The 114,096-nt window shown below is 71.0% G+C and carries 107 protein-coding genes and 1 pseudogene (2 of these 108 cut by a window edge); 54 read left to right on the top strand and 54 right to left on the bottom strand.

The genetic code is table 11. From position 1 onward, the window contains the following. Positions 1-947, bottom strand: the 5' portion of a protein-coding gene (locus LY12_RS07930) for a bile acid:sodium symporter family protein (RefSeq protein ID WP_253854424.1). Its footprint begins 31 nt before the window's first position; the window shows 947 of its 978 coding nt (coding positions 1-947); its start codon is at positions 945-947; the stop codon falls past the left edge of the window. A 158-nt stretch (positions 948-1,105) separates the two neighbouring features. Between LY12_RS07930 and LY12_RS07925 the strand changes: the two genes are divergently transcribed. After that, on the top strand, positions 1,106-2,698 hold the full coding sequence (locus LY12_RS07925) for a phytoene desaturase family protein (RefSeq protein ID WP_253854422.1): 1,593 nt from the start codon (positions 1,106-1,108) through the stop codon (positions 2,696-2,698). 3 nt (positions 2,699-2,701) lie between these two features. Here the strand turns inward: LY12_RS07925 and LY12_RS07920 are convergent, their stop codons facing one another. The 3 genes from LY12_RS07920 to cysC form a co-directional block, all read right to left on the bottom strand. After that, entirely contained in the window at positions 2,702-3,865 is a 1,164-nt protein-coding gene (locus LY12_RS07920; RefSeq protein ID WP_253854419.1) for a carboxylate-amine ligase, read from the bottom strand. Positions 3,866-3,883: 18 nt separating this feature from the next. Beyond that, positions 3,884-4,672 carry a crotonase/enoyl-CoA hydratase family protein gene (locus tag LY12_RS07915; RefSeq protein WP_253854417.1) on the bottom strand — a complete coding sequence of 263 codons (789 nt, stop codon included), beginning with the start codon at positions 4,670-4,672 and terminating at the stop codon, positions 3,884-3,886. Positions 4,673-4,827: 155 nt separating this feature from the next. Further along, complete coding sequence (gene cysC / locus LY12_RS07910; protein WP_253854415.1) at positions 4,828-5,439, bottom strand: adenylyl-sulfate kinase; 612 nt, start codon at positions 5,437-5,439, stop codon at positions 4,828-4,830. A gap of 130 nt (positions 5,440-5,569) precedes the next feature. Between cysC and LY12_RS07905 the strand changes: the two genes are divergently transcribed. Next, complete coding sequence (locus LY12_RS07905; protein ID WP_253854413.1) at positions 5,570-6,754, top strand: hypothetical protein; 1,185 nt, start codon at positions 5,570-5,572, stop codon at positions 6,752-6,754. A 60-nt stretch (positions 6,755-6,814) separates the two neighbouring features. After that, positions 6,815-7,567, top strand: a complete 753-nt coding sequence (locus tag LY12_RS07900) for an enoyl-CoA hydratase (protein ID WP_253854411.1) — start codon at positions 6,815-6,817, stop codon at positions 7,565-7,567. Between the two features lie 33 nt (positions 7,568-7,600). Here LY12_RS07900 and LY12_RS07895 read toward each other — a convergent pair whose 3' ends face one another. From LY12_RS07895 to LY12_RS07885, 3 genes are read right to left on the bottom strand one after another with little or no spacing between them, the layout of a single operon-like run. Then, entirely contained in the window at positions 7,601-7,828 is a 228-nt protein-coding gene (locus tag LY12_RS07895) for a DUF5703 family protein (RefSeq protein ID WP_253854409.1), read from the bottom strand. Continuing rightward, complete coding sequence (locus tag LY12_RS07890) at positions 7,825-8,850, bottom strand: NHL repeat-containing protein (protein WP_372493483.1); 1,026 nt, start codon at positions 8,848-8,850, stop codon at positions 7,825-7,827. Before LY12_RS07890 ends, LY12_RS07895 begins: the two co-directional genes overlap by 4 nt. A 47-nt stretch (positions 8,851-8,897) precedes the next feature. Further along, positions 8,898-9,899, bottom strand: coding sequence for an aldo/keto reductase (locus LY12_RS07885; RefSeq protein ID WP_253854408.1), 1,002 nt, complete (start codon positions 9,897-9,899; stop codon positions 8,898-8,900). Between the two features lie 86 nt (positions 9,900-9,985). On the opposite strand from LY12_RS07885, the gene LY12_RS07880 reads away from it, so the two are divergent. The 7 genes from LY12_RS07880 to LY12_RS07850 all read left to right on the top strand — a co-directional run bounded on the left by LY12_RS07880 (position 9,986) and on the right by LY12_RS07850 (position 17,534). Then, complete coding sequence (locus tag LY12_RS07880; protein ID WP_253854406.1) at positions 9,986-11,032, top strand: LLM class F420-dependent oxidoreductase; 1,047 nt, start codon at positions 9,986-9,988, stop codon at positions 11,030-11,032. Continuing rightward, positions 11,032-11,871, top strand: a complete 840-nt coding sequence (locus LY12_RS07875; RefSeq protein WP_253854404.1) for an undecaprenyl-diphosphate phosphatase — start codon at positions 11,032-11,034, stop codon at positions 11,869-11,871. The genes LY12_RS07880 and LY12_RS07875 overlap by 1 nt, the downstream gene beginning before the upstream one ends. A gap of 32 nt (positions 11,872-11,903) precedes the next feature. Next, positions 11,904-12,629, top strand: coding sequence for a histidine phosphatase family protein (locus tag LY12_RS07870; protein WP_253854402.1), 726 nt, complete (start codon positions 11,904-11,906; stop codon positions 12,627-12,629). After that, on the top strand, positions 12,626-14,671 hold the full coding sequence (locus LY12_RS07865) for a M3 family metallopeptidase (RefSeq protein ID WP_253854400.1): 2,046 nt from the start codon (positions 12,626-12,628) through the stop codon (positions 14,669-14,671). The genes LY12_RS07870 and LY12_RS07865 overlap by 4 nt, the downstream gene beginning before the upstream one ends. 64 nt (positions 14,672-14,735) lie before the next feature. After that, complete coding sequence (locus LY12_RS07860) at positions 14,736-15,110, top strand: hypothetical protein (RefSeq protein ID WP_253854398.1); 375 nt, start codon at positions 14,736-14,738, stop codon at positions 15,108-15,110. Between the two features lie 61 nt (positions 15,111-15,171). After that, the gene (locus tag LY12_RS07855) at positions 15,172-16,443 is read left to right on the top strand and encodes a hypothetical protein (protein ID WP_253854396.1); all 1,272 of its coding nucleotides are present in this window, start codon (positions 15,172-15,174) and stop codon (positions 16,441-16,443) included. Then, entirely contained in the window at positions 16,440-17,534 is a 1,095-nt protein-coding gene (locus LY12_RS07850) for a hypothetical protein (protein WP_253854394.1), read from the top strand. Before LY12_RS07855 ends, LY12_RS07850 begins: the two co-directional genes overlap by 4 nt. A gap of 137 nt (positions 17,535-17,671) precedes the next feature. Here the strand turns inward: LY12_RS07850 and LY12_RS07845 are convergent, their stop codons facing one another. The 3 genes from LY12_RS07845 to LY12_RS07835 all read right to left on the bottom strand — a co-directional run bounded on the left by LY12_RS07845 (position 17,672) and on the right by LY12_RS07835 (position 21,789). Continuing rightward, complete coding sequence (locus LY12_RS07845; protein ID WP_253854392.1) at positions 17,672-18,331, bottom strand: hypothetical protein; 660 nt, start codon at positions 18,329-18,331, stop codon at positions 17,672-17,674. 308 nt (positions 18,332-18,639) lie between these two features. Continuing rightward, the gene (locus tag LY12_RS07840; protein ID WP_253854390.1) at positions 18,640-19,629 is read right to left on the bottom strand and encodes a malate dehydrogenase; all 990 of its coding nucleotides are present in this window, start codon (positions 19,627-19,629) and stop codon (positions 18,640-18,642) included. Between the two features lie 42 nt (positions 19,630-19,671). Beyond that, complete coding sequence (locus LY12_RS07835; RefSeq protein ID WP_253854388.1) at positions 19,672-21,789, bottom strand: FUSC family protein; 2,118 nt, start codon at positions 21,787-21,789, stop codon at positions 19,672-19,674. A 252-nt stretch (positions 21,790-22,041) separates the two neighbouring features. Here LY12_RS07835 and LY12_RS07830 point away from each other — a divergent pair, with 252 nt between their 5' ends. Then, positions 22,042-22,536: a DUF6069 family protein gene (locus LY12_RS07830; protein WP_253854386.1), complete on the top strand. Its 495-nt coding sequence runs from the start codon at positions 22,042-22,044 to the stop codon at positions 22,534-22,536. 63 nt (positions 22,537-22,599) lie between these two features. Here LY12_RS07830 and LY12_RS07825 read toward each other — a convergent pair whose 3' ends face one another. Next, entirely contained in the window at positions 22,600-23,475 is an 876-nt protein-coding gene (locus LY12_RS07825) for a M55 family metallopeptidase (protein ID WP_253854384.1), read from the bottom strand. A 48-nt stretch (positions 23,476-23,523) separates the two neighbouring features. Here LY12_RS07825 and LY12_RS07820 point away from each other — a divergent pair, with 48 nt between their 5' ends. The 6 genes from LY12_RS07820 (at position 23,524) to mptB (ending at position 31,196) form a co-directional block, all read left to right on the top strand. Beyond that, the gene (locus LY12_RS07820) at positions 23,524-23,943 is read left to right on the top strand and encodes a hypothetical protein (protein WP_253854382.1); all 420 of its coding nucleotides are present in this window, start codon (positions 23,524-23,526) and stop codon (positions 23,941-23,943) included. 175 nt (positions 23,944-24,118) lie between these two features. Further along, a complete protein-coding gene (locus LY12_RS07815; protein ID WP_253854381.1) occupies positions 24,119-25,936 on the top strand; it encodes an ABC transporter substrate-binding protein in 1,818 nt (605 codons plus the stop codon). 10 nt (positions 25,937-25,946) lie between these two features. After that, a complete protein-coding gene (locus LY12_RS07810) occupies positions 25,947-26,966 on the top strand; it encodes an ABC transporter permease (RefSeq protein ID WP_253854380.1) in 1,020 nt (339 codons plus the stop codon). Then, a complete protein-coding gene (locus LY12_RS07805; RefSeq protein WP_253854379.1) occupies positions 26,963-27,844 on the top strand; it encodes an ABC transporter permease in 882 nt (293 codons plus the stop codon). Before LY12_RS07810 ends, LY12_RS07805 begins: the two co-directional genes overlap by 4 nt. Beyond that, positions 27,841-29,478 carry a dipeptide ABC transporter ATP-binding protein gene (locus LY12_RS07800; RefSeq protein WP_253854378.1) on the top strand — a complete coding sequence of 546 codons (1,638 nt, stop codon included), beginning with the start codon at positions 27,841-27,843 and terminating at the stop codon, positions 29,476-29,478. The genes LY12_RS07805 and LY12_RS07800 overlap by 4 nt, the downstream gene beginning before the upstream one ends. A 110-nt stretch (positions 29,479-29,588) precedes the next feature. Further along, on the top strand, positions 29,589-31,196 hold the full coding sequence (gene mptB, locus LY12_RS07795) for a polyprenol phosphomannose-dependent alpha 1,6 mannosyltransferase MptB (RefSeq protein WP_253854377.1): 1,608 nt from the start codon (positions 29,589-29,591) through the stop codon (positions 31,194-31,196). On the opposite strand, the gene LY12_RS07790 is transcribed toward mptB, so the two are convergent. From LY12_RS07790 to LY12_RS07780, 3 genes are read right to left on the bottom strand one after another with little or no spacing between them, the layout of a single operon-like run. After that, on the bottom strand, positions 31,165-31,581 hold the full coding sequence (locus LY12_RS07790) for a TIGR03668 family PPOX class F420-dependent oxidoreductase (RefSeq protein ID WP_253854376.1): 417 nt from the start codon (positions 31,579-31,581) through the stop codon (positions 31,165-31,167). The two genes, mptB and LY12_RS07790, sit on opposite strands and share 32 nt — an antisense overlap. A 25-nt stretch (positions 31,582-31,606) precedes the next feature. Then, the gene (locus tag LY12_RS07785; protein ID WP_253854374.1) at positions 31,607-32,500 is read right to left on the bottom strand and encodes a S66 peptidase family protein; all 894 of its coding nucleotides are present in this window, start codon (positions 32,498-32,500) and stop codon (positions 31,607-31,609) included. Further along, on the bottom strand, positions 32,497-34,479 hold the full coding sequence (locus LY12_RS07780) for a S9 family peptidase (protein WP_253854371.1): 1,983 nt from the start codon (positions 34,477-34,479) through the stop codon (positions 32,497-32,499). Before LY12_RS07780 ends, LY12_RS07785 begins: the two co-directional genes overlap by 4 nt. Positions 34,480-34,585: 106 nt before the next feature. On the opposite strand from LY12_RS07780, the gene LY12_RS07775 reads away from it, so the two are divergent. From LY12_RS07775 to LY12_RS07755, 5 genes are all read left to right on the top strand, one after another. Continuing rightward, positions 34,586-35,164, top strand: coding sequence for a DUF3090 domain-containing protein (locus LY12_RS07775; protein ID WP_253854369.1), 579 nt, complete (start codon positions 34,586-34,588; stop codon positions 35,162-35,164). Between the two features lie 6 nt (positions 35,165-35,170). Then, positions 35,171-35,995 (top strand): SCO1664 family protein, encoded by an 825-nt coding sequence (locus LY12_RS07770; protein WP_253854367.1) that lies wholly within the window; start codon positions 35,171-35,173, stop codon positions 35,993-35,995. A 137-nt stretch (positions 35,996-36,132) separates the two neighbouring features. Beyond that, on the top strand, positions 36,133-36,945 hold the full coding sequence (locus LY12_RS07765) for a DUF3097 domain-containing protein (RefSeq protein ID WP_253854365.1): 813 nt from the start codon (positions 36,133-36,135) through the stop codon (positions 36,943-36,945). A gap of 173 nt (positions 36,946-37,118) precedes the next feature. Further along, on the top strand, positions 37,119-37,550 hold the full coding sequence (locus tag LY12_RS07760) for an NfeD family protein (RefSeq protein ID WP_253854363.1): 432 nt from the start codon (positions 37,119-37,121) through the stop codon (positions 37,548-37,550). Positions 37,551-37,753: 203 nt separating this feature from the next. After that, the gene (locus tag LY12_RS07755; RefSeq protein ID WP_253854994.1) at positions 37,754-39,112 is read left to right on the top strand and encodes an SPFH domain-containing protein; all 1,359 of its coding nucleotides are present in this window, start codon (positions 37,754-37,756) and stop codon (positions 39,110-39,112) included. Positions 39,113-39,196: 84 nt separating this feature from the next. Here the strand turns inward: LY12_RS07755 and LY12_RS07750 are convergent, their stop codons facing one another. The 4 genes from LY12_RS07750 to LY12_RS07735 form a co-directional block, all read right to left on the bottom strand. Beyond that, a complete protein-coding gene (locus LY12_RS07750) occupies positions 39,197-39,352 on the bottom strand; it encodes a hypothetical protein (RefSeq protein ID WP_253854361.1) in 156 nt (51 codons plus the stop codon). Between the two features lie 9 nt (positions 39,353-39,361). Continuing rightward, the gene (locus tag LY12_RS07745) at positions 39,362-40,171 is read right to left on the bottom strand and encodes a hypothetical protein (RefSeq protein ID WP_253854359.1); all 810 of its coding nucleotides are present in this window, start codon (positions 40,169-40,171) and stop codon (positions 39,362-39,364) included. 134 nt (positions 40,172-40,305) lie between these two features. Then, positions 40,306-40,887, bottom strand: coding sequence for a dihydrofolate reductase family protein (locus LY12_RS07740; RefSeq protein ID WP_253854357.1), 582 nt, complete (start codon positions 40,885-40,887; stop codon positions 40,306-40,308). A gap of 71 nt (positions 40,888-40,958) precedes the next feature. After that, positions 40,959-41,798 carry a helix-turn-helix domain-containing protein gene (locus tag LY12_RS07735; RefSeq protein ID WP_372493482.1) on the bottom strand — a complete coding sequence of 280 codons (840 nt, stop codon included), beginning with the start codon at positions 41,796-41,798 and terminating at the stop codon, positions 40,959-40,961. A gap of 124 nt (positions 41,799-41,922) precedes the next feature. On the opposite strand from LY12_RS07735, the gene LY12_RS07730 reads away from it, so the two are divergent. Next, a complete protein-coding gene (locus LY12_RS07730; protein WP_253854352.1) occupies positions 41,923-43,323 on the top strand; it encodes a tyrosine-type recombinase/integrase in 1,401 nt (466 codons plus the stop codon). Positions 43,324-43,457: 134 nt separating this feature from the next. On the opposite strand, the gene LY12_RS07725 is transcribed toward LY12_RS07730, so the two are convergent. Continuing rightward, the gene (locus LY12_RS07725) at positions 43,458-44,015 is read right to left on the bottom strand and encodes a hypothetical protein (RefSeq protein ID WP_308292080.1); all 558 of its coding nucleotides are present in this window, start codon (positions 44,013-44,015) and stop codon (positions 43,458-43,460) included. 317 nt (positions 44,016-44,332) lie between these two features. Between LY12_RS07725 and LY12_RS07720 the strand changes: the two genes are divergently transcribed. Then, positions 44,333-44,800: a MarR family winged helix-turn-helix transcriptional regulator gene (locus LY12_RS07720; RefSeq protein ID WP_253854350.1), complete on the top strand. Its 468-nt coding sequence runs from the start codon at positions 44,333-44,335 to the stop codon at positions 44,798-44,800. 209 nt (positions 44,801-45,009) lie between these two features. Here LY12_RS07720 and LY12_RS07715 read toward each other — a convergent pair whose 3' ends face one another. From LY12_RS07715 to LY12_RS07705, 3 genes are all read right to left on the bottom strand, one after another. After that, entirely contained in the window at positions 45,010-46,119 is a 1,110-nt protein-coding gene (locus LY12_RS07715) for a coiled-coil domain-containing protein (RefSeq protein WP_253854349.1), read from the bottom strand. Positions 46,120-46,440: 321 nt separating this feature from the next. Beyond that, positions 46,441-46,959: a Rossmann-fold NAD(P)-binding domain-containing protein gene (locus LY12_RS07710; RefSeq protein WP_253854348.1), complete on the bottom strand. Its 519-nt coding sequence runs from the start codon at positions 46,957-46,959 to the stop codon at positions 46,441-46,443. A gap of 249 nt (positions 46,960-47,208) precedes the next feature. Beyond that, positions 47,209-47,412, bottom strand: coding sequence for a cold-shock protein (locus tag LY12_RS07705; protein WP_253854347.1), 204 nt, complete (start codon positions 47,410-47,412; stop codon positions 47,209-47,211). Positions 47,413-47,799: 387 nt separating this feature from the next. Between LY12_RS07705 and LY12_RS07700 the strand changes: the two genes are divergently transcribed. Then, positions 47,800-48,360, top strand: coding sequence for a TetR/AcrR family transcriptional regulator (locus tag LY12_RS07700; RefSeq protein ID WP_253854346.1), 561 nt, complete (start codon positions 47,800-47,802; stop codon positions 48,358-48,360). Between the two features lie 14 nt (positions 48,361-48,374). Next, positions 48,375-48,857: a nitroreductase family deazaflavin-dependent oxidoreductase gene (locus LY12_RS07695; protein ID WP_253854345.1), complete on the top strand. Its 483-nt coding sequence runs from the start codon at positions 48,375-48,377 to the stop codon at positions 48,855-48,857. 443 nt (positions 48,858-49,300) lie between these two features. Here LY12_RS07695 and pip read toward each other — a convergent pair whose 3' ends face one another. The 3 genes from pip to LY12_RS07680 form a co-directional block, all read right to left on the bottom strand. After that, entirely contained in the window at positions 49,301-50,260 is a 960-nt protein-coding gene (gene pip / locus LY12_RS07690) for a prolyl aminopeptidase (RefSeq protein ID WP_253854344.1), read from the bottom strand. 12 nt (positions 50,261-50,272) lie between these two features. Continuing rightward, positions 50,273-50,827 (bottom strand): RDD family protein, encoded by a 555-nt coding sequence (locus LY12_RS07685; RefSeq protein ID WP_253854343.1) that lies wholly within the window; start codon positions 50,825-50,827, stop codon positions 50,273-50,275. Positions 50,828-50,951: 124 nt separating this feature from the next. Beyond that, positions 50,952-51,716, bottom strand: coding sequence for an SGNH/GDSL hydrolase family protein (locus LY12_RS07680; protein ID WP_253854341.1), 765 nt, complete (start codon positions 51,714-51,716; stop codon positions 50,952-50,954). Between the two features lie 239 nt (positions 51,717-51,955). Here LY12_RS07680 and LY12_RS07675 point away from each other — a divergent pair, with 239 nt between their 5' ends. Then, positions 51,956-52,711 carry an endonuclease/exonuclease/phosphatase family protein gene (locus LY12_RS07675; RefSeq protein ID WP_253854339.1) on the top strand — a complete coding sequence of 252 codons (756 nt, stop codon included), beginning with the start codon at positions 51,956-51,958 and terminating at the stop codon, positions 52,709-52,711. A gap of 83 nt (positions 52,712-52,794) precedes the next feature. Here LY12_RS07675 and LY12_RS07670 read toward each other — a convergent pair whose 3' ends face one another. Then, positions 52,795-53,241 carry a cupin domain-containing protein gene (locus tag LY12_RS07670; protein WP_253854337.1) on the bottom strand — a complete coding sequence of 149 codons (447 nt, stop codon included), beginning with the start codon at positions 53,239-53,241 and terminating at the stop codon, positions 52,795-52,797. Positions 53,242-53,321: 80 nt separating this feature from the next. After that, positions 53,322-55,886, bottom strand: coding sequence for an MFS transporter (locus tag LY12_RS07665; protein WP_253854335.1), 2,565 nt, complete (start codon positions 55,884-55,886; stop codon positions 53,322-53,324). A 297-nt stretch (positions 55,887-56,183) separates the two neighbouring features. Between LY12_RS07665 and LY12_RS07660 the strand changes: the two genes are divergently transcribed. Next, positions 56,184-57,044, top strand: a complete 861-nt coding sequence (locus tag LY12_RS07660; protein ID WP_253854333.1) for an arylamine N-acetyltransferase family protein — start codon at positions 56,184-56,186, stop codon at positions 57,042-57,044. 22 nt (positions 57,045-57,066) lie between these two features. Here the strand turns inward: LY12_RS07660 and LY12_RS07655 are convergent, their stop codons facing one another. The 8 genes from LY12_RS07655 to LY12_RS07620 form a co-directional block, all read right to left on the bottom strand. Next, positions 57,067-58,527 carry a VWA domain-containing protein gene (locus LY12_RS07655; protein WP_253854331.1) on the bottom strand — a complete coding sequence of 487 codons (1,461 nt, stop codon included), beginning with the start codon at positions 58,525-58,527 and terminating at the stop codon, positions 57,067-57,069. After that, positions 58,524-59,522, bottom strand: coding sequence for an AAA family ATPase (locus LY12_RS07650; RefSeq protein ID WP_372493460.1), 999 nt, complete (start codon positions 59,520-59,522; stop codon positions 58,524-58,526). Before LY12_RS07650 ends, LY12_RS07655 begins: the two co-directional genes overlap by 4 nt. Before the next feature lie 132 nt (positions 59,523-59,654). Then, on the bottom strand, positions 59,655-60,473 hold the full coding sequence (locus LY12_RS07645) for a putative protein N(5)-glutamine methyltransferase (RefSeq protein ID WP_253854329.1): 819 nt from the start codon (positions 60,471-60,473) through the stop codon (positions 59,655-59,657). A 20-nt stretch (positions 60,474-60,493) separates the two neighbouring features. Continuing rightward, positions 60,494-61,426: an adenosine deaminase gene (gene add / locus LY12_RS07640; RefSeq protein WP_253854327.1), complete on the bottom strand. Its 933-nt coding sequence runs from the start codon at positions 61,424-61,426 to the stop codon at positions 60,494-60,496. Positions 61,427-61,950: 524 nt separating this feature from the next. Further along, the gene (locus LY12_RS07635) at positions 61,951-63,354 is read right to left on the bottom strand and encodes an FGGY-family carbohydrate kinase (RefSeq protein WP_253854325.1); all 1,404 of its coding nucleotides are present in this window, start codon (positions 63,352-63,354) and stop codon (positions 61,951-61,953) included. Continuing rightward, on the bottom strand, positions 63,351-64,727 hold the full coding sequence (locus LY12_RS07630) for an MFS transporter (RefSeq protein WP_253854323.1): 1,377 nt from the start codon (positions 64,725-64,727) through the stop codon (positions 63,351-63,353). The genes LY12_RS07635 and LY12_RS07630 overlap by 4 nt, the downstream gene beginning before the upstream one ends. Positions 64,728-64,814: 87 nt before the next feature. Beyond that, positions 64,815-65,603, bottom strand: coding sequence for a DeoR/GlpR family DNA-binding transcription regulator (locus LY12_RS07625; RefSeq protein ID WP_253854321.1), 789 nt, complete (start codon positions 65,601-65,603; stop codon positions 64,815-64,817). Between the two features lie 12 nt (positions 65,604-65,615). After that, complete coding sequence (locus LY12_RS07620; protein ID WP_253854319.1) at positions 65,616-66,227, bottom strand: histidine phosphatase family protein; 612 nt, start codon at positions 66,225-66,227, stop codon at positions 65,616-65,618. Between the two features lie 69 nt (positions 66,228-66,296). Between LY12_RS07620 and LY12_RS07615 the strand changes: the two genes are divergently transcribed. From LY12_RS07615 to LY12_RS07585, 7 genes are read left to right on the top strand one after another with little or no spacing between them, the layout of a single operon-like run. Further along, entirely contained in the window at positions 66,297-66,974 is a 678-nt protein-coding gene (locus LY12_RS07615; RefSeq protein WP_253854317.1) for an HAD family hydrolase, read from the top strand. Further along, positions 66,971-68,665 (top strand): dihydroxyacetone kinase family protein, encoded by a 1,695-nt coding sequence (locus tag LY12_RS07610; protein ID WP_253854315.1) that lies wholly within the window; start codon positions 66,971-66,973, stop codon positions 68,663-68,665. Before LY12_RS07615 ends, LY12_RS07610 begins: the two co-directional genes overlap by 4 nt. Next, positions 68,665-69,129: a ribose-5-phosphate isomerase gene (locus LY12_RS07605; protein WP_253854314.1), complete on the top strand. Its 465-nt coding sequence runs from the start codon at positions 68,665-68,667 to the stop codon at positions 69,127-69,129. Before LY12_RS07610 ends, LY12_RS07605 begins: the two co-directional genes overlap by 1 nt. A 43-nt stretch (positions 69,130-69,172) precedes the next feature. Next, entirely contained in the window at positions 69,173-70,201 is a 1,029-nt protein-coding gene (locus LY12_RS07600; RefSeq protein WP_253854988.1) for a 2-hydroxyacid dehydrogenase, read from the top strand. Further along, positions 70,198-71,652 carry an FGGY-family carbohydrate kinase gene (locus tag LY12_RS07595; RefSeq protein ID WP_253854312.1) on the top strand — a complete coding sequence of 485 codons (1,455 nt, stop codon included), beginning with the start codon at positions 70,198-70,200 and terminating at the stop codon, positions 71,650-71,652. The genes LY12_RS07600 and LY12_RS07595 overlap by 4 nt, the downstream gene beginning before the upstream one ends. Positions 71,653-71,703: 51 nt before the next feature. After that, positions 71,704-72,447, top strand: a complete 744-nt coding sequence (locus LY12_RS07590) for a lysophospholipid acyltransferase family protein (protein ID WP_253854310.1) — start codon at positions 71,704-71,706, stop codon at positions 72,445-72,447. Positions 72,448-72,486: 39 nt separating this feature from the next. Beyond that, on the top strand, positions 72,487-72,798 hold the full coding sequence (locus tag LY12_RS07585; RefSeq protein WP_253854309.1) for a putative quinol monooxygenase: 312 nt from the start codon (positions 72,487-72,489) through the stop codon (positions 72,796-72,798). Positions 72,799-73,067: 269 nt separating this feature from the next. Here the strand turns inward: LY12_RS07585 and LY12_RS07580 are convergent, their stop codons facing one another. Next, entirely contained in the window at positions 73,068-73,481 is a 414-nt protein-coding gene (locus LY12_RS07580) for a PGPGW domain-containing protein (protein ID WP_253854308.1), read from the bottom strand. 244 nt (positions 73,482-73,725) lie between these two features. Here LY12_RS07580 and LY12_RS07575 point away from each other — a divergent pair, with 244 nt between their 5' ends. Together LY12_RS07575 and LY12_RS07570 are read left to right on the top strand one after the other, a co-directional pair. Beyond that, positions 73,726-74,280 carry a DUF3626 domain-containing protein gene (locus tag LY12_RS07575; protein WP_253854307.1) on the top strand — a complete coding sequence of 185 codons (555 nt, stop codon included), beginning with the start codon at positions 73,726-73,728 and terminating at the stop codon, positions 74,278-74,280. Between the two features lie 284 nt (positions 74,281-74,564). Next, entirely contained in the window at positions 74,565-75,176 is a 612-nt protein-coding gene (locus tag LY12_RS07570; protein WP_372493481.1) for an MSMEG_1061 family FMN-dependent PPOX-type flavoprotein, read from the top strand. A 143-nt stretch (positions 75,177-75,319) separates the two neighbouring features. On the opposite strand, the gene LY12_RS07565 is transcribed toward LY12_RS07570, so the two are convergent. Further along, on the bottom strand, positions 75,320-75,685 hold the full coding sequence (locus tag LY12_RS07565) for a hypothetical protein (RefSeq protein WP_253854306.1): 366 nt from the start codon (positions 75,683-75,685) through the stop codon (positions 75,320-75,322). Positions 75,686-75,752: 67 nt separating this feature from the next. On the opposite strand from LY12_RS07565, the gene LY12_RS07560 reads away from it, so the two are divergent. Continuing rightward, positions 75,753-76,601 carry a glycerophosphodiester phosphodiesterase family protein gene (locus tag LY12_RS07560; protein WP_253854305.1) on the top strand — a complete coding sequence of 283 codons (849 nt, stop codon included), beginning with the start codon at positions 75,753-75,755 and terminating at the stop codon, positions 76,599-76,601. Between the two features lie 15 nt (positions 76,602-76,616). Here LY12_RS07560 and LY12_RS07555 read toward each other — a convergent pair whose 3' ends face one another. Beyond that, positions 76,617-77,294 (bottom strand): transglycosylase family protein, encoded by a 678-nt coding sequence (locus LY12_RS07555; protein ID WP_253854304.1) that lies wholly within the window; start codon positions 77,292-77,294, stop codon positions 76,617-76,619. Positions 77,295-77,550: 256 nt separating this feature from the next. Here LY12_RS07555 and LY12_RS07550 point away from each other — a divergent pair, with 256 nt between their 5' ends. The 5 genes and pseudogenes from LY12_RS07550 to LY12_RS07530 all read left to right on the top strand — a co-directional run bounded on the left by LY12_RS07550 (position 77,551) and on the right by LY12_RS07530 (position 81,889). Next, positions 77,551-78,975, top strand: a complete 1,425-nt coding sequence (locus tag LY12_RS07550; protein WP_253854302.1) for an MFS transporter — start codon at positions 77,551-77,553, stop codon at positions 78,973-78,975. 27 nt (positions 78,976-79,002) lie between these two features. Beyond that, a complete protein-coding gene (locus tag LY12_RS07545) occupies positions 79,003-79,908 on the top strand; it encodes a thymidine kinase (RefSeq protein ID WP_253854300.1) in 906 nt (301 codons plus the stop codon). 261 nt (positions 79,909-80,169) lie between these two features. Beyond that, positions 80,170-80,511 (top strand): RNA polymerase-binding protein RbpA, encoded by a 342-nt coding sequence (locus tag LY12_RS07540; protein ID WP_253854298.1) that lies wholly within the window; start codon positions 80,170-80,172, stop codon positions 80,509-80,511. A 276-nt stretch (positions 80,512-80,787) separates the two neighbouring features. Beyond that, positions 80,788-81,141, top strand: coding sequence for a VOC family protein (locus LY12_RS07535; protein ID WP_253854296.1), 354 nt, complete (start codon positions 80,788-80,790; stop codon positions 81,139-81,141). Positions 81,142-81,156: 15 nt separating this feature from the next. Further along, a pseudogene (locus tag LY12_RS07530) lies at positions 81,157-81,889 on the top strand (class I SAM-dependent methyltransferase). Between the two features lie 45 nt (positions 81,890-81,934). Here LY12_RS07530 and LY12_RS07525 read toward each other — a convergent pair. After that, positions 81,935-83,098: a serine hydrolase domain-containing protein gene (locus tag LY12_RS07525; protein WP_253854293.1), complete on the bottom strand. Its 1,164-nt coding sequence runs from the start codon at positions 83,096-83,098 to the stop codon at positions 81,935-81,937. 160 nt (positions 83,099-83,258) lie between these two features. Between LY12_RS07525 and LY12_RS07520 the strand changes: the two genes are divergently transcribed. Next, the gene (locus tag LY12_RS07520; protein ID WP_253854291.1) at positions 83,259-83,930 is read left to right on the top strand and encodes a TetR/AcrR family transcriptional regulator; all 672 of its coding nucleotides are present in this window, start codon (positions 83,259-83,261) and stop codon (positions 83,928-83,930) included. 113 nt (positions 83,931-84,043) lie between these two features. Here LY12_RS07520 and LY12_RS07515 read toward each other — a convergent pair whose 3' ends face one another. Next, positions 84,044-85,471, bottom strand: coding sequence for an MFS transporter (locus LY12_RS07515; protein WP_253854289.1), 1,428 nt, complete (start codon positions 85,469-85,471; stop codon positions 84,044-84,046). A gap of 100 nt (positions 85,472-85,571) precedes the next feature. On the opposite strand from LY12_RS07515, the gene LY12_RS07510 reads away from it, so the two are divergent. Continuing rightward, positions 85,572-86,477 (top strand): helix-turn-helix transcriptional regulator, encoded by a 906-nt coding sequence (locus LY12_RS07510; protein ID WP_253854287.1) that lies wholly within the window; start codon positions 85,572-85,574, stop codon positions 86,475-86,477. A gap of 43 nt (positions 86,478-86,520) precedes the next feature. Here LY12_RS07510 and LY12_RS07505 read toward each other — a convergent pair whose 3' ends face one another. From LY12_RS07505 to LY12_RS07490, 4 genes are all read right to left on the bottom strand, one after another. Next, positions 86,521-87,483 carry a serine/threonine dehydratase gene (locus tag LY12_RS07505; protein WP_253854285.1) on the bottom strand — a complete coding sequence of 321 codons (963 nt, stop codon included), beginning with the start codon at positions 87,481-87,483 and terminating at the stop codon, positions 86,521-86,523. Positions 87,484-87,485: 2 nt separating this feature from the next. After that, positions 87,486-88,250, bottom strand: coding sequence for a polyprenol monophosphomannose synthase (locus tag LY12_RS07500; RefSeq protein ID WP_253854283.1), 765 nt, complete (start codon positions 88,248-88,250; stop codon positions 87,486-87,488). A gap of 138 nt (positions 88,251-88,388) precedes the next feature. Continuing rightward, positions 88,389-90,038, bottom strand: a complete 1,650-nt coding sequence (gene lnt, locus LY12_RS07495; RefSeq protein WP_372493459.1) for an apolipoprotein N-acyltransferase — start codon at positions 90,036-90,038, stop codon at positions 88,389-88,391. Further along, entirely contained in the window at positions 90,031-91,665 is a 1,635-nt protein-coding gene (locus LY12_RS07490) for an amidohydrolase (protein ID WP_253854281.1), read from the bottom strand. Before LY12_RS07490 ends, lnt begins: the two co-directional genes overlap by 8 nt. A gap of 98 nt (positions 91,666-91,763) precedes the next feature. Here LY12_RS07490 and LY12_RS07485 point away from each other — a divergent pair, with 98 nt between their 5' ends. After that, positions 91,764-93,182, top strand: coding sequence for a KamA family radical SAM protein (locus LY12_RS07485; protein WP_372493458.1), 1,419 nt, complete (start codon positions 91,764-91,766; stop codon positions 93,180-93,182). 69 nt (positions 93,183-93,251) lie between these two features. Here the strand turns inward: LY12_RS07485 and LY12_RS07480 are convergent, their stop codons facing one another. Further along, positions 93,252-94,136, bottom strand: a complete 885-nt coding sequence (locus LY12_RS07480) for a tagatose-bisphosphate aldolase (protein WP_253854279.1) — start codon at positions 94,134-94,136, stop codon at positions 93,252-93,254. Positions 94,137-94,195: 59 nt separating this feature from the next. Beyond that, complete coding sequence (locus LY12_RS07475) at positions 94,196-95,539, bottom strand: FGGY-family carbohydrate kinase (protein WP_253854277.1); 1,344 nt, start codon at positions 95,537-95,539, stop codon at positions 94,196-94,198. 87 nt (positions 95,540-95,626) lie between these two features. Between LY12_RS07475 and LY12_RS07470 the strand changes: the two genes are divergently transcribed. Beyond that, complete coding sequence (locus LY12_RS07470) at positions 95,627-96,850, top strand: HAD-IA family hydrolase (RefSeq protein ID WP_253854275.1); 1,224 nt, start codon at positions 95,627-95,629, stop codon at positions 96,848-96,850. 22 nt (positions 96,851-96,872) lie between these two features. Here the strand turns inward: LY12_RS07470 and LY12_RS07465 are convergent, their stop codons facing one another. Continuing rightward, positions 96,873-97,856: a LacI family DNA-binding transcriptional regulator gene (locus LY12_RS07465; RefSeq protein WP_253854273.1), complete on the bottom strand. Its 984-nt coding sequence runs from the start codon at positions 97,854-97,856 to the stop codon at positions 96,873-96,875. A gap of 330 nt (positions 97,857-98,186) precedes the next feature. On the opposite strand from LY12_RS07465, the gene LY12_RS07460 reads away from it, so the two are divergent. Then, positions 98,187-99,578 carry a sugar porter family MFS transporter gene (locus LY12_RS07460; protein ID WP_253854271.1) on the top strand — a complete coding sequence of 464 codons (1,392 nt, stop codon included), beginning with the start codon at positions 98,187-98,189 and terminating at the stop codon, positions 99,576-99,578. A gap of 67 nt (positions 99,579-99,645) precedes the next feature. Here the strand turns inward: LY12_RS07460 and LY12_RS07455 are convergent, their stop codons facing one another. Further along, positions 99,646-100,221: a dihydrofolate reductase family protein gene (locus tag LY12_RS07455; RefSeq protein ID WP_253854269.1), complete on the bottom strand. Its 576-nt coding sequence runs from the start codon at positions 100,219-100,221 to the stop codon at positions 99,646-99,648. Positions 100,222-100,300: 79 nt separating this feature from the next. Between LY12_RS07455 and LY12_RS07450 the strand changes: the two genes are divergently transcribed. From LY12_RS07450 to LY12_RS07435, 4 genes are all read left to right on the top strand, one after another. Continuing rightward, positions 100,301-102,898, top strand: a complete 2,598-nt coding sequence (locus LY12_RS07450) for a permease-like cell division protein FtsX (RefSeq protein WP_253854267.1) — start codon at positions 100,301-100,303, stop codon at positions 102,896-102,898. Next, positions 102,891-103,619, top strand: a complete 729-nt coding sequence (locus tag LY12_RS07445) for an ABC transporter ATP-binding protein (RefSeq protein ID WP_253854265.1) — start codon at positions 102,891-102,893, stop codon at positions 103,617-103,619. The genes LY12_RS07450 and LY12_RS07445 overlap by 8 nt, the downstream gene beginning before the upstream one ends. Further along, positions 103,616-104,344, top strand: coding sequence for an ABC transporter ATP-binding protein (locus LY12_RS07440; RefSeq protein WP_253854263.1), 729 nt, complete (start codon positions 103,616-103,618; stop codon positions 104,342-104,344). The genes LY12_RS07445 and LY12_RS07440 overlap by 4 nt, the downstream gene beginning before the upstream one ends. Before the next feature lie 152 nt (positions 104,345-104,496). Further along, positions 104,497-105,576, top strand: a complete 1,080-nt coding sequence (locus LY12_RS07435) for a GDSL-type esterase/lipase family protein (RefSeq protein ID WP_253854260.1) — start codon at positions 104,497-104,499, stop codon at positions 105,574-105,576. A 15-nt stretch (positions 105,577-105,591) separates the two neighbouring features. Here the strand turns inward: LY12_RS07435 and LY12_RS07430 are convergent, their stop codons facing one another. Both LY12_RS07430 and LY12_RS07425 read right to left on the bottom strand, forming a co-directional pair. Next, positions 105,592-106,068 carry an Lrp/AsnC family transcriptional regulator gene (locus LY12_RS07430; protein ID WP_253854258.1) on the bottom strand — a complete coding sequence of 159 codons (477 nt, stop codon included), beginning with the start codon at positions 106,066-106,068 and terminating at the stop codon, positions 105,592-105,594. After that, positions 106,065-107,210 carry a M24 family metallopeptidase gene (locus LY12_RS07425; protein ID WP_253854256.1) on the bottom strand — a complete coding sequence of 382 codons (1,146 nt, stop codon included), beginning with the start codon at positions 107,208-107,210 and terminating at the stop codon, positions 106,065-106,067. Before LY12_RS07425 ends, LY12_RS07430 begins: the two co-directional genes overlap by 4 nt. 136 nt (positions 107,211-107,346) lie before the next feature. Between LY12_RS07425 and LY12_RS07420 the strand changes: the two genes are divergently transcribed. Further along, a complete protein-coding gene (locus LY12_RS07420) occupies positions 107,347-108,300 on the top strand; it encodes a 5'-3' exonuclease (protein WP_253854254.1) in 954 nt (317 codons plus the stop codon). A 108-nt stretch (positions 108,301-108,408) separates the two neighbouring features. Here LY12_RS07420 and LY12_RS07415 read toward each other — a convergent pair whose 3' ends face one another. The 4 genes from LY12_RS07415 to LY12_RS07400 all read right to left on the bottom strand — a co-directional run bounded on the left by LY12_RS07415 (position 108,409) and on the right by LY12_RS07400 (position 113,969). Beyond that, on the bottom strand, positions 108,409-108,825 hold the full coding sequence (locus LY12_RS07415) for a DUF4333 domain-containing protein (protein WP_253854252.1): 417 nt from the start codon (positions 108,823-108,825) through the stop codon (positions 108,409-108,411). A 31-nt stretch (positions 108,826-108,856) separates the two neighbouring features. Next, positions 108,857-110,059: a GNAT family N-acetyltransferase gene (locus LY12_RS07410; protein ID WP_253854250.1), complete on the bottom strand. Its 1,203-nt coding sequence runs from the start codon at positions 110,057-110,059 to the stop codon at positions 108,857-108,859. Positions 110,060-110,132: 73 nt separating this feature from the next. After that, positions 110,133-110,942 carry a DUF4333 domain-containing protein gene (locus tag LY12_RS07405; protein ID WP_253854248.1) on the bottom strand — a complete coding sequence of 270 codons (810 nt, stop codon included), beginning with the start codon at positions 110,940-110,942 and terminating at the stop codon, positions 110,133-110,135. Between the two features lie 168 nt (positions 110,943-111,110). Further along, complete coding sequence (locus LY12_RS07400; RefSeq protein ID WP_253854246.1) at positions 111,111-113,969, bottom strand: DEAD/DEAH box helicase; 2,859 nt, start codon at positions 113,967-113,969, stop codon at positions 111,111-111,113. A 126-nt stretch (positions 113,970-114,095) separates the two neighbouring features. Between LY12_RS07400 and LY12_RS07395 the strand changes: the two genes are divergently transcribed. Beyond that, position 114,096: a 1-nt sliver of an MmcQ/YjbR family DNA-binding protein gene (locus LY12_RS07395; RefSeq protein WP_253854244.1), read on the top strand. The gene runs 413 nt beyond the window's last position; just 1 of its 414 coding nucleotides falls inside the window; only part of the start codon is in view: it crosses the right edge, with 1 base visible at position 114,096; its stop codon lies off the right edge, out of view.

Below are 114,096 nucleotides of genomic sequence, written 5' to 3'. Positions count from 1 at the left end.
GCGGCCGACGAGGTCGGACGACGGGCCCAGAACGTCGCCAGCAGCGCACCGGAGAGGTTGTGCCACACCGAGAACAGCGCGCCGGGCAGCGCGGCCGCCGCGGTGAAATGGGTTGTGGCCAGGCTCGACGCGAGCCCCGAGTTCTGCATGCCGACCTCGACGCTCACCGCGCGCCGTGCGGATTCGTCGAGGCCGGCGAGGCGCGCGGCCCCGTAGCCGAGCGCCAGGCCCACCGAGTTGTGGGCGACGACGGCGAGCATGAGCAGCGCGCCGCTCTCGGCGATCGTGCCCGCGTTCGCGCCGACGACGGCCGTCACGACCAGTGCCACGCCGAGCACCGACACCAGGGGAAGGTAGGGCAGCACCAGGCGGACGTAGCGGTCCGCGAGTGCCCTGATGATCAGGCCTGCGACCACCGGCAGGAGCACGACCTGTGCGATGGACACGAACAGGTCGCCGAAGCCGACGGGCAGATCGGAACCTGCGAGCAGCAGCACGAGCAACGGGGTGAGCAGCGGAGCCAGCAGCGTCGACACCGACGTCAACGTCACCGACAACGCCACGTCGCCCTTGGCGAGGTAGACGACCACGTTCGACGCGGTTCCACCCGGAGCGGAACCGACCAGCACCATCCCGACGAGCAGCGCACCGGCGAGGCCGAACAGCTGGCCGATGCCCCATGCCGTGAGCGGCATGATCAGGAACTGCGCCACGAGCCCGAACAGGACGGCGAGTGGGCGGCGTGCGACGAGGGCGAAGTCGGCGCCCCGCAACGTGAGCCCCATGCCGAACATGATCACACCGAGCAGCAGCGGTACGTGCTCGACGAGCGTCGCCGACTGGTCCGGTGCCAGTAGGCCGACGGCCACTCCGAGCACGACGAGAAGCGCGAACCACCGGCTCGCCGCTTCCGCCAGCCTGCGCACTGCACCGGGTCGCTGTGCCATGTTCGCCTCCCGCTCGTGGTTCGGAGGCACTGTAGGCGACGCGTGCCGCACGTGGTGGCCGGGACGCGGTGGTGGTGTCGCGGGCCACGCCGGTCCGGCAGGTGTGCGTGCGGGATGTTCCCCGGCGAGGTGGGCCGGTTCTGGGGTAAGCAGGGCGGGTGCGGTATTCCTCGGAGACGGCCGACGCGGTCGTCATCGGTGCCGGGCCGAACGGGCTCGTCGCGGCGAATCTGCTCGCGGACGCGGGCTGGGACGTCCTCGTGTTGGAGGCCGCCTCGGCGCCCGGCGGAGCGGTGCGCAGCGCCGAGGCGATCGAGGCCGGCTTCGTGACGGACCTGTTCAGCGCGTTCTACCCGATGGCCGCCGCCTCACCGGTGCTGGCCGGGCTGGGGCTCGAACGCTACGGGCTGCGCTGGCGGCATGCCCCCGCCGCACTGGCGCACGTGCTGCCGGACGACCGGGTGGCGCTCCTGTCACGCGATCTCGACGAGACGGCGGCGTCGCTGGACGCGTTCGCACCCGGCGACGGGGAGGCGTGGGCGGCGGAGGCCGAGTTGTGGCGGCGGATCCGCGAGCCGCTGCTGGAGTCGTTGCTGTCACCGTTCCCCCCGGTGCGCGCTGTGCGGCGGCTGGCACGGGCCGCGGGCGTTGCGGACGGGGCGCGGCTCGCCCGGATGGCGGCGATGCCGGTGACCGCCTGGGCGCGGGAACGGTTCCGTGGCGTGGGCGCTCCGGCGCTGCCTGCCGGGAACGCACTCCACACCGACCTGGGGCCCGCGCAGGCAGGCAGCGCGGTGTTCGGCTGGCTGCTGTCCATGCTGGCGCAGGACGTGGGGTTCCCGGTGCCGGACGGCGGCTCGGGTGCGCTGACCACGGCGTTGCTGCGGCGGCTCAGGGCCCGCGGCGGGCGCGTCGAGTGCGGCAGGCCGGTGACGCGGGTGCTGACGGCGGGAGGCCGGGCGATGGGGGTGCTGGCCGGCACACCGGTGCGGGCGAGCCGCGCGGTGCTGGCTGCGGTACCCGCACCCTTGCTGTACGGCCGCATGCTCGACGACCGCGTCCTGCCCGATCGCATGCGCGGGGATCTTCGCCGGTTCCATTGGGACGCGGCCACGGTCAAGGTGAACTGGACACTGTCGGGGCCCATTCCCTGGACCGCTCCCGAGGTTGCGGCGGCGGGCACGGTGCACCTCGGCGGTGACCTCGACGGCCTCGCCCGGTACGGACTGGACGTCGAGCTCGGAACCGTGCCCGAGGACCCGGTGCTGGTGATCGGGCAGATGGCCGTGGCGGACCGGACGCGGGCACCGGAAGGGTGCGAGTCGGCGTGGGCCTACACCCATGTGCCCCGAGGATTCGACTGGGACGGCGACCGGCTGCGCAGGTTCACCGACCGGATGGAGACGCTCCTCGAACGGCACGCCCCGGGCTTCCGGACCCTGATCCGCGGCAGGATGGTGCAGGGACCGCGGGAGCTGGAGCGGGCCGACCCCGCACTCGTCGAAGGCGCGGTGGGCGGCGGCAGCGCGGCGATGCACCAACAGCTCGTGTTCCGGCCCGTGCCCGGTCTCGGCCGTGCCGACACGCCGGTCGACCGGTTGTTCCTCGCGGGGGCGTCGGCGCATCCGGGCGGTGCGGTGCACGGCGGCCCCGGAGCGAACGCCGCGCGGGCTGCGATGGTTCGTGCGGGTGCGGCCGGCGGTGCCTACGCCGCCACGATCGCGGGCCTGCACCGCCTGCTGTACACCTGACCGCTATTCGGGCAGGTCGCGAATCGTGTCGTCGGCGACGGCGCGCACGGCGTGCCGAATCCCGTGGGCCGCGGCGCGGCGCTGGCGTTGCGCGCCCGAACCGTCGGCGACCAGGTGGCGGGCGAGCGAGTCGACGAGGTCGGCGTCCCCGGAGCGTTCCAGTGCCGGCCGGACGTGGTCGAGGAGGTCGTCGACGAGTTCCGCCGCGGGCCGGGTGCGGCCCGTCCACGGATCGACGCCGCGGCCGGCGAGGCCGTACCGGGCGGCGGACCACACCGCCGCCGGCAGTACCTCCGCGATCGGCTCCGCAACATCGGCACCGTCGCGGTCCGCAGCGTCGCCGGGGGAGGGGGCGCCGAGGGCCGTGTCGACGAGGGCGCGGCACAGCAGAGCCTGCAGCAGGGCTTCGTCGGGCGTGGTCGCGGTGTCGGCGATCCGCACCTCGACGGTGGGCAGCACGGGGGAGGGGCGGGCGAACCAGAAGGTCGTGTACTGGGCGCCCAGCGCTCCGGACGTGACGAGCCGGTCGACCACGGCGTCGTGTTCGGCGACGTCGGCGAATCGCGGAGGGACGCCTGCGGTGGGGAACCGCGAATGCTGCACCGTCCGCCAGCTGGCGTATCCGGTGTCGTGTCCGCGGTCGTACGGCGAGTTCGCCGACAGCGCGAGCAGTGTGGGCAGCCACGGGCGCAGGTGGTTCACGGCGACGACGGCGGCCTCCCGGTCCGGCACTCCGACGTGCACGTGGCAACCACAGCCCTCGTAGTCGCCGATCAGTCCCCGGTAGAGGCCGTCGAGTTCCGTGTACTGCGGGTCCGATCCGAGGGGAACGCCGGCACTCGCGAGGGCGGGGTTGCCGGACGCGACGAGGGCGAGGCCCTCGGCCCGTGCCGCCGTCGCCAGTCCGTACCTGCCGGCCAGCAGCTGTCGACGCAGGGCCGAGGCCGTGGTGCACACCCCGGTGGCGGCCTCGACCTGGCTGGCGCGCAACTCGCCGTGCCATGCCGGATCCCGGACCTCGTCATCGGTGATGCCGGGACCGTCCTTGTCGGACGGCGCGTCGGGCAGGCGCGCGAGGACGTCGTCGGCGGCGGGGACGGTGTGCCAGGTGTCGGGGTCGACGAGCAGGAACTCCTCCTCGATCCCGACGGTGCGGGCGGCGGACACTCGGTGGAGCCTTCCGTATCAGCGGCCGGTGAAGCGGGCCTGGCGGCGTTCGACGAAGCTCTGGAGGCCTTCTGCGGCGTCCTCACTGGTGAGAATGCCGGGCAGGAGTTCCTTCAGGTGGTCGGCTGCCGCCCGCTCGTTCTCCAGCCGCTGCGCGACACGGGCGTTGGCGAGCGTGCCCTGCACGCCCAGCGGCGCCTGTTCGGCGATGACGCGCGCGATCGCGGTGGCCCGTTCGAGCTGGGTGCCTGCAGGGACGACCTCCTGGACGAGGCCGATCCGGTGGGCCTCCGTGGCGCCGAACTCCTCGCCGGTGAGCAGGAACCGCATCGCGTTGCCCCAGCCGAGCTGGGTCGTCGCGCGGACCGTCGCCCCGCCGAACGGGATGATGCCCCTGCCGATCTCCAGCTGTCGGAACCGCACGTCGTCGGCTCCGACGACGACGTCGGACGCCAGTGCCAGCTCGATGGACAGGGTGAACGAGACACCCTGGACGGCGAGTACGACCGGCTTCGGCACCGGCGGCTTCCACAGGGCGAAGGGGTCGTACGCACCTCCTCCCGACAGTGCGGCAGGCCCGTCGTCCTGCACCGAGGGCCAGACGTCCGCCAGGTCGAGACCGGCACTGAAATGGTCACCGTGCCCGTACAGCACACCCACGCGTGCCTCGGAGTCCTCGGCCAGCCGGTCGTAGGCGAGTCCGACCTCGTCGATCGTGCGGAGGTCCCACGCATTGCGTTTCTCGGGCCGGTTCACGCCGATGAGCAGTACATGGCCGTCACGTTCGACGGTGACACGGGGCGACATGGAAGTCCGGGTCCTCCTCGGTTCGCTGGGCAGCCGTTTCGACGATCACGGAGCAGCCTGCCACGATCGTCGAATGTATAACGCCCTATACAGCGGGGCTTTTGGCGACGGATATCGCCGCCACTCGCCACCGCATTGTCACCACCAGGAACAGCTCAGGACGCGACCGGGTTCTCCGAGCTCGCGGTGTCGTCCACGTACTCGACGACGCCGGCCTCGCGGAGCAGTTCCAGAACCCGGTCGGCCGCGCCTTCCGGCGAGCCCGTGCTTGTGTCGAGCTGCAGGTCCGGCGCCTCCGGGTGCTCGTAGACGTCGTCGACGCCCGTCAGCCCCTTGACCTCCCCGGCGGCAGCACGCGCGTAGAGCCCCTTGGGGTCCCGGCGGGCGCACTCCTGCAGCGGAGTGCTCACGTAGACCTCGAAGAACGCGGAGCCCCGCTCGGCGTGGTGAGCGCGGACCGCCTCCCGCGTCTCGGCGTAGGGAGCGATGACCGGAACGAGCGTGAGCACGCGGTGACGCGTCAGCAGTTCCGCGATGAACCCCACGCGCTGGCCTTGCTTGTCCCGGTCCTCACGGCTGAAACCCAGGTCGCTGGAGATGGTGCGGCGGATCTCGTCACCGTCCAGCACCTCGACCTCCACGTCGGTGCTCTCGCCCGCGACCAGTGTGGCGACGGCCCCGGCCAGCGTCGACTTGCCCGCACCGGACAATCCGGTCAACCAGACGGTCGCGCCGCGGGTGAGGCGAAGGGACCGGTCCGCAGTCATAAGAAGCTCCTCCAGGAAACCGTTACCGACCTGTGGTGGTGCACGGGACGACATCGTCCGCGGGCGAAAGAAAACTCACCGTGAAGGCCACAGCAAACCATCCGGTGTGAGCGAGTACGCTCCCGGGGCCATGAGCTCCGCAACACAGCGTGTGTACCTGCACATCGGGTTACCCAAGACCGGAACGACATCGCTGCAGGAGCTGCTGTGGCACAACCAGGAAGCCCTGACCTCGGACGGCGTGTCGTTCCCCGGCTACGACCTCGGTGCGCACCACCGGGCCGTCGCCGATGTGCACCCCGGTCGCTACGGCGGCTGGAAGGAGAAGCGCACGCCCGGGTCGTGGAACTGGCTGGTCGAGCAGGCGAGGGCGTTCGAAGGGGCGACGTTGATCTCCTCGGAACTGCTCGCGCCGGCGAGCCCCGAGGAGGCCGAGCAGGTCGTCTCGTCGCTGTCGTTCGCCGAGGTGCACATCGTGTGCACGGTGCGCGACCTCGCGCGGCAGATCCCGTCGGTCTGGCAGGAGAACGTCAAGACCCGGCAGAGCACGTCGTACCCCGACCTGCTGGCCTCGCTCCGCAGCGGCGAACTCGGCGACACGGCGAGGCTGTTCTGGGATTACCAGGACCTGCCGCGCGTGCTCGAGACGTGGGGCGCGGGGCTTCCCGCCGACCGCGTGCACGTGGTGACCGTGCCGCCCCGTGGTGGCGGTCGGGACGTGCTGTGGGAGCGGTTCGCCGGCCTGCTCGGGCTGGACCCGGCCGCGTACGAGACGGACATTCCGCACTACGGCAACTTCTCCCTGGGCTACCCGGAGACGGAGTTCCTCCGGCGGATCAACGCGTCGCTGCCGGAGCGGTTCCCGTGGCTGCAGTACGCGCGCCGGGTCAAGGACGACTTCGCCGCCCACACGCTCAGCGCGCGCAGCGGCCGCGGCAGCATCCCGCTGCCCAAACAGGACCAGGACTGGGTGCGGGAGACGGCGGAGCGCTACATCGAACGGGTCCGCGGTGCCGGTTTCCACGTCGTCGGTGACCTCGAGGATCTGCGGCCCGCCGCGGCGCGCGGCGACGAACCCGCGACGGCCGACGAGCTCACCCCGAGTGAGGCGGAGATCGGGGAGATCGCGATGGAGTCGGTCACCGACCTGCTCCGCCATCCGGCGGGTTCCCGCCGGATGATGAAGCGCAAGCCGCCGCAGCAGGCGAAGGCGCTGAGGCTGCGGCAGTTCGTGATGCGCATGTCGGATCAGTATCCCCAGGTGATGGCCGCGCGACGGGCGTACTGGCGGGCGCGCGCCAAGCTGGGGCGCTGACCCGCTTCGACCACACCGACGGCCCGTGGCGGACGCCCGGCGGGCGGGATGGAGCATGTGATGAGCCGAGTGGCGCTGACCGGTACCGACGGCCGGTGGACCCTCACCCTGACCGATCCCGACCGGCGCAACTGCCTGGACGACGTGACGTGCCGCGAGCTCGGCGAGGCGATCGACACGGTCGCCTCCGCCGAGGACGCGCGCACCCTCGTCGTCGCGGGGGAGGGGAAGGCGTTCTGCGCGGGCGCGGACCTGCCCGCGCTGTTCGGCGACGCCTCCGAACGGGCGGTCGGCGAACTGCGCAGGCACCTGCACTCGGTGTACGACAGCTTCCTGCGCCTGCGCAAGTTGGACATCCCGACGATCGCGGCGGTTCAGGGCGCGGCGGTCGGCGCCGGACTGAACCTGGCGATGGCTTGTGACGTCCGCATCGCCGGACCGCACGCGTCGTTCGCGGCGACGTTCTCCCGGATCGGACTGCATCCGGGCGGCGGGTGCACGTGGTTCCTCGTCGACGCGCTCGGGCGGCAGCGGGCGATGGCTCTGCTGCTCGACGGTGGCACGCTGGACGGTGAGGCGGCCGTTCAGCAGGGATTGGCGCTGGAGCTGGCCGACGACCCGTTGGCCAGGGCGCAGGAGATGGCCGAGCGCTGGGCCGGGCACGATCCGGCGCTGGCGCGGGACATCAAAGCAGCGGTGGAGCTCGCCGCGGGTGGTGACTTCGACGCGACGCTGGAGTTCGAGGCGTGGGCGCAGGCGTCCAGCGCGACGGGCCCGAAGATCCGCGAGGTCGTGGAGCGGTTCCGGAAGTGACCGCGGGACGGCCTTCCCCGGCTGCGAACGGGCTCAGGCCACGAAGCCCTGTGCGGTCAGCAGGTCCCTGCTGCGGCGGCGACGGCGTAGCCACACCTGGCGCGTGCCGTCGGAGTAGAGCCGCACGTTGGCCAGCTCCCAGCCGGTGAACTCTGCCTGGATGGCCAGCTGCACGGACGCGGTCACGCGGGAGACCCCTGGCGGGAGCTGGACCCGCTGGTACTCCCAGTCGTCGTCGACCACCGCTTCCGTGCGCGTCATGGCGTGATCACCTGGATACCTTCCTCGGCCGCCGAACCGATGACAACCCGGGACGTCCGCTCATCGACGGTAACGGAATCGGGCTGGCGAACGGTGGGAAGCCGGAACTTTTCCTCCGGTTGTCCGCCGCGTACGTCGTAGCCGACGACCTGATTGCGTTCGGTGAGAGTGACCCACGCGACGTGGCGCTTCGCGTCGTAGGCGATGCCGTGGGCCCCGCCGGGAACCGGGTGCCGCTGTCGCAACAGCAGCGGGTCCGTGTCGAAGGCGAGCAGCGCGCCGTTGCGGGCGTCGGTGACCAGCACGCGGCCGTACTCGTCGGTCGTGGCGTCGACCGCACCCTGGCCTGCCCGGAGTCCCTCGTCGATCGTGCCGTCGGCGAGGTCGACCGAGAACACGGCGGTCCGCAGCCGGTCGAGCACGACCGCGCCGCTGCCGCCGACGAGCACGTCGTCGGCACTGTAGAGCTCACCCCGGAGTGTGTTCACCGGCCGGTCGTCGGCGTCGAGGACCTGTACGGCCTTGGCGTCCCGCAGCGCCACGAGGGTGCGGTCGCCGTCGGCGGCGACGCCCGCAGGGGCACCGTCGAGTTCGACGACGTCGGCCTCGCCCGCCGCGCCGTCGATGCGCGCGAAGGCTCCGGCGTCCGGCATGGCGGCGACGACCGAGCCGTCGATCGTCGTCAGCTTCGTGACCTCGCCCGGCAGTGAGACGGTGCGCGGCTCTGCTCCGGGTTCGGCGAGGTCGTAGAGCCGCACGGCGTCCTCACCGGACACGGCGGCCGCGAGGACGCCGTCCGCGGTGGTGACGTCGGTGACGTCGCCGTCGACCGGCACGACCCGGCCCGCGGGTTCCGCTGCCGTCGCGGGCGAGGGTGCGGCACTGGCCCGTTCCGGGTTCTCGACCACCTGCAGCTGGTCGCCGCCAGCGCCCGCATCGGAGCATCCGGTGAGCACCAGCGCGGAGCTGATCGCCAGGGCCGCCCACCGCCACCCTCGGCCCGGTGCGGGCCGGCGGGTCACGGAGCGTGTGCCGGTCTCCGGCGAACGGCGGGAAGTCGGTGGCGCGGTCACGAGGACTCCTCGTTCGAGTCGGCTGAGTCGGCCGCACCGGAACGTGCCGCTCCGCCGCCGCAGGCGGGCCGGCTGACGTCGTCGAGCGCACCGCGGATGGCGTCCGGCAGGGTGAGTTCCTCGGCGGCGAGTGATCCGGCGAGCTGCGTGGTGTCGCGGGCGCCGACGACGGGAGCGACGACGCCGGGCCGGTCGCGAACCCAGGCCAGGGCGACGGCCAGCGGCGACGTTCCGAGCCCCTCGGCCGCCGTGGCGACGGCTTCGACGATGCGGCTCGCCCGGTCGGTGCGGTGGTGGTCGACGTAGCCGCCGTAGGCGGGGTCGGCGCCGCGGGAGTCGGCCGGTGTGCCCGCCCGGTACTTGCCGGTCAGCACGCCACGCCCGAGCGGCGCCCACGGCAGCAGGCCGATGCCGTGGTGACCCGCGGCGGGCACGATCTCCCGCTCGGGGCCGCGGTCGAGCAGGGAGTACTCGCTCTGGGTGGACACGATGCGCGTGGTGCGCAGGCCGCACGCCGCTGTCGCCAGTTGCCAGCCCGCGTAGTTGGACACGCCGACGTAGCGGACCTTTCCACTGGTGACGGCGTGGTCGAGGGCCGAGAGCGTCTCGTGGAGCGGCACGGCCGGGTCCCACGCGTGCACCTGCCACAGGTCGATGTGGTCGACGCCGAGGCGCCGCAGTGAGCCGTCGAGCGCGGCCAGCAGCGAGCCGCGGGAGGCGCCGCCGCCGAAGGGCCCGGCCTCGCGGCGGGCGGCGGCCTTGGTGGCGAGCACGATGTCCTCGCGGGGCACGAGATCGGCCAGCAGGGAGCCGAGGATCCGTTCGCTCTCGCCGTCGCCGTAGACGTCCGCGGTGTCGACGAGCGTGCCTCCCGCGTCGACGAAGGCCATGAGCTGGTTGGCGGCTTCTTCGGCGTCGGTGCCGGTGCCCCACGACAACGTGCCGAGGCCCATGCGGGACACCTGCGCGCCCGAAGCGCCGAGCGGGCGACATTCCATGACTGCCCAGCGTAGTCATCACCCGTTCGCGAGATTGACCAAGGCACTATCGGCGGCATGTCCGGCCACCGATAGTGTCGCTGCCCGTGCGACTGGGTTTGAATCTCGGCTACTGGGGCGCCGGGAACGATGCGAGCAATCTGACACTGGCCAAACACGCCGACGAGCTCGGCTTCTCCGTCGTATGGGCGGCCGAGGCGTATGGCTCGGACGCGCCGACGGTGCTGGCATGGGTCGCCGCGCATACGTCGAACGTCGATGTCGGCAGCGCTGTGCTGCAGATTCCGGCGCGGACGCCCGCGACGACCGCGATGACGGCGGCGACCCTCGACTCGCTGTCCGGTGGCCGGTTCCGGCTCGGTCTCGGCGTGTCGGGCCCGCAGGTGTCGGAGGGTTGGCACGGTGTGCGGTTCGGCTCACCGCTGGGGCGCACGCGGGAGTACATGGACATCGTCCGTGCGGCGCTGCGCCGCGAGAAGGTTTCCTACGAGGGCGAGCACTTCCGGCTGCCGCTCCCGGACGGCCCCGGCAAGGCGCTGCGGCTGACCGTGCACCCGGTGCGTGAGCACGTCCCGATGTATCTCGCCGCCATCGGCCCGAAAAACGTCGAGCTGACGGGTGAGCTCGCCGACGGCTGGCTGCCGGTGTTCTTCTCGCCCGAACACGCCGGCGACCAGGTGGCGCAGCTCCGGGCGGGTGCGGAGAAGGCGGGCCGCGACCTGTCGTCGTTCGACATCGCGCCGACCGTGCCGCTCGTGCCGGGTGACGACTGGCGGACGTGTGCCGACTCGGTGCGGGCGTACGCCGCGCTGTACCTGGGCGGGATGGGCAGCAAGGACAAGAATTTCTACAACCGGCTCGCCGTGCGGATGGGGTTCGAGGCCGAGGCCGCCGAGGTGCAGGAGAAGTTCCTCGCGAAGGATCACGCGGGTGCGATGGCCGCGGTGCCGGCCGAGTTCCTCGACGCGACGTCGTTGCTGGGGCCGAAGGAACGCATCGCCGAGCGGCTGACCGCGTTCGCGGAGGCGGGTGCGACGACGGTGAACCTGTCGCCGTTCGTGGCCCCGGAGCAGGGTGCTGACACGCTGCGCACGGCCGTCGAGGCGCTGGAACTGGCGGGGGTGGCCGGCTGATGGGGTGGTTCGAAGCCCTCGTCCTGGGCGTCGTCCAGGGGCTGACGGAGTTCCTGCCGATCTCGTCCAGTGCGCACCTGCGCATCACCGCGGCGTTCGCAGGTTGGGGCGACCCGGGTGCGGCCTTCACCGCGGTCACGCAGATCGGCACCGAGTTGGCCGTGCTGCTGTACTTCGGGAAGAAGATCGGCAGCATCCTGAAGAACTGGTTCTTCTCGATCTACAAGCCCGCGTACCGGCGCGATCCCGACGCCCGCATGGGCTGGCTGATCATCGTCGGTTCGCTGCCGATCGGTGTGCTGGGCCTGCTGTTCCAGGAACAGATCGAGCACGCGTTCCGCGACCTGCGGCTCATCGCGACGACGTTGATCGTGTTCGGCATCTTCCTGCTGATCGCCGACCGGATGGGCAGGCAGGACCGCGATCTGGACCACCTGACGGTCAAGCACGGTCTGACGTACGGGTTCTTCCAGGCGCTCGCGCTCGTGCCCGGGGTGTCCCGGTCGGGCGGCACGATCACCGGTGGCCGGTTGATGGGCTACAACCGTTCGGCCGCCGCGGAGTACTCGTTCCTGCTCGCGGTGCCCGCTGTGCTGGCGTCCGGTCTGTACAAGCTCACCGACATCGGTGCGGGCCAGGGACCGGCGTGGGGGCCGACGATCCTGGCGACGGTCGTGGCGTTCGGTGTCGGGTTCGCGGTGATCGCGTGGCTGATGTCCTACATCCGGAAGCACTCGTTCCTCCCGTTCGTGATCTACCGGGTGGCGCTGGGCCTGTTGCTGTACGTGCTGGTGTTCACCGGCGTGCTCGACCCGAACGCCGGACCGGTGGAGAGCTGATCCACACGCGGGTGTCGGCGTAGGGTGAGGGCGTGGGAACCGTCATTCTGCTGCGGCACGGCCGGTCGACGGCCAACGGCTCGGGCGTACTCGCCGGGCGCATGCCGAAGGTCGGCCTGGACGAAGCGGGGCGCGGGCAGGCGCAACAGTTGGTGGACCGGCTCGCGGACGTGCCGCTGGCCGCGCTCGTGTCGTCGCCGTTGTTGCGGTGTAAGCAGACGCTCGAACCGCTGGCCAAGGCGCGCGGGCTCAGCCGGGTGGCCGAGTCTCGGCTATCCGAAGTGGACTACGGCGACTGGACGGGGCGGGAACTGAAGACGCTCGCGAAGGAACCGCTGTGGCGGGTCGTGCAGACCCACCCGTCGGCGGCCGTGTTCCCCGGCGGGGAGAGCCTCGCGGGGGTGCAGGCCAGGGCGGTGGCCGCGGTGCGGGAGCACGACGCACGGCTCAGCGCCGAGCACGGTGAGCACGTGGTGTGGGCGCTGTGCAGCCACGGCGACGTGCTCAAGTCCGTCCTCGCCGACGCACTCGGCCAGCACCTCGACGGTTTCCAGCGCATCGTCGTCGACCCGGGTTCGCTGTCGGTGGTGCGCTACAGCGAGACGCGGCCGTTCGTGCTGCGCATCAACGACAACGCAGGCGATCTCTCGGGGATCGTGCCCCCGAAGCCCGCCAAGCGCGGCCGCAGGCGCGGTAGGAGCGCCGACTCCTCCGACGCCGTCATCGGTGGTAACACTGGACGAAAGGACAACGCGTGACCGACAACCCGCTGCTGGCACCGAGTGACCTGCCGTACGGGCTGCCGCCGTTCGACCGCATCTCCGACGAGCACTTCCTGCCCGCGTTCGAGGCGGCGTTCGCCGAGCACCGGGCGGAGATCGCGGCGATCTCCGACGACCCGGAGCCGCCGTCGTTCGAGAACACGATCGTCGCGCTCGAGTGTTCGGGGCAGTTGCTCCATCGCGTGTCCCAGATCCTGTTCAACCTGACCGCGGCGGAGGCCACGGACGCGCGCCGGGAGGTGCAGACCGAGGTGGCTCCGCGGCTGGCCGCGCACTCGGACGAGATCCACCTCAACGCCGCGTTGTTCGCCCGGGTCGACGCGGTGCACGCCCGGCGCGGCGAGCTCGACCTCACACCCGAGCAGGACTGGCTGCTGCACCGCACGCACATCGCGTTCCGGCGTGCCGGCGCGGATCTGCCGGAGGACAAGCAGTCGCGGCTGCGTGAACTGAACGAGGAGCTGTCCCGGCTGGAGACCCGGTTCCAGGACAACCTCCTGGCCGACACCAACGACCTGGCCGTGCTGGTGTCCACACGCGACGAGCTGGCCGGGCTGTCGGAGGATGCCGTGGCCGCGGCGGCCGAGGCCGCGACCGCGCGGGGTGAGGACGGCACGTACCTGCTGACCCTGGGGCTGCCGTCGGCCCAGCCGGTGCTGGCGTCGCTGGAGAACCGCGAGCTGCGCGAGCGGGTGTTCCGCGCATCGGTGTCGCGGGCGGGCCGCGGAGGCGATCACGACAACAAGGACGTGCTGGCCACGATCGCCCGGCTGCGTGCCGAACGCGCCGCGGTGCTCGGCTATGCGCACCACGCGGCGTATGCCATCGAGGACCAGACCGCAGGGTCCGCCGACGCCGCGGTATCGATGTTGGAGCGGCTGGCGCCCGCGGCCGTCGCCAACGCGAACGCCGAGGCTGCCGAGCTGCAGGAGGAGTTGGCGGCCGACGGCGTCGAAGGTGACCTGCAGCCCTGGGACTGGGCCTATTACGCCGAACGCGTCAGGAAGCGCAAGTACGACATCGACGACGCCGCCCTGCGGCCGTACTTCGAGCTGGAACGAGTGCTCGTCGACGGCGTGTTCCACGCTGCGGGCAAGCTGTACGGGCTCACGTTCAGCGAGCGCAGGGACCTGAGCGGCTACCACCCCGACGTGCGGGTGTGGGAGGTGTTCGACGCCGGCGGCGAGCCGCTCGGGTTGTACCTGGGCGACTATTTCACGCGCGACGCGAAACGCGGCGGCGCGTGGATGAACAACCTCGTCGAGCAGTCGCGGCTGCTGGGGCAGCGTCCGGTCGTGGTGAACAACCTCAACATCACCAAGCCGCCGGAAGGCGAGCCCGCGCTGCTCACCTACGACGAGGTGACCACGCTCTTCCACGAGTTCGGACACGCACTGCACGGTTTGGTGTCCGACGTGGAGTACCAGTCGCTGGAGGGCACGAACGTGCCGCGCGACTTCGTCGAGTTCCCTTCGCAGGTCAACGAGATGTGGGCGTTGTGGCCGGAAGTGCTGGCGAACTACGCGCGGCATCACCGCACCGGTGAGCCGCTGCCACCGGAGACGGCGGCGAAGCTGGAGGAGGCGAGCCGCTACGGCGAGGGCTTCCGCACCACGGAGTATCTCGCGGCGTCGTTGCTGGATCTCGCGTGGCACACGCTCGGTCCGGACGCCGAGGTCGACGACGTCGACCGGTTCGAGGCCGAGGCACTGCAGAAGGCGGGGGTCGCGCTCACGACGATTCCGCCGCGGTACCGCAGCACGTACTTCGCCCACGTGTTCAGCAATTCCTATGCGGCGGGCTACTACTCCTACATCTGGTCCGAGGTGCTCGACGCCGAGTCGGTCGAGTGGTTCCGCGCCAGCGGTGGGCTGACGCGGGAGAACGGGGACCGGTTCCGTGCGGAGTTGCTGGCCAAGGGCGGCAGCGTGGATGTGATGGAGGCGTTCCGCGCGTTCCGCGGCCGGGATCCGGAGTTGCGTCCGTTGCTGGAACGCCGGGGGCTGACCGCAGCATGATCCGGGCGCGGATGGGGCCTGCCCCGAACGCAGGTCCCATCCGCGCTCGCTAGGCTTCCGCTTCGTGCTTCCGATCATTCCCCTGGCCATCGGTGTCGGCGCCGTCGTCGCCGGTGCCGCACTACCCGCTCGGCGCCGTGGCGAGCGGCGCCGCGAGTTCGCCGCGGCCGCCGCGTCCGTGCGCGCCGCGTACAACCGGCTCGGCTTCTGCCTGGACACCCTGACGCCCGGTGAGGACGCTGCCGCGGCGGACAGTCTGGCGCGGGCGCGGGAGCGGTGGCACACCACGGGGGCGTTGCTGTCCGAGGCGACCACGGCCGAGGAGTGCCGGGTCGCGGCAGAGGTCGCCGCCGCCGGTATGGACCACGTCGATCGGGCGTGCCGCGTGCTGGGCACGCCGCTTCCGCACACCGGGTCCGGGGGCGGCACCGGTGCGTAGGGCTGCGGCGACGCTCGTCGTCCTGGGATGCGTCGTCGGGTTCGCTGTGTCCGGAGGCGCTGTGTCCGGGGCTGCTGCGCCTGCGGGGCGTGCGCAGCAGCGTCCGGAACCGGACGGAACGGCGATCTGGCGCGGCCTGCAACAGGATCCGGTGTACGTGATGCCCGGCGCGCAGGCCCGCTTCGACGACGCGACGATCCGGCAGCAACGCAGGCGTGCCGACGCCGAGGTCGCAGGGACCGTGTACATCGTGGTCGCGCCGATCGGCCGGTCGGGCATCTCCATCAGGAACGCGCTCGACGACCACCTCGGCGACCGCGACGAGTTGATCACTGTGGGCGGCCTGCAGGTGGGGACCGACTGGTTCGACTTCGCCGGCGGCCGGTACTACGGCGACGGGCCCGAGGGCGACTGGTCGATGGCCGTGAACCGCAGGCACGCCCGCACCGTCATGACGACCTACGACGTCACCGCGCCGCTGGTCGATGTCCTCGGCATGGCGCGCGGCGCCGAACCCGCGGCGGCTGCGCCGCCGCGCACACGCGAGCCGGCCCCACGGGACACCGTCGACCGGATCGCGGCCGACCTCGAGCGTGACCGGATCGCCGACGGCACGAGCCCCGACGGCATCGGTCACGGCGACATCGGGCGGCCGCCGTACGACGCCGAGGAGTTCGGCCGTTTCCGTATTGCCTACCTGCCGCCCACGCGTCCGGGACGGCCCGTGCCGGATCCGCTACCGGCGCTGTCGCAGCGGTTCCCCGACGACACCGTGGTCGTGGTCCGTGGGCTGTGGATCGACGCGGCCGGTCCCGGAGATCGCGGAGACATCGACACGGCTCTGCGGTACGCCAGGGACAACCGGAACGACGAACTGCTGTGGCTGGGCAGGCCCGCGTCCGCGGTCGGCGACTTCTACGAGCGGATCGGTCAGCTCCGCCGCGGCACACTCGATCCGCGTGGTGTGCCGGTGAAACCTCCGAGCGCGGACGAGACCGGTGGCGTCGTCGGTCCGTGGGTGTTCGCCGGGACGGGCGTCGCCATCGCCGGTGTCTCGGTGGGGGCGTGGTGGTGGCGTCGTCGACGTCGCCAGGAGTCGGATGCCAGGGCCTTCCGGATCGCGAGTGCGGAGTTGACGGCGGAACTGGCGCGGGTCGCCGCGGCGATCACGACGGCCGACGGCCACGGCGAACCTGCCCGCGGCCGGGCAGCCGCGGCGGAGCGATACGCCACGGCGGTCGACCTCGCGGAGCGGGCGACCACGGACGCGGAGCTGACGATCGCCCGTGACGTGGCCGGTGAGGCTCGCGGGATGCTGGAGGACGTGCGATGACCGGCGGTGCTTGGCGCACGGGCCTGCGGTGGCTGATCGGCGTTCTGCTGGTCGGCGGCGCGGTGTTCTCGATCGCGGGAGTGTTGATCCCGCTGCTCGCGGCGCCCGACGAACCGTCGTCGACGACATCGATCCCGGAGGCCGACCGGGCGATCGACGGGCTGCGGGAACGCAGCGTGTACGTCGAGTCCGGTGACGGGGCCGAGTGGCGACTCGACGTGCCCGCGGCGCGCGAGCTCATCGGCGATCGCCCGATCCTCGTCGCTGGGTTCGCGGGCAAGGACACGTTGCGGTCGGATGCGCCCTACTTCCGCGACGCGATCGCCGATGTGCAGCGGCGTCCCGGCGCTCTCGGCGACTTGGCCGAGTACGACGGTCCGATGGAGGCCACGTGCGCGGCGATCGCCGGGGAGTACCCGGACACGATGGTGGTCGTCCTGCATCCGCGTCCCGGTTTCGAGACCGCGTGTGCCGGGCCAGGGTTTCCTGCGCACGACTCCGAGGACGAGCCCGTGTCGTGGGCCGACGGCGTACTCGCCTCCGCTTCGGGCGCAGGTGATGCCCGTACGGGCGGTGCGGACAGGCTGCCACTCGTCGAGGGCCTCGTACCCGCCTACGAGACCGGCATCGAACGGTTCGACGCACCCCCGGTGGAGCGAGACCTGGCGGGGCCGTTCCGGGCACTGCGGATCTCGGCCTACGTGGTCGGTGGCGCCGTCGCGGCCGCGGCGCTCTTCCTCCTCGTGCGGCACGGGGTCACCGCCGGCGGCGCGTCGGTGGGGGAGAGCCGCCGTGGCCGCAGGGCCGCACGTGCCTCGGCGCAGGCCGACGTCCACGCGCTGGCGGACCGGGTCCTCGCACTCGAACGGGATCAGGCGGACCGGCTCCTGTCGGGGTCGGGGCCGCCCGATCCCGCCCACGTGCTCCGGCTGGCCGAGGGGTACCTCGACCTCGCCAGACGGATCGAGTCGGCCGAGACCACCGAGCAGTACGCGGAGATCTCGCGGCTGGCGCGGTCACTCCTCGACCCCGACCCCGACCCCGACGCCGACCCCGACGCCGACGCCGACGTCGTCGCGTCGCCGGCCTGAGGCGCCCGCGGCGAACGGCGAACGGGACTCGAACCGGCTCCGTCCCGGGCACACACGGCGTGCCCGGGACGGAGCAGAGCTACCTCGCTGCTTCCTTCGCTGCCTTCTCCGCTGCTCCGGTCGCCTCGGGGGTCGGGTCACTTGGTCCAGACGACGGGGTTCTCCTCGTAGTCGGGGGACTCGGTGAAGTGCACCTCGGCCACGTCGCCCCGCGCCGAGCCCTGGATGGTGCAGCTCTCGTAGGAAGCGCCCTGCTCGTTGAACTCCGACGACGCGTCCTCGCTCTCGCACTGGTCCACACCGCCCATCACGGTCAGGACGGCGCCGGTGGAATCACCACCGGCGAGCCGGCCGTCGAGGTCGACCCGCGAGTACTTCAGGTCGTCGCCGCCGACGTTCTCCACCGTGAACTCGATGTAGTACGGCGTGATGCGCTCGTCGATCGACGAACCGTCGCTCTTCTTGGGCAGGTCCGAGGGGGAGCCCTTCTTGACGTCGGTCACCGTGATGGCGACGGTGCCCTTCTTGTCATCGGTGTACTCGAACGGAACGACGGCGCGTTCGCCGACCTTGAGTTTCGTTCCGGGGGCGGTGATCTCGTCGTCGACGGGGAGCGCGCTGGCGTCCCCGCCGTCGGCCGACTCGGAGGCCTCGGCCGGTGCTGCACTGCTGGGCGGTGCGGAGCTCTGTTCCGGTGTCTGCTGGCCCGCGTCGGCGTCCTCCTCGCCGCCACAGGCCGAGAGGGCCAGACCCATCGTGGCCATTGCTGCCGCGGCGGCGATACGTCCCTTGCGCACGTTTACCTCACTCTGTGTTGTCGGCGCTGTCGACGTGACAGCCTTTGGCGGATTGACGCATCGGGCAAGTCCGACGTTCCGTACAGGCCGAAACGTGACCGGCAACACGTTGAGTAGTCACGGGATAGGGCGCGAGTCGGAGATCGACGCGCGCCGTCCCGCCGTGCGCATCGTCCCGTGCGACCGCGTACCCGCGGCCCGCACGACCACAGCTCGCCGCGCAGGCCGGGGTGCGAGCCAGGAACCGCACAAAAAAGGGCCGCCGGAACGAATGGCTCCGGCGGCCCCCTCGAACGCGGGTGGCGCGATCAGATCAGGCCGAGCTCCTTCACGGTGTCGCGCTCGTCGGTGAGCTCCTTGACAGAGGCGTCGATCTTGCCGCGGGAGAACTCGTCGATCTCCAGGCCCTGCACGATCTCGTACTTGCCGTTCTTCGTGGTGACCGGGAACGACGAGATGATGCCCTCCGGCACGTCGTAGGAACCGTCGGACGGGATACCCATCGAGACCCAGTCGCCCTCGGACGTGCCGTTGACCCAGTCGTAGACGTGGTCGATGGCGGCGTTGGCCGCCGACGCCGCGGACGAGGCGCCGCGAGCCTCGATGATCTCCGCGCCGCGCTTGGCCACACGCGGGATGAACTCGTCCTCGAGCCACTTCTGGTCGCCGACGGCCTCCGCGGCGTTCTTGCCGTTCACCTCGGCGTGGAAGATGTCCGGGTACTGCGTGGCCGAGTGGTTGCCCCAGATCGTGAGCTTCTTGATGTCGGCGACGCCGACGCCGAGCTTCGTGGCCAGCTGCGCCGCGGCACGGTTGTGGTCCAGCCGCGTCATGGCGGTGAAGCGCTCCTTGGGCACGTCCGGGGCGTGCGCCTGGGCGATCAGCGCGTTCGTGTTGGCCGGGTTGCCCACCACGAGGACCTTCACGTCGTCGGCAGCGCCGGCGTTGATGGCCTCACCCTGCGGCTTGAAGATGCCGCCGTTGGCCTCGAGCAGGTCGCCGCGCTCCATACCCTTGGCACGGGGGCGTGCGCCGACGAGCAGGCCGACGTTGGTGCCTTCGAAGGCCTTCTTGGCGTCGTCGAAGATGTCGACACCGGCCAGCAGCGGGAACGCGCAGTCCTCGAGTTCCAGCGCCGTGCCCTCGGCCGCCTTCACCGCCTGCGGAATCTCGAGCAACCGCAGCTTGACCGGCGTGTCCTGGCCGAGCAGCTGACCGGACGCGATGCGGAACAGCAGCGCATAACCGATCTGGCCGGCCGCGCCGGTGACGGTGACGTTGACAGGGGCCTGGGTCATAACGTTCTCCTGCTGATGGGTTCAGTGCTTGTACTCGGGATGCTATCCGGCGGTGCCGGATCCGGGCGGGTGCGTCGCCTCACCTGTAACGATTGAGCCGGGCCGAGGTGTGACGCCGAACGCTTTGCCGAGCGCGCCGACGGCCTCGTCGAGCTTGGCGAAGCTCGCCAGTACGACCCGCTGCGCCGCCTCGTCGTCGGGGCGGATGCCGTCGTCTCCCGGTGGCGGTTCGACGTGCCCCTGTGCGCCGGGGGAGTGGATGGCGTCCAGCAGCACGTCGATGTTGTGGGTGATCCTCGTGGTCACGGTGTCGAGCCGGTCGTCGAGCGCCAGCAGCCCGGGCCGGGCACGCGCGGCGATGTGCCGCGCCCGGAACGCGACGGCGTCGAGCGTGTCGAGCACGTACCAGCCGTAGTCCCGCCGTGCCGCCCGCAGGCTGATCGGGTGGGTGAGCGGTTCGACGACGGTACGCACCTGTTCGACGTCCCGGTCCAGCGTTCGCGACAGCTCGATGACGTTCACGTTGTCCACCCCGGACAGCAGAGCCCGCGCCTGTGTCACGTACTCCCGCAGATCGTCGAGCGCGGTCGCGACGTCGTCGAGCATCGCCGCCCGCGTGCGCACCGGCACGATCACGACGGCCGCCAGCACCCCGGAGGCTGCGCCGACCGCCGTCTCGGCGAGCCGCACACCGAGCACGTCGATGCTGAACGTGCCCAGGAGGCTGTAGAGCAGGCCGAGCATCGTGGTGATGAAGAACGTCATCCCGACCTGTGACGCACGGGCGAAGAACACCATGCCGAACACGCACACGAGGATCAGCACGATCGTGGCCGGTACGTTCCCGGCCACGGCGAGGGCGCACACTGCGCCCGCGAAGATCCCGACGATCGTGCCCACGATGCGGCGGGCACTCTTGATCAGCGTGGCGCCCGCACTCGACGTGCCGAGGAAGACGACGAACACGGTCAGCACCGCCCAGTACCACCGCTGATGCGACACCAGTTCGCCGCCGACGACGGCCAGTCCGCCACCCAGCACCGCCTGGATCGCACTGCGCGTCGTGTTGTCGTAGGCCAGCACCGGCGTGCGCTCGGGTTCCGCGCCGTCCGGCGGTTCCGGTTCGGCTGAGAAGTCGTTCTCGGCGATGCGCTGCGCGTTGAGGTCGGCGAGAGCCAGTTCGGCGATCGCGCGGCGCACGTCGTCACCGGGCTCGGTGCGGTCACCCAGTCTGCTGCCGCTGACGAGCAGTTCGCTGAACTCCCGGGTGTCGGCGATGACCGGAAGCTCACGCGGATCGCGCTCGATGAGGGAACGGAAGCGGTGCAACCGCGCCACGAGGTCGTCGCGCACCGCCTCGGCGAGGTCCTCGCCGCACGCTCTGCGAGTGGTGATCGCGAGCCACTGCGCGGCCAGCTCGACCTCCAGCGCCCGGCGCCGCAGGAGCGCGGCCGCCTTCGGATCGTCGAAGACGTCGCCGATCGTGTCCTCGATCAGCAGCACGGCCTCGTGCAACCGGTCGCCCGCCCGGCGGACCTGCTTCCCGGTGCGCTGCGTGCCGCCGGCGGCCAGGTGGTTCGCGGCGGCCGTGACGCTGGCGCTGAGCCTGGTGCGGAACGAACGGCGTATCGCGAGCAGCTCGCGGCCCGCCCTGCGCGGCAGCAGCACGAAACGCACGATCGCGTTCGCAGCCAGCCCGGTGGAGAGCGCCAGCAACAGGGCCGGCACGTGCTCGAGCCGTGTCTGCAGGAACATCGCGAAGAAGAACAGGAAGAACGGCGCCGAGCCGAGTGCGACGCCACGGGCGCCGAAACGCTGTGCGTAGACGGCCACGAAGATCAGCAGGACGAACACGATGCCGTCGAGCGGTGGCACGGCCTGGCCGAGACTCGCGGCCGTCAGCGCGGCGGAGCCGACGACGAACACGAGCCCGAGCGACACCGCCTGCCCGGCGGGCTCCGGGTCGCTGATCGTGAACGCGGCCATGAGCGCACCCACGGCTCCGACCAGTATCACCGGCAGCGGCAGGCCGACGGGAACGAGGACCGACACCGTGATCCCGATGCCGAGCACCGCCGACAGCGCGCGGCGGCTACGGCTCCACCCGGGATCCGAGGCGCGCAGCCGATCGACCGCGGTCTCCAGGACGGTGCCGATCATCCGTGCGATCCCGGCGGCACCACACGGAGGTCACCGCCTCCGCGCCCGTCGGTGCACCGCGTGCCGCGGGGTGTGCAGCCAGGCGGGCAACGGGAACCGGTATGAGCCACGCACCACACCGTAGACCGCAGGGGAAGCGCGTCCGGACGACACCACCGCCGCCCGGGCGGGCATCCCCTGATGGAGTGCCGCCCCTGCCGGAGCACCGCGTCGAGTCGCGGACACGCTGCACCGCGTTTACCGTCATGCATGGTGAGCAGCTACTACGGATCCGACGGGTACGAGTCCCACGGCGGACACGGCGACTACCGCCACGCGGACTCGGCGAAGCCACGTGTCAACGCGGGCACGCTGTGGGCGGGCGGCGCCGCGACCGCGCTCGTCGCCGCGCTGGTCGGGGTGGTCGCCACGCTGGTCGTCACCGGCGTGTTCGACATTCCCGTGATGGCCCCGGCGAACGCCGAAGGGGCCGTCGACTACATCGGCGCGGTCTGGCTGGCCGGATTCGGCGTCGTCGGTTCGCTGCTCGCAACGGTGCTGGCACATCTGCTGTTGCTGGTGGCGCCCCGGCCGATGGCGTTCCTCGGCTGGATCGTCGGCCTGGTGACGGTCGTGTTCGCGGTGTGGCCGTTCACGATCGCGGTCGAGATCGAGGTGCAGGTCGCCAGCGCCCTGGTGTACGTCGTCATGGGCATCGCCATCGGCTCGCTCGTCACCGGCATGGCGACGAAGGCCCTCGACGACTGAACACCGCCGGGACCGAGCACCGCCGGCACGATCCCGATCCCGGGGTGTGGGCCGATTCCCGGCTCAGCCGTACTTGCCCTGCACCGCGCTGTCGGCGATCGCGGTGACGACCTTGAACGCCTTCATCGCCTCGGTCATCGTCGCCGCCTCGAAAGCGATCCGCCGCAGGCCGGTTTCGGCCACCGTCGGCACGACCGCGGCGGCCTGCGCGAGATGGCTGGCGTCGAACTCGATCTCGATGCGGTGCGCGGCGACGACCGGCGCGACCCTGCCCGCACGGGCCATCGACCGCTCGGCCGCCTCGGCGATCCGGGAGGCCGTGACCGACGGCGGGTCGCACACCGCCGCGTACCGGCTCACGCATTCCTTGACGACGACGTGTTCTGCGTCGGGCGCGTACTCGGCGGCGTCGGCGCACGCCCGGTCGTCACCGGTGACCACGAGGACCGGCACGCCGTACTCGGCGGCCAGCGCGGTGTTGAGCCTGCCTTCGCTGGCTGGGACTTCGTCGAGCCACACGCCCGTGATGTGTGCGGGAAGGTAGGTGTGGGACAGCACGCCCTCGCACCCCGAACCCGCGTGGTAGCCCAGCAGGACGGCACCGTCCACACCGGAATCGACACCCTCCATCATGGACAGCGGCTTGTGCCTGCCGGTCAGCAGTCGTGCGCGGGTGTCGAGCTCCTCCAGGAGCAGGTTCCGTTGTGACAGGTGTGCCTCGTTGACGAGGGCGCCGCCGGCGCCACCCGCGCACAGGCCCGCGACAGCCGCGTTCACGTCACCGGTGAACAGCCCGCGGAACCGCTGCCACTGCTCGGTGCCGGGCACGACGTCGTCGGTCCAGGTCACGCCGGTGACGCCTTCCATGTCGGCGGAGATCAGGACGCGCGGTCCCGGGGTCGGACGGCCGGACTCGTTCGCGGGCGCAGGCTGTGTCATGGGCACAGGCTACGACGGCGGGCGGGCCAAAGGATCATGCCGCCGACGGTGTCGGATTCGACCGGAATCGTCGTATCCTGGGGTATGGCCACCGGCGTCCTCGTGCACGCTGCGATCTTCGTGGCACCGACGATCGTGGTGCTGCTCATCGTGCTGCTGCCGGGCGCCGCACGCCGCGCCGCCCAACGGCACCGGGCGGCCGGAGGGCCGATCCCGCGGCGCCGCGCCGTCCAAGTGGTGGCCGCCGACCTGCGCCGCGCCCACCACGCGCTCGTCACGCTCGAACCCGACGCGTCCCGCTTCCACCGGGACGAAGCCTGCGCCCGCTACGACGCGGTGCTGGCCGAGGCCTGCGCGATCGCCGACATCCCGGCAGACCGACTCGACGAGGCGACGGGCATCGACCGGGACATCGCGCGGCTCGAACTGGAGGAAGCGCTCATCCAGCATGGGCTCGCGCCGCACTGACGGTCCGGCCCACCGGCGCACCGCGCCCTGACGCGGGCACGTCCTTTCCGGGCGACGTTCCTACTTCCGTCTGTTTCCGGTGAGCAACCCGTGTGTAAAACGTTGACATCATGTTCGCGGGGGTGGTTACTTTTTGCGCTTCGGGTCATCCGCTCAGTCGACAACGAGGTGCAACGTGCGAACAGCTCGATCCCGCCGCGGCAGAGCCGTATCCGCCGCCGCGCTGACACCCCTGCTCGTGGCGGGGCCGTTCACTCCCGCGGCCGGCGCGCAGGAGACCGGCGACGACGAGCGGTCGGTACTCCGTGTCGCATTGGTGCAGGAGATCGACCACCTGAATCCGTTCACGGCGAGCTTCGCCTCCAGCACGATGATCGGCCGGATGACCTGGGAGTTCATGACGCCGCCCTCGGCCGAGGACGCCACCCCGTCCCCGGGAGTGGCCTCGGAGTGGGAGTCGTCGGAGGACGGGCTGACCTGGACCTACACGGTCAACCCGGACGTGACCTGGTCCGACGGTGAGGACGTCACGTCGGAGGACGTGAAGTTCACCCTCGAGAAGATCATGAACGACCCGGTGGCCGCGGAGGCCAACGGCAGTTACGTCGAGAACTTCGAGAAGGTCACCACCCCGGACGAGGACACGGTCGAGGTCCGGACCTCCGAACCGCAGGCGAGCATGACCGCCCTCGACATCCCGATCGTTCCCGAGCACGTCTGGTCGGACGTGGAGGACTTCGCCGCCCCGAAGACCGACACGCTCGAGTACGTCGGCGTGGGCAGCGGCCCGTTCGTGATCAGCGAGTACCAGCCCAACCGGTTCGTCAAGCTCGAAGCCAACGATCGATTCTGGCGCAGTGACGTCGCGGTCGACGAACTGCAGTTCATCCGGTTCGAGAACGCCGACGCCGCGGTCTCGGCGCTGCAGAGCGGCGAGGTGGACTTCGTCAACCGGCTCACCCCGGCACAGTTCGAGACGCTCGAAGGCAGCGACGGCATCACCACGAACTCCGCCAACGGACGCCGGTTCAGCGAACTCATGATCAACCCCGGGGCCGAGACCCGGGGCGGCGAGAGCATCGGCAACGGCCACCCCGCGCTGCGCAAGCAACAGGTGCGGCAGGCGATCGCCTACGCGATCGACCCCAAGACGCTCGTCGACCGCGTGCTCGGCGGGTACGGCCAACTGCCCGGCGGCCTCGTGCCACCGATCTACGACAAATTCCACTACGAGCCGTCCGAAGAGGACAAGTACACGCACGACCCCGGCCGCGCGAACCGGATGCTGGACGAGGCCGGCTACGAGAAGGGGCCCGACGGCATCCGCCGCGACGACGACGGCAGGCCCCTCGAACTGCGCCTGACGGGGCGCTCCAGTGAGGATTTCGACGTCCGCGCCGCCGACTTCATCGCGGGCTGGCTCGGTGACGTCGGCATCCGCGTCACGAAGAACCTGGTGTCCGACAACCAGGTCGACGAGCAGACCACCGCGGCCAACTACGACCTGGCCCTGTCCGGCTGGGGCACGAATCCCGACCCGGACTACATCCTCGCGAAGCAGACGTGCGATGCGCTGCCCACCTCGGACGGCAACGGCACGAGCAGCGCGTTCTACTGCGACCCCGCCTACGACGAGCTCTACCGCCGGCAACTCGCCGAGATGGACACCGACAAGCGCGCCGAGGCCGTCACGCAGGCCCAGGAGATGTACTACAAGGCGGCACCGAGCGTCGTCATCGCCTACGAGCAGGCCCTCGAGGCGTACCGCTCCGACCGGTGGGACGGCTTTCCCCGGCAGCCGAAGGGCGAGGGCGTCATCATGGAGCAGACCGGGTACTGGGGATTCGCGGGAGCCCGGCCGGTCGGCGGCGGTGAGGGTGGCGGCATGCCGACCGGCGCGTGGGTGGCCATCGGCGCGGTCGCGCTGGTCGTGCTCGCCGGCGGCGGCACGATGCTGGCGCGCCGCAAGGGTTCCGCGGACGACCGGGAGTAGGTAACAGCCGGTGACCACTGGCCCGACCGACCAGCACGCCGCCGACCCCGACGAACGGCGCAGCGGCACCTCCACGGTGCGGTACGTCGCGGGAAAGGTCGGCGGCGCGCTGGTGAGCCTCGTTTTCGTCGTGGCGCTGGGGTTCTTCCTGTTCCGGATGATCCCCGGCGACCCGCTCGTCACGATGACGCGGGAACGCCCGACCGGCCCGGAGCAACTCGCCCACCTGCGCGAACGACTGGGACTGGACCAGCCCGTCTGGCAACAGTTCCTCGACTACGTGGGCGGGCTGCTGCAGGGCGACTTCGGCACGTCCTACATGTACCGCAGGCCGGTGGGCGCCATGATCGCCGAACGGGTCTGGCCCACCCTGCTGCTGGTCGGGACCGCGACGGCGCTGGCCGTGGTGCTGGGGCTCTGGCTCGGGGTCCGCGCGGCGTGGCGGAGGGGCGGGCTGTTCGACCGTACGCAGACCGGCATCACCCTCGCGCTGTGGTCGATGCCGCAGTTCTGGCTCGGCCTGCTGCTGCTCATCGCCACGCAGGGCGTGTTCCCGAGCCGCGGCATGACCTCGGTCGACCCGCCGAACGGGTTCGTCATGCAGGCCCTCGACGTCGGGTGGCATCTGACGCTGCCGTGCCTGACGTTGCTGCTGGTGATCTACGCCCAGTACATGCTGGTCATGCGCTCATCCCTGCTCGAAGAGATGGGCGCCGACTATCTGCGGACGGCCAGGGCCAAGGGACTCCGCGACGATCTGGTGCGCAGGCGGCACGCGGTGCCCAACGCACTGCTGCCGACCATGACCCTGATCTTCCTGCAGTTCGGCATGGTCGTGTCCGGAACGGTGACCGTCGAGGCCGTGTTCTCCTGGCCGGGGCTCGGCCTGCTGACCTACGAGGCACTACGCGGACCCGATCTGCCCGTACTGCAAGGAGTGTTCGTGATCCTGGCCGGTTCGGTGATCGTGATGAACCTGGTCGCGGACCTGCTGTACCGCGTCGTCGACCCGCGGGTGCGTGCCTCATGAGCGCGCCGGTGTGGGCACGCAGGCGCGCGGCCGCGGCGCAGGGGTGGCGGCGGTTCCGGACCAACCGCGGCGGACTCTTCGGGGCCGCGTTCATCGCACTGCTCGTGGCGTTCTCGCTGCTGGCGCCGCTGCTGATCGATCAGGACGGCCTCGACGTCGTCAGCGCGACGGGCGGGTCGCTGGAGCCGCCGAGCGGTGAGTACTGGCTCGGCACGGACGAGTCCGGACGATCGGTGCTGTTGCTGACGCTGTGGGGCGCGCGGGTGTCCCTGCTGGTCGGATTCGCGGCGACCCTGCTGTCGGTGGTCGTGGGCACGCTCGTCGGCGTGGTGTCGGCGCACTTCGGCGGGTGGATCTCGGCGGTGCTGATGCGCATCACCGACTTCTTCCTCGTGCTGCCGGCACTGGTGCTGGCAGCGGTGCTGATGGCCGTGCTGCCCAAATCGATGTGGACCGTGATCATGGCGATCGGCATCACGTCGTGGCCGACCACCGCGCGACTGGTGCGGGCGCAGACGCTGGCGGTGGAGAGCAGGCCCTACATCGAACGGTCGAAGGCGCTGGGCGGCGGGCACACGCACATCATCGGCAACCACGTGCTCCCGTCGGTGCTGCCGCTGGTGTTCGCGAACACGACCCTCGTCGTCGGCGGGTCGATCATCGCCGAATCGACGTTGGCGTTCCTGGGCATGTCCGGCCCCGAGATCTCGTGGGGGTCGATGCTCGACCGTGCGAACCAGTCGGGCGCGGTGACGGCGGGTGCCTGGTGGTATCTGCTGCCACCCGGCGTCGCGATCGTGCTGGTGGTGCTGTCGTTCACCCTCGTGGGACGCGCGCTGGAGACCGTGCTCGACCCGCGCCTGAAGGGGGACCGGTGACACCGCTACTCGAACTGCAGGACCTCGGCGTCACGTACCGGACCGGCGAGGGCGACCTCCAGGCCGTACGCGGCGTCGACCTGACCCTGCAGCCGGGCGAGACCCTCGGCATCGCCGGCGAGTCCGGGTCCGGCAAGTCCACCGTCGTCGCCGGCGTGCTGCGGCTGCTGCCGAAGTCGGCGACCGTCACCGGCCGGGTCCTGCTCGACGGCGAGGACGTCGCCGCGATGCGCTGGGGCAGGCTGCGGGCCGCACGCTGGTCCGAGGCGTCGGTCGTGTTCCAGGGGGCGATGCACGCGCTCAACCCGGTGCAGCGGGTCGGCAGGCAGATCGCCGAACCGCTCCGGCTGCACACCGGGGCGAGCGCGACCGAGATCGACACGCGCGTGCGCGAACTGCTCGAACAGGTGGACCTCCCGCCCGCGAAGGCGCGGGCCTACCCGCACGAGCTGTCCGGCGGGCAGAAGCAGCGCGTCATGATCGCCATGGCCCTGGCGTGCGATCCGCGGCTCGTCATCGCCGACGAACCGACGACCGCGCTCGACGTGATCGTGCAGGCGCAGGTCCTCGACCTGCTCGGCAGGCTGGTTGCCGAGCGCGGGATCGGCCTCGTGTTCATCACCCACGACCTGTCGGTACTCGCCTCGGCCTGCAGCCGCATCGCCGTCATGTACCAGGGGCGCATCGTCGAGACCGGTGACGCGAAGGACGTCATCACGGCACCGCACCACGAACACACGCGGGCCCTCGCCGCCGCGTTCCCCGAGGTCGGCGACCCGGCGTCGCGGTACGCGCCCGCCACGTCGGAGCCACTGCCGCCGGAGGGGGAGCGGGACCCGCAGCAGCCGGTGCTGCTGTCGGCGCGGAACCTGCGGGTGCATTTCCGCGACCGCACCGGGACCGCCGTGGCCGCGGTGGACGGCGTCGATCTCGACGTGCAGCGGGACGAGATCGTCGCGCTCGTCGGGCAGTCCGGTTCGGGCAAGACCACGCTCGCCAGGACCCTGCTCGGCCTGCAGCAGCCGACGTCGGGCGAGGTGCACCACGACGGCAGGCCCGTGCCGGCCTCCGCATCCGGACTGCGGGACTACCGGCGCCACGTCCAGCTCGTGCTGCAGGACCCGAGCAGCGCGCTCAACCCGCGGCACACCGTGTACGAGTCCGTGGCCGAAGGCCCGCGCATCCACCGACTCGGCGGAAACGAGCGTGACATCGTCGTGGCCGCGCTGGAGGCCGCCGAACTCAGGCCGGCCGAGCGGTATCTGACGCGGCTGCCGCACGAACTCTCCGGGGGCCAGCGCCAACGTGTCGTGATCGCCGGTGCCCTGGCTCTGAATCCGAGTGTGCTGGTGGCCGACGAACCGGTCGCGTCGCTGGACGCCTCGGTGCGCGGGGAGATCCTCGGGTTGCTGTTGCGACTGCGCAGGCAGCTGGGCCTGGCCGCGCTGGTGATCACCCACGACCTGGGCCTCGCGTGGAACATCGCCGACCGGGTGGCGGTGATGTTCCGGGGAGAGCTCGTCGAGGTCGGCCCCGTGGAACAGGTGCTGCTGGAACCGCACCACGAGTACACGAAGAAGCTGCTCGCGGCACTGCCGTCACCCGGGCCGGACGACGCCCGGTACGCGGGTTGAACGCGGTCGCGAGCCTCGCACCATCGGAATACGCCGATACGCGTAGTGACGCCGGATACGTCGGGTGATATCAGGGCGTCCGAACGTGGTGTGTAACCTCGAAACCTAGTATGGCGACCACCACAGACCCCGTGCCCGGCGCCGGAACCCGGACCGGTAAGGGCCTTGCGGACACGTTCATCCCGGCCGACGCCGAGCGCGTCCCGGGACGGTTTCCGCTGCGCACCACGCTCATGGGCGTGGTCGGCAGCGTGCTGGTGCTGATCGCGTCGTTCGGTGCCGCCGGGGTACTGGTGCACGACCCGGTGCTCAGCGAGGGCCCGCTGTCGTGGATCCGGTACGGCCACGGCCAGGTCCTGATGACCGGGTTGCTGTACGCCGGGTTCGGCCTCGTCGTGTGGGCGTGGGTCCGGCTCGGCCGGTACGTGCTGGCGGGGCTGATCGGCGCCCGCCCGGTGGTGATCGCCGCGCTGTCCTGGATGGCGCCGCTGCTCGTCGCGCCGCCGCTGTTCACCCGGGACGTCTTCTCCTACCTGGGCCAGGGCGCGCAACTGCTGCACGGGCTCGATCCGTACGCCTACGGTCCGGCCGCGCTCGACACACTGCCCACGGTCGTGGAGAACGTGCATCCGCTGTGGCAGACGACGCCCGCACCGTACGGCCCGCTGTTCCTGTGGATCTCGCAGCACATCGTGGGCGCCACGGGCGAGAACATGATCGCAGGCGTGATCGTCACCCGGCTCGTCCTGCTGGTGGGCCTGGCCGCCGTGCTGTGGGCGCTGCCGAAACTCGTCCGCAAGCTCGGCGGCAACCTCGCGGTCACGATGTGGCTCGCGGTGGCCAGCCCGATGATGGTCATCCACCTCGTCGGCGGTCCCCACAACGACCTGCTGATGCTCGGTTTCCTCGCTGTCGGGGTGCTGCTGGCCCTCGAACGCAAGCACGCGCTCGCCATCGCGCTCGTCACGGTCGGGATGCTGATCAAGCCGACGGCTGCGATCGCCCTGCCGTTCCTGGTGTGGATCTGGGCCAACCACCTGCCGCCGGAGCGCAGCCTGTTCCGGCGCTTCGTCGCCGCCGTGACTCCCTCGCTGGGCATCTTCGGCGTGGTGTTCGTCGCCGGCACCTGGGCCTCGCTCGGTTCGTTCAACCTCGGCTGGTTCGCCGGCCTGTCCGCACCGCAGATCATCGTCAACTGGCTGAACTTCCCGAGCGGTGTCGGCGAGGCCGTGCACACCCTCGTGAAGACGATCGTCGACGTGCCGCCGGGGCCGTTCATCGACGTGGCGCGCGGTCTCGGCTGGCTGGCGCTCGCCGCCATCGCCGTGCGGCAGTGGTGGCTGGCACGCCACGGTGACGCCAACACCACGATCTTCCGGATGGGGATCGCGCTGCTGACGGTGGCGATCTTCGCGCCGCCGACACTGCCGTGGTACCTCACCTGGGGCTTCATGATCCTGGCGCTGTTCCGGTGGAAGCGGACCCACCTGGCCGCGGTGGTCGGGATCAGCGTGTTCCTCGTGCTCGTGTACTACCCGACGGGCGAACAGAGCCTGTACCACTGGTGGTTCATCCTGGGCGTCGTCGCGGCGAGCCTGTACGCGGCCGCGTCCCTGCTCAAACCCGACCCGCTGGGCCTGGTGGCCGCGTGGCGGCGGCCCGACGTGCGCCGCCCCGAACTGCCGCTCAGCTCGCCGACCAGCCGCTCCACGCGCTGACGGCGATCACCACCACCGGACCACGCGGCGGGCTGTCCTCGTACTGGGGGTAGCGCGCGGTCAGCGCGCGGATCGCCGGCAACCGGTCCGCCCCGTCGTCGTGCACGGCCGCGGTGCCGTCGGCGCGCACCCACCAGAGCCTGCGCCAGTCGTCCTCGTAGTGATCGACCAGTAGCGACACCCGCGGGTTCTCGGTGATGTTGCGCAGCCGCCGCAAGTTCAGTGTCGACTTGGGCTTGTCGTCGATCGCGAACACCACGGTGTCGCCCTCGACCGCGAAGGTCACCGGCACGAGATGGGGCACCCCCGCCGCATCGGCGGTGGCGAGTGTCGCCACCCGCGCGGATCGGAACCTGGACCGGGCGTCGACCGGATCGAGCTTCATGACCCGAGCGTAGGCCGGTACGACGTCAGGAGTTGACCACGAGGTGGGCGGCGTCGGCGTCCAACGTCGCCCTGACGCCCAGCGGAACGGTGAGCGCGCCCTTGTGGTGGCCGAAACCCAGCTCCCACACCATCGGCACGCCGAGCGGGCCGAGACGCTCCAGGACCAGGGCCTCGACGTCGTCGGTGGCGCCGCACTCCGCCCACGATCCGAGCGCGATCCCGGCGACACCGTCGAACCACCCGGACCGCAACAGCTGCGTCAGCATCCGGTCGATCCGGTAGAGGTCCTCACCCACGTCTTCGAGCAGCGCGATCGCGCCGGCGGCGCGCTGCTGCTCCGGCGTACCCGTGCTCGCGGCGAGCAGGCTGAGGTTGCCACCCACCGTGGGGCCGGTGGCCGTGCCGGCCGCGAGGGTGCGCGCGGACGGTCCGCGCACGGTCCTGGTCCCGCCGGGATCGAACAGCGCCTCGCGCAGACTTTCGGCCGCGACGTCGTCGAACAGGGTCGAGGCAGGCATCGTCGAGAACACGGTCGGCGCACCGAGGTGATGCGCGAGCGCGGCGTGGAGCGCCGTGATGTCGCTCGACCCGGCGAACGGCTTCGGCCCGGCGGCCCGGACGGCCGCCCAATCGATCAGGTCGATCATGCGCTGGGCGCCGTACCCGCCACGCGCCGCAACCACGGCCGCGACGTCGTCCCGTGTCCACGCCGCGGTGAAGTCGGCTGCGCGCTGCTGATCGGTTCCCGCGAGATACGGATACCGGGGGTGGCGGGCACGGACACCGTCGAACACCTCGACCCGCAGCCCCCACGCGGTGAGTGCGCCGACCGCCTGATCCGCGAGCTCGTCGGCGATCGGCCCCGACGGGGCGACCAGCGCCACGGTGTCGCCCTGCCGGAGGGCACGCGGCGTCATCGGCGCAGCTCCAGCGTCGGAACGTCCGGAGTGGCGAAGCCGAACACCCGCCCGTAGAAGGCCAGTTCCGCCTGCAGCGCGGCGACGATGGTGGCAGCACTGCGGAAGCCGTGCTGCTCGCCCTCGAACGGGAGATAGGCGTGCGGGATCCCGCTGCCCTCCAACGCCTCGACGAACCGTTCGGCCTGGTCGGGAGGGCAGATCTCGTCGTCGAGCCCCTGCAGCAACAGCACCGGACCCGCCAGCCCGTCGAGGTTGTGCGTGGGGGAGCGGACGCGGTACCGCTCGGCCGTCTCCGGAAGCGGCCCGACGAGCCCGTGGACGTACTGCGACTCGAAGTCGTGGACCTCGCCGCCGGTGCCTGTCCACTGGGCCAGGTCCAGGATCGGGAACTTGATCGTCGCCGCACGGTAGGCACCGGTCGACGTCATCGATGCGGCCGCCGTGAACCCGCCTGCGCTGCCGCCACGGATCGCGATCCGCTCGGGGTCGGCGGTGCCCTCCGCCGCGAGGGCGCGGGCGACGGCGGCACAGTCGGCGACATCGACGACGCCCCACTGCTCGCGCAGCCGTTCCCGGTAGTCCCTGCCGTAGCCGACGGACCCGCCGTAGTCGACGGCCACGACGCCGATGCCGCGGCTGGTGAAGTAGGAGAAGTCCAGGTCGAGCACCGGGTGGTTCCGGCCGGTCGGGCCGCCGTGGGCGTGCACCAGGTACGGCGGCCGTGCCCCCTCCGGGCCGGCGTGCTCCGGGTGCGTCGGCGGATAGACGTAGGCGGGCACGGCGTGACCGTCGGCGGTGCGGAAGGTGCGCTCCTGCGGCACCGACAGGTACTCGGCGGGCGGCAGCTCGGGCTGCGACGTGAGGTGGGTGACCGTCCCGTCGGCGGGCCGTACTCGGACGACGGCGCTCTCCGCGTGCGGCCCCGCCGCGATACCGACGACGTCACCGTCGGCGACCGCAATCGACGGTGACCACGCCGTCAGTTCCGGGGCGACGGGCGTGAGCGTGCCCGAGGCCGTGTCGAGCACCGACAGCCGGCCGGACGCCAGCACCGCGTACCGGTCCCGGTCGAGCGGTGCCAGCCACCGCCCGCCCGTCTTCCACAGCGCCCCGCCCAGTTCGGCCTCGACGGGGGCGAGCGCGAGCAGGCCGGCGTCGCCGTCTCCGCCGTCCAGCGGCACCCGGTGCAGGTTCCACCAGCCCGAGGGATCGGCCAGCGCGAGCAGTTCACCCGCAGGCCCCCACTCCAGCTGGCACACCGAAACGCCGTCGCCGCCCGCCACGACGCGGTGCGGGCCGAGACCGCCGTCGGCGCCGACCTCGGCCACGCACACGGCCGTCTCGTCCCACGGCATCGCGGGGTGGTCCCAGCCGAGCCAGGCCGCGTGGCGACCGTCGGGGGAGAGCTGTGGGGAGGTGAGGAAGTGGTGGGTGGCGGCCAGCGACCGGATCTCACCCTCGCGGTCCACGGAGACCAGGTCACGGGCGATGTCGGTGCGCCGTGGCCCCGTGACCGTCTCGCGCACCGCCCACACCACGCCGCCCGGCCCCGGGCGCAGATCGCCGTAACGGAACCCGTGTTCGACGTCCGGCTCCGGCGTCAGCGGCCGCACCGGCCCCGGCGTGGCACCGGAGCCGTCCGGCAACGGCCGGGCGTAGATCCGCTGGTCATCCCAGTGGGTGAAGGCGAGCGTGTCGGCGGCGACCGTCCACGGCCTGCCGCCGTACTCGTGCAGCCGGTTCCGCACGTTCCACGGAGCAGGCAGGACGTCCTCGGCACGCCCGTTGTCGCCGGCGCGCACCAACGCGACCCTGCCGGCCTCGGCAGGACGGGCCTCGGCCCACCACACCTCGGGTCCCCGAGCGGGCCCGGCGGCGCGGGCGACGTCGAGCCACTGCGGCGTCACACCAGCCGCGGCCACGTCATCGGCGGTGATCGGAGACGGCCAGGTACCGAACGGAGCGATCACAGGCATGCGCGCCAGCTTAGGGGAGCACGCTGCACCGGTGGGGCGAAGATCATGCGACGAGTCGCACCCGGACGCGACCCGGCGCGGAACTTGGCTTAGGGTCGGAGGTGCCATGGCTCGTGTCATCCACGTCTTCCGCCAGCCCGACCGGTTCGTCGCAGGAACCGTCGGGGAACCAGGCGATCGCACCTTCTACCTGCAGGCCACCGAGGACACGCGGACGATCAGCGTGACCATCGAGAAGCAGCAGGTGTCGGTGCTCGCCGAACGGCTGAGCTCCCTGCTCGAGGAGATCGCCAGCAGATTCGACGCCGAGGTGCCGGAAGAGGCCCCGGACGAGCTCCTCGACAACGAGCCGCTCAGCGTGCCCGTCGAGGAGGAGTTCCGCGTCGGCACCATGGGTCTGGGCTGGGACGCCGACAGCCAGGCCGTCGTCGTCGAACTGCTCGCCGTGACCGAGGGCGAAGTGGACGAGACCGTCGTGCTCGACGACACCGAGGAGGGCCCCGACGCCGTGCGGGTGTTCCTGACCCCGCCCGCGGCGCGTGCCTTCGCCTCGCGTGCCGACCGCGTCGTCAGCGCGGGCCGGAAACCGTGTCCGCTGTGCGGTGAGCCGCTCGACCCCGCCGGCCACATCTGCCCGCGGCAGAACGGCTACCGACGCGACTCGGAACTGACCGACGAGAGCTGAGCCGAGGTGGCAGAGGCGCACAGCGAGCCCGGCGGGACCGTCGACCCGGCGGACCCGGCCGTCGCGGAGCTGATCGCGCGCGGCCGGCTCGATGTCCGGGGCAGGGTCGTCGATGCGTCGAACCTGACCCTGTTCGGCACCGTGGAACTCGACGGGGCCGAAGCCGACGTGGTCTACAAGCCCGTGACCGGGGAGCGGCCGCTCTGGGACTTCCCCGACGGCACCCTCGCAGGCCGCGAGGTCGCCACCGCGCTCATCGCCGAGGCTGCCGAGATCGGCAGGGTGCCGCCGACCGTGCTGCGGGACGGCCCGTTCGGCGAGGGCATGGTGCAGCTGTGGATCGACGTGACGGAACGCGAACTGGTGGACGTCCTCGCCCCAGAAGAGCTGCCAGAGGACTGGCGCGTCGTCCTCCGCGCCGAGGATCAGGAGGGCCGGCCGCTCGTGGTCGCGCACGCCGACGAGGAGGAGCTGCGCGAGCTGGCGATCCTCGACGTCGTCGTCAACAACACCGACCGCAAGGGCGGGCACATCCTGCCGGGGCCGGGCGACCGGAGCTACGGCATCGACCACGGCATCTGCCTGCACGCCGAGCCGAAACTGCGCACCGTGCTGTGGGGCTGGGCAGGCGAACCGCTGGGCGACGACGTGCTGGACAAGCTGCGGAAACTTCGCTGGGCCCTCGACCGCGACCTCGGCACCACGATGGCGCAGCACCTGAACCGCAGCGAGATCGCCGCGCTCGCGACCCGCACGGACGGCCTGATCGAGGCCGGGACCTTCCCGGTGCCCAGCGGTGAATGGCGTGCGATCCCCTGGCCGCTGTTCTGACCCGAGCCTGCGCGGCGTGACCGGGGCCGGTCGCGCCGCGGCCGCACCGCACGGCAGCAGGCCGCCCGACAGCCTCCCGGGCCGGAGGGCGTGGCGCTCCCCGGATCTCGCCTCCGGGGCGGCTAGGTTTCCGGTTCGTGCGTTCCCATTCCTACGGCGACATCATGTCCGGTTCCCGCAAGCGCAAGATCCCCGAGGTTCCCGCCGAGCCGGGCCTCGTCGTGGAGGACCCGGCGAGCGGATTCTGCGGTGCGCTCGTCCGGCTCGAACACGGCAACGCGGTCCTGGAGGACCGCAGCGGCAAGCACCGGGTGTTCCCGCTCGGCCCCGCGGCGTTCCTGCTCGACGGCAAACCCGTCACCCTCGTACCCGCGCGCACCCCGAAGCCCGCCGCACCGCAGCGCACACAGTCGGCGTCCGGTTCCGTACACGTCGACGGGCTGCGGGCCCGCGTGGCGAGGGACTCGCGCATCTGGGTCGAGGGCAAGCACGACGCCGAGCTCGTCGAACGCATCTGGGGGCACGATCTGCGGGTCGAGGGTGTGGTCGTCGAACCGCTGGACGGGGTCGACGTGCTCTCCGACGCGATCGCCGAGTTCGGCACCGGGCCGGGGCGGCGGCTCGGCGTACTCGTCGACCACCTCGTTCCCGGGAGCAAGGAGTCCCGGATCGTCGAGGGGATCACCGACCCGCACGTGATGATCACCGGCCATCCGTACGTGGACATCTGGGAGGCGGTCAAACCCGACGTACTCGGGATCGAGGCGTGGCCGCGAATCCCGAAGGGCGTCGAGTGGAAACGCGGCGTGTGCGATGCGCTCGGCTGGGGCGAGACCTATGAGGGCTGGCAGCGGGTGCTGGCGGCCGTCGGCAGCTTCCGTGACGTCGAAACGCCCCTCATCGGCGCGGTCGAGCGGCTCATCGACTTCGTCACCGAGCCCGCCGACTGAGCCGGAGCCGCTCACGGCGGCCCCGGTGACGTCGGAGGTGCGTTCGCGGCCGCCCGGACTGTAGGCTGAACGAGTGAGGTCAGTCGGTGCCCGCGGTACCGGGCGAGGTCACACCTCGATCACGTACTGTGATCCGGTTCATCTCGCCGAATCGCATCTGGGAGCATGTGCGCATGACAGCGGCGCTCATCTGGCTCATCGTCGGCATCGCTCTGATCGTGGCCGAGGTGCTGTCGGGCGACTTCGTCCTGCTCATGCTCGGTGCCGGGGCGCTCGCCGCGGCCGGAGCGGAGGCGGTCACGGGCAACATCTACATCGATGTCGCCGTGTTCGCGATCGTCTCGACAGGCATGCTGGGGCTCGTCCGGCCCGCGCTCAAACGGCGCTTCCTGGCCGGGCCCGGCATCAAGACGAACGCCGAGGCACTGGTGGGAAGTCAGGCCGTGGCGATGTCCGAGGTGGACTCGCACGGCGGCCAGGTGAAGCTCGCCGGCGAACCCTGGTCCGCACGGACCCTGACCGAAGGTGACGTCATCGAGGCGGGCACCCACGTGACCGTCGTGGAGATCCAGGGGGCCACCGCCATCGTGTCCGCCGCGATCTGACGTGACGGCCGCATCCGATGCGGTGCCACCCGGCGCGCATCGGGCCGGCGCCGCTCCACAGAACCGAATAGCCGCCGACCGGGAGCGTGCACGCATCGGGCCCGGTCCGCACCGTGAAGGGGAGAAACTAGGTGGAGACAACAGGACTGATTGTTGTCGCCGTCATCGCGCTGCTCGTGATCGTCGTGGTCGCGAAGGCGCTGATGGTGGTGCCGCAGTCGCAATCGGCCGTGATCGAGCGGCTCGGGCGGTTCCGGATGGTGGCAGGTCCCGGCCTGAACTTCCTCGTGCCGTTCCTGGACAAGGTGCGCGCCAAGGTCGACCTGCGCGAGCAGGTCGTCTCGTTCCCGCCGCAGCCGGTGATCACGCAGGACAACCTGACGGTCTCGATCGACACGGTCGTGTATTTCCAGGTCACCGACTCCCGTGCCGCGGTGTACGAGATCTCGAACTACATCGTCGGTGTCGAGCAGCTCACCACCACCACGCTGCGGAACCTCGTGGGTGGTATGAGCCTCGAGGACGCACTGACCTCCCGTGACCAGATCAACCAGCAGCTGCGCGGCGTGCTCGACGAGGCAACCGGCCGGTGGGGTATCCGGGTCGCGCGGGTCGAGCTGAAGGCCATCGATCCACCGCCGTCCATTCAGGACTCGATGGAGAAGCAGATGCGCGCCGACCGCGAGAAGCGCGCCATGGTGCTGACGGCCGAAGGTGAACGCGAGTCGGCCATCAAGACGGCCGAGGGGCAGAAGCAGAGCCAGATCCTCGCGGCCGAGGGGTCCAAGCAGGCCTCGATCCTGTCGGCGGAGGCCGAGCGGCAGTCGCGGATCCTGCGGGCCCAGGGTGAACGTGCCGCGCGCTACCTGCAGGCGCAGGGGCAGGCCAAGGCCATCGAGAAGGTGTTCGCGGCCATCAAGGCCGGCAAGCCGACGCCGGAAGTGCTGGCCTACCAGTACCTGCAGACCCTGCCGCAGATGGCCCAGGGCGATGCGAACAAGGTCTGGATGATTCCGAGCGAGTACGGCCAGGCTCTCGAAGGCTTCGCCCGCAAGCTCGGCGCCCCCGGCGAGGACGGCGTGTTCCGGTACGAGCCGCCCAAGGACGACGACACGGAGATGCCTCCGCTCGAGGACGAGGAGGTCGCGTCCTGGTTCGACACCAAGTCGGACCCGAGCGTCGCAGAGGCCGTGCGGGAGGCCGAGAAGGTCGCACGCCAGGAGGTCGGCCCGCTGCACGGCACTCCGCAGGCACCCACACCGCCGCCCGCGGCGCTCCAGGCCCTCGGCGGCGGGACGTCGCCTGCCCAGCCGGAAGCCGCTGCGGAGGAGGACAAGGACGAGGCCCCTGAGCTTCCTCCGGCGCCCCCTGCGCAGCCGACGCCGCCGCCCGCACCGCCGCAGCAGGCTCCGCAGCAGCAGCCTCCCGCGGGCCCGTACGGCGGCAACCCGCCGCAGCAGCCGCCACAGGGCGGTCCGACCCCGCCGCCGCAGCCGCCGCAGGGTGGGCAGTACCCGCCGCAGCAGGGTCCGCCGTTCGGCGGGCCACCGCGGCAGCAGTAGCCAGACGCGGCACGGACGAAAGGCCGGTTTCCACGGATGCCCGTGAAACCGGCCTTTCGTCTGCGATCCGGACCGGCGGTGGCGTCACGGCGGCAGGAGCGTTCCTCCCCGCCAGGTGCCGTGTTCGGACAGTGGACGGAAGCGCATGAACGTGGACTCGTGGTGGAAGTCCTCGCGACCCTGTTCGGCCAGGTGAAAGGAAGGGACCAGACCTTCCGAGATCTCACCGGGGCGCGTCATCGGCCGAGCTTACGGCCGGCGCGGCATCATGCGGTAGTGCAGGGCGAGCACCGGGAACCGCCACAGGTGCAGTTCGTGGTCGGTGCGCAGGATGCCCTCGTCGTCGACGAACACGTCGAATCGTTCGTGGACCGGAATGCGGCGCACCCACGCGTGGTGGTCGTCATCGGCCCGGACGACGAGGTACGCACCGTCGTCGCCGAACTCGCCGTGCGGCGACAGCAGTCGCAGTCCTCCATCGGCGGAGCTGCTCGGCCGAAGGAGGACGGTGAGGCTGCCGTTGGGCAACGGGAACACGACGCGCACGCTGGGCTGCGACCTGCCCGGGAGCGTCACGGTGCCGTACCAGCCGCTGAACACGGTGTCGCCGGTCGCACGCAGGTCGCGCAGCCACGCCGCACCGTGTCGCACGCCTGCCGGATCCTCGACGACCAGTACCCGGCTGTCCACGCCCCGCGAGTTGTCGAGTCCCCGTAGCGGCAGGCTCAGCTGCCGCAGCCTGCGGCTGAACAGCGTCGAGAGGGCCCACCCGAACGGCCAGGCCCACGCGGTCCACTGTGACCACAGCTCCAGCCGCCAGGCCGCGGTGCATCGGTAGAAGTCACCGATCCGCGGATCGATCGTGTCCGGGTCCACGTGGTCACCCTCGAGAACGTGCAGTGACGGAAGCAGTCCGCTGTCGAGTTTCTCCGTGACGCCGGCGCCTCGGCGCGTGGCCTCGTGGTGAACCCAGTCCGAGCCGAGCACGTCCGGTTCGTGCCACGGGCCGTCCAACCAGGAATACTGCCGCAGATCCACCAGCCGGCCGGTCGTGCGCACCCAGAACTGTGTGACGCGGTCGACCAGCCGGCCACCTCGCCGCGGCCGGGGTGTGGTCGTCGAGGCATTCCGGCGGAGGCTCGATCCCGTGTCGCCGTTCGTGCTGCACTTCTTCCCGTACCTGCGCGGATCGGTCAACGGCGCACCCGATAGCACAGGTGAAGCACCCGGCTGCCCTGAATCACCACGTCAGGATCCTCCAACACGTACTGCGTGTCGACGGACCCGAAGTAGCGCTTGCCGGACCCCATCACGACGGGTGCGACGTCCATGCGCACCTCGTCGACCATGCCCGCGGCGAGCAACTGGCCACCGACCTCGCCGGCGGCGACTACCACGATGCGGTCACCCGCGAGCTCCTGCGCCGTGGCCATGGCTGTCTCGATGCCGTGGACGAAGTGGAACGGCGCCTCGGGATCCCAACCTTCGGGTGCCGGGCGGTGGGTGACGATCACCGCGTGGTCGACCTCGCCCGGAGGCTTCCCGCCCCAGCCGCCGGTCATGTCGAAGACGTGCCGGCCGAAGATCGACGCGCCGACCGCGTCCCAGAACGGCCGGATGTAGTCGTGGGACGCCTGCGACACCGTCAGCTGGCCGCTCTCGTCCAGCGGGAGGTCACCGTTGACGTACCAGTCGAACAGCGGTCCCGGCTGGTCGCGGGTATCCGCGACGAAGCCGTCCACCGACACCACGTTGTACATGACCACCTTGCCCACGGGGCTCTCCTTTCCGCTGTCTGGAAGTGCCTCGAAAATAGGTGGGTCGGCAGGCCTGGTCTTGTAAGAAATCAATCGGCAGGCACCGGCCAGCCGTCCAGGGCGTGGCCGGGATGTTCGCGCAGGAACTGGCGCCGGCCTTCGACGTACTGGGTGGGGGTGCGCCCGGTGAACGCGCGGAACTCGTGGCTCAGATGGGCCTGGTCGAAGTAGCCTGCGTCGCCCGCGAGGTCGCTCCAGTCGATCGATCCGGCGGGGTCGATCGGGAACGCGGCGGAGAAGAAGCGATGGGTGCGGGCCAGCCGCTTCGGCGTGAGGCCGACGAGCTCCTTGAACCGCTGTGCCAGATGAGTGCTGCTGACACCTGCTGTCGCCGTCAGATCGCGGATCGCTGCCGTCCCGCCGGTCGCCGCGATGACGTTGCTCGCGTGGCGGACCAGCCCCAGGCCGGCGGTCTCGCACAGCCGTCGCATCAGCTCCTGTTCCAGCAGCGTCAGCATCTCGTTCGGCCCGGGCGCCGTGGCCAGCCGGTCCCGCAGTTCAGCAACGGCGGCCCGGCCCCACACCTGCTCCACCGCCAACGGCCGGTCGCGCAGCTCGGACGCGGGCACCGGCAGGAACGCTGCCGGTCCCCACGGCTTGAAATGCACGCCGACGGTGCAGGTCCGCGGTGGGTAGCCGAACTCCCAGGCGCGGGTGGGCACGGTGACCACGCAGCCGTCGACGTACTCGGCCGCCCTGGTGTCGGTCCCGGCGCGGATGCGCAGCCGGTCCCCGAGGTTCAAGACGAGCAACGCCGACGGCGCGGGCGGCAGGGTCAGCCTGCCGTACGGCGGCGCGCCCGCCAGGTAGTAGAGGTCGTCGATCAGGCCGTCCAGTGGCGGACGCGGCGCTCTGGACACGTACTCCACGCCCACAGCATCGCCGACGCCCGACGGCACGGTCCACCTTCGCCGACCGCCGGGGTCGCGCGGGGCCGCCCGAGCGGGGTTTCCTCCCATCCGGGCGGCGGGCCATGCGCTACGGTCGGTCGCGATGAGCGAGCATCCGGTTCCCCTCCCGCGGTCGGTGTGGGCAGGGACGGATCCGTGGGCAGGGACGGATCCGTGGGCCGGGACGGATCCGTGGCCGGGGGCATCCGACCCGGCCGCGTTGCTGTCGGGGATCGCGGACTGGCTCACCGGCTACGGCAACGTGCAGACCCGGCGCACGTACGCCGAGGGCTTGGGACTGCCGGTGACGAACGTCGACGTCGAGGAATGGGTCCGGACCATCACGGCGACGGCCGCATCACCCGCGTCCACACCGGACGGCAGCCACTCGGAGGCCGGACTCCGGCACGGCACCGGATCGCCCGGCACGGCTTGGCGGGACGCGGTCACGGCCTACACGGCGGCGTTGCAGCTGACCCCGCCGGACGGAGCGGCCGACAGCGGCGCGGTCCGGCGCCCGCCACCGGCGCCCCGCGGCCGGCTGCGCGGGGTCCACTGGTTCCGCTGGTGCGCCGCGCGGGGACTCGACCCGGTGCAGGTCACGAGCGGCGAGGTGAAGGCGTGGCTCGAGGCCGTGACCGCCGCGGGTGCCGCACCGTCCACGCGCGACCGGCTCCTCGCGACCGTCAAGACCCTGTACGCCTACCTGGCCGAAGTCGGCCTCGTGACGGGGAATCCGGCGGCCTTGAGCAGGCGGCGGCTCGGCCTGACGACCGCCGCCACGAGCACGTCGGCCACCGTCACGTTGACCGGCCGGCAGGTTCGTGCGCTGCACGCCGCGGCGGCGGCGCCGCGCAGGGGAGCGGGTCCCGTGGACACCGCCCGCGCCGCCGCGGTCGTCGCACTGTTCACCCTCGGCCTGCGAGTGAGTGAACTGTGCGGTCTCGACGAGTCCGATCTGCACGTCACACGTGGCCGCCGGGCGTTGCGGGTGCACGGTAAGGGCGGCAAAGCCCGCATCGTGTACCTGAGCGAACCCGCCGACGCGGCCCTGACCGAGTACCGGCTGCGCCTGCGCGAGGCTTCGGGGTCGCGGGAGACGGCGCTGCAGCGCGACCACGTCGGCGTTGCCGACGACCGGCCGTTGCTGCGCACGCGCACGGGGCGGCGTTTCCAGCGGCAGGCGATCTGGCAGTTGCTGCGCCGGGTCGCCGTCGGCGCGGGTGCGGAGCTGGCCGAGGTCGCCGACGCCATGCATCCGCACGCGCTGCGGCACTTCTACGTCACGACCGCGGTCGAGGCCGGAGCGGACCTCGCCCACGTGCAGGGCGACGTCGGGCACAGCAGTATCGACACCACGCGCAAGGTCTACGACCACGCCGCGCCCGACCCCCAGCGCAGCGCCGTGGACCTCGTCGCCGGCTCCTGGTACCAGGACCGCGAGTACGAGTTCCCCGACGGTCCGGGAGACGCGGGGCCGGAACCGGATCGCCCCTCGGCGTGAGGTGCGGCGCTACCGGCCGAGATTGCCGGCACGGTAGTTGCGACGTCGCGGCCGCGGGAACAGAACGGTTATGTGCCGGTGGCGCGGTCGCCATCGCGGCAACACGGCTCGTGGGGCTTCCCGATCCACCAGGGCTACTCGGCCGAATCGGTTCGGGAGTCGGCGACCCTACGGTTCGCTTCAGGCCACGATCGCGATCCGGAGGCCTTCGCAGGTGCGCGCGCCGAGGAGCGGGCACCTTTGCGGATGCGCCCCCACGGTTTGTAGACAGCCAGAATGACGGCGAGCAGCAGCCCAGCCGGGGACACGATGGGAGGAAAGAGCAGATCGGTGGTCGGAAGGGTAACGAGTGCGCCGTCGGTGAGTTGTCGACCGTAGGCCGCCGCCTCGCTCACCGCAGGCCGCAGCGCCAGCGGGACGAGCGCGACGAACACGATGTTGATCGCCAGCTTCGCGGCGACCCACCAGTAGCGCACGAGTCCGTACCGCGTACCCAACCCCAGCGTGATGCCGCTGGCGAGACAGACCAGGCCGATGGTGGACAACGGCCAGACAGCGAACAGCCGGAGTGCCTGATAGGAGACCGCCGCGGTGCGGACGTCGTCGGTGAGCAGTGCGGTGAACACGAGGATGGCCAGCACGACGTCGAGTCCGATCCACGCTCCGGCCGAGACGAGGTGAACCACCAGCACGCCTTTCCTGGCCCGCCGCCCCAGACGGGGTGGGTGCTGCCGTGCCACCCGCCCCCGAGGCTGGGCGCTACGCACGGCGCCACTCTCGTGCTCGGACTTACTCTCGCACGAGCCTCTGGCACGGTCCCCGTACCGGTCCTCGCTCGCACCGGCGGGGGTGATGTCTTGATCCGGCATGCTCATCTCCACTGCTGTGTCGTCGGCAGGTGAAGAGGTCGGACTGTCACTGCCCTCAGGGTTCTCACCCAAACGTTAGCCACCGAACGGTTTGCCGTCAATTCGTTAGTCGCCGAACGCTTCCTGGTACGCTGGCGTGCATGCCGCAACCACAGGGAGGGCCACCGCTCGGTCTCCGGCTCGCCAACACCGCCAAGGCCGTCAGCCAAGCCTTCGACGACGCGCTCTCCGCGGCAGGCGGCTCGCGTCCGACTTGGCTGGTGCTCATGTCACTCAAAGCGCGGCCCGTGTCCAATCAGCGCGAACTGGCCTCAGCCGTCGGCATCAAGGGCGCCACGCTCACCCAGCACCTCAATGCCATGGAAAGAGACGGTCTCCTGAACCGCCGCCGCGACCCCAACAACCGCCGCGTGCACCTGGTCGAACTCACCGGCAGCGGCGACGCAGCTTTTCTCCGGATGCGCGAAGCCGCAGCCACCTTCGACCGTCGGCTCCGCACCGGACTCGCGGACGACGACATCGCCACGCTGGAACGGTTGCTCTCCCACCTCCACGACAACGTCGCCGATCACCCCGAGAACCACGCCCGCCGCGACCCGCGCGAATGACCTCACTTCCGCCTGGAAGGGAACGCCTGGAACGCACGAAGCCGAAGACCGCGGCGAAACCGGCCGGATCCCGTCGTGCCGAGGGCGCGGCCGGTCTGGAACCGACGACGAACTGAGCGTGGGCAGCCCAGCCACAGCGAGGGACCTGAGCGGGCTACAGCGTCCCGGTCCTGCGGGTTGACGCAGGCGGCCTGCTTGCGACGTGCGGGTCAGGAAGCGTCTCCGTCGGCCGGTGCGTCGTGGTTCAAGAGTTCCTGCAGCACGCGTTCGCGGAGGCCGACCGGGTCCCCGTCGGTGTCCAGCACCGCCGCGCGCACACGGCGGAGTACACGGTCGACGGCCACAAGCTCGCGATCGGATTCGGCAGCCCGTGTCCTGAGTCGTTCGGCGTCGCCCCGGATGTCCGCCAGCTCGGTGCGTACAGCGATGAGATCCTCGTCGGACTGCCGCCGGGCGGCCGCCATGTCGTCGAGCCGCCGCGCGAGGTCCTGTTCTCGCTGCGCCGCCTCGCCCGCCGCGGCGCGGGTCTCGTCGAGCTGAGTGGTCGCGGCCGTCAACCGTTCGGTGAGGCTCTGCTCAAGGTCACGGCTGCGTGCGCGGTGTTCGTCGAGTGCCGCCTGTGCGGTGTCCCGCTCGCCGGTGCGTTCGGCCAATTGCCGTCGCACCTCGTCGAGCCGTTCGGTGAGCTCGTCAACGCGAGCCCGGACGACCTTGTTCTGATCCTCGGCGGTGCGGGCGCGGTCGGCAGCGGCCTCCGCCGTGGCCTCGGCGCGGGCCTGCGCGAGCGCGGCGGCCTCAGCGGAGGACGTCGCCTGCTGTGCGGTGTCCTGCGCCTTGTCCGCGTCCGCTCGAGCCCGGTCGGCCTCGGCGACGGCCTCGTCCCGGAGGCGCTGTGCCTCGGTGGCGCGTTCCTCGGCCTCAACCTCGGCTCGCCGGGCCTCTTCGGCGGCCGTGTCCGCCTCGTCGGCGCGGGTGGCGGCTGCGGTCAGCTCGTCCTGCATGCGGGCCGTGACGTCGTCGAGCGCGCTGCCCAGTGTCTGCAGTGGTTCCAGGACCTGCCGTGAGGCATCGGCGAACGTGTCGGTCGCCTCGCGCAGCGCCGTCGGGGGATCGGTGTCGCCGATCGCGGTGCGGAGTGCGTACTCGGCGGCCGCCAGTTGCTTGCACGTCTTGTCGCCGGGCCATCGGCGGTCTGGACAGAACTCATAGGGCCGTCCGCCACGTGGCCCCGGCGGCGGCAGAGGCTGCCCGCAATGTCGGAACCCGCAGCGCGCCGCCTGCGGATCCGTCACGTGCACCGTCACACTCTCCGCGCTCATGCGTCCATCCTAGTTGTGACTTATCTATGCATTAACTTGGGTTGTAGTTACGTCAACTTCAACTGGAGATAGCTACAGAAGATACATTTTGTAGCCGAGTGAATCGAGGCGGTTTCCACGGCGGTCGAGGCCGTGCAGGACCCGGAAAAGCGGGGCCTCGGACCCGTTCGGCCGCCACGCGACGACGTCGTCTCGGCGGACGCGGTGGCTCGGAGGGACTCGGTGACAACTCGGGCACGCGAGGCGGGAAAGACGCGGTGCGGCCGTGGCCGACCGGCCGGCGACAGTTGGGGCACGGGTGACGCCCGCTCCCCACGGACGTCAGGCCGGGACGCACTCCTCGGCCACGGCACGGCCGTCGGCTTGCAGCCGGTCCACCACGGGTTTCAGGTCGTCCTCGTAGCGTGCGAGCGCGGTGGCGACGTCGTCGCTGTGGAGGCGGTCGGCGAGGGCGGCCGCGCCCGACAGCGCCATCCCTGCGCCCTGGCCGGTCAGCAGGGACGGTGCCTGGCACGCGTCGCCCACGAGCACGACGCGACCGCGACTCCAACCGGACATCTGCACCTGGGCCACCCGGTCGTAATAGAGGTTCGCCGGTTCGGGGCAGTGGTCGAGCAGGTGAGGAACGGTCCACCCCAGACCGCCGTACACGCGGTGCAGCTCCGCGCGAGGGTCCGCGGGCAGCGGCGTCGCCGTGGCCACCCGGTCGGCGCCCACCCGGTAGGCACCGACCTGCAACCCCGGCGCGTCGAGCATGTGCAGGACGTCTCCGAGCGTCCGCGCGGTGCCCGGATCGGAGAACACGTAGGCGGCGGTGCGGAACCCGAGGTCCCGGACCACGTCCTCCTCGGCCGCGAGCGCCAGGGCGCTCGCAGGTGTCCGAACCGGACACAGGGTGGCGGGCCCACCGGGACAGCGCTGGACGAGTGCCGCCGCTAGACGCCGCGCGGAAAGGGGAAAGGGCTCCGGGAGCCGGCCCACGGAGACGTGGTCGGCTCAACCGGAAGAAGAAAGGGAAGGCGGGCGGGCGACACCCGCAGTTCCCGGCCCGCACACGAGGTGCGGGCCGGGAGGAAACTCAGCGGAGTGTCAGGCCACGCGCACGACGTCGGCCTGCGGACCCTTGGGGCCCTGGCTGACGTCGTAGGTCACCTGCTGGTTCTCCTCGAGGGTCCGGAAGCCGGCCGCGTCGATGGCCGAGTAGTGCACGAACACGTCCGGGCCGCCCTCGTTCGGGGCGATGAAGCCGAAGCCCTTTTCCGAGTTGAACCACTTCACGGTTCCATTGGTCATGACTGTCTCCTTCGGGAGCTGGGGTATGACGGGCAACCACACCGCGTGGAGGCCCGGGCCGGGGATCTCAGACGGCGGCTTACTCCAGCTGCAACCAAAGAAAGAAGCTCGCCCGCATCAACATCCTGCGAGCATGCACGAAACACGAACCCAGAAAAGCAACGACCGCCGCTCACACTACACGCCTCGCGTCCCGGCAGCACGCAGGGCGACGGGAGATCACTCGGCCTCGAACTCGGGCGGGCCGTGTCGCGGTGTGGACCGCCGTGCCGCAGCCCGCGCGCCGCAGCCGAACTCGTTCCGGCTTGTGCCCCGGACGTTTCGCGACCTACTATCAGGGCACTCGTACAGGACGACTGTTCAGTTCTTGTGGGAAGCGGGTGAACGATGACCTCTCCGGCGGCCGCACGTGGACACGAGGTGCGGCAGCGGCTGCTGGCCGCGGCGGCCGAACTCGTTCCGGAGCGCGGCTGGGCAGCGGTGAGTACCCGCGTTCTGGCCGAACGTGCCGGGGTGACACCCAGCGTCGTGCACTATCACTTTCCGTCCCTGCCGGCGTTGCTGAACGAGGCCGCGGTCGGCCTGCTGCGGCAAGTGCTGACCGAGGTCGAAGCAAACTTGGACACGGCACGCACTTCCGCCCAGGTGGTTGAGGTGATGATCGCGTCGGCCGACGGGTACACCGGGACCGACTCGATGTCGCGACTGGCCGTCGAGGCGTACCTGGCCGCAGGCCGGGACGAGCAGCTGCGCGAACAGATCGCCGGTGTCGTCGACGAGTTCCGGCACCGGTTGGCCCGGCGGTTGGGTGAGCACGGAGTGGGCGCGCCCGACGAGACCGCCGCTGTTCTGCTGGCCGCGGTCGACGGCCTGGTGCTGCATCGCGGATTGGGTGCCGGCCCGGACGCCGGGCCCGTGGCACCGGTGCTGCGCAGACTTATCAGCTAGGCAAAGGAGCCGTCATGGAGATCGTCAAGAAGGTGCAGCCCCCGAGGGGACTCGGCCGGATGCTGTTCCGGCTACCGCTTCATCTCTACCGGGTGGGTCTCGGGTGGCTGTTCGGCGGCCGTCTGATGGTCGTCAATCACGTCGGCCGGATCACCGGCAAGCGACGGCAGGTCGTCCTCGAAGTCGTCTCCCACGACGTGAACGACGGCAGCTATGTGGTCGCGTCCGGGTGGGGACCAACGGCGGCCTGGTATCGCAACATTCTGCACACACCGGACGTCACGATCCAGGTCGGCAGGCACACGATGCCGGTGACCGGCGTGCCGTTGGCCAGAGACGAAGGAGCGGACATCATGGCGCGATACGCGTCCCGGCACCGCGTGGCGGCGAAACACCTCCTACCGCGTCTGATGGGCTTCAAGGTCGACGGCTCCGAGGCCGACTTCCGGGCCGTCGGACAGCACATGCCCTTCGTGCGGTTCGTCCCCCGAGCCTGAGCGTTCCCGTGTCGAGCACGGGCCGAGGATGCTGTGGTGCGGGCCGAAACGGATGTTGGACGACCCCGGGCGCCTCGAGCCGGTCCTCACGGGCAAGGGCGGGAACGGGCGGCGGGCAGCGACGATGTTGCGTGTCATCCGGGAGGCCAAGCCGGCCATGTGGAACAACGTTCTTGGGCGCAACGCCTGCACGCCGTCGTCTCGCCCCTGAGCCCATCCCGGCGCGAGACCTCGGCGCCGACACACTGTCCGAAGCCATCCGGCGCGCCGTCAACGATGTCGTTCGGACGCGACGTGCCGGGGAAAGTGGCACAGCAGATCCGGCCCGAGCGCGGTCTCGCCCGGGCCGTCGAACTACTGGAGTCCGAAACGGCCGGTACATGACGACGACCGGGGCCCGCGGTCGGCGGTGACCGTGCCCCGGCCGGCTCCCGTGCGGTCGGTCAGTCGCGTGCGAACTTGTCGGTGGCGTCGAGCAGGACGTCGAGCGTTCCCGGTTCGTCGTAGGCGTGGCCTGCGTCGGGCACGATGACCAGGTCCGAGTCGGGCCAGGCTCGTTGCAGGTCCCACGCGCTGACGGGTGGGGTGACCACGTCGTAGCGGCCCTGCGCGATGACGCCGGGAATGCCGGCCAGGCGGTGTGCGTCGCGCAGCAACTGGCCGTCCTCCAGGAAGCAGCCGCTGCGGAAGTAGTGCACCTCGATCCGTGCGAGCGCGGCCGCGTGGTCGGGGTCGGTGAAGCCGGCGACGAACTCGCTGTTCGGTCGCAGGTACGCGGTGTCGGCTTCCCACTGCGCCCAGGCGACGGCGGCGGCGCTGCGAACCGACTCGTCCGGGTCGGACAGCAGCCGGTGGTAGGCCTCGATCAGATCGTCGCGATCGCCGTGGGGAACGGGCTCCAGGAGCTTGTCGAACCGGTCGGGGAACAGGAACGCGGAGCTACCTCGGAAGGTCCAGTCGAGTTCCTTGCGACGCGCAGTGAACACACCGCGCAGCACGAGTTCGGTGACGCGGTCGGGATGACTTTCGGCATAGGCCAGCGCCAGCGTGCTGCCCCACGAACCGCCGAACAGCTGCCACCGATCGACGCCGAGATGCTTGCGCAGCTTCTCCATGTCGGCGACGAGATGCCAGGTCGTGTTGCTGGTCAGGTCCGCGTCGACCGAACCGGCGTTGGGGGTGCTGCGTCCCGCGCCGCGTTGGTCGAACAGCACGATCCGGTAGCGCTCGGGATCGAACAGGCGTCGATGGCCGGGCCTGCACCCTGATCCGGGACCGCCGTGGAGGAACACGACGGGCTTGCCCGCGGGGTTACCGCATTCCTCCCAGTAGAGCTCGTGCCCTCCGCCGACGGGGAGCATTCCCGTGGTGTACGGCTCGGCCTGCGGATACAACTCGCGCATCACATCTCCCCTTCACGATGGTTCCCCCGACACCCGTATCACCCGAGTCCCGGCAACGCGGTCGTGCAGGGCGCGCCGCAGCGGGTCGCGCCAGGCCATCGCGATGCTCACCGGTGGGAGCACCAGCGCCGACGCGTACGTGACACCTACCGTCACTGGTGCGTCGACACCCAGCATGAGTCTGGCGACGGCGATGTGCGCGAGTTGCCACGGAAGCAGCTTCACCGCGTTCCGTATCGCGACCCGGCGGTAGGAAGCGCGGCCGCCACCGGCATCCACCACGCGGAGCCCCGCGCGCCGTTTACCCCAGGCTGCTCCGGCACGACCACCCTCACCGGCGGTGAGGTACGACCACACGGGGAAAACGGTCATCGACAGCACGGCGGCATCGACCGCAACGAGCGGCGGCGACGGCGGCACGAACGCCGGTCCGGACCACGACCGCACGACGAATCCCAGCACCGTCAACCCGGCCAGCCATCCCACGATGGCGACGTAGTCCCACAGCGAAGCACGCCACCGAGCACCGCCCGGCGCTCGACAAACCGGAGGATCAGCGCTCGCCACAGGGGGAGGGTAGCGGCGCTGTTCCTTCGCAGTGACACTTCCGCGGCGCAGGAGCAGCGCGACGTACGGACACGCTGCCCGTCCCCCCGTGGCTGTCACGCGAGGACGGGCAGTGGACCGGACCTCAGCGAGGCGTGATCGGTTCCGGGGTCGGCCGTTTCGCGGTGACGGCGTCGCCCGAGGACGTGCCCGTCAGCCTGCGGTGGATCCAGGGGACGACGTGGCTGCGGAGCCACCGCAGGTCCTCGCTCCGCCGCTGTGCCGGCGTCTCGGCAGGCGCGGGCGGCAGGTCGACGGCCCCCAGCGTGTGCCCGGCGCCGAGGGTGTCGAGCACGGCCGTGGCCACGGCGCGGTGGCCGTGAGGGCCGAGGTGGATGCGGTCGTCGGACCACATCCGGCGGTCCCGCAGCACGCGCATCGCCCACATGTCCACGACGAGTGCGCCGTGCCGCGCCGCGATCAGCCGAACGTGCTCGTTGTAGACGGCCGTGCGGCCGCGCATCTTGCGGAACACCGGATCGGCGACCCCGTCGACACCGGTGAAGAGCACGACCGTCGCCCCGGACGCGGCGAGTGTGCGGACGGCCTCGTCGTAGGCCTCGGTGAGGCCGTCGATGTCGGGCCGGGGCCGCATCAGGTCGTTGCCGCCGGCGTAGAGCGTCACCAGGTCGGGACGCAGCGCCAGCGCGGGGTCGAGCTGTTCTGCGACCACCTGGCCGAGCAGCCGGCCGCGCACCGCCAGGTTCGCGTAGCCGAGATCGGGGTTCGCCACCGCAAGCGACTCCGCGACGAGGTCGGCCCAGCCGCGGACGCCGTTCGGGTAGGCGGGGTCGTCGTCGCCGACCCCCTCGGTGAACGAATCTCCCACTGCGACGAACCGCTCGAACATGGCCGTGACTCTAGTCAGCGGGCGCCTGTGACCCGGCACGCACCACCGCGTCGGCTGCAGCCGACGCGGCCTACCGGCGGAGGTTCCCCGCACCCGGTTGCAACCGTAATGTCCGCAACGGCGTCGCATCCGTGTGCCGCCGTCCCGGCGGAAGCCGGCGGCGGCACTGCGACACCGATGATCACAACAAACCGACGGTCGCAATCGACCGGCGATGGAAACCTGGGGGTTTTCGGAACATGAGAAACCGAGTCAAGCTCGGCGTCGTGGCGCTGAGCGCGGTCTTCGGGGCGACCCTCGCCCCGCCGGCCGCGGCGGCACCGGCCACGGCGCAAGTGGATCCGCGGATCACGATCGGCACGCACAACACGCTTCGTGGTGCGGCTGATTACCACAATTTCGCCGGCATCATCGGCTGGCAGGAAGTCAAGGGCAAGGCGTCGAAGAACAAGCTCAAGCGCCAGCTTCCCGACAACTACCGGCACTACTTCGCCAAGGGCCCGAAGTCGGCCGGTTCGCACCAGGTGCCGATCTCGTGGCGCAGCCACCGGTTCAAGAAGCTCACCTCGGGTTACAAGCGGACGCACCCGGGTGAAGCGGGCGTCACGCCCGCGCGCTTCGTCACGTGGGTGAAGCTGCAGTTGCGCGGTACGAACAAGAAGGTCATCGTCGTGAACACGCACCTCATCTCCGGTGCGTGGTCCAAACACCCGGAACGCCAGGAGCGCTGGCGGACCCACATGCGGAAGCTGCGCACCAAGGTCCGCACCCTGCACTCGAACCATCCGAACGCACGGCTGTTCGTGGTGGGTGACTTCAACCGGCGCAAAGCCCTGCCCATGCCCTCGCCGCTGAAGTACACACCGATCAAGGGTGTCCGGGGCGTGCGGCTCGACCACATGTACGCGCCGACGAACGTGCCGCACTCCAAGGCACTGCAGCGGCCGAAGTGGGGTTCAGACCACAACGCCTACAAGATGCGCGTCCGGCTGTAACAGCGCAGTCGTTCGTCCCAGCACAGGGCGCCGGGCTCGCCGACGAGCCCGGCGCCCTCTCGTGCGCGCACGGCCGAGCCGGCTCAGGTCGGCAGCAGTTCGAAATCGTCGAAGTCGAAGCCGGGGGAGACGATGCACGAGACGAGGACCTCGGCCTCGCCCGCGGGCCTGGCCGTCTGCCATGCGCCCGCGGGCACGAGCAGCTGGAGGTGCTGACCGTCCTCGACCGCGGCACCGAGCGTGTAGGTCTGCGGCGCGGAGCACGGTTCGTCACCGGTGCCGCCGAGCTGCAGGGTGAGCGGTCCGCCGCGGTGCCAGAGCCACAGCTCGTCACTGCGCACCCGATGCCACGCCGATTCCTCGCCCGGGGCCAGGAGGTAGTGGATGCCGGTGGCCGCCGAACGCTCGCCCGGGTAGCCCTCGGGCCGGAACGTGTGACCGGCCACCCAGGTCTGCCGGTACCAGCCGCCTTCGGGGTGGGGTTCGAGATCGAGGGCGGCGGCGAGCGGCGGTCGTTGCGGGTTCGACATGGCCGCGGAGTCTAGTCGTCACGGGTGGTGGGGGCGGCCGTGACGACCGCCCCCACCACCCGTGCTCGTCCGGTTCGGCGTCAGGCCTGCGGCGTGTCCGGTTCGCCGGGGACGCCGTCGCCGCTCACCGCGGCGCCCCTGGTCCGCGGTGAGCGCGACTCGGCCGTCGACGACGGAGTGCCGTCGGTCGAGTAGCCGAGTGCGAAGTCCTGCCTGCCCTGTTCGACGCCGACGTGGACCGTCGCCGTGGCGGGACCGTAGCCGCTGGCGATCACCGTGTAGTGGCCGTGCTCGACATCGTCGAATCGGTAGGTGCCGTCGGAGGCCGTCATCGTGACCCCTGCGACCTCACCGACCTCGTCGAGCAACACCACGCGCGCCTCGGCAACCACGGCGCCACTGAGCTCCGAACGCACGATGCCTTCCAGGTGGCCCGCCGCGCTGAGCTCGACGTCCTGGGTGATGCGCTCACCCGTGGCCAGGCGGACCGGGGTGGCTTGCGGCCGGTAGCCGTGCGCCGTCACGGCCAGGGTGTAGGCGCCGCCCGCCACGTCGGGGAACCGGTACCAGCCGTCGCCTCCGGTGAGGCTCGCGTCGAGCACGTCGCCGCCCGTGTCGGTCAGCACCACCGTCGCTCCGCCCACCGGCCGGGACTGCGGGGTCCGGACCCGGCCACTGACCTGGCCCGACCCCGTCAGCGCGATGTCCCGGCGAAGTGGATTCGCGCCGAGCTCGACCGACTGGGCCGACGGCTGGAGGTGCTCCGCAGCGGCGATGAGGATGTATCGCCCCGGTTCGCCGGCGCCGACGTGGAACGTGCCGTCCTCGCCGCTGCGGGCCAGGTCGACCTGCGCACCCGACGCGTCGGTCAACGTCAGCGTGACCCCGGGCGCCGGTTCGCCGGCGGCCGTGACGACGCCGTGCACCGTGGCCGGCCGGTCGGGTGTGGACCCGTTGCGTGCGGTGACCGCGGTGGCTGCCACGGACGGTGCCGGCACCTCCGAGGCAGCCCGCGCCGCGGGGATGGGGGAGGCGTCCACGCCCGCCGCGCCCGTCGTGCCCGTCGCAGCGCCGACCGGCACCTCGCCGCCTGTGGGCGTGTCGGCCTCACCGGCACCGGCGGTGTCCTCGTTCTTCTGTTCGGCCAGGTCGAGAGTGCTGCGCAGCGGTGTCTCCTTGATGAAGACCACGGCGATGAGCGTGACGACCGCGACGGCGGCGCCGATGAGGAACACGTCGCCGATGGCGTCGCCGTAGGCCGACCGGACGATCGCCTGGACCGGTGCGGGCATCGCCCCGACGTCGAGAGTGGTTCCGCCGGAGCCGCCTGCCGCACCGCCGCTCATCGGCATGCCGCGTTCGGCCGCTCCTTGAGCGATGTAGTCGGTGACGTTGTGCGCGAGCACCGCACCCAGTGCGGACACGCCCGCCGAGCCGCCGAGGGTGCGGAAGAAGGTCACCACGGCGGTGCTGGAGCCGACGTCGCGCATGCCGACCGTGTTCTGTGCGACCAGCACCAGGTTCTGCATGAGGCAGCCGGTGCCGATGCCCATCAGGGCCAGGTAGACGCCCATCTGGGCCAGGTTGATCTCGCTGTCGATCGTGCCGAGCAGGCCCAGCGCGACGACCAGGATCAACGCACCGCCCACGAGGAACGGTTTCGTCCTGCCGATGCGGGACACGACCTGGCCCGAGATCGTCGTCGACAGGAACATGCCGAGCACCATCGGCATGGTCATCAGGCCGGCTTCGGTGGGCGAGTAGCCGCGGGCGATCTGGTAATACTGCGCCAAGAAGACCGCACCGCCGAACATCGCCGTGCCGACCGAGAGCGTCCCGATCACCGTCAGCGAGAAGGACCGGTTGCGGAACAGCTTCAGCGGCACGACCGGTTCGGCGACCTTCGTCTCCACGAACACGGCGAGGATCAGTGCAGCGGCGGCGCCGCCGAGGAACGCGGCGGTCGTCGGCGACCACCAGTCGAACTCCTTGCCGGCGAGCGAGACCCAGATCAGCACCAGGGCGACACCACCGACAATGAGCGTCGCGCCCAGCCAGTCGATCTTCACGTCGCGCTTGATCACCGGCAGTTTGAGCGTCGTGCCGAGCACGATCAACGCGATCACGGCAACGGGCACGGTGACCCAGAAACACCAGCGCCAGCCGAGCGGCGAGTCGACGATGATGCCGCCGAGCAGCGGGCCGGACACCGTGGCGACGGCGAACGTCGCGCCGATGTAGCCGGAGTAGCGGCCGCGGTCACGCGGCGAGATCATCGCGGCGATGACGGCCTGGACGAGCGCCTGCAGGCCGCCCATGCCGATGCCCTGGATGGCGCGGTACGTGATCAGTTCGGGCATGGACTCGGCGAAACCGCCGAGGACCGAGCCGACGGTGAAGATGACGATCGCGAGCTGATACAGCAGCTTCTTGCTGAACAGGTCGGCGAGCTTGCCCCAGATCGGTGTGGTGGCCGTCGAGGTCAGCAGCATGGCGGTGATCACCCAGGTGTACTGGCTCTGGGTGCCGTCGAGGTCGGCGATGATGCGGGGCAGGGCGTTGGAAACGATCGTCGACGACAGGATCGCGACGAGCAGCGCGAGCAACAGGCCGATGAAGGCCTGCATGATCTCGCGCTTGGACATCGTGGCGTCGGGATCCTCGACGGTCTGGGCGTGCGCGGACGTGGTGAACCCCCTGAGTAAGGACAGAGTTGTGACGACGAGTGTCGTAAGCCGGTTGACTCAACATAACAAATAACTTGATTGATGCAACTACATATTCCCGGTGGCGGGGTCGCACAGCCCGATCGAGCGAGGAGATTCGGGTGATTTGTACGGAATTCGCCCGGATCGACGTGCGGCAACTCACGCCCACGCCACGTCCGGCCACCGACATCGCGGCGTTGACCTCCACCGCAGTCGAAGTGTGAGGCTGGCACCATGACAGCGCAGACCGCTCCCGCACGGACCGACGCCGCAGCCGGCACCCCGTCCACCGACGAGTGGGGCATCGACGCCCTCGACCTCGACGCCTACCTCGCGCGGATCGGCCGCCCCGCGGAGCCGCCGTCGCTCCGGGCGCTCACCGCCCTGCACGAGGCACACGTGCTGACGATCCCGTTCGAGAACGTCGACCCACTCACCGGCCGATCCCCATCACTCGACCTCGACGCGATCCAGGCGAAACTCGTCGCCCGGGACCGCGGCGGCTACTGCTACGAGCACAGCCTGCTGTTCGCCGCCGCACTCGAACGTCTCGGCTACGGCGTCACCCGACTGACGGCGCGGGTACAACCGCACCGCAACGGTCCGAGATCCCACATGAACCTGCTCGTCACCGTCGACGGCGCCTCGTATCTCGCCGACGTCGGTTTCGGCGCCGGAGTCCTGCATCCGATGCCGCTCGAGGACGGAGCCGTCGTGGACCAGGCGGGCTGGGAGAACCGGCTCAGCCACCACGACGGGTTCTGGACCTTGGAGAAGCGCACGGCCGACGGCTGGGAACCGCTCCACGCGTTCGACGAGACGCCGCAACGCCCCATCGACTACGAGGTGTTCAACCACTACGTCGCCACCCACCCGAAGTCGCCGTTCACCGGTGGGCTCATCGTGATGCGTCTCGAACCGGGCGTCAGCAGGAAACTCCTCGGCCGCAAGCGTGTCGTCGAACGTCCCGACGGCAGCAAGGAGGAGACCGAGCTCGATCCCGGTGACGTCGTCGACGAACTGCGCAGGATGGACGTCGTGCTCACCGGCGACGAGGCGGCCGCGCTGGCCGACGCGATGAAGGCCGCCGACTGACCGAATCCCGCGCGCGAGCCGGTCAGTCGGGCAGCAGCCTGGTGACGAGGTGGGACAGCTGGCGGATGGTGCGGCATTCGAACATCGGCACCTCCCGTGCGTAACGGTGCGCCTCCGAATCGCCGGTGCCCCACGACTCCGCGCGTTCGGGGTTGAGCCAGTAGACGTGCCGTGCGCGCTCGGCGATGGCCCGCAGCGCGGGAAGGTTCGGCGGTGCGCCGTTGGTACGGCCGTCGCCGAGGATGAGCACGCTGGTGCGGGGACCGAGCACGTCGGCCCAGCCGTCGGTGAAGGTCTGCAGCGCCCCGTCGTAGTCACTGCTCATCCCGACCTGTGTCAGGTGGGCTTCGGCCACGATGCGGCCGGCGAGGTTCTCGGGCTCGTCCCGGCCCGCCCGCACCAGTTCGGTGATCTCGTCGGTGCAGGAGACGAACGCGAAGCTCCGCACCTTCGAGAACTGGTCGCTCAGCGCCTGCGTCAGCAACAGGGTGAACTGGGCGAACCCGGCGACCGAGCCGGACATGTCGCACAGCAGCACCAGCTCAGGGCGGCCGGGGCGCCGCCTGCGCATGACGGGCCGCATCGGCACGCCGCCCGTGGCCAGCGACCGCCGCACGGTGCGCCGCAGGTCGACGCGGCCGCGGGCCGCCCGCCTGCGCCGCGCCGCCAACCGTGTGGCCAGCTTGCGCGAGAGCGGCGTCACCGCACGGCGCATGTCGGCGAACTGCTCCGCCGTCGCGCTGGTGAACGACACGAGGTCGGTCTGCGGCGCGACCGCGTGCCGCGCGATCCGGTCACGGCCACGCAGTTCCGCGGTCCGTCTGCGGGCCTCGGCACGCACGTGGCCGGTGAACGACTCGATCCCCGCGGCGGCCTCACGATCGGCGAGCGCGTCCGCCGATGCGCCGTCCAGGCCGTCGGCCCTGGCCTCTCGGATCGCGTCGCGCAACCGGGCCCGCAGCGCCTGGGGGCGTACCTCGGACAACGTCTGATACGCCGACCAACCACTCAATCGTGCGGCCGAACGGCCGTTCCCGCTGGTCGTCCCCGCCGCGCCCTGCGCGCCCTGGCCACCTTCGCCGCCCTGCCCGCCCTGGCCGTGTGCGGCCGCGCCGTAACCGCCGAACAGATCGATGCCCGCGGCGGCCAGCGCGCGCACGCGGGCGTCGTCGCCGGACACGAGCGCGTCGAGGAGCCGATCACGCAGCTGAGCGGGCGTGCCGGGATCGTCGGCCGTGGCCTCCGAGGTGCCGTGCGCGGCAGGGAAGTAGAGGTCGAAGACGCCGTCGAACACGGGCCGCTGGGCCGCGCCCCGCAGCACGCTGGCGGCGAGGGCTTCGCGGAGCCGCTCCCGGTCGGCCAGCCCGACGGCCTCGGCCGCCGCCGCGGCGTCGACCGTCTCGCCGGTTCCGACGGCGATGCCGTGCTCGCGCAGGGCGTGCACGAACTCGACGAGGCGGTCCGCCACCGCGTTCGCCGTCACGACACAGCACTTCCGGACGACACATCTCCGGACGATCCGGTTCCTGCGGCGGCCGCGACACCGTCGGCGGCGTCACCCGGGGAGAGCACCCGGTCGAGCCGCAACTCGGACAGTGCCTTCCGCTGATCGCTCTCGTACTTGAGGATCACCCCGAGCGTCGCGCGCACGACCTCCTCGTCGAGCGTGTCGGCGCCCAGCGCCACCAGCGTCCGCGCCCAGTCGACCGACTCGGCGATCGACGGTGACTTGCGCAGCTCGAGTTCCCGCAGCGCCCCGACGACCCGCACCAGCGAGGCCGCCAGCTCGGCGTCGAGTTCCGGCACGCGCAGGGTGACGATGTCGCGTTCCAGGTCGGCGGGCGGGAAGTCCAGGTGCAGAAACAGGCACCGGCGTTTCAGCGCCTCGGACAACTCCCGCGTGGCGTTGGACGTGAGCACGACGAGCGGCCGCCGCGTCGCGGTGATCGTGCCCAGTTCGGGGACCGTGACCTGGAAGTCGCCGAGCACCTCCAGCAGCAGCCCTTCGACCTCGACGTCCGCCTTGTCGATCTCGTCGATGAGCAGCACCGTCGGGTCCTGGTTGCGGATCGCGGTCAGCAACGGGCGCGACAGCAGGAACTCCTCGCTGAACACGTGCTCGCGGGTCGCGTCCCAGTTCTCATCCTTGGCCGCCGTGATGCGCAGCAGTTGACTGGCGTGGTTCCACTCGTAGAGCGCACGTGACTCGTCGATGCCCTCGTAGCACTGCAGTCGGATCAGCTCGCTGTCGGTCGCGGCCGCCATGGCGCGGGCCAGCTCCGTCTTGCCGACCCCGGCCGGACCTTCGACCAACAGCGGCTTGCCGAGTCGGGCCGCAAGGAACACCGTGGTCGCCACGGCGTTCGACGCGAGGTATCCGGCTCCCGCCAGGTGTTCGACGACCTCGTCGACCGAGGCGAACGCGGGCTCCTGCTCGGACGGCTGCGGTGCGGCCTCCGACGTCGATGGCTCTGTCACAACGGACTCCTCGTGGTAAGCGTCCGCTCATTCTCGCGCTCGTGGGCGTTTCGTCGCGAGGCCGGTGGCTCAGCTCACGCGTTTCGTCAAGGGCGCCGGATCGGGCCGCAGCAGCACGAGCTCGGCATCACCTCAGCCTGCGCTCGATCCGGAACTCCGGCTCGACGTCCCGGCGAAGGCCTCGCGGCCGTCGTGCGCGGCGCGGCCGACGACCACGGTGGCGCCGAGCTCGTCGCACCGCGCCACGTGCGGCGCGAGACCTGCGTCGGCCAGCACCGCGGCCGCTCGGTCGGCCTGCTCCTCACTCGTTTCGCTCAGCACGTGACCACCTGCGACGAGCCACGACGGCGCCTCACGTGCCACCGTGCGGAACGTGTCCAGCCCGTCGGCGCCGCCGTCCAGCGCGATCGCCGGTTCGTGGTCCCTCGCCTCGGGCGGCATCGAGGCGATCGCCTCCGACGGGACGTACGGCACGTTGGCGACGACGACGTCCACGCCGCCGCGCAGCTCCACCGGCAACGCGCCGAACAGGTCACCCTCGTACACCCGCCGGGGCAGGTTGCGGCGGGCGCACCGCACCGCGGCGGGGTCGAGGTCCGCGGCGTAGACCGTCGCATCGGCACGTTCGGCCGCGATCGCCGCGCCGATCGCCCCGGACCCGCAGCACAGGTCGACGACCACGCCACCGGCGGGCAGCACACCGAGCGCCTGCTCCACCAGGAACCCGGTGCGCTGCCGCGGCACGAACACACCCGGCTCGACCACCACGCGCAGGCCGCGGAACTCGGCCCAGCCGAGCACGTATTCGAGGGGCTCGCCACCGACGCGGCGTGCGACGAGCGCTTCGAGGTGCGCCGGGCCGGTGGCCGCGTCGCTCAGCAGTGCGGCCTCGTCCTCCGCGAACACGCACCCGGCGCCGCGGAGGGACGACACGATCGATGATTGCGGCATCGCCCCAGGCTAGCCCGCGTTCACCGGCCGAAGCGGGCGGTGAACGCGTGACGGCGGATGCGGTCGGCGGCCTCGGCGCCGACCAGTTCACGTGCGATGTCGAACTCGCGGCTGAGGCGAGTGTTGCTGACCGTGGGATTGTCCGTGCACAGCGCCACCGGCACAGCCGCCTGCACGAGTGCGCTCAGCTGGTGGTGCCGGCGATCCTGCGCGGCACCGGTCTGGACGTTGCTCGTGACGGCGACCTCGAGTGTGATGCCGCGGGCGGCGAGGTGGTCGAGCAGGCGCGGATCCTCGGCCGACCGCACCCCGTGGCCGATCCGGGCGGGATGCAGGTGCCGGACGGCGTTCCACACGCTCTCGGGCCCTGCGGCCTCACCGGCATGGATCGTGACGGGCACGCTGGCGTCGTGGGCCAGGCCGAACGCCGCGGCGAACTGCGCGGCGGGGAATCCCGCCTCGTCACCCGCGAGATCGACGCCGACGAGCCGGTCGGCGTGCCGCAGGAGCCTGCGCAGCTGACGCTCACCCGAACGCGGACCTTCGTCACGCACGACGATGCCGATGAGGCCGACGTCGATCGGCAGCCCGTGGCCCGCGGCGGCATCGGTGACGGCCTCGATGACGGCGTCGGACTCCAGTCCTGTGCGAGCTGCGATGAACCGTGGACTGAACCGGAACTCGACGGCGCTGAGCCCGTCGTCGCACGCGTCCGACACGGCTTCGCCGGTGATCCGCCACCAGTCGTCGGCGGTGGTCGCGAACTTCGCGGCGTTGTCGATCTTCGACAGGTAGGGGAGCAGACCGCCCTCACGACCGGCCACGAACTCGCTGCGAGGTGGACGAGCGCCCGCGCGTTCGGCGAGGCGGTATGCCGTGGACGGCCGGACGGAACCTTCGAGGTGCCGGTGCAGATCGATCATCGGGGTGGATTCGGACGGAGGAGCAGGCATGACTGTGGAGACCCTTCGCGACGAGCGCGTGCCGCCGGTGCGGGCGGCACGCGGATGATGCGGGCGGGACGGCGCCGGAGTCCGCGAACACCTGGGCATCGGAGACTCGGGCGCCGGACGAGTACCGCGACGAGCGCACACTGCGCCTGCGGTGCCGGGCGCGGGGTCAGCCGCGAAGGTCCATGCGATAGCTGTGGTCGCCGAAGATCGCGAACACGCGATCGGCGTCGGCGCTTCGCACAGCGATCATGGCCGGCATCGTAGACCGGCGGGTGATCACCGTTCAATGTTCCGGGCGCTGCGGGCCACCGCGCCTCGGCGGCCCCGCTGCCGAGGCGCGGTGGCCCGCAGGCGAGCGGACCCGGGTCAGTGACAGCGCGGGCCGGATGCCGAGCCCGTCCCCGTGGTACCGAGCTCGTCCAAGCGTCCGGCTTCGAGTCGCGACCACTGGGCGATGGGCCGCCCTGCCGGTGGTGGCTGTCCGGTGCCAGGGCCCTGCGCGGCAGCGACCGGACGGCCGCGAATCATCGCGGAAGCCAGCCCCGGTCACGCAGCTCGGCCGTGAACCGCCGGTAGGACTCGTCGAGCCGGTCACTCTGCGCCGGGTCGGGATCGACGACCGTGCCGCCGGCGCCGTGCCGGGCGGACACCTCGGACAGCCCGCCCGGCACGGTTGCGGCGGCGGCCAGCATCGCGGCTCCGTAGGCGGTTTCGGCGTGCGCGGACAGCTGCATGCTCCGGCCGGTCACGGTCGCGCGGATCGTGGTCCACAGCGTGCTGGCGCTGCCACCGCCCGCGGCGAGCAGCGGCCCGCGGACGTCCATCCCGAGGTCGTGTACGCGCTCGAGCGCGAGACGTTCGAGGAACGCGACGCCTTCGAGGCGCGCCCGGTGGAGCTCGGCGTCGTCGGCGGGATCGCCCACGACGAACCCCCTCGCCTCCGGTTCCGCGAACGGAAACCGTTCGCCGGACCGCGCCAGGGGGTAGGCCAGGACGCCTGCCGGTCCTCGCGCCGCCGCCGCGTCGTCGAGCCGCGCCAGGTCACCGGTCACGCCCTCACCACCGGTGTTGGACGCGCCGCCCGCGAGCCACCAGCCGTCCGGGTGCCGGTGGCTGTACAGGGCGCCCCACGGGTCGGCGACGAGCCGTTCGGTGACACCTTTCAGCACGTACGTCGTCCCGAGAATGCCGACGAACCGGCCCGGCTCCGCCGCCCCCGCGGCGAGCTGCGCCGCACAGCCGTCGGTCATGCCGGCCACCACCGGGCATCCCTGCGGCAGTCCCGCCACGGGCCGCGGTGTCTCCCCGAGCACCCGGGTCGGGGCCACGACCTCGGGAAGCCACGACGTCGGCACCCCCAGCGCGTCGAACACCTCCCACGCCCACTCGCCACGGACCGGGTCGTAGCCGCTCTTGAGCGCGTGCGACCAGTCCGCCGCGACCGGCCGTCCCGTGAGCGATGCGCCGACGAGTTCAGGGGTGTGCACCACGCCCGCCGCGTCGGGGTACGCCGCGTGCAGCCACGCGATCCGGCCGAGCGCAGCAGTCGGGGAGACCGTCGTCCCCAGCTCGGCCCAGCGCTCGGCACCGGCCTCGGCGGCCACTGTGTTCTCGGATGCGGCCCGCCGGTCGTCGTACATGAGCGCCGGCGAGACCGGTTCGCCGCGGCGGTCGACCGCGACGATCGTGCCCGATGTCGCCGCCACCGCGACCGCCTCGACCCGCCCCACCTCGGGGTGCTCACACACTCGCCGGACCGCCGACTCCACCGCGGGCCACCAGGTGCGGGCGTCCTGCTCGCTGTGCCCTTCGGGCGAGCGCACGGGGCGGGGCAGATCCTCGGCGGCGCGGGCGAGGACGGCGCCGTCGGGGGCGACCGCGAAGGCCCGGACCCCCGCGGTCGCCACGTCGATGCCGACGACCGTCACCGCGGCACCGCTGTTTCCCGGCCGGATTCCTGGGGCCCCTCCGGCGTCGTCTCCTCGGTGATCGCCTGCAGGTTCGCGTCCTTCGCGAGCGCTTCCTCCGTGGCCTCCGGCAGTTTGAGGAATCGCACGATCACCGCGGCGACCACGTACAGCGCCGAGAAGATGATCACGACGCCCGCGGCTCCGGTCGGTCCGAGGAACAGGCTCACGATCGCGGGGCCGACGAAAGTCGCCGCACCGGCTCCGAGGTTCAGCAGCGCCATCGCACCGCCCTTGTTGTCGGGCGCCAGCGACGGCAACAGCGCGGAGATCGGCACGAAGCCGGCGAGCGTCGCCCCGTACAGCGCACCGACGAGCAGTGCCACCCAGTAGTAGTCGGCGCCGAGGGCGAGCGGCACGAAGTAGAGCAGCAGGATCGAGACGGCACAGCCGACGGCGCCGAACCAGAAGATCGTCGTGCGCCAGCCGATCTTGTCGGAGACGACACCGAAGATCAGGTTGAACACGATGTTCGTGCCGTAGATGACCGACACGAGCAGCAGCCACCGTGCCTCGCCGAAGCCGATCTGGTGGGCGAAGATCGTCGGGAAGAACACGAGCATGCCGAATTCGGGCGCGGTGTTGATGACGCGGGCGATCATGCCGAGGCCGACCTGCGGCTTCTTCCAGGCGATCGACACGCTCGAGACGAGGCTCTGCACGGGTTTCACGTCGGGCGGGGCGAGGCGCTGGAAGCCCGTGCGTTCCCGCACGCCGAGCAGGCACACCAGGCCGCCGAGCCCGAGGATGCCGATGGAGAGCCAGAGCGTGCCGTAGTGGCCGAAGATCGGGTTGGTGACGCTCGCGACGAGCGAGCCCAGGGTCGGCAGTCCGCCGGTGAAGGCGAAATAGAACCACCCCACGGCTGCACCCAGGCGTGCGATCGGTGCCACGGCGGTGATCCACACCAGGAACCCGAACGCGAACATCGGGTAGCCGAACCCGCGGATGCCGTAGAACACCATCATCAGTGCGTAGTTCTCACCACTCACTGCGATGGCGAGGAACAGGACGTCGAACACCAGCCAGATGGCGAGGCCCAGCATCATGACCCGGCGCGGGCCCCACAGTTCGGACAGGGCACCGGACAGCCACGATGCGAGCATCACCGCGACGCCGTACACGGTGATCACGTACGACGCGCGGATGTCGGTGCCGGCGCCGTGGTCGGCCATGAACGGCGCGATGAACCCGGATTCGACGCCGTCGCCGATCATGAACAGGAGCAGGCCCACGTAGCCGAACAGCAACGGCGCGGGAAGGCCCCACTTTTCGAGTAACCCGCGGAACCCTCCGCCGGCTCCGGACAACGTCGGTGTTGTCTGCGCAGTCATCTTGCCTCCATGGGTGTCGCTCGAAGCATCATCACCCATGTGAAGTTCACAGACAAGATGTGATTTGAAGTGGTGTCGCGACCCCCGTCAGGGGGCCGCCACGTCCACCTCCGTCCGATTGCGCAGCTCCTCCACCGTCGCCTCCGGTGTGCCCGCGTCCACGATCAGCCGGTCGTAGTCGGTGACGGGCGCGAGCCGGTGCAGCGCGGTACGGGACATCTTGCTGGAGTCCATCAGCAGCACACGGTTCTGTGCACTCTGCAGCATGGCGCGCTTGACCATCACGATCTCGGGTTCCTGATGGAACGTCAGCTCGGTGTTCATCGCCGACGTCGAGACGAACGTCGTGTCCACGGTGAGCCGTTCGACCGCCTCGAGGCACGGCATGCCGAGGAACGCGTCGTGGGTGGGCGAGTAGTCACCGCCGATGGCGATCAGGCGCACGTCCTCGACCTCCTTGAGGACGTCGATCGCCCGGAGGTAGTTGGTCGCGACGGTCAGCGGGGTGACCTCACCGAGCAGCTTGGCCAGCGCGAGGGCGCTCGTGGAGTCGTCGAGCAGGATCGACATCCCGGGTTCCACATAGGTCAGTGCCTGCCTGGCTATCGCGGCTTTCGCCTCGACGTTGGCATTGAGGCGGTACTCGGAGTTGCTTTCGAACACCGTCGACGGCTGTGCGGACACCCCGCCGCGGAACTTGCGCAGCAGGCCGCGGCGCGCGAGTTCGTCGAGATCACGGTGGACCGTCATGACGCTGACACCGGTCAGCTCGGCCAGTTCCGCCGCCGAAGCCGAGCCGTTGTTCACCACGTAGTCGGTGATGCGCTGCTGCCTGCCGGCGCGCTGCCCTGCACTCTTGTCGCTCTTCTCCGTCACGGGGCCAGCATCTCATTCCGCCGGTGCGTTGAGCCGGTACAGGCTGGCGTGTCCTGCCTCGATGCCGACCTCGGTGATCGCACCGTTCTCCAGTTGCGGCAGCACACGGCGGTAGGTCGGCAGCGGGATGCCGAGCAGCCGGCACAGTGCCAACCGCAGCAGGGTGTTGTGCGCGACCACCAGTGCGCGACCTCCCGCTGCCGCCGCCCGTTCGGCGATGTCGGCAAGGGCCGCCACCGCGCGGTCGGCGACCGCGGCGGGTGGCTCGGCGCCGGGAAATGCGCCCGCGACCGGGTCGGCGCGGAACCGTTCCACCACCGCGGCGGGCAGTTCGGCCAGGGTGCGGCCCTCGGCGAGGCCGAAGTGGGCCTCTCGTAGTCCCGGCTCGGCACGGACCGGCAGACCCAGCGCGGCGCCGACCGGTTCGGCCGTCGCCGCGGCCCTGCTCAGGGGTGAGGAGTGGATCGCGACCGGAGGCTCGGCCGCGCTCGCGATGCGGCGGGCGAGCGCCTCGGCCTGCGCCGCGCCGCGCTCGGTCAGCGCCACGTCACTACTGCCCGCGTACCGGTTCTCGGCGTGCCAGGTGGTTTCCCCGTGCCGAACCAGCAGAAGTCGAGCGCCCATGCAGAACCTCCGATGACAAATCGCGACTATGGTGTTAATTTAACATCTGCGACGTGAAAGGGGCTGTGAATGACGTTCGCCGCGGTCGTGTTCGACCTCGACGGAGTACTGGTCGAGAGTGAACACCTCTGGGAAGAGAACTGGGTCGCCTACGCCGCGCGACACGGTGTGCAATGGACGGCCGACGACACCGCGACGGTGCAGGGGATGAGCGCTCCCGAATGGGCCGCCTACCTCGCCGACCGCAGCGGCACGACCGAGACCACACAACAGGTCGAGGACGCGGTCGTCGACGGCATGATCGCCTCGATCGAGGCGGGCGACGCGCCGCTGCTGACCGGCGCCGACGGCATGGTGCGCGGCGTCGCGGCCCGCGCACCCGTCGCGCTCGCGTCCTCGGCGGCGCGCAGGGTGATCGACGCCGTCCTGGCCACCCACGGCCTGACCGGCGAGTTCAGCGCCACCGTGTCGAGCGCCGAGGTGCCACGGGGCAAACCGAGCCCCGACGTGTACACCGAGGCCGCCGCACGACTGGGCGTGCCGGGCACCCGCTGCCTCGGCGTGGAGGACTCCAGCAACGGCATCAGGGCGGCCGCGGCCGCCGGACTCACCGTCGTCGCACTGCCCAACCCGACCTACCCGCCGAAGCCGGACGCACTCGAACTCGCCGCCGCCGTCGCGGCCGACAACGACGACGTCCACCGAACCCTGCTCGCCTACCTCACCGGAGAGTTGGTGCGATCGTGACCGTGCTGGGAACCGCCGAGACCTTCAAACGGGACTGGGTCGACGGCTTCGTCACCGCGTACGGACGTGAGGTGCGCAAGGTTCCCGACGCCTACGGCGTCGTCACCGCCGACGCACCGAGACCGGGCAAGGTGGCCGTGGTGATCGGCGGCGGCTGCGGGCATTACCCCGCCTTCGCGGGCCTCGTCGGTCACGGACTGGCCGATGGCGCCGTCGTGGGCGACGTGTTCACCAGCCCGAGCGCCGAGCAGGTCCACCGCACCGCCCGGGCGGCCGACGGCGGCGCAGGCGTCCTGTTCGGCTACGGGAACTACCAGGGCGACGTGCTCCACTTCGGCCTCGCCGCACGACGGCTGGCCGCGGAGGGCATCGACAGCCGCACCATCCTGGTCACCGACGACGTCGCCAGCGGCCCCGCCGAGGACCCCGCCCGCCGCCGCGGCGTGGCAGGCGACTTCTTCGTCTTCAAGGTGGCAGGCGCCGCGGCCGAACGCGGCGACGACCTCGACGGCGTGCACGCCGCGGCGGTGAAGGCCAACGCCCGCACCCGCACGTTCGGCGCCGCCTTCGGCGGGTGCACCCTGCCGGGAGCCACCGAACCGCTGTTCACCGTCGCCGACACCGACATGGAGCTGGGCCTGGGCATCCACGGCGAACCCGGGGTGCGCACCGTCGGCCGGCTGGCCGCCACCGAACTGGCCGACGAGCTCGTCGACGGCCTCCTTCCGGAGCTGCCGAACGGGGACGGCCGCGTCGCCGTGCTGCTCAACGGACTCGGCCGCACCAAGTACGAAGAGATGTTCGTGACCTACAAGCGCATTCACGAACGCCTCGTCGCCGCGGGCCTGGACCCCGTGCACATCGAGGTCGGCGAGTTCGTCACCTCGCTCGACATGGCGGGCGTGTCACTGTCGGCCATGGTCCTCGACGACGAACTGGCCGAGTTGTACGCCGCACCGTGCTCGTCCCCCGGATACCGCAGCGACGGCCGGCCCGCCGCGCCGGTGCGGTCGTCCGTCACTGTCGACGACACGCTGGCCCCGCCGCAGCACGCGGGGGAGAGCATCGTCGACAGGGCACTCACCGCGGCACTCGAGCTGATCGAGGAGAACGAGGACGAACTCGGCAGGCTCGACGCCGTCGCCGCCGACGGTGATCACGGCCTCGGCATGACCCGTGGCATGCGCGCGGCGGTCACCGCGGCACGGACCTGCGAGAACCCGGCCGAGCAACTACTCGCCGCGGGAACGGCGTTCGCCGACGCGGCGGGCGGCGCCTCCGGCGCGCTGTACGGCGTACTGCTGGCCGAGACCGGCGCCGGCCTGCGGGGCGAGATCACCGTCGAAACCCTCGCCGACGCCGTCGACGGCGCGGTGCGGGCGTTCACCGCGCTGGGCAAGGCCGAACCGGGCGACAAGACCATGCTCGACGCCATCGAACCGTTCCGCGCCACACTGCGCGCCACGGTCCGAGCCACGGGGCGCGGCGACGCCGGCTCAGACATCGCCGACGCGTGGCGCAAGGCCGCCCAGGCGGCCACCGTCGCGGCACAGGAGACCGCGGATCTGCTGCCCGGCAAGGGCCGGGCAGCACGCCTGGCAGAGCGCAGCAAAGGACACGCCGACCCGGGGGCGACGTCGTTCGCGCTCCTCGTCACCGCGGTCGGCGACGTACTGGGAGGGCAGAACTGATGCGAATCGTCGTCGCGGCCGATGACGCGGGCGTGGGGCTCAAGGACGAGGTGCGGAAGCTGCTGTCCGCCGACGACCGGGTGACCGAGGTGATCGACGTCGGCGTGGCCGGCCCCGACGACCACCGCGCATACCCCGTACTCGGGCTGGCCGCCGCCGAGAAGATCGCCGCAGGCGAGGCCGATCGCGGTGTACTGGTCTGCGGCACCGGAATCGGCGTGGCCATCTCGGCGAACAAGGTCGCGGGCGTCCGGGCCACCGTGGCCCACGACTCCTACTCGGCCGAGCGGTCCGTCAAATCGAACAACTGCCAGGTGATCACGTTCGGGGCCCGCGTGATCGGCCCCGAACTCGCCAAGCGGATCGTCGGCGAGTGGCTCGGCTACACCTTCGACCCGGCCTCGGCCAGCGCCGCCAAGGTCGCCCACATCACCGACTACGAACAAGCGGGCGCCGCGACCTGAGTCCGGCGACACCGGGAACCCAGCACCGAGAGGAACAATGACGTTGCGGATACTCGCTGCAGGAGACGAGTTCGTCAGGACCGAGCTGCTCGCCGACGCGGTGCGCGGCCAGGTCCCCGACGCTGAGCTGTCGCGGTTGTCGCTGCCCTGGCCGGTCGAACCGTTCGGTCCGGTCGGCGGGGTGCAGGAGGCGAGCGGCACCGAGCAACAGGTGATCGAGGCGCTGGGCGACGCCGAGGTCGCGGTCACCCAGATGGCCCCGTTCACGAAACAGGTCTTCGCCGCGGCGCCGAACCTGAACCTGGTGTCGGTCTCCCGTGGCGGACCGGTGAACGTGGACCTCGACGCGGCCACCGAAGCCGGCGTCGCGGTGACGTTCGCACCGGGCCGCAACGCGGCCGCGGCAGCGGAGTTCGCACTCGGTCTCATCCTCGCCGCCATGCGCCGCATTCCGACGGCGTCCGCCGAACTTCTCGGCGGGCAGTGGCGAGGCGACTACTACGCCTATGCCAACGCGGGTCTCGAACTCGACGGCACCACGGTCGGCCTCGTCGGCTACGGCGCGATCGGCGCCAGGGTGGCGAAGGTTCTCGTCGCGTTCGGTTCGCGCGTGCTCGTCGCCGATCCGTTCGCCGACCCCGACCGGATCGCCGCCGACGGTGCCGAGCTCGTCGACCTCGACGACCTGCTCCGGCGCAGCCCGGTCGTGAGCCTGCACGCCCGCCTCACCGAGGACACCCGGCACCTGATCGACGCCGACAAGCTGGCGCTGCTGCCCGACGGCGCGGTGCTCGTCAACTCCGCCCGCGGCGGCCTCCTCGACTACGCACCGCTGCCCGGGCTGCTGCGCAGCGGCAAGCTCGCGGCGCTCGCGCTCGACGTGTACGACGAGGAGCCGCCGCCCGCCGACTGGGAACTGCGGGACGTGCCGGGCGTGATCGCGACCCCGCACCTGGCCGGATGCAGCAAGCAGACCGCCCAGCGGGCCGCCGACATCGTCTCCGCGGAGGTGGGCCGCTACGTGCGCGGCGAGCAGCTTCTCAACGTCGCCAACCCGGCAGTGCTGCGATGAACCGCATCATCGGCGTCGACATCGGAACCTCGCTGACCAAGGCCGTCGCGTTCGACGACGACGGGCTGGCGATCGCCGAGGCATGCACCCCGTCCGAGCTCGACCAGCTGCCCGGCGGCCGCGTCGAACAGGACCTGGAGCAGGTCCTCGGCACCGTCGCGACGGTGGTGCGCCGGGTCGCGGCCGAGCTGACCGAACCCGTCGGCGCCGTCGCGCTCACGGGACAGGGCGACGGCGTGTGGTTGCGGGACGAGGACGGCCGCGCCGTACGTCCAGCCGTGTCCTGGTTGGACGGCCGCGCGAATGCCCTACTGGCCGAGTGGCAGGCCGGTGGGGTGGCCGCGGAGGTGTTCCGCCGTACCGGATCGGGCATGTTCCCCGGCTGCGCCGGCCCCGTGCTGTCGTATCTGGACGCCCACGAACCCGAGACACTCGACCGCGCGGCGGTGGCCGGCTACTGCGTCGACGCCGTGCTGCAGCGGCTGACCGGCGAGATCGCCGTCGACGTGTCCGACGCGTCGCTGCCGTTCCTCGACCCGGCGACCCGCCGTTACGACGACGCCGCCATCGCCGCGTGCGGCCTCACCCACCGCAGGGATCTGCTCGCCGAACCGGCGGCGCCGAGGAGCGTCTTCGCCCTCGACGCCCGCGGCGCCGAGCTGCTCGGCCTCCCCGTCGGACTGCCGGTGACGGCCGGACCGTTCGACCTGCCTGCCAGTGCCATCGGCGCAGGCGTGCGCAAACCGGGCGACGGCATCCTCACCGCGGGCACGACGCTCGCGTGCCAGGTCCTCACCGGTGACGCGACGTTCGACCCGGCAGGCGAACCCGCGGGCATGTTCCTGTCGACCCCCAACGAGGGCGAGTACCTGCGAGCGATGCCCGCCATGGTCGGCACCGCGAGCATCGACTGGGCGTGCCGGATGTTCGGAGTCGAGGTGGGCAGGATCGGGGAGCTGCTTGCGGCGAGCGGCCCGGGCGCACGCGGGGTTCGAGCGCTGCCGTTCCTGTCGGCGTCGGGGGAGCGGGCACCGTTCGTGGACGCGGCGGCACGCGCCCAGTTCTCCGGCCTGAGCCTCGAACACGGACCGGCCGACGTCGTGCGCGCGCTGTGCGAGTCGATCGCCTACGCCGCCCGGCACTGCTTCGACGCGGCAGGCCTGTCCGGAACGTTGTACGCGTGCGGGGGCGGAGTCCGTTCGGCCGAGTGGACCCAGATCTTCGCCGACGTGCTGGGAAGGCCGATCGTGATTCCGAGCGATCCGGGTGTGGGCGCACGCGGAGCAGTGCTCGTGGCGGCCGAGGCGCTGGGTGAGCCGTTCGACGCCGAGCGCTGGGCGGCCAGTTCGCGCACGGTGCAGTTCGAGCCGTCGGCGGCCGAGTTCTACCGGTCGGGCTACGCCGACTACCAAGCGGCGCTGGCCTCGGCGCGCCAGCTGTGGCGACTGTGATCGGTGACCCAGCCGCGAGCGAGTCAACCTACGGTTGCGTAGCCTGGCGGTGTGGCAGAGATCGTGTACCCGCCCGTCGTGCTGGCGGCCAAGACCATGTTCCGTGTGCTCGACAACCGGCTGCGGGTGACGGGCACCGAACACGTCCCGCGTACCGGCGGTGCGGTGATCGCCTGCAACCACATCGGCTATCTGGACTTCATCTTCTGTGGCCTCGGCGCGCAGCCCGCGAAACGGCTGGTGCGGTTCATGGCCAAGAAGGAGATCTTCGACAACCGAATCGCGGGCCCGCTCATGCGCGGGATGCACCACATCTCGGTGGACAGGGGAGCGGGCAAGGCCTCCTACGACGAGGCCGTCGACCGGCTGCGCTCGGGCGAGGTCGTCGGTGTGTTCCCGGAGGCGACGATCAGCCGGTCGTTCACGATCAAGCCGATCAAATCCGGTGCCGTGCGCATGGCCGCCGACGCGGGCGTACCGGTCGTGCCGATGGCCCTGTGGGGAACGCAGCGGCTGTGGACGAAGGGGCGTCCGAAGGAACTGACGAAGCGGCACGTGCCCATCCACATCCATGCGGGCGAGCCGCTGCACCCGACGCCCGGCGACGACCCCGACGCGCTCAGCGGTGATCTTCGCGTGCGGCTCCAATCGATCCTCGACGAGCTGCAGGAAGGCTATCCCGACCGGCCCGCAGGCGAGGACGACCGCTGGTGGCTGCCCGCGCACCTCGGCGGCACCGCACCGACCCCGGAGGAAGCGGCCGCGCTCGACGCCACACGTCCGGCCGGCGACTGAGCCGACCGAATCGTCGGTGGTGGCTCGTACCGTGCTCGTATGACGTACGCGAATGTCAGCACGTTCGATGCCGTGCCCGGTAAGCGTGACGAACTCGTGGTCCACCTGACGAGCTCGAAGCCCGGCCTGACGGCGGCAGGGTGCCTGTCCTACGAGGTCGGCGTCTCCGAGGACCAGCCGGACACGGTGTTCGTCTCCGAACTGTGGACCTCGGCAGAAGCACATCGCGGGTCGCTCGAACTCCCCGAAGTCCGGGAGGCGATTGCGGCGGCGCGCCCACTGATTTCGGGGCGTTCCGGTGGCTTCGCCTTCGACGTGGTCGGCTCGCCGCTGCGCGCGGGTGACCGGTAGCACCCGCCGGAAGCGCCCCGCGGCGATGATCACTCACCGCTGTTTCGACACCGTGTCGAAACAGCGGTGAGTGGATCCCGACGAGCGACCACGAGGGGAGAGGTGCCTATCGGCCCCGACGGGACCCGCCGCAGTAGCTGTCGCCGCAGTATCTGTCGTTGCAGAGTGCCGCGACGCGGAGTGTGCCGTGTGCAGTCGCCGGTGGCGTTTGTCTGCACCACCGATCACGCCGCGCGACGAATCGCAGTCGAGGGCGACGGCCGGCGGGTTCACCCTTTGGTATGCGCGGAACCCGCCTTCACGCGCCGGTGGCTGTAGTAGAGCAGGACGAGCAGCACGATCCCGGAAACGATCAAGCTCACGCCGGTGGCCCAGCCCGCCAGCGGTACCTGCGGCACGAGTCCCCACACGACTCCGGCTCCGATCAGTCCCAGTCCGGCCGCCACCGAACCGGCGATCCGCAGTGGAGTCGCCACACTGGTCTCGGCCGCTTTCATCGCCTGCTCTCGGACCGGTTCGACGTGACGTTGCAGCGCGGGGAAGGCCGCCGCAAGCGTGACGAGCCCGGCGAGCACCAGGAGCAGGCCCGGGCCGGGCAGCACGAGCAACACCACGCCGCCCAGTAGCACCACGCCGCCCACCACGGCGAGCACGACGCGCGTCAGCGGGTTTCGCTGGCCCATGTGCCTCCTTCGTCCCCGCCGGCGGCCGTTGCGTCGAGTCTAAGGTTCTGGCGGCGGGTACGCCCTTCCACGTGGCGACCTCGGACCCGTCGCAGCGACAGTCACCGCGGAGGTTCATGCAGGGGGTCGTGCGAGGCAGGGGTAGCCGCACTTGACGCGGACGTTCGGGTCCGAGCTTGACCGTTCGGTCAACCGCACGGTTCCGGCCGCGCAAAGGGGAGCGGCCCCTATGATTCGACCGTGGGTGGACACGGTGAGGATCGCACGCAGGCCCGCGGCCCGGGGCGAGGCCGCGGGCCTGCGGTTCCACCCGGATTGGCCCCACGGCGAGCAGAAGATCATCGAATCGCTCGCAGCAGACAGGGAACCCGCTGACGTCGGCGACGCCACGTTGCTGCCGTCGCTCTGTCACATGGCCGACGAATCAGGCTTGGACGACCTCGACGCTGCAGTGGAGGCCCATGTCCACGGTGCGGTGAGACTCGACCTCCACGTCGACGCGATCGTCCTCGACCCGTGTTTCGCTCGCACCGACGTGGAGGAGGCGGCTACGCGGACCGACTGTCGCGTCGAGTTCCATCCGGGTTTCCTGGCTGCACCGGACGACATCGACGAGTCGTATCGCGAAGCACACATCGTCGCGCTGGCGCAAGAACTGGGACCCGTGCTGACTCCGAACGTCATCGGCGACGCGGCACGGCGTGGAGAGCATCCACGGCAGTGGATCAAGCAGGTGTGGCACTGCCTGGCGCGCTTCGGCCGGAGAGCGGTCGGGGCGCCCCCTCAGAACACTACTTAACATAATGTGCATTATCGGCACTCGGATAACCGGCACAGAGGACCCATCTCAGAGGCCGACGACGTCCACCGGAGGCCGTCACCGCTCGCGCGACACCGCAGGACGGGTCGGCTGACATCCGCATCATCCGGAACCGAAGCACCTGTGCCGCCGGCGCCTGTCTCCGTAGCCTCGGCGTGGTGACCAACGACGACCACATCACCACGGACAGAACGACGGCCGAGCCGGACACGACCGCAGACACAGCAGCACACACAGCGGCTTCCAGGTCGAGCTGCACCGAGATCACCGACGTCGCGACCCTCACGGAGCTGCTGGGCGAAGCTCTGCCGCGCGTCTGGACGAAGGAACGCACCGAGCTCACCGAACTCGACCGGGACTGGCTCGCCGTGTCGCCCTTCTGCTTCCTGGCCACGGCCGACGCCGACGGTCGCTGCGATGTCTCACCGAAGGGCGATCCGGCCGGACGCCTCGTGCACGTCCTCGACTCCAGCACGATCGCCATCGCGGAACGACCCGGCAACCGCCGCGCCGACGGTTACCGCAACATTCTGGCGAACCCGCGCGTCGGGTTGAACTTCGTCGTCCCGGGGCACGGCGACACGTTGCGCATCAACGGCCGCGCGCGGCTCGTCAGCGACGCACCGTTCTTCGCCGACATGGTGGTCAAAGGCCATCGTCCCGTACTGGCCGTCGTCGTCCACATCGAACAGATCTTCTTTCACTGCTCGAAGGCGTTCCTCCGGGCCGGCCTGTGGCAGCCGGAGTCCTGGAATCCCGACGAGCTGCCACGGCGCGCCGTGATCGCCGACCGGGTCGAGAACACCGGCATGACGCTCGGCGAATTGGACGACCACTACGGCGAGCGCTACCACGAGAAGCTCTATCGCGGCTGATCGGAACCTCTCCCCTTCGGCACCAACGTCCGGACACTCACGTCTTTTTCGTCACGGTGTCGAAAAAGACGTGGCGGGAAGGCGCCGGGGCGAAACACACGTCGGAATGGTGACGCGCGTGCCGCGTGTACTCGTCGGCGCCGTCAGCGGAGCGCTTCGATGTCGCGCGCGATGCGGGCCACCTCGACGGACAGCTTCTCGAGCTCGTCCGGTTCGGCACCGTCCGCGGCCGCGGTCGCCACGTCCTCGGCGGCACAGCGCAGTTGGAACAGTCGGTCCTGCAGCGACGCGACCTCCGCACCCGACAGCACCACGGCATCCTCTGGCAGTCCTGTCCGTTGCACCGCCGTGCGCCGTTCGTAGGCACGTTGGCGGCACGATCGGCCGCAGTACCTCCGCCGACGCCCCGCCGCGGCGGGCTGTTCGACGGCGCGGCCACACCAGCCGCAGTGCTGCGGCACGGGCGTACGCAGAGCCTGCAGTTCCTCACGGGACGGCGTCGCACTCACCACACCGACCTTAGACGGCCACTCGAAGTCCATGCCGCGGCCACGCCGGTCCGGCAGACTGGACGACGTGGCGCATACCTGGCATCGGCATCCCCATCCGTACCTCGACGACACGTTCCCCCGCGCGCTGGCTCACCGCGGCTGGCACGTGGGCGAGCTCGACGGGCTCGAGAACTCGCTGCCCGCCTTCCGCCGCGCGGCCGAGGAGGGCTACCGGTACGTCGAGACGGACGTGCACGCCACATCCGACGGCGTCGTCGTGGTGCATCACGACGCGCTGCTCGACCGCACGACCGACGGCACCGGCCCCATCGCCGAGCAGTCGTGGGATGCGGTCCGCCGCGCGAAGATCGACGGCCGCGTGGCGGTGTCGCGACTCGAGGACGTGCTCGAAGAGCTGCCGGACGTGCGGTTCAACATCGATGTGAAGGCCGACGACGCGGTCGGCCCGTTCGTGCGGGTCCTGGAGCGGAACGGCGCCTTCGACCGGGTCGCCGCCGCGGCGTTCTCCGACTCCCGGCTCGCGCGACTGCGCGCGCTGGGCGGTGACCGGCTGCTCACCGCATGCGGCCCGCGCTCGGTCGCCGTGCTGTGGGCGAACGGCTGGGTGCCCTTCGTGCGGCTCGGCGGTATGTCCCGTGGGTCGATGGCGCAGGTGCCGCGGCGACAGGGCCGCATGACGGTCGTGGACCGCGCATTCGTGCGCGCGGCCCGCAGCGCGGGGGTTGAGGTGCACGTCTGGACCGTCGACGACGCCGACGAGATGCGGTCGCTGCTGGACCAGGGAGTGCACGGCCTCATCACCGACCGGCCTGACGTGCTGCGCGACGTCCTCCAGGAGCGGGGCGCTTGGGCCGCGGAACGGCCGGAAACCGCTCCCGACGCGGCAGGGAGCGCAGACTCCGCGGATGGTTGAGACCGCGGCGGAGCGTCACCGCGGTGCGGTTCCCTCCCATGCGGCCTTCCAGGTCTTGGGGCCGAGCCTGCCCGAATCGCGGATGTCGTTGGCCCGCTGCAGGTCCAGGACCGCTTCCTTCGTCTCGTCGTAGTAGCAGCCGGTGCCTTGGAAGTCGTAGCCGAAGTCGTTCATGCGCAACTGGAACGTGCGCAGCTGCGGGGCGCAGTCCCCGTAGGCGTAGACCAGGCCCGGCCAGTCGGGCATCGCCGGGCCGCCCGGCGACGGCGCCGCGGGCTTCCTGCCTCCGATGTAGGCCGATTCGGTGCGGCTCGGCACCATCTTGCTCCGTGCGTCGGCGTCGTCGGCGAGCCCGACCATGCCCGCGCACTCCCACGGTTGCCAGCCGCGCATGCGGTACAGATACAGCGCGCGGTAATCCTGTTCGGCGGGAGTGGCCAGGTCGGGCCTGCCGGTGCCGCCGACACTCCGCCACGTCGGCAGGTCGAACTGGTAAGCACCGTAGTATCCGGTGCCCGTGTTCACGTGGTACCGCTCGGTCGACTCGCACATGCGCAGCTTCGCCCAGTCGGCGCGATCGGGATCGGCGGACGTGGGTGCGGCGAGCACGAACTGCACACCGAGTGCGGCCAGGACGACGAGGAGCAGTCTGGTGGAGCCCCGTGCCAGGCCACGGAGTCGGCGGCTGTTCATAACGGCACGGTAAGTAAACCGGACAACCGCCACAACAGTCACACTGGAAACGGCAGCATCACGTACCACACGTGGGGGATGCTGCTACGACACCCGGGATCACCCGGACAGAGGGCACCGTCGACGGACACGGTGCACCGCCGAACGTCGGGCCCGTGGCACCGGGACCGACCTCCGGGCGTCACACGGACGACGGGCGCGGCCGTACCGGGCCCGCATGAACGACCACGACCGCATCGAAGGACACCGACACCGCATGACGAGCACGTTGCCCGGCCCGCAGCCGCCAGCCGATCCCGCACAGCGAAAACGGGAACAGCGCGGCTGGTACTTCTACGACTGGGCGAACTCGGCGTTCTACACGTCGGTGATCACCGTGTTCGGTGCGCTGTACATGAGTGCGGTCGCCGCCGACGCCGCGCGGGCGGACGTCGAACGTAACGGTCCCGCCGCGTGCACCGGTCCCGACGGCGGGGAGAACCGCCTCGTCGACTGTGACATCTCGGTGTTCGGGCTGTCGTTCCCCGCCGGGTCGCTGTGGGGCTACCTGCTGGCGGTCGCGACGATCGTGCAGGTCGTGGTCCTGCCGATCGCCGGCGCGATCGCCGACCGCAGCCAGCGCAAGAAGACGATCCTCGCGGGCTTCGCGTTCCTCGGTGCCGCGGCGTCGGCGTTGCTCTTCTTCGTCGACGACGGCCGGTGGGAGCTGGGCGCGGTCCTCTACATCGTGGCCAACATCGGCTACGGCGCTTCGATCGTCACCTACTACGCGTTCCTGCCCGGCATTGCGACGCCCGACGAGCGGGACGACGTCTCGGCCAAGGGCTGGGCGTTCGGCTACCTCGGCGGCGGTGTCGCGCTGGCGCTGCAGCTGGCGTTCTATCTCAGTCACGACGCGATCGGCGTCAGCGAGTCGATGGCGGTACGGATCTGCTATCTCTCCTCGGGACTGTGGTGGGCGCTGTTCACGCTGATCCCGTTGCGCCGGTTGAAGGAACACCAGAGCCCCCACGGCGGCGAGAAGGGCATGCGGGTGCTCACCGCCGGGTTCGTGGAGCTGAAGGACACGTTCAAGGCGGCGAAGGCCCTGCCGCTGACGCTCGGCTTCCTCGGCGCGTATCTCGTCTACACCGACGGCATCAACACCGTGGTCAGTGTGTCGGCCCAGTACGGCACGGAGGAACTGGGTTTCAGCGACCAGGTGCTGATCGCGACGGTGCTGGTGATCCAGTTCGTGGCCTACATCGGCGGTATGGTTCACGGCTTCGCAGCCCGCAGGTTCGGGGCGAAGAAGGTGATCCTCGCGAGCCTGGCGGTCTGGGTGCTGGTGCTGGTGTTCGCCTACTTCGTCGAAGAGGGCCAGGCGATGCAGTTCTACGCGCTGGCCGTCGGTATCGGCCTGGTCCTCGGTGGTACCAACGCACTGTCCCGCTCGCTGTACAGCCAGCTCATCCCGGCCGGTAAGGAAGCGCAGTTCTACTCGCTCTACGAGGTCGGCGAGCGAGGCACGTCGTGGCTGGGGCCGCTCGTGTTCGCGGGCGTGGGCCAGGCGACGGGGTCGTTCCGGTACGCGATCATCGCCCTCGTGATCTTCTTCGTCGTCGGGTTCGTCCTCGTGGCGCTGGTTCCTGTGAGAAGGGCCATCGCGGCGGCCGGCAACGAGGAGCCTGCGGTGCTGTAGCGGAGGCGGCCGCTAGGGTTCTCCGGCGTGACAGCGCTCGAGAGCCCCGGAGCAGATCCGACCGACGCTCTTTCCCCGGTCCCCGCCTGGGGTTCGCGCCGCGAGGTGCCGAACGTCGGGAAGATCAAGTTCTCGTACGGTCCGATGGACTGCGGGAAGTCGACCCTCGCGCTGCAGATCGATCACAATCTGGCGCGCCAGGGCAGGCAGGGACTGCTGCTGGTGAGCAACGACCGCGCCGGTCCCGGTCAGATCACGAGCCGGATCGGGATCACGCGGGAGGCGCTCGAGCTGGACGCCGGCACGGATCTGCGCAGCGTGGTGCGGCAGGCGTGGGAACAGGGCACACACGTCGACTACCTGATCGTCGACGAGGCGCAGTTCCTCTCCCCTGTCCAGGTCGAGCAGCTCGGCGAACTCGCGGACGAGGCCACGATCGACGTGTACTGCTTCGGCATCGCGACCGACTTCCGCAGCAGGCTGTTCCCCGGCGCGCGACGGCTGTTTGAGCTGGCCGACGAGTTGCAGCCGGTGCAGGTCGAGGTGCTGTGCTGGTGCGGGCTGCCCGGCCGGTTCAACGCGCGGGTGTGCGGGGACGAGGTGCAGCGCACCGGTGACACCGTGATCGTGGCGGACACCGCCGACGTGGCCGACGACGCGCAGTCCGATGCCGGCACCGCCGGCGATGGTCACGCTGCCGATGCCGGCAGCGCCGCGCCGAACGAGCCCGGCGCTCCCCCGACCGTGTCAGTCGTGGCCGCTCACACCTCGGACGACGACGGCGATGCGTCCATCGCGGAGGTGAATCGGGCGACACCACCCTCCCAGACCGACAGCACTACGGTGCGTTACCAAGTACTGTGTCGGCGGCATTACCGCCTCGGAGATCTCGGACCTGCCGGTTCCGGCCACGGTCAGCTGCGGCTGACCTGACGATCGGCCCGACCCCGCACCCGCGGGGTCCCCCGCGCGGGGGTGTGTCCGAGAAGCGCACCCATCGGAGCGTCATACGAGCGCGGCTGCCGTCTCCCTTTCGGGAGAAGACCGTTAGTTACCGGCGCGATTCGTCGCGGCGGGCGTGCCGAGTGCCGTCGGTTACGATCCGGCGTACGGGGAATGAACCCGACGGCGACGTTCGTTGCACTCGGTGAGCATGACCCGGGCTCCACCGGGAGCCGACTGAAAGGACTCATCATGGCCGACCGTGTTCTCCGTGGCAGCAGGATGGGAGCGGTTAGCTACGAGACCGACCGCAACCACGATCTCGCTCCGCGGCGTAGCGTGCGCTACGCCTGCCCCAAGGGCCACGAGTTCGAGGTGCCGTTCTCCGATGACGCCGAGATCCCTCCGACGTGGGAATGCCGACTGCACGGCAGTGAGTCGGACATCATCGAGGGCGGCCAGACGGAGCAGAAGGAGGTCAAGCCTCCGCGTACGCACTGGGACATGCTCCTGGAACGCCGGTCGGTGCCGGAACTCGAGGAACTGCTCAATGAGCGGCTCGAGGAGCTGAAGGCCCGCCGCGGCCGCTCGTGACGCGGCGTCCCTGACAGCCCCGGCGAGGCGAAGCTCGTCCGGGTCGTCGGCCGGAGATTTCGCTCCCACCACACCGTTGGCGCTCCCACCACACCGTTGGCGCCCGCACCTCACCGTGAGGTGCGGGCGCCAACGTCTGTCCGGGTCGGTTCGCTCCCATGCCGCCGTTTGGCACAGCGCGCGGCACACCGGGTGCCCGAGCCGTCACCGCGGCCGCTGAGCAGCGCCTCCCATTTCGCCAAGCCAACCGGGCGGCGCGCCTGCGACGGTGCGTGCATGATCAGGAGAATCTTTCCCTACGCCGACGGAGACGATCTTCCAGCGTCCCGTGAGTTCTACGTCGGAGTGTTCGGGCTCGAAGTCGCCATGGAAGAGCCGGTACTGGGCCTGACGTCGCCTGCCGACTCCTCCGACCAGGTCCTCATTCCGCCCCGAGGGATGGAGAACCCGTCGCCTCGCTTCGGGATCGATGTGGGCGAGCCGGCGGCGGTCGATGCCGCACACGCCGAGGTCGTACGCCGCGGTCTGCGTGTCGTGTATCCGCTGACCGACGAACCGTGGGGTGTGCGCCGCTTCTTCGTGGCGGATCCCAGCGGCACGGTCGTCAACGTGCTCGCCCACCTGAGGTGACCGATGTGCCGCCACATGCCTGGCAGGATCGCGACTGCGAACCGTGACTCCGTGGGAAACGACTACGACGCATTCGCCGAGGCGTACACGGCGGCGAATGAGGACGGCCTGATCAATGCTCTCACTATGCTCGGCCGGCGATTCTGGACCTCGCCGGGGATGTGAGCGGTCGGCGCGTGCTCGACGCAGGCTGCGGTTCCGGTCCGCTGTCGGCGGCGTTGCGTGACCGAGGCGCGACCGTGACGGGATTCGACCTCAGCCGGAGGATGGTTCAGCTGGCCCGCGATCGCCTTGGTCCCGGCGCGGATCTTCAGGTGGCGGATGTGGCCGCGCCACTTCCCTATCGCGACGGAGCCTTCGACGACGTGGTCGCTGCCCTCGTCCTCCACTACCTGGAGGATTGGGCGGCACCCGTATCGGAGCTCCGCCGTGTGCTGCGACCGGGCGGACGGCTGATCGTCGCCGTCAACCATCCGATCATCTACAAACTGATCCACCCCGACGCCGACTACTTCGCCGTCGCGCGATGGTCCGACGAATACACCTTCGACGGGCAGCGTGCGACTTTGACCTACTGGCATCGTCCGCTGCGCGCGCGATGACGGAATGCTTCACCTCGGCGGGCTTCCGTATCGCCGTCCTGGACGAGCCCCCGGCCGCGGCGAGTGCGCGCGAACGGTTCCCCGACGAACTCGGCGGCCGGTCCTCGTTCCTGTGTTTTCTGTTCTTCGTCCTCGAGGCGGCATGAGCGCGCGCCGTGACGAGGCAGGTTCCGTCGTGGTTGCTTCGGTTGTCATGCGGGCCTTCCCGCCTCTGCTGTCTCGGGGCGCCCGGCCGTTCGGCCGTACATGGCGGCGTGGTGGAACGCCGTGAGCGCGTCGTCGATGGGATGGGCCTGCGGCCTGCCGGTGTCGTCGAGGAGGTTCCACCGCTGCAGGTTCATCGCCACGGCGAACTGCCGGCTGCCGTCGGCCGCTGCCATGGCGAGCGCACCGCCTCCCCACACGGTTCCGCCGTGGCCCCAGAACGCACGGTCCCGCGTGTCAACCATCGGGTGCAGCCCGAGACCGTAGTCGATCGTCGTGCCCTCCTGGGAGATGACCCGCACCGTGCGTTGCATCTGCGCCAGTGACGACGGGGTGACGATCTCGCCCGCCAGCAGCATGCCGAAGAACTGGTCGAGGTCGGCGACGGTGGAGATCAGCGAGGCCGCGACGCCCACCCAGGACATGTCGAAGACGCTGTAGTCGCGCGGCGGGTCGATCATGCCGAACCACGCCTCGTAGAGCCGGGAGTGCAAGCCGCGGATGTGCGGATCGGTCGGGAACGCGGTGCCGTTGAGCCCGGCGGGGGCGATCACGTTGCGGGTGATGCAGTCCTCGGCGGGTTCGCCCGTGACCTCGGCCAGCAGTTCGCCGAGGAGGAGGTAGTTGGTGTTGGAGTACACGCCCGGTGTTCCGCCCGGGGTGCCGACGGCGGGTGCGTCGACGCCCAACCGGATGAGGTCGACGGCGCGGAACCGCGTGAACCTGTGCTCGTCCAGACTGTCGGGCCGAGTGCCGGCGAGGTCCGGGAACGCGTTCAGCGACGGGTAGGCGTGCGGCAGGTACTCGGCGAGGCCACTGGTGTGGTTGAGCAGCATGCGCACGGTGACCGCCTCTCCCCGATCACCGGGCACGAGACGGGGAAGGTAGTGGCCGATCGGCGTGTCCAGCCCGATCCGGCCCTGTTCGACCTGCTGGAGCACCGCAGCGGCGGTGAACGCCTTGGTGATGCTGCCTACGCGGTGTCGCATATCGGCGGTAACGGGACGGCCGGTCGCGACGTCGGCGACCCCCTCGGCGCCGCGCCATGTCTCGTCACCGGCCCGCACCTCGGCGAACAAGCCCGGTAGTCCGGCACGGTGCCCGTGCTCCAGCGCGGCGGTCAGTGCGTGCGGGTCCAGGGGTGTCGTCACGGCACGAGTCCTTTCGTCTGTCGAGGGGCTCGCCGCCGGAGGTGGAGCCGGTGGTCCGCCCGGTCCGTGCGCGAATCCTCCGCGTCGATGTCCTCATTATGCACGCACTGCGTGCAGCGACAAGTGCATCGGTTATGCTTCGGGTGACGAGAGGAGCCCGATGACACCTCGCAGGCGCTGGTCCACCGACGAGATCCTGGATGCCGCGGCGGCTCTGTTACGCACGACCGATGCCGAGTCGTTCAGCGTGCGGAAACTCGCCCAGACCCTCGGCACGGATTCGTCCAGCCTCTACCGGCATTTCCGCAGCAAAACGGAGCTGCTGCGCGCGGTCGCCGACCGGGTCCTGCTCGCCGCGGTCGACGACTACCGCCCCGAGGGCGACTGGAAGCAACGCATCACGGCCCTCGCCCTGCGGGTGCGCGGCGCCTTCGGGCAGCAGCCCCAGCTGGCCGCGGTGTGGGGCCGCTACGTCTCGAGTGGTACCGGCTCCCGGTTGGTCATGGAGGAGATCCTGCAGGCGTTGCAGCTGGCGGGTCTGCCCGACGAGCAGGTTCCGGCCCACTACCACCGGCTCGCGGTACTGCTGTCCGCCCTCGTCGCCTCGGACGCCGGAATCAGCGCCGTCGACCCTGCCGAGCGGGAGCAGGGCATGGAGCTCTTCCGCGTCGCCGTGCTGGGCGCCGACCCGGATCGGTTCCCCACGCTGGCCCACTTCGCCCGCGACGTCCGTCCCCTCGGGACGGACCGGCCCGGAGCGTTCGAGGACATCCTCGCCGCGCACCTCGCCCACATCGAGGCCGCACTACCCGGGACCGGCCGCGAGGGCTGAGATCCTGCGGCCCGCTCGTCGTGACGGTTCGGGCGGAGCGTCCGCAACACGGCGGTCGCCCCGCCCTCGGAGCCGCGGGCATGGAGCGGCTGATGTATCGCGGCCCGGCCGCCCTAAGCCCGCTGCGAGCGGCTGCGCCTGCCGAGCACGAGGGCCGCCGCGCCGAACGCGAGCGCGCCGACGATGTTGATCACAGCGACCACGCCGAACGCGGTGTCGAACCCCGACGTCGCCGCGATCGTGGTCAGCAGTCCGCCCAGCGTGGCCACACCGATCGCCACGCTCGCCTGTTGCATCGTCGAGAACAGTCCTCCGGTGAGACCGGCGATCTCCTTCGGCACCGCGTCCATCACGACACCGAGCAACGGTCCGAACTCCAACGCCAGCACCACGCCGTAGGCGGTTCCCGGCACTTGGAACCACAGCTCCCACGACCAGCGCCCGTCGGGGCCGACGAACGAGATCGCGGCCATGACTGCCAGCAACACGGCCTGTGCCAACGCCGCCGCGGCCAGGACGCGCGGACCGCCGAACCGGCCGATCACCCGCGGCGTGAGCCGCATGCCGACGACGAAGGCCACGCAGCACAACAGCAGCGCAGCACCCGATTCCAGGACGGACAGGCCGTGGCCTCGCTGGGTGATGAGCGCGAAGTCGAACATGAACGCCCCGAAGCCCACGAAGAAGATCACCACCATCGCAAGGCCGATCCGCATGGCAGGCAGGCCCAGCACCGACGGCGGCAGGACCGGCTGGCCACCCCGCTGTTCGAGCCGCCACTGGTGGAAGCCGAGCGCGGCCAACGCGACGACGGCCAGGCCCAGCACGGCCAGCACGTCCCCGGACCAGCCCCTGCCCGGGCCCAGGGACAGGCCCACGATCAGGGTGAACAATCCGACGGCCAGCAGGACCGTGCCGGTGTGATCGAGGGTGCCGGGCGCGCTGCTCCGCGTCTCCGGTACCCGGCGTGCCCCGAACCAGCCGAGGCCGGCGAACACGGCGAAGGCCAGGAACGAAGCCCGCCACCCGCCGGCCGTGCCCAGCGCGTCGACCAGCACGCCACCGGTGGCCAGTCCGCCGATGGTGCCGAATCCGGAGGACGCGCCGTACCACCCGATCGCGCGCGCCCGGGTGGCTCCATCGAAGGTGTGCTGGATCGTCGCCAGCACTTGCGGCAACGTGACCGCCGCCGCAGCACCGAGTACGAACCGGGCAGCCACGAGGACCGGCACGCTCGGTGCGAGGGCCACGAGCACACAGGCGACCGCGATCGCCGCGATGCCGCTGCGGAACAGGAGCCTGCGCCCGATGCGGTCCCCGAGCCTGCCGGCGAACACGAGGCCGGACGCGAAGGCCGCGCCCAGTGCGGCGGTCGCCAGGGCGAGTTCGGAATCCGTGGCGCCGAGCGCGGCCTGCACCGCCGGCGCGACCGTGTTGGACAGCGCCATCAGTGAGGTGGAGAAGAACGAGCCGAGGTAGAGCGGCCACAGGGCCGCGACGCCGACCTCGGGTTCGGCCGGAGGTGCATCGGTGGTTGTCATGCCCCGAGCGTGCGGGCGGGCATCACGCGCGCCCAGTGTGTCGGCATGCTGGTGGCGCGAGCACCACCCTCGGCGGCGTGCCGGGACGCATAATCGGGGCATGGCCACGAGCAGCGAGGAGCTCGGCGTGTTCCTCAAGAGCCGCCGCGCATGCGTCACCCCGGCCGAGGTCGGGCTGCCGCCGGGCACCCGGCGGCGGGTTCCCGGGCTGCGCAGGGAGGAAGTGGCGGTGCTCGCCAACGTCGGCACCACCTGGTACACGTGGCTGGAGCAGGGCCGCCGCGTGCAGCCGTCGATCACCGTGCTCGGATCGATCGCCGACGCGCTACTGCTGAGCCACGCCGAACGTGCCCATTTGTTCCGGCTCGCCGGCTACACCGCCGCGGCCGACCACGCGGGCGAATCGGCGATCTCGGACCGGCTGCGCACCACGCTCGACCAGCTGTCGCCCTTCCCTGCCATGGTGACCGACTCGCAGTACTTCCTGCGCGCGTACAACCAGTCCTACCGCTACCTGGTGCACGACATCGAGTCCTACGCCCCGCAGGACCGCAACAACGTCCTGCTGACCCTCGCCGATCCACACTGGAGGGCCGCGTTCGTCAACGTCGACGACTACGCGGCCGCACTCGTCGCGAGAACGCGCGGGGTCTACGGCACCACTCTCACGGACCCGGCCTGGCCGCCGCTGTTGGAGCGGCTGCGCGCCGTCCCCCGGTTCGCCCAGCTCTGGGACTCCGGTGCCGTGGGTGTCGAGTCCCGCTGCCAGCCGCAGATCCGGAATCCCCACGTCGGCACCCTGTCGCTGCAGACGCTCGGGTTCACGGTCGCCGAGAACACGCGGCTGACGCTCCGGGTGTTCCAGCCGGCGGACACCACCACCCAGTCACGGCTCGAGACGCTGCAGAACCTCATCGAGAGCGGGCGGATCGAGACCGGACAGCAGGCGCGACGGCATCTGACCCCGGTCGCGGCCGACGACGGCGGCCACGGCGCTGCTGGATAGAGACCCCGGACAGTGAACGGCGGCGCCGTCGGACGGCGCCGTGCTACGCCAGGTCGGAAGGATCGGTGTTGGCGCCGCAGAGCACGACGGCGACACGTTCGCCGGCCGCCGGCCGGTAGGCACCGGCCAGCAGCGCCGCCGGTGCCGCCGCCGTGCCGTGTTCGACCACGAGGCGGAACTTCTGCCACAGCAGTGTCCGCGCCGCGACGATGTCGGCATCGTCGACCAGCACCGACGTCACCCCCGTGCGCGTGGCGACCGCGTGGGCGATCCCGCCGATGCGAGTGGCGCCGAGCGCGTCGGCCGCGACGCCCGAGACGTCGACGTCCACCGGCCCGCCTTCGGCGAGCGCTGTGTGCAGAGTGGGGATCGTCGCGGGTTCCACGCCCACGACGTGTGCGCGTCCTTCGGTCGCCGCGGCGATCCCGGCCACCAGCCCGCCGCCGCCCACGGCGACGAGGATCGTGTCGACGCCGCCGGTCTGTTCCAGCAGTTCCGCGCCGAGTGTGCCCTGTCCGGCGCAGATCTCGGGCTGGTCGTAGGCATGGCAGAACAACGCGCCCGTCTCGGCGATGTCGGCCATCGCGGCGTCGTAGGCATCGGCGTACTTCGTCCCGACGGCCACGACGGTGGCGCCGAGGTCCGCGAGCTTGGCACGTTTGACCGCGGGCGCGGTCTCCGGGACGTACACCCGCGCGGGCACGGCCTGCGTGGCGGCGGCGTGTGCAACGGCCAGGCCCGCGCTCCCGCCCGACGCGGCGACCACGCCGGCGTCGGTCAGCTGCCCGTGGGCGGCCGCGGTGAGGATGCGGTTGTACGCGCCGCGAGCCTTGAACGAACCGGTGTGCTGCAGTTGCTCGAGCTTGAGCCACACGGTCGCCGCCGCGGCGTGCCGCGACGGCGTGTCCCGCTGCAGTGCCGAGGCGTCGGCCTGCAGCAGCGGTGTCGTGCGGAGGTGGCCGCGGATCCGGTCCCGTGCGGCGGCCACGTCGGCTGCGGTCAGCATGCTCAGCGCCGGGTCACCAAGCGGCGCAGCTGGCCCAGGCGCCGTCGCAGACCCCACTGGGCGACCCGCACCATGGCCTCCCCGACGATCGAACCGTTCATCTTCGAGGTGCCGATCTCCCGCTCGGTGAACGTGATCGGCACCTCGACGATGTCGAACTCCGCCTCGGCCGTGCGCAGGGTCAGGTCGATCTGGAAGCAGTAGCCCGCGGAGGCGACCTCGCCGAGCGGCAGTGCGGCCAGCACCCGTGCGCGGTAGGCGCGGAACCCGGCGGTCATGTCGTTGACCGGTACGCCGAGCGCGATGCGCGAGTAGAGGTTGGCGCCGCGGGAGAGCGCCTCGCGGTGTTTCGGCCAGTTCACCAGCGCGCCGCCCGGTACGTAGCGCGAGCCGATGACGAGGTCGGACTCGTCGAGCGCGGTTAGCAGCCGTGGCAGGTCTTCCGGGGCGTGAGAGCCGTCGGCGTCCATTTCGACGAGCGTGCGGTAGCCGTGGTCGAGTCCCCAGTGGAAGCCTGCGATGTAGGCGGCGCCGAGCCCGGCCTTCTCCGTACGATGCAGCACGTGGACGCGGTCGTCCGAGGCGGCGAACTTGTCGGCGAGTTCGCCGGTGCCGTCCGGGCTGCCGTCGTCGACGACGAGCACGTGCACCTCGGGCAGCGCGTCGTGGAGGCGTTGCAGCAGCGGCGTGAGGTTCTCGCGCTCGTTGTAGGTCGGGACGATCACCAGCACAGGATCGATCTCGCCGGCGTGCGTGCCCTCCGCCATGTCGCTCCCCTGTCTCCCCTGTGTCGGTTGCGGCGTCACCGGCATGCGGTGCGCCGTGGTTTCAGCGGCCACCGCGTCGTGGCCGCGCCGGGCTCTCGCCCGGTTCTGCCTCCCGTGACGTGCGCCAGGCCGGTTTCGTCAGCCGCCACGGCCGGTGGTGTGCACCGCACGGCGCCGCAGGACGAATCCGGCGAGCACCGCGCAGAGCGCAGCGCCGAGCATCACGCGTTCGGTCCACGGTCCGAACCGGTCCGCCAGCGTAGTCGTTTCCCGCAGCGGCACGTCGGCGACCAGCGAATCGGCCGTGTACATCCCCGTCTGCTGCGCGACGGTACCGTCCGGCCGGACGACGGCGCTCACGCCACTGGTCGCGGCGACGACGACGGCGCGGCCGTGTTCGACCGCGCGCAGCCTGGCCATCGCGAGTTGCTGGTAGGTCATCTCGCCGTCGCCGAACCAGGCGTTGTTCGTCGGCAGCACGATCATGCGGGCGCCGGCGTTGACGGCGTCGCGGGACGGATAGTCGTAGGCGGCCTCGTAGCAGATCGCCGTGCCCACACGCGTGCCCGCGATGTCGAACACTCCCGGTTCGCGGCCCCAGCGCATGTCCCGCGTGTTGCCGACGAACGGGGTGAACCAGGCGGCGATCTCCCGCATCGGCACGTACTCGGAGAACGGCACGAGCTCCTGTTTGGTGTACCGCTCCCCCGGTCCCTCGCCGGGCCGCCAGGCGACGACGGCGTTGTCGGTCCTGCCGTCGTCGGTCCGGTACAGCGATCCGACGAGCGTGGGCGCGCCCAGCTCGTCGACGGCGGCGGTGACGTCCGGATCGCGGCCGCCGACGACGTCGACGGTGGTCTCCGGCCACACGACGAGATCCGGCCGGGGCACGTCACCGCGGTCGATCCTGGTGGCGAGCCGCTCGCTCTCGGCGAGCGCACCCGCGCGGATGGTGTCGCGCTCGCCGAGCAGGCCGATGCCCGCGTTCGGTGCGTTGCCCTGGACGACGGCCACGGTGCGGCTGCCCGCCTGGGCGTCGGTGCCGACCGCGGGCCAGAGCACCAGGCCGGCCAGCAGCGGCACGAGAGCGTAAGCGGCGGCGCGCGCGAGACCGGTCCACGGCGTGGCGCCGCTGCGGCGGAGGTGCACGATCAGCCGTGCGAGGCCGAAACCGGAGGTCAGGACTGCGAAGCCGACCAGCGGCGCGCCGCCGATCGCCGCGAGCGGGGTGTAGGCACCCTCGGGCTGGCTGAAGCCGATCCTGCCCCACGGGAATCCGTTCGCGGGCCAGCGGGAGCGGGCGTACTCCTGCAGCAGGAACACGAGCGCCAGCCACACCGGCGCTCCGGGAAGGCGGCCTGCCGGTGACATGAGCGCGGCGGCGACGGCGATGTACAGGGCCATGACCCCCGACAGCGCCAGCCACGGGCCGGGACCGAACTCCGCGCCGAGGAAATCGTCGATCCACAGCAGGTGCAGCAGGTTGAACGTCAGGCCGAACACGAGGCCGTAGCCCGCCGAGCCCCAGAGTCGCCTGCCGTGCAGGGCGAGCCCGAATCCGGCGAAGGCGACGGGGGCCAGCCACCACAACGGCCGGGGTGCGAACGCCAGGAACAGCACCGCGCCGGAGGCTGCGGCGAGCGCGAGCCTGCCGAGGACGGGCCGTAGTCGTTCCCATCGGGTGTCCTTCCCTCCTCGCGCGGGGCCGCGGTCGGCGGGAGGCGTGGGCGTGGTGTCCGCGGCCGGGTCGGCGGCGGAGGTGGCCGTCTGCTGCCTCGGCTCAGTCACGGGAGTGGATGACCTCACCGGCGCGGACGGTGCGCAGACACGTGGGCAGCGGCGCCTCCGGGTCGAGCGGCGGGAGCCCGGGGACCTGGGCGCGGGGGTCGGTCGACCACCGCTGCACGCGGCTGTCCGGCGCGGCGACGACCAGCTCCACCGGTTCCCAGATCGCGTAGTGGGCGGGCGCGCCGGGCACGAGCGACCCGGTCACGCCGTCCTGCACACCCGCGGCGCGGTGCCCGCCGCGGGTGTGGGCGTTGAACGCGGCGCGCGGGGAGATGCCCGAGCCCGGCGTGCGGTGGTGCACGGCGGCCCGCACGCTCTCCCACGGCGCGAGAGGTGTGACGGGGGCGTCCGATCCGAACGCGAGCGGCACGCCGGCGGCCGCCAGTGTCGCGAACGGGTTCAGCCCGGCCGCGCGGTCGGCGCCCAGCCGGGTCGCGTACATGCCCTCGCGACCGCCCCAGTTGCCGTCGAACAGCGGCTGCATCGACGCGGCCACGTTGTAGCCCGCGAGAGCGTCGGCCTGCTGCGCGTCGATCATCTCGACGTGTTCGAGCCGGTGCCCCGCTCCCGCAAGCGCTCGCCTGCCGACCTGTTTCTCCGCCAGCCGGAAACCTTCGACGACTTCGCTGACGCCGGCGTCGCCGATGACGTGGAAGCCGGCCTGAACGCCCGCATCGGTGCACAGTGCGATGTGGTCGGCGATCTCGTGGGCGTCGAGGTAGCGGTTACCGGTGGTGTCGGCATCGGCGTACGGCGCGTGCAGTGCCGCGGTGCGGGAGCCGAGCGAGCCGTCGGCGAGCAGGTCGCCGGCCAGGCCGCGGGCGCCGAGCCTGCGGGCGGTGTCGACGGCGTCCTGTCCGCGCGCACCCCAGTAGCCGACGACCTCGGGCAGTCCGGGGTCGTCGCCCAGCTCCAGCAGCCCGCGCAGGTCCTCCTCGCTCGAGATGCCGGGTGCGGCGTTCTCGTGCACCGAGACGATTCCGCGGGCCGCGGCCTCCCGCAGGAAGGTCTCCTGCACGCGGCGCCGATGCTGCGGGGTGAGCGCGGCGCGGGACGCGGTGATGGCGCCGCTGTGCGCCTCCCGGGTCACCGGTCCGTCGTCGGACCAGCCGGGCAGCTGCCGGAGCCCCTGCGCGAGGTCGACGAGGGCGCTGGAGACGAGCGCCGAGTGCACGTCGACGCGGCTCAGGTACACGGGCGCCCCGCCCGCCGCGTCGTCGAGCTCGGCCCGGCTGGGCAGCCGGGGGTCGGTCCACCGCGTCTCGTCCCAGCCGTGCGCGATCAGCACCTCGCCGGGTGTGGCGGCGCGGCGGACGGCGGCGAGCAGTTCGCCCGCATCCCGCACGCGGGTCAGGTCGACGCCGGCCAGGTGCAGGCCTGCGTTGGTGGCGTGCACGTGCGCGTCGACGAATCCGGGGGTGACGAAGGCCCCGGCGAGGTCGAGTATCTCGGCGTCCGGGTGCAGTGCCCGTCCCGGACCGTCCTGGCCGACCCACACGACGGTGCCGTCCGTGACGGCCATCGCCGTGGCGTCGTTCGAGGCGGGCGTGTGGATGTGCCCGCCGAGCAGCAGTGTCGTGTGGGAAGCGGTGCGGGGACCTGCGGATCCAGCGGAAGAACTCGTCACGTCCGGCAGTGTGCCACGACGAACGGCGCGAGAATGTTTGCATCCAATTCTCGATATGACAGGATATTTTCAACGTATCCGCGAATTGAGGAGCAGATGTGACTGCGACCCAGGAGCCTGCTGCCGGCACACACCCGTCCGTGGCCGCCGACCAGGCGGGCCGGTACGGCGTCGAACAGCCCTACGAGTACCGGCGCGCCGAGCTGGCCGAACCCGATTGGCGCCGGTTCCCCGGTTGGCGCGATGTGACCGAGGCGCAATGGCGCGACGCCCAGTGGCAGCGAGTCCACTGCGTCCGCAACCTCAAGCAGCTCCGCACCGTGCTGGGCGACCTGGTCGAGGACCGGTTCTTCGACGACCTGGCCGCCGACCAGCGCGACATGGCGACCATGTCGATGCTGCTCCCGCCGCAGATGCTCAACACGATGGCGACACAGGCCGGCACCGACCCGCGGGAGTTCACCGACGCGCTGTACGCCGATCCGATTCGGCGCTACATGCTGCCGGTGCGCAGCGACCGCGACCCGGAGTGGCCGAGCCACCCGCACTCGGAACGCGACTCGCTGCACGAGGCGGAGATGTGGGTCGTCGAAGGGTTGACCCACCGCTACCCCACCAAGGTGCTCGCCGAGCTGCTGTCCACCTGCCCGCAGTACTGCGGGCACTGCACCCGCATGGACCTCGTCGGCAATTCGACCGAGCAGATCGACAAGCACAAGCTCGAACTCAAGCCGGTCGACCGGCAGGACCAGATCGTCGACTACCTCAAGCGCACCCCTGGCGTGCGCGACGTCGTGGTCTCCGGTGGTGACGTGGCCAACGTGCCGTGGCACCAGCTCGAGGCGTTCCTCATGCGACTGCTGGACATCGAGACCGTGCGCGACATCCGCCTCGCCACGAAGGCACTCGCGGGCCTGCCGCAGCACTGGCTGCAGCCCAAGGTCGTCGAAGGGCTCGAGCGGGTCGCGGGCACGGCGCGCCGGCGCGGGGTCAACCTCGCGATCCACACGCACGTCAACCACGCGCAGTCGGTGACGCCGCTCGTCGCCGAGGCCGCCAGGACAGCCCTCGAAGTGGGGGTGCGCGACGTGCGCAACCAGGGTGTGCTCATGCGCGGGGTCAACGACACGCCCGCGTCGTTGCTCGACCTGTGCTTCGCGCTGCAGGGCGAGGCGAACATCCTGCCGTACTACTTCTACATGTGCGACATGATCCCCAACGCCGAGCACTGGCGGCTCTCGGTCGCCGAGGCGCAGCATCTCCAGCACGCCATCATGGGCTACCTGCCCGGCTACGCGACGCCGCGCATCGTGTGCGACGTGCCGTACGTCGGCAAACGGTGGGTGCACCAGCTCGCCGAGTACGACCGCGAACGCGGTATCTCGTACTGGACGAAGAACTACCGCACCGGCATCGAACTGGACGACCCCGAGGCGCTCGAACGGCGCTATCCGTACTACGACCCGATCTCGACCCTGCCCGAGGCGGGCCGGAACTGGTGGACCGAGCACGGCTGACGGCAACGGGCGGGCCGGGGTGGTTGCGCGCAGCGCGTCGAGACCACCCCGGCCCGCCCCACCGCACGGTCACCCGCCGACGACGGCCTCCAGTTCCCGCAGCCGCGGCAGCGCGCGGTCGGTCAGCCGCTCGCGGCGAACCTCGCTGGAGACCGACAGACTGTCCTTCCACAGGGACCGGCCCGCCATCGCGCCACTCGCCCCGCCGTCGACCGCGACCTTCACCTGGCCGATGAACGTCTCGTGATCCACCCCGGCCGAGAGCACGGCCCACGGCACACCCGCGGCTGCCTCCGTCACCTGGGCGCACGCCTCGGCCGACCCCGGGTACTGCAGCTTGAGGACCTTGGCACCGCACTCGACGGCCAGCCGGGCCCCGTCGGCCACGAGTTTCGGGAACGCGGCGGCATAGTCCCCTTCGGACTCGCCGTCGAGGCGGTACGTCAGCAGCTCGACGATCAGCAGTACGCCCTCGTCGGCGCACGCGCGCACCAGCTCACGGATCTGGTCGGCCACGGCCGAATCCGGTCCCTGCCGGTCGGGCCGTGTGTAGAACAGCATCTTCGCCACGTCCCCGCCGAGGTCGCGCACGGTGCGGGCGGTCACCCCCGGCACGTACCGCGTGTAGCGCAGCCCGTCGACCGTCTCGTAGCCTGACGCGTCCATCCCCACGACCAAGCCCGTGTCCCGTGCCAACGTGCCGTCGTCGACGACCTTCGGCAGTGCGACCTCGGCGTCCAGCAGGATCGCGGGCGCCTGATTGGCCAGATGCGCCACGAGGTCGCTCTTCGCCGCGGCCAACTCGTCCGCACTGATCCCGGACGGCCCTTCGGGTGCATCGTCCATGGCCTTCTTCATGCCGTTGCGCTGGTCGGCGGCGACGATCAGCATCCGTCCTGCCTGCGTGGAGATCGCGGCGAGACCGCGGCGTTCGGACGTGGTCAGGCTGTTCATTCTTTCCTCCTGTGTTCTGATGCGGTCTCGGGTTGGTGTGCGGCCTCCGGGCACGGGTCTCAGTGCGCCGGGGCAGGCAACAGACCGGCGGCGACACGCGCCGCGCCGAACGCGGTTTCCTGCGCCCTGCCGGACACGGCCAACTGCGGCAACACTTCGGCGCGGGCGCGCTGCACGCTGCGCATGCCCGCCCAACCGCCGGTGAGCGTCGCCGACGTCGCCGGCGGCACTTCCCGGTCGAGCGCGGCGACGAGCGTCCGGATCTCGTCGTTGCTGTGGCGCAGTACGGCGCCGAACACCTCGGCCGGGCCGGCACCGTCGGTCCGTACGGTCACCGCGAGGTCGCCGTCGTCGTTGCGGGCGCCCGAGACCTCCAGCCCGCCCGCGGGCAGCTCTCCCTCGTAGGGCAGCGCCATCACGGCCTCGTCGAGCCGGTCGCGCCCGGCGCGGTCGGTGATGCCGAACGTCTGCATCGCACGCCGCAGCAGCAAGCCGGTCTTCACGCCGGCGACGAGCACGTGCTTGCCGTCCGCGACATGGCGCACCTCGTTGATCAACCGTCCGGCGAGTCGGGCGCGAGCCGCATAACCGAGCGGCTCGTCGATCACCCGCAGCAGTACCTCCGCCGTGCCCATCGACACGTGATACCGACCGGGTCGAATCGGGCCGTCGGCCTCGGCGGCCACGAGGTGGTCGTGGCCCGCGACGGCGATCCGGGCGCCTGCCACGGCCGCCGGGAATTCCCCCGACACCGCGCCCAGGTCGGTGCCTGCGGGCTCGATCGGCGCCAACAGACCGTCATCGGCGCCCAACTCGGCGAGCATCGCGGGCCACGGCTCGCCGGTGTCCTGGTCGAGCAGTCCGGTGCGCGAGGCCAGCGAAGCTTCCAGTGACGGACGGCCACCCAGCACGGTCGCGGCGAACTCGGGCAGGTTGAGCCACCGGAGCCCGGCCAACCGCAGCCCGCCGTCACGCAGGTACGCCAGCTTCGCCACCGACGTCTGCGCCCCCAACGGCAGGCCCGTCCGTCCCGCGAACTCGGTGCGGATCTCCGCGGGGAAAGCCGCGATCTGCTCGCCGCCGCGTGGATCGAACCACGCGAATGCCGGCGCGACGACACAGCCGGCCCGGTCGAGCAGCACACCGCTCTCCCCCATGCCGGACACCGCGACGGCGTCGATCCGCTTGTCTGTGACTGCGGCCAACCGCTCGATCGCACCGCCGAGGAGTCGGTGCAGCACGGCGTGCAACCGGTCGGCCGGCAAATCGGTCGTACCGTCCGGCCCGTGCCGCCACGGCGTCGGTATCTGTTCGAGCGCCAGCTCCGTTCCGTCCTCGTCGACCACCAGCATCTTGACCGTGGTACTCCCGAGATCGATCCCCGCCACGAGGCCGCCGCTCATCGACCCGCCCTTTCCCGAAGTCCGCCTATGACTCCGGTGACATGCCTATTCATGACACCGGTGACTTGCACGGCTATCATCGGGAGCATGGCGTCGCATTGTCAAACCGACCGGCCGCTCGCGATCGGCGTCTCGGGCCCGGCCGGGAGCGGGAAGACGACGCTCGGCCGGGAGCTCGCCACCGCACTCGGAGCGCCGTTGCTGGACCTGGACTCACTCACGACGCCGCTGCTCGACCGGCTGCACGGACCGGTTCTCGCCGAGCACTGGCTCGCCCCTCCGCACGGCGACACGATCCGCGATGCCCGCTACGCGGCGTTACGCGCCACCGCCGCCGACGTCGCGGCGACCGCGGGCACGGCCCTGCTCGTCGCGCCGTTCACCGCCGAGCTCGCAGGCGGACGCGCCTGGCGGGAACTCACCGAGGCGCTCGCCCCGGCCGAACTACGTATCGTGCACCTGCGCGGCACCCCCGAACTGTTCGCGCGCCGGCGGGCCGGCCGCGGCGCAGCCCGCGACGCGCACCGGCCGGCCGACTCACCGCCCGCCGCACCCGCCGTCCCGCACATCGCTGTGGACGCGGAGCTCACGCCGCAGCAGCAGTGTTTCCGGGTACGGCGCACGCTGGGCCACCGCGTTCCGATCGACCCGGCAGCTACCGTGTTCCACCGGCCTTTCGACGCAGTCCTGTTCGATGTGGACGGTGTACTGGTGGATTCGACCGCCTCGGTACTGCGGTCCTGGGAACGACTCGCCGACGACCTCGACATCCCACCGGCCACGGTGGCGCAGAACCACGGCCGCCCGGCCCGTGCTCTCCTCTCCCAGCTCCTGCCCCCAGCCCGCCTGACCGAGGGGATGCAGCGCATCGAGCGACTCGAGGCCGGCGACGCGGCCGCGGTCACCGAGGTGCCGGGAGCCCGCGCCCTCCTCGATGCGCTTCCCGTGACGCGATACGGGCTGGTGACGTCCGGTACGCCCGCGATCGCCCGCGCGCGACTGGGCGCCGCCGGGATCACCCCACCTCCGGTGCTGGTCACGGCCGACGACGTGCATGCCGGCAAGCCCGATCCGGAGCCCTATCGGCTCGCGGCACAGCGGCTGGGTGTCGCGCCGGAACGATGCCTGGTCGTCGAGGACGCGCCGGCCGGGGTCGCCGCCGCCCGCGCAGCCGGATGTGCGGTGATCGGCATGCTCGGCACGGTCGCCCCCGGCGGACTGGCTGCGGCCGACGTGCTCGTGGACGGCCTGGACCGCCTCATCGTCTCCGTCGACGGAGCGGGCATCCGGCTGACACCGGACTCGGGCTGACACTCGGCGGCCCGAGGTTCGTTCACCGGCCTGCGGCGCAGGATTCACGCTCGATGAGGCGCACCGGCAGTACCGTTCGCCTCCGGTACCGGCGTTTCGGATACTCCAGCCGGTCGAACACGCGCCGGGCCGCGTGGTCGCCGAGCAACGCCGGATCCTGGTCGATCACCGTCATCGAGGGGCTGATCATGTCCGCCATAGGGAAATCGCCGAATCCGACCACGGCGAAACGCCCGTCCCGCAGTTCGGGCACCAGGGCCATGCTGCTGCGGGCGTTCGACGAGAAGATCGCCGTCGGCGCGTCCGGCAACGCACTCAGCCTCGTCACGGCCGCGGCCGCGCTCTCCCGGTCGACCACGCCGAACACCTCGAGGGACTCGTCCCGATCGATGCCGTACTCGGCCAGGGCCTCCCGATAGCCGCGCAACCTGCTCCGGCCGGTCGGGACATCGGAGATGTCGGCGACGAACGCGATCCGCTCGTGACCGCGTTCCAACAGGTGGGTCACGCCCATGCGGGCGCCTCCCTCGTCGTCCTCCAGAAAGGCGTCGGCTGCGACGCCGCCGGGGGCACGGTCGACGAACACGATGGGAAGTCGCTCGGACCATCGCGTCAGGTACGAGTTGTCCGTGGCGACCGGAGCGATCACCAGGCCGCTGAGCGACTGCGACAGCAGCCGCCCGACGAGCGTGCCCTCCTGTTCGGCGTCCTCACCGATGGTGGTGACCATCGTTGACATGCCGTGTTCCACGGCCACGTGATTCACCGACTCGGCCACGGCCGCGAAGAACGGGTCGAGCAGGTCGGGAACGACGACCCCGACGACGGGAGCCCTGCCGTTGCGGAACGTAGTGGCCACCGCGTTCGGGACATAGCTCAGCTCCCGCATGGCCAGCTCGACCCGCGTCCTCGTCTCCGGCAACACGTGCTCGTCGTTGTTGAACACACGCGACACGGTCTTCGCGCTCACTCCGGCGAGCGCGGCGACATCTCGCATCGTGGTCATGAGATTCGGGCCGGACCTTTCGACGAGGGGACGTGCCGGACACATCGGCTTCGGGCGCAGTGTATCGATTCCCGGCACCGGCGTTCGAACCTCGGATCCCGGCCTCGGCATCGACGGATCCCGAGGCGCTCGCGAGCCACACCGCCTCACATGACGGGAAACGGTGTATGACACCGGTGACGTAGTTCAGCTTGACATCGGTGACATGACGCCGTCTACTGTGCCGGTGCGGTCGCCGTCGCGCGCAGCCGCATACCCCGGGTGAGAAGCACCCGGCCGCAGCCGTCGCGGTTCGTCGCGATGCGGAAACGAGACAACGGGAGTCGACAGATGAACGACAGCGCTGTCGTCGGCAGCGCCAGTCCGCGCAAGGGCGCGGGCATGGGCGCCACGGTGATCGCGGCATTCGGTGGCCTACTGTTCGGTTACGACACCGGCATCATCTCCGCGGCACTGCTGTACATCGGGCCGGAGTTCGGCCTCAGCGATCAGGCCAAGGAGTTCGTCGTCGCATCGCTGCTGGTCGGCGCGATCATCGGCGTCGCGGCGGGCGGTGCGATCATGGACCGGCTCGGCAGGCGCCGGACGCTGCTTGCCGTCGCCGTGCTGTTCCTCGCCGGTGCGGTCGCCTCGGGACTGGCGGCCTCGACGACGATCCTCCTGGCGGCTCGGATCGTGCTGGGCCTGGCGATCGGTGCGGCCTCGGTTGCGGTTCCCGCTTACATAGCCGAGATCGCGCCCGCACACCTGCGTGGCCGGCTGGTCTCGGTGAACCAGCTGATGATCTCGTCCGGGATCCTGATCTCGTACGTCACCGGCTACGTGCTGTCCGATACACAGGCGTGGCGCTGGATGCTCGCCGTCGCGGCCGTACCGGCCGTGATCATGCTGGCGGCGCTGCCGATGCTGCCGGAGAGCCCACGCTGGCTCCTGTCACAGGGCCGTGAACAGGAGGCGCGGGCACTACTGCAACGCACCCGTTCCGCGGCCGCCGTCGACGACGAGGTCGCCGAGATCACCGCCGCGATGCGCGCGGAGAACCGCCACACCTTCCGGGACCTGCTCTCGTCCCGATTCCGGCCGGGGATCGTCCTCGGCGTCGGTGTGGCCGCGACCAACCAGCTCGTCGGCGTCAACGCCGTCACCTACTACACCCCGACCCTGCTCACCGGCTCGGGCTTCGGCGACTCGGCGGCGATCCTCTCGTCGGTCGGCCTCGGCATCGCCAATGTCGGTTTCACCCTCGTCGGCCTGCTGCTCGTCGACCGGATCGGCAGGCGCCCACTGGTACTCGGCGGCACCGCACTCGTCGTGCTGTCGCTGGTCGTGATCGGAGCGGTGTACGCGTTCACCGACCTCGAAGGGATCTGGGCCGGCGTGCTGCTGACGTTCCTCATGATCTACCAGGCATCGTTCTCCGCGAGTCTCGGCCTGGCGATGTGGTTGGTCAACAGTGAGGTGTTCCCGACGGAGGTGCGTGGCAAGGCCGGGAGCGCCGGCCTCGCCACGCACTGGATCCTGAATCTCCTCATCTCGGTGACCGTGCTGACGACGATCAACGCGCTGTCGCCGAGCGGGCTGTTCTGGCTCTACGCCGTCCTCGGTGGCCTCGGCCTGCTGTTCCTCCACCGCAAGTTGCCCGAGACGCGCGGGCGCACGCTCGAAGAGGTCGACGCCCAGCTCAACGGTCAGCCCGCCGCACGCACCACCGTCGCGAGCTGAGCCGAGATCCAGCCGGTGCGCGTGGTCACGAACCGATCGACCACGCGCACCGGCGTGCGCCGGGGTTTCACCCGGAACCGGGTGGCCCGTCGAGCACGGTGGGCGCGTACTCGAGCAGTTGGAGCCCGCCCTCGAAGGTGCGATGCTCGATCAGCTCGAGCGCAAGGTCCGGGTACCCGTCGAAGATCCGGTCCCGTCCGCTCGCACCCGTGACGACGGGGAACACGACGAGCCGGAACCGGTCCGCCAGCCCGGCCCGCAGCAGCGACCGGCACAGGCTGACACTGCCGAGCGTGCGCATGGGACGACCACCGCCGTCCTTCCAGTCGCGCACCGTGTCGACGGCCTCGTCGGTGACCAGCTCGGTGTTGTCCCACACCAGCGGCGCCTGCAACGTCGAGGAGAACACCACTTTCGGGGTCGCGGTCAGCTGCGCCATGCCGGGGTCGCCGCGCGCATCGGCCGCGAATCCGGACATCAACCGGTACGTCGTCGCGCCCATGAGCAGGGTGAACTCGGCCGCTCCGTCCTCGTCGAGCCAGGCGAGGTACTCCGGTGATTCCATCCCCCAGAACCCCGGCCAGCCCTCGGCGGCACCGTAACCGTCGAGGGAAGTGATGAAGTCGACCATCAGGTCCGGCATCGCACGCTCGCTTCGCTCCCGGGGACGATTCCGAGAATTCTTCCGTACTCCGAGCCCGAACGCACTACAGTCTCCGCTCATGCGGCGACGACGGTGGCCGGGGCGCGTCCGCGTGCCCCTGGCGTGGCGGACGGCGCCGAGGGCCGCGCTGTCGAGTCCGCTGGTCGTGCTCGTCACCGCGGCCACCGCTCTGCTCACCTGTTTTCTCGCAACGGCCACCCCGCTGCACACCGCCGCCACCGCGGGCGCGGCGATCGCGGGCCGCGCCGAGAGCGTCTGCCAGGACCAGTACGGCCCGTTCTTCAACGCCCGCTCGCTGACCCCGTCGGAGGCCGCCCTCGTGGCCGACACTGTGCGCACCCGCGCGCCCGAGCACGGGTTCGGCCGTCCCGTCGTCGGGCTGTACACGCCGGTGGGAGCCGCCGATTTCGGCGACGAGACGTACCGGTTCCGGCTCGCCTACCGTGACGGCGGTGTCGACGACCTCGACCTGCTGCGCGGCACCCGTGCCTCCGGGCTCTGGCTCGGCTCCGAACTCGCCGACGCCGAGAACATCCCGCTCGGCACCCGCGGCCACGGCGGCGCGTTGCCGCCGACCACCGGCGTGTACCGGGATCTGCGCCTTCCCGCACCCGGCCCGTGGTGCTCGGCCCGCGACATGGCGATCACCAACCGGCTCGTCGACCACATCGAGACCGGCGCGATCGTCTTCGCCACCGACCGGGACACCTTCGACCGGGCCGCCGCGCACTTCGACCGCCTGGAACGCGCCGTCGTCGGCTTCCGGATGCCGCCGCCGTCGACCCTCGCCGAGGCGCAGGACCGCGCCGCACGAGCCCGCGCCCTGATCGCCGACGTCGACGCCGATCTACGGGCCCGCGGGTACGCCGACCTCGTGCACGGCTCGGTCCCCTTCCAACGATCCATCGAGCTCGCGAACCGGGCCGAAACGAACGTGGGCCTGTCGATCCTGCCGCTGGCGATCCTGGCGGTGCTGGTCGGCTGCGCAGGGGCGGGCACGCTCGCGGTGCAGTGGTATCAGCGCCGCCATGCCGGGATCAGGCTGCTCTCCTCCCGCGGGTACGGGCCAGGGGCGCTCGGCCTGCTGGCGCTGGCCGAACTGGGCCTGCCCGTCACACTCGGCGGCATGGCGGGCATTCTGTCGGCCCGCGTGCTGCTGCCCGGCTACGGGCCGCCCGGCGAGCTCGCCCCGGCCGCGTTCTGGACGGCGGCGGCGTGCGGGGTGGGCGCCCTCATGCTGGCGCTGGCACTGGTGGCGGCGGTCGTGGCGGTGCGTGCGCACCGGGAGTTCCAGCTGGGTCGTGCCGCCACACGTGGGGCCCGGCGCCGACTGGCGGCCCACCTGCCGTGGGAGCTCGCCACCGCGGCCGTGGCCTGGGCCGGCTGGCTGCGCCTCGCCGAGTACGGCGGCACGTCCCGGTTCGGCGATCCGCTCCCCCAGGTTCATCCGCTGGCCCTGACCTACCCCGTCGCGGTGGTGCTCACCGTCGGGATCGTCGTCGCCCGGCTGACGTTCCTCGTGCTGCGGTTCTCGCATCGGGCCCGGCTGTGGTCGCGGCCCGCGCTGCAACTCGCGATCCGCCGGCTCGCCGGCGCCCGCGCCGCGGTGGTCGGCGTGCTGGTGATCGCCATGCTCGCCGTCGGCACCCTCGCGGTCGGCACCGGCGTGGCCGAGGGGCAGCGCAGCGCGCTCGCGAACAAGACGGGTATGTACGTCGGAGCCGAGTCCTCCGTGGACGTCGAGCGCACCGTCGGCACCGGGGAGACCGCACTGCCCGAGGGCGCCCGGACCGGCACCTCGCTCGTAGGCCGGTTCAACTCCACGGCGGGCGGAGCCACCGTCGCCGTCGTCGACCCCGAGACCTTCGTCGACGCCGCTTGGACCGCCACGTCGGACGACACGCGGATCCGCGAACTGCTGAAACGCATCTCCGAGCCGGCAGGCGGCGCGCTACCGGCCATCAGTACCGGCCCATCAGATGCGGCGCCTCCCACCGTGGCGGGCCTGCCGCCACTCGACGTGACCGCCCGGCTCGACTCCTTCCCGCTGCTGGGCAGCGAACCCGGGTTCGTCGTCTCCCGGGCAGCCCTCACCGACGAACAGCTGACCGAGATTCCGCAGTGGACGGTGCTGTCGTCGGGGCCGCTGCACGAGCTCACGACCGCATTCAGCGACGCGGGCCTGGTGCATCCGAACGCCGAGAGCCGAGGCGACGTGCTCGACGCGTTGCCGTTCCACGTCGTCGAATGGACGTTCTCGTTCGTCACACTGCTGGGCATCGTCCTCGCCGTGGTCGCCGTGCTGATCCTGGTCGTGGCCGTCGAGACCCGTCGCAGGCAGAACGCCCTCGCAGCGACGCTGCTGACGCGGATGGGGATGCGCCCGTCGGCGCTGTTGCGCTCCCAGCTGGCCGAGCTGGCCGCGATCGGCGGGCTCGCCACCGTCGCCGGCCTGGTGAGCGGTGTGACCGTGGCGGCGGTCTCCGTGCGCCAGTTCGATCCGGTCCGCTGGCTCGCGCCCGTGCCCGAGCTGCCCGACCTCGCGGGCTTGATCGCGACCGTGGCCGGAGTGAGCACCGTCGTGGTGTTGCTGACCGCACTGCTCGCCGTGCGGTCGGCGCGCACCGCCGTCCCCGCGGAGTTGCTCCGTGCCTGAATCGCCGACCGACCACGTCACCTACCGGCTCCGGTCCGTGGGCGTCGACTACGCGACCCCGGCCGGTCCGGTGGCGGGCGCGCGGGACGTCACCCTCGACATCCCCGCCTCCGGTATGACCGTGCTCGCGGGCCCGTCGGGGTCCGGCAAGTCGACGCTGCTGCGCGTGCTGGGACTGGTCGAACACCCCGACCGCGGGTCCGTGGAACTGGACGGTACGGCCGTCACCGGACTCTCCCACCGGCACCGGCGGGCACTGCGCCGCGACCGGATCAGCCTCGTGTTCCAGAACCCGGTGGACAACCTGCTGCCCCAGCTGTCGGTCACCGGCAACCTCAGGGCCGCCGCCGAATCCGCAGGCCACCGCCACGCCGACGACGACATCCTCGGCGAACTGGGCCTCGCGGGCACCTGTGACTGGAACGTCTCGGCACTGTCGGGCGGGCAGCAGCAGCGGCTCGCGTTCGGGTGCGCACTGGCCCGCCGCACCCCGGTGATCCTCGCCGACGAACCGACGTCCCAATTGGACGACGTATCGGCCGCGCGGGTACTGGATGTGCTGCGCCGACTCGCCGCACGCGACCTCACCGTCGTCGTCACCTCCCACGACGGCCGCCTCATCGAACTGGCCACCCACCTCGTCCGGCTCCGCGACGGCGCGCTGCACGACGTCACGCCCCCGGAGGGGCACGATCCACGGAAGGGAGCCGGCACCTCATGACCGCCACCGATCCGACAACCGGCTCGGCAGGCACCTCCGGGCTCGTCGCAGCCGGTCTCCGCCGCAGCTTTCCGCACCCGGGCGGGGACGTCCACGTGCTCCGCGGCATCGACGTCACGGTCGGCGCCGGCGAACTGGTGACGATCGCCGGCCGCTCGGGGTCGGGGAAGAGCACGCTGCTGGCACTGCTGTCCGGTTTCGACACGGCCGACGCCGGTTCGGTGCGGATCGCGGGCGCACCCGTCACCGCGGACGTGCCGTGGCAACGGTGCGCGCTGCTGCCGCAGGCACTCGGACTGTTGCAGGAACTCACCGCCGGCGAGAACGTGGCGCTGCCGCTCCGGCTGACGCGCGTTCCGGACTCCGAGGTCACCGCGACCACGACCGAGTTGCTGGCGGCCCTGCGCCTCGACGGGCTCGCCGACCGCTACCCGCCCGAGCTGTCGTTCGGACAGCAGCAACGCGTCGCACTGGCCAGAGCGCTCGCGCCGCGCCCGGCCGTGCTCGTCGCCGACGAACCCACCGCCCACCTGGACGCCGGCACGGCCCCGGCGGTGCTGTCGCTGCTGCGCGGACACGCCGACGACGGCGGCGCCGTCCTCGTCGCCACCCACGACGACGCCGTGCACGCCATCGCCGACCGCCGACTCGAACTCGCGGGCGGTGCCGTTTCCGAGGCAGCCGGCGACACCGGCGGGACCGTCGCCGAGGACGCCACCCGCTGAGCCGGTCCCGCGCCCACCACGACGGCCACCGCGGCGTCCCGCCCACCCCGGGGCAGCGCAGCTTTCGGGACAGCGCCGCATTTCGGGAGACCGGCGCATTTCGGGAGACCGCCGTATCCGCACGCAACGCCACCGACCGTAGAATCACCGCGATGGCCAGATCTCGCTGGTGGCTCGGTGCATGTGCACTGGCCGGGGTTGCCCTGCTCGTCGCGGTGTTCACGCTGATGACGGCCGACCGACGACCCGATGACCGCACCGGCCCGCCCGGTCGCGGCCCACTCACCGTGGTCTCGATGGGTGACAGCACCGTCTCCGGCGAGGGCACGGGCGACTACACCGCCGCGACCGACGGCAAGAACGGCAACTGGTGCCACCGCTCCCCGCACGCCCTGGTCAACCACATCGAGCTGCGGGGCGTCACCGAACACGTGAACCTGGCCTGTTCCGGAGCGGCGTCGAAACACATCCGGCTGGGTGACAAGAAGCAGTGGACCGAGCCGTCCCAAGCGCAGCAGCTGCGGAAACTGGTCAAGGATCATAGGGTCGCGGCGGTTGTCGTGGGCATCGGCGCGAACGACGAACCGCAGTTCTCCCGCCTGATCTCGCAGTGTTTCACCGCGTGGTTCTCCGACGAGGCCGCGCCGTGCAACGAGGACATCCGATCCGACTGGCAGCAGCGCATCGACACGATGGTCCCGAAGGTCGCCGGTGCCCTGAACGACATCCGCACCGTGCTGCGCGAGGCCGGCTACCGACGCGACGACTACCAGCTCGTGCTGCAGTCCTACGCGTCACCGATCGGGCCGGACATGCCCGAGAACCTCCGCAACCTCGACGGCTGCCCGTTCCGCAGAGCCGACCTGCGCTGGGTTCGCGACACCGGTGCCGTCGACCTCGCCGCAGGCCTTCGCCGGGCGGCCTCGGAAGCTGAGGCCCGGTTCCTCGACCTCTCGCGCGCGGCACTGGGCCACGAGGCGTGCAGCGGCGGCGACGACAAGAGCTCGGAATGGTTCACGCGATTCACCGTCCGCTGGTCCGATCTGGAGCACGCCGACCGTGCGAGTCATGCCATCCAGGAATCGTTCCATCCCAATGCCCGCGGACACCGGCAGTTCGCACGCTGCATGAGCGAGTTCCTCGCATCCACAGAGGACTCCGCGGCCTGCCTCACGGGCGACGACGGGAACCTCCACCCGGCCGCATCGGTGACCGCCGAACACGGCCGGTGACCCGCGGGCGGGCCGTCACAGCGTCGGCGAACGCCCTTCGAACGGCGTGGACAGCACGACCGTCGTCCGGGTCGACACTTTCGCGACCTCCCGGATCCGCCGCAGGAGGTCCTCCAGCCCCAACGGGGACGGCACCCGCACCAGCAGGATGTACGACTCGTCGCCCGCCACCGAGTAGCACGACTCGATCTCGGGGATGTGCTCCAGCCGCTGCGGGTAGTCGTCGGGTGCCGCCGGGTCGTTGGGCGTGAGCGAGATCAGTGCCGTCAGCGGAAGACCGATCTGCTCGCCGTCCAGCTTGGCCGTGTAGCCGCGGATGACGCCACGCTGTTCGAGCCTGCGCACCCGCTGGTGGACCGCCGACACCGACAGGCCGACCCGCTCGGCGAGGTCGGTGAAACTGCGCCGCCCGTCGGCCGACAGCTCCGCCACGATCGCCTTGTCCAGCGGCTCCATCCCGGCGCCCGGTGTGCTCGCCCCGGATGCCGTCATGAGTCGAGCACGACCAGCTCGTGGGGGCGCGTGTTGAGCGGTTCGGCCCCGTCGGCCGTCACCACGACGATGTCCTCGATCCGCGCACCCCAGTGCCCTGCCGTGTAGATGCCGGGCTCGATGCTGAAGGCCATGCCCTCTTCGAGCGGCAGGTCGTTACCAGCCACGATGTAGGGCTCCTCGTGCACGTCCAGGCCGATGCCGTGGCCGGTGCGGTGGATGAACCGGTCGCCGTACCCGGCGTCGGCGATGATGTCGCGGGCCGCCGCGTCGACCGACTCGGCGCCGACCCCGGGACGCACCGCGTCCACGGCCGCCTGCTGGGCCCGCTGCAGCACCGCGTAGGTCGCGGCGACGTCGGGGTCCCGCGGCTCGCCGACGGCGTAGGTGCGGGTGGAGTCGGAGTTGTAGCCCTCCGGGATCGGACCGCCGATGTCGACGACCACGACGTCGCCCCGCTCGATGACCCGATCGGACACGTCGTGGTGCGGGCTCGCGCCGTTGGGGCCGGAGCCGACGATGACGAACTCGGCCGCGGTGTGGCCCTCCTCGAGGATCGCCGCGGTGATGTCGGCACCCACCTCGGCCTCGGTCCGGCCGGGGCGCAGCCACTCGCCCATCCGCGCGTGTACGCGGTCGATCGCGGCGCCGGCCTCGCGCAGTGCTGCGACCTCGGCCGCGTCCTTGCGCATCCGCAGTTCGCGCAGCACCTGACCGGCCAGCACCTGTTCGGCACCCGGCACGGCATCGCGCACACCCAGCACGTGCAGCGCGGCCATCATGTCGCTCACGGCGACCCGGCCCGCAGCACCGACCCGGTCGGCGACGAGGCGGTACGGGTCGTCGCCGTCGACCCAGGTGACGACGTCGATGCCGAGTTCCTCGGTCGGCACGTCGGAGTAGCCGGGCAGTTCCAGTTTCGGCACGACCAGCGCGGGCGGCGCATCACCCGCGGGCACGACGAGTGTCGTCAGCCGCTCGAACGAGCCGCCTGCCTGACCCACGAGATAGCGCAGGTCCGAGCCGGGCGCGATGAGCAGCGCGTCGGTACCGGCATCGGCGGCGGCCTTGCCGGCACGGTCGAGACGGGACCGCAACGTGGCGGCGTCGGGCGCGGGATTGTGCAGCGATCGGCGGGACATGAGCCCGACAATACCGAGCGGACCCGGGACGGGTCGTGGTCGGGCGAGCAGGCGCGTCCGGCTGTCACCCGTATCGGGCGACACCCGGCGCCTACGGCGTGCCCGCCCACGAGCCGGGACGTGCGAAGCTGTGGGGGTGAGCACCGGTTCCGTGGCGCTGCTCGACGCGGCGAGCCTGTATTTCCGTTCGTACTTCGCCCTTCCCGAGTCGATGACGGCTCCGGACGGCACCCCGGTGAACGCGGTCCGCGGGTTCGCCGACACCGTGGCGCGGATCCTCACCGACCGCAGGCCCGCCCGACTCGTGGCGTGCCTCGACGCCGACTGGCGACCGCAGTTCCGGGTGGACGCGCTGCCGAGCTACAAGGCGCACCGGGTCGCCGAGGAGGTCGAAGCCGGTTCGGACGTCGAGGAAGTGCCCGACACGCTGACCCCGCAGGTACCGATCATTCTCGAACTGCTCGACGCGGCCGGTCTCGCTGTCGCCGAAGCAACCGGGTTCGAGGCCGACGACGTGATCGGCACGCTGACCGCGCGCGAGGCGACCGACCCCATCGAGGTGATCACCGGCGACCGGGACCTGTTCCAGCTCGTGCGCACCGAACCGACCCCCGCGTCGGTGATCTACGTCGGCAAGGGCTGGGCCAAGGCCGAGATCCTCGCCCCCGAAGGCCTCGCCGAGCGGTACGGCGTCCCGGCCGAGCGTGCCGGCGCGGCCTACGCGGACATGGCGATGCTCCGCGGCGATCCGTCCGACGGACTGCCGGGTGTCGCCGGTATCGGCGAGAAGACCGCCGCCAAACTCATCACGCAGTTCGGCTCCTTCGAAGCGCTGGTCGCGGCCGCCCGCGCCGAGAGCCCCGACCTACCGGTCAAGACCCGCGCCCGGCTCAACGACGCCGCCGAGTATCTCGCGGCCGCGCCGACCGTGGTACGGGTCGCGGCAGACGCACCGGTCGTGCTGTCCGGACCGGATGCCGTCCCGGCGGGTGCCGTCGACGAGCGACGGATACGGGACCTGGCCGAACGCTGGAACCTCGGCGGATCGGCGACCCGGCTGCTGGACGCGCTCGCGAACTACCGCACCTGAGGGCGGCGGCAGCCCGGCGGGTTCACGCGGCGTGGCAGCAGAACTCCGGCCCTGCGCACGCTACTCCGGCTCTGCGCACGCTGCTCCGCAGCCGACATGCGGAGCCCGCTATTCCGGGACGCCGATCCGGTAGCGGCCCTTCTCGGTCTCGACGGTGATCGAGACCGTGCGCTCACCGCCGGGCAGCTCGACGTAGCAGGTGAACGACGCGCCGACCTCGACCGGCTCGTTGCGCGGGCAGGACACCTCCCGTACCCGCTCCAGGCCGTAGTCCTCGGTCACCACACGCCGCACGTCGGCGTTCATCCGCTCGACGTCGAAGAACCGCACCGTCTCGGTCGGACTCGGCACGGGCGATGAGCCGGTGGCACCGTCGTCCGTGCCTGCCGTCGTGGAGGCGGAGGTGGTCTCGGCGGCCGCGCCGGTCCCCGGGGCCGGCTCCTCGTCGCCCAACGGCTGGTTGCATGCCGTCAGCCAGCCCAGGCACACGATTCCCGCGAGTACCGCAAGCGGACGTCTCCCCACGAGCCCCTCACTCGGTGTTGATCTGTTGTGGCTAGAAGAACGTACCGCACCACGGCGGCGCCGGGGTCGAGAACAGCCGGTCCGCCCGCAGCGCGGCACCAGGCGTGACCTCGCGGACACGTCCGGTGTCGACCAGTTGCGACGGCCGCCACGCCCCGAGGACGACCGTCGCGAGCGTGTCCACCGAGAGGTGCAGCTCCGCCGGACGATCGGTGCGTACCGCACCGTCGGGCCCGAGGTCGTAACGGCCCTCGTTGCCGGGAAACACCGGGTCGGTCACCTCGATGACGACGGGCTCGCCCTCGTAGGTGCGCGCGGCCAGTGCCGCCGCCACGTCGACGATCCGCAGCCACAGGTCGTCGAACTGCGCAGTGGTCGACACGGCGCGAGGGTCGGTGAGCAGCAGTTCGAGCGGTTCGTCGAGGGGACGCGCCGAGGCGGTGATCTCGCCGATCAGGTCGACCGACAGCAGGTAGCGCCAGAGTCCTGCGAACGCCTCCGGCCCGGCCGCCTGCAGCTCGATCAGGTTCAACGTCGCCGAACCGGGACGGGGCCGGTCCACGGAGTAGACGGCGAACCCGTCGACACCGCCTGCGCCCTCGTGCGTCACGGCGGTGACCGGGCCCTCCTCCCTGCCAAGATGGCTGCGCAGTCCGGCCCACCACTCGTCCGGACGGGCCAGCATGCCCGGCCGCGTCGCCATCGCCGGATACGCCGCCGCCCACCGTTCCATCGCGGAATCGAGGTTCTCGATGTTCACGCGTCCGCCAGCTGGCGCGTCCTGCCGGAGCTTCGCCCTGCGGACGTCCACTGTGTAGTCACGCGCCCAGGTGGCGATGCCGTAGCCGAACCGGCCGTAGATCGCCGATTCCGAGGCGTGCAATCCGGCCGCGACCAGCCCACGGTCGGCGAACTCGCGCAGCTGGGCATGCATGAGCTCGGTCAGCACGCCGCGACGGGTACGGTCGGCGCGCACGCCGACGCTCGTGACCGCACCGAGCGCGACGTCGCCCCCGCCGGGCAGCGTGATCGCCGAGTCGAACGACCGTGCGGTCCCGATCAGCGCACCGGAATCGACCTCGTGAACCCCGAGGCTGCGCGCCGACTGCAGGGCGGCCCGCAACCGCGGCCACTCGTCGTCGGTGATCGGTTTGGCGTGCAGCGTGGCGCGGAACAGCTCCTGCGAGGCGCGCAGCTCGTCGTCGGCCAGGGTCCGGACTTCGTGATCGGTCATGGCACCGATCATTTCCGACGGCACGACCGCCCCGCCACCGGATTCCGGTGTGACGAAGCCGTGCCACCGGCGGCTACTCCAGCCTGCCGACCTGGTAGCGGGCGTCCTCGCTCTTGACCGTGATCGTGACCTGTCGCGTCTCGCCTTCGACGTTCACGTCACAGGTGAACGTCTCGTCGACGGTGACCGGCTGGTCCTCCGGGCACGACACGCTCTGGACGCCTTCGACACCGTAGTTGTCGGTGAGCACGCGCTGCACGTCCTGGTTCATGGCCTCGGCGTCGAAGACCGTCTGGGTGAGAAAACCCGGGATCCAGAACAGCACGACCGCCGCCGCGGCCACGACAGCTACCACTGCACCCAGTCCAATCCACATGCCCGTACCGGAGTTGTTCTTCGACTTCTGCGGGGCCGGGCCCGCTGCACCCATACCGGGTGGTGGGCCGTACGGCTGCCCCGGCGGCGGGGTCTGGCCCGGCTGGGTGAACTGACCGGGTTGCTGGCCGGGCTGGGTGTACGACGCGGTCCCGTGACCTCCGGACTGCGGCGGCTGTCCGGGTTGGGTGAACTGCCCAGGCTGCCCCGGCTGACCAGGCTGCTGCGGGTACCCGGGCTGCTGCGGCGGCATCGGATGTCCGGGCGGCGGGGTCTGGCCCGGCGGATACCCCTGGGGCTGGCCGTAGCCCGGCTGCTGACCAGGCTGGCCCGGGTAACCGGGCTGGACCGGCTGCTGCGGATAGCCTGGCTGACCGGGTTGCGGGGGCGGTTGCTGGCCGGGGTACTGGCCGTAACCCGGCTGGCCCGGGAAACCGCCGGACGGCGGACCCGGAGGCGGTTGCTGGCCCCACTGCTGCGGGTCGTTGCCTCCGTACGGCGTGCTCATGGTCCTGCCTCCGCCAATCACCACCCGGCCGCCACGTCACCTGCGCGACCCGTCCCGGGCATTTCTCGTCCATGCGTCGCGTGTGATCCAACCACAACGTCGTGCGACGGGTGCGTGAAGGTCACACGCCGTGCACCGGGTCCCGACCGGGCCTCGACCGTGGCGGCCTCACACTTCGCCCGCGGCGACGACACCGCGGCGCAGCGCCCGCACCGCCTTCGTCGCGGCTCCGCCGACCGGGTGCTCCTTGCCGAGCACGACCCGCAGCTGGTCGAGCAGGTCGATCACCTGGCGAGCCCAGCGGACGAAGTCACCGGCCGTGAGTTCCTGCCCGTTCGCCTCGGACGTCGTGAGGACGCGTTCGAGCGACTCGCCGCGCGCCCACCGGTACACCGGCCAGGCGAAACCGGCGTCCGGTTCACGGGTGCGGTCGAGCCGGTGCCTGCGTTCGTCCTCGGTCAGCTCGCTCCAGATCGTCACCGTCTCCTGCCACGCCTTCGACACGGCACCCTGGGGCAGCTTCGGCTCGGCCATCGCGTCCCGCCGCGCCTCGTAGACCAGTGACGACACGACCGCGGCCAGCTCCGGCGCCGACAGGCCGTGCCAGACGTGCCTGCGCACGCACTCGGCCGCCAGCAGATCGGATTCGCTGTAGATCCGGGCCAGCAGCATGCCGTCCTCGGTCACCCGGTCGGAACCGGTGCCCCCGGTGTCAGGGCCCCCGGTGTCGATGTCCTCGGCGTCGGTGTCTCCGGCATCGGTGTTACCGGTGGATCCATCGCGTTCGGAGTAGCCGCGTTCGAGGTAGCCGCGTTCGGTCAGCAGTGCGCAGATCCGGTCGAACGAACGGGCCAGCGAGTGCGTGGTCGCCGCGACCTTGCGTTCGAGCTGTTGAGTCTCGGCCTGCAACCGCTGATAGCGCTCGACCCAGCGCAGGCTGGCTTCGCGGTCCGCCAGCCCGTGAGCGGGGTGCCGGCGCAGCTGCTGCCGCAGCTCCGCCAGTTCCGCGTCTTCGTTCGCGCCGGTTCGTTTGCGCTGCGCGGACGGCTTCTCGATGCCCGTGTTCCGCAGGGACGAGGCGATGTCGCGCCGCACCTTCGGCGACCGCAGCTCGACGTGCTTGGGCAGCTTGACGCGCCCGAGCGGTTCGACGGCGGACGGGAAGTCGGCTGCCGACAGGGTTCCCGACCACCGGTCCTCGGTCACGACGACCGGTCGCGGTTCGTGCAACGGGTCGACACCCGGATCGATCACCACGGCCAGGCCGGACCTGCGACCGGACGGGACGAGGATGACGTCGCCCTTGCGCAGCTTCTCCAGTGATCGCGCTGCTTCGGCACGCCGGTGCTGGCTGTTCTGCTTGGCGAGGTACTTCTCCCGGTCGGAGATCTTCTTGCGCAGCTCGACGTACGACAACAGCTCGTCGAAGTCACCGGACACGGCTTCGGCGTAGCCGGCGAGCGCCTCCTTGTTGCGTTCGATCCGCTTGGCGGTGCCGACGACGGCACGGTCCGCCTGGAACTGCGCGAACGATTGTTCCAGCAGCTCCCTGGCCGATTCGGCGCCGAACTGTCCCACCAGGTTGATGGCCATGTTGTAGCCGGGCCGGAACGACGACTTGAGCGGGTAGGTCCGGGTCGAGGCCAGCCCGCCCACGTGGCGGGGGTCGACACCGGGCTGCCACAGCACCACGGCATGCCCCTCGACGTCGATGCCGCGGCGGCCGGCCCGGCCGGTCAGCTGGGTGTACTCGCCGGGCGTGAGGTCGACGTGCGCCTCGCCGTTGTACTTGACCAGCCGTTCCAGCACGACGGTACGTGCGGGCATGTTGATGCCCAGCGCGAGGGTTTCGGTGGCGAACACGACCTTGACCAGGCCGCGGACGAACAGCTCCTCGACGGTCTCCTTGAACGCGGGGAGCAATCCGGCGTGGTGTGCGGCCACGCCGTGCTCGAGGCCTTCCCGCCATTCCCAGTAGCCCAGTACGGCCAGGTCGGACTCGGGCAGGTCGGCGGTGCGCTCGTCGACGATGCGCCGCACCTGGGCGACCTCTTCGGGGTTGTTGAGCCGCACCCCGGCGTGCACACACTGGCCGACGGCGGCGTCGCACCCGGCGCGCGAGAAGATGAACGTGATCGCGGGCAGCAGGCCGGCGCGGTCGAGCCGGTCGATGACGTCGACCCGCGAGGGCGGCCGGAACCGCGGCATGCGCGGTTTGCCCCGGTCACGGCCGCGCTTGCCCCGCCCACCGCCGAACGCCGCGGGAGCGTGCATCCGCGCGACCTCTTCGACGCGGCGCAACAACTGCCGGTTGATCTTCGGTTCGTCGCCGTGTTCCTCGCCGACGAACAGGTCCATGAGCCGGTTGCCGACCATCATGTGCTGCCACAGCGGCACGGGCCGGTGCTCGTCCACCACCACGGCCGTGTCGCCGCGAACGGTCACGAGCCACTCGCCGAACTCCTCGGCATTGCTGACCGTCGCCGACAGGCCGACCACGCGGACGTACTCGGGCAGGTGCAGGATGACCTCTTCCCACACCGCGCCGCGGAACCGGTCCGCGAGGTAGTGCACCTCGTCCATGACGACGTAGCCCAGCTCGTCGAGGGCGGCCGAACCCGCGTACAGCATGTTGCGCAGGACCTCGGTGGTCATGACGACGACCTGCGCGTTGCCGTTGACGGAGGTGTCGCCGGTCAGCAGCCCCACGGCATCGGAGCCGTACCGCTGCACCAGGTCGGCGTACTTCTGGTTCGACAACGCCTTGATGGGTGTCGTGTAGAAGCACTTCCGGCCCTCGGCCAGCGCGAGGTGCACGGCGAACTCGCCGACGACGGTCTTGCCGGCACCCGTGGGCGCGCACACCAGCACGCCGTGCCCGTTCTCGAGTGCCTCGCACCCCCGTAGCTGGAAGTCGTCGAAGTCGAAGGCCAGATCGGCCGCGAACCGGGCCAGCTGCGGGTGGTCGCTGCGCCGGCGGGCTGCGGCGTACGCCTCGGCCGGGCTGGGAGAGGCGGATGATTCCACAACGTCAGGGTTTCACATCGGCGCCGCCGCGCGCATGAGGCGCTCCGCACGCGGATACAGCGGGCCCCACCGGCTCGGCGTGCACCCCGCCCGGAACTGTCGGTGGGTGGCGCTACGGTGGCGTTCA

It is taken from the genome of Prauserella alba (assembly GCF_024171735.1).
GTDB lineage: Bacteria > Actinomycetota > Actinomycetes > Mycobacteriales > Pseudonocardiaceae > Prauserella > Prauserella alba.
Note: the sequence above shows the minus strand (reverse complement) of the source record. Positions and strands in the feature narration are given on the sequence as shown.

Coding starts and splice junctions, on each gene's coding strand:
- LY12_RS07915 (WP_253854417.1), bottom strand. CDS start 4,672: ATGTCGCCCCGTGTCACCGTCGAACGTGACGGCCATGTACTGCTCATC.
- cysC (WP_253854415.1), bottom strand. CDS start 5,439: ATGACTGCGGACCGGTCCCTTCGCCTCACCCGCGGCGCGACCGTCTGG.
- LY12_RS07905 (WP_253854413.1), top strand. CDS start 5,570: ATGAGCTCCGCAACACAGCGTGTGTACCTGCACATCGGGTTACCCAAG.
- LY12_RS07900 (WP_253854411.1), top strand. CDS start 6,815: ATGAGCCGAGTGGCGCTGACCGGTACCGACGGCCGGTGGACCCTCACC.
- LY12_RS07895 (WP_253854409.1), bottom strand. CDS start 7,828: ATGACGCGCACGGAAGCGGTGGTCGACGACGACTGGGAGTACCAGCGG.
- LY12_RS07885 (WP_253854408.1), bottom strand. CDS start 9,899: ATGGAATGTCGCCCGCTCGGCGCTTCGGGCGCGCAGGTGTCCCGCATG.
- LY12_RS07875 (WP_253854404.1), top strand. CDS start 11,032: ATGGGGTGGTTCGAAGCCCTCGTCCTGGGCGTCGTCCAGGGGCTGACG.
- LY12_RS07850 (WP_253854394.1), top strand. CDS start 16,440: ATGACCGGCGGTGCTTGGCGCACGGGCCTGCGGTGGCTGATCGGCGTT.
- LY12_RS07840 (WP_253854390.1), bottom strand. CDS start 19,629: ATGACCCAGGCCCCTGTCAACGTCACCGTCACCGGCGCGGCCGGCCAG.
- LY12_RS07835 (WP_253854388.1), bottom strand. CDS start 21,789: ATGATCGGCACCGTCCTGGAGACCGCGGTCGATCGGCTGCGCGCCTCG.
- LY12_RS07825 (WP_253854384.1), bottom strand. CDS start 23,475: ATGACACAGCCTGCGCCCGCGAACGAGTCCGGCCGTCCGACCCCGGGA.
- LY12_RS07805 (WP_253854379.1), top strand. CDS start 26,963: ATGAGCGCGCCGGTGTGGGCACGCAGGCGCGCGGCCGCGGCGCAGGGG.
- mptB (WP_253854377.1), top strand. CDS start 29,589: ATGGCGACCACCACAGACCCCGTGCCCGGCGCCGGAACCCGGACCGGT.
- LY12_RS07790 (WP_253854376.1), bottom strand. CDS start 31,581: ATGAAGCTCGATCCGGTCGACGCCCGGTCCAGGTTCCGATCCGCGCGG.
- LY12_RS07785 (WP_253854374.1), bottom strand. CDS start 32,500: ATGACGCCGCGTGCCCTCCGGCAGGGCGACACCGTGGCGCTGGTCGCC.
- LY12_RS07780 (WP_253854371.1), bottom strand. CDS start 34,479: ATGCCTGTGATCGCTCCGTTCGGTACCTGGCCGTCTCCGATCACCGCC.
- LY12_RS07775 (WP_253854369.1), top strand. CDS start 34,586: ATGGCTCGTGTCATCCACGTCTTCCGCCAGCCCGACCGGTTCGTCGCA.
- LY12_RS07760 (WP_253854363.1), top strand. CDS start 37,119: ATGACAGCGGCGCTCATCTGGCTCATCGTCGGCATCGCTCTGATCGTG.
- LY12_RS07755 (WP_253854994.1), top strand. CDS start 37,754: ATGGTGGTGCCGCAGTCGCAATCGGCCGTGATCGAGCGGCTCGGGCGG.
- LY12_RS07750 (WP_253854361.1), bottom strand. CDS start 39,352: ATGACGCGCCCCGGTGAGATCTCGGAAGGTCTGGTCCCTTCCTTTCAC.
- LY12_RS07730 (WP_253854352.1), top strand. CDS start 41,923: ATGAGCGAGCATCCGGTTCCCCTCCCGCGGTCGGTGTGGGCAGGGACG.
- LY12_RS07720 (WP_253854350.1), top strand. CDS start 44,333: ATGCCGCAACCACAGGGAGGGCCACCGCTCGGTCTCCGGCTCGCCAAC.
- LY12_RS07715 (WP_253854349.1), bottom strand. CDS start 46,119: ATGAGCGCGGAGAGTGTGACGGTGCACGTGACGGATCCGCAGGCGGCG.
- LY12_RS07705 (WP_253854347.1), bottom strand. CDS start 47,412: ATGACCAATGGAACCGTGAAGTGGTTCAACTCGGAAAAGGGCTTCGGC.
- LY12_RS07700 (WP_253854346.1), top strand. CDS start 47,800: ATGACCTCTCCGGCGGCCGCACGTGGACACGAGGTGCGGCAGCGGCTG.
- LY12_RS07695 (WP_253854345.1), top strand. CDS start 48,375: ATGGAGATCGTCAAGAAGGTGCAGCCCCCGAGGGGACTCGGCCGGATG.
- pip (WP_253854344.1), bottom strand. CDS start 50,260: ATGCGCGAGTTGTATCCGCAGGCCGAGCCGTACACCACGGGAATGCTC.
- LY12_RS07680 (WP_253854341.1), bottom strand. CDS start 51,716: ATGTTCGAGCGGTTCGTCGCAGTGGGAGATTCGTTCACCGAGGGGGTC.
- LY12_RS07675 (WP_253854339.1), top strand. CDS start 51,956: ATGAGAAACCGAGTCAAGCTCGGCGTCGTGGCGCTGAGCGCGGTCTTC.
- LY12_RS07670 (WP_253854337.1), bottom strand. CDS start 53,241: ATGTCGAACCCGCAACGACCGCCGCTCGCCGCCGCCCTCGATCTCGAA.
- LY12_RS07665 (WP_253854335.1), bottom strand. CDS start 55,886: ATGTCCAAGCGCGAGATCATGCAGGCCTTCATCGGCCTGTTGCTCGCG.
- LY12_RS07660 (WP_253854333.1), top strand. CDS start 56,184: ATGACAGCGCAGACCGCTCCCGCACGGACCGACGCCGCAGCCGGCACC.
- LY12_RS07645 (WP_253854329.1), bottom strand. CDS start 60,473: ATGCCGCAATCATCGATCGTGTCGTCCCTCCGCGGCGCCGGGTGCGTG.
- add (WP_253854327.1), bottom strand. CDS start 61,426: ATGCCTGCTCCTCCGTCCGAATCCACCCCGATGATCGATCTGCACCGG.
- LY12_RS07630 (WP_253854323.1), bottom strand. CDS start 64,727: ATGACTGCGCAGACAACACCGACGTTGTCCGGAGCCGGCGGAGGGTTC.
- LY12_RS07620 (WP_253854319.1), bottom strand. CDS start 66,227: ATGGGCGCTCGACTTCTGCTGGTTCGGCACGGGGAAACCACCTGGCAC.
- LY12_RS07615 (WP_253854317.1), top strand. CDS start 66,297: ATGACGTTCGCCGCGGTCGTGTTCGACCTCGACGGAGTACTGGTCGAG.
- LY12_RS07605 (WP_253854314.1), top strand. CDS start 68,665: ATGCGAATCGTCGTCGCGGCCGATGACGCGGGCGTGGGGCTCAAGGAC.
- LY12_RS07595 (WP_253854312.1), top strand. CDS start 70,198: ATGAACCGCATCATCGGCGTCGACATCGGAACCTCGCTGACCAAGGCC.
- LY12_RS07585 (WP_253854309.1), top strand. CDS start 72,487: ATGACGTACGCGAATGTCAGCACGTTCGATGCCGTGCCCGGTAAGCGT.
- LY12_RS07580 (WP_253854308.1), bottom strand. CDS start 73,481: ATGGGCCAGCGAAACCCGCTGACGCGCGTCGTGCTCGCCGTGGTGGGC.
- LY12_RS07555 (WP_253854304.1), bottom strand. CDS start 77,294: ATGAACAGCCGCCGACTCCGTGGCCTGGCACGGGGCTCCACCAGACTG.
- LY12_RS07550 (WP_253854302.1), top strand. CDS start 77,551: ATGACGAGCACGTTGCCCGGCCCGCAGCCGCCAGCCGATCCCGCACAG.
- LY12_RS07540 (WP_253854298.1), top strand. CDS start 80,170: ATGGCCGACCGTGTTCTCCGTGGCAGCAGGATGGGAGCGGTTAGCTAC.
- LY12_RS07535 (WP_253854296.1), top strand. CDS start 80,788: ATGATCAGGAGAATCTTTCCCTACGCCGACGGAGACGATCTTCCAGCG.
- LY12_RS07520 (WP_253854291.1), top strand. CDS start 83,259: ATGACACCTCGCAGGCGCTGGTCCACCGACGAGATCCTGGATGCCGCG.
- LY12_RS07515 (WP_253854289.1), bottom strand. CDS start 85,471: ATGACAACCACCGATGCACCTCCGGCCGAACCCGAGGTCGGCGTCGCG.
- LY12_RS07510 (WP_253854287.1), top strand. CDS start 85,572: ATGGCCACGAGCAGCGAGGAGCTCGGCGTGTTCCTCAAGAGCCGCCGC.
- LY12_RS07505 (WP_253854285.1), bottom strand. CDS start 87,483: ATGCTGACCGCAGCCGACGTGGCCGCCGCACGGGACCGGATCCGCGGC.
- LY12_RS07500 (WP_253854283.1), bottom strand. CDS start 88,250: ATGGCGGAGGGCACGCACGCCGGCGAGATCGATCCTGTGCTGGTGATC.
- LY12_RS07480 (WP_253854279.1), bottom strand. CDS start 94,136: ATGAACAGCCTGACCACGTCCGAACGCCGCGGTCTCGCCGCGATCTCC.
- LY12_RS07475 (WP_253854277.1), bottom strand. CDS start 95,539: ATGAGCGGCGGCCTCGTGGCGGGGATCGATCTCGGGAGTACCACGGTC.
- LY12_RS07470 (WP_253854275.1), top strand. CDS start 95,627: ATGGCGTCGCATTGTCAAACCGACCGGCCGCTCGCGATCGGCGTCTCG.
- LY12_RS07465 (WP_253854273.1), bottom strand. CDS start 97,856: ATGACCACGATGCGAGATGTCGCCGCGCTCGCCGGAGTGAGCGCGAAG.
- LY12_RS07460 (WP_253854271.1), top strand. CDS start 98,187: ATGAACGACAGCGCTGTCGTCGGCAGCGCCAGTCCGCGCAAGGGCGCG.
- LY12_RS07455 (WP_253854269.1), bottom strand. CDS start 100,221: ATGCCGGACCTGATGGTCGACTTCATCACTTCCCTCGACGGTTACGGT.
- LY12_RS07450 (WP_253854267.1), top strand. CDS start 100,301: ATGCGGCGACGACGGTGGCCGGGGCGCGTCCGCGTGCCCCTGGCGTGG.
- LY12_RS07440 (WP_253854263.1), top strand. CDS start 103,616: ATGACCGCCACCGATCCGACAACCGGCTCGGCAGGCACCTCCGGGCTC.
- LY12_RS07435 (WP_253854260.1), top strand. CDS start 104,497: ATGGCCAGATCTCGCTGGTGGCTCGGTGCATGTGCACTGGCCGGGGTT.
- LY12_RS07430 (WP_253854258.1), bottom strand. CDS start 106,068: ATGACGGCATCCGGGGCGAGCACACCGGGCGCCGGGATGGAGCCGCTG.
- LY12_RS07425 (WP_253854256.1), bottom strand. CDS start 107,210: ATGTCCCGCCGATCGCTGCACAATCCCGCGCCCGACGCCGCCACGTTG.
- LY12_RS07410 (WP_253854250.1), bottom strand. CDS start 110,059: ATGACCGATCACGAAGTCCGGACCCTGGCCGACGACGAGCTGCGCGCC.
- LY12_RS07405 (WP_253854248.1), bottom strand. CDS start 110,942: ATGAGCACGCCGTACGGAGGCAACGACCCGCAGCAGTGGGGCCAGCAA.